94 protein-coding genes, 7 tRNA genes and 2 riboswitches (2 of these 103 cut by a window edge) are annotated in these 115,343 nt (G+C 46.1%); of the genes, 62 read left to right on the top strand and 39 right to left on the bottom strand.

Going from position 1 to position 115,343, the window contains the following annotated elements:
• Window positions 1–659, bottom strand: partial view of an RluA family pseudouridine synthase gene (locus tag R3O62_RS16500; RefSeq protein ID WP_005778080.1) — the 5' portion only. The gene continues 259 nt to the left of window position 1, outside the view; 659 of the gene's 918 nt are visible here — the first part of the coding sequence; its start codon is at window positions 657–659; its stop codon lies off the left edge, out of view.
• Between the two features lie 10 nt (window positions 660–669).
• Window positions 670–2,088: a 23S rRNA (uracil(1939)-C(5))-methyltransferase RlmD gene (rlmD, locus tag R3O62_RS16495; protein WP_005806432.1), complete on the bottom strand. Its 1,419-nt coding sequence runs from the start codon at window positions 2,086–2,088 to the stop codon at window positions 670–672.
• Between the two features lie 266 nt (window positions 2,089–2,354).
• Between rlmD and ppdK the strand changes: the two genes are divergently transcribed.
• From ppdK to R3O62_RS16480, 3 genes are all read left to right on the top strand, one after another.
• Window positions 2,355–5,075 (top strand): pyruvate, phosphate dikinase, encoded by a 2,721-nt coding sequence (gene ppdK, locus R3O62_RS16490; RefSeq protein WP_005778073.1) that lies wholly within the window; start codon window positions 2,355–2,357, stop codon window positions 5,073–5,075.
• A 200-nt stretch (window positions 5,076–5,275) separates the two neighbouring features.
• The gene (locus tag R3O62_RS16485) at window positions 5,276–5,845 is read left to right on the top strand and encodes a porin family protein (protein WP_022012391.1); all 570 of its coding nucleotides are present in this window, start codon (window positions 5,276–5,278) and stop codon (window positions 5,843–5,845) included.
• A 199-nt stretch (window positions 5,846–6,044) separates the two neighbouring features.
• Window positions 6,045–6,560: an outer membrane beta-barrel protein gene (locus tag R3O62_RS16480; protein WP_317472765.1), complete on the top strand. Its 516-nt coding sequence runs from the start codon at window positions 6,045–6,047 to the stop codon at window positions 6,558–6,560.
• 80 nt (window positions 6,561–6,640) lie between these two features.
• Here R3O62_RS16480 and R3O62_RS16475 read toward each other — a convergent pair whose 3' ends face one another.
• The 9 genes from R3O62_RS16475 to R3O62_RS16435 all read right to left on the bottom strand — a co-directional run bounded on the left by R3O62_RS16475 (window position 6,641) and on the right by R3O62_RS16435 (window position 14,114).
• A complete protein-coding gene (locus R3O62_RS16475) occupies window positions 6,641–7,249 on the bottom strand; it encodes a thiamine phosphate synthase (protein WP_005778065.1) in 609 nt (202 codons plus the stop codon).
• A gap of 61 nt (window positions 7,250–7,310) precedes the next feature.
• Window positions 7,311–8,012, bottom strand: a complete 702-nt coding sequence (locus R3O62_RS16470) for a HesA/MoeB/ThiF family protein (RefSeq protein WP_005806426.1) — start codon at window positions 8,010–8,012, stop codon at window positions 7,311–7,313.
• A gap of 15 nt (window positions 8,013–8,027) precedes the next feature.
• Entirely contained in the window at window positions 8,028–9,152 is a 1,125-nt protein-coding gene (gene thiH, locus R3O62_RS16465; RefSeq protein ID WP_317472764.1) for a 2-iminoacetate synthase ThiH, read from the bottom strand.
• Between the two features lies 1 nt (window position 9,153).
• Complete coding sequence (locus R3O62_RS16460; protein WP_250746314.1) at window positions 9,154–9,699, bottom strand: hypothetical protein; 546 nt, start codon at window positions 9,697–9,699, stop codon at window positions 9,154–9,156.
• A gap of 11 nt (window positions 9,700–9,710) precedes the next feature.
• Window positions 9,711–11,405: a phosphomethylpyrimidine synthase ThiC gene (gene thiC, locus R3O62_RS16455; protein ID WP_005806421.1), complete on the bottom strand. Its 1,695-nt coding sequence runs from the start codon at window positions 11,403–11,405 to the stop codon at window positions 9,711–9,713.
• 30 nt (window positions 11,406–11,435) lie between these two features.
• Window positions 11,436–12,212, bottom strand: coding sequence for a thiazole synthase (locus tag R3O62_RS16450; protein WP_005806419.1), 777 nt, complete (start codon window positions 12,210–12,212; stop codon window positions 11,436–11,438).
• A gap of 128 nt (window positions 12,213–12,340) precedes the next feature.
• The gene (locus tag R3O62_RS16445) at window positions 12,341–12,955 is read right to left on the bottom strand and encodes a thiamine phosphate synthase (RefSeq protein WP_022012389.1); all 615 of its coding nucleotides are present in this window, start codon (window positions 12,953–12,955) and stop codon (window positions 12,341–12,343) included.
• A 3-nt stretch (window positions 12,956–12,958) separates the two neighbouring features.
• Window positions 12,959–13,156 (bottom strand): sulfur carrier protein ThiS, encoded by a 198-nt coding sequence (gene thiS / locus R3O62_RS16440; protein WP_032530986.1) that lies wholly within the window; start codon window positions 13,154–13,156, stop codon window positions 12,959–12,961.
• Between the two features lie 65 nt (window positions 13,157–13,221).
• Window positions 13,222–13,314, bottom strand: a riboswitch (TPP riboswitch).
• 182 nt (window positions 13,315–13,496) lie between these two features.
• A complete protein-coding gene (locus R3O62_RS16435) occupies window positions 13,497–14,114 on the bottom strand; it encodes a superoxide dismutase (RefSeq protein ID WP_005778049.1) in 618 nt (205 codons plus the stop codon).
• Window positions 14,115–14,235: 121 nt separating this feature from the next.
• Between R3O62_RS16435 and R3O62_RS16430 the strand changes: the two genes are divergently transcribed.
• From R3O62_RS16430 to R3O62_RS16395, 8 genes are all read left to right on the top strand, one after another.
• Complete coding sequence (locus R3O62_RS16430) at window positions 14,236–16,596, top strand: ATP-dependent helicase (protein ID WP_032536723.1); 2,361 nt, start codon at window positions 14,236–14,238, stop codon at window positions 16,594–16,596.
• A 118-nt stretch (window positions 16,597–16,714) separates the two neighbouring features.
• Window positions 16,715–17,854: a carboxynorspermidine decarboxylase gene (gene nspC / locus R3O62_RS16425; RefSeq protein ID WP_032537980.1), complete on the top strand. Its 1,140-nt coding sequence runs from the start codon at window positions 16,715–16,717 to the stop codon at window positions 17,852–17,854.
• 130 nt (window positions 17,855–17,984) lie between these two features.
• Window positions 17,985–18,057, top strand: a tRNA-Gly gene (locus R3O62_RS16420).
• A 25-nt stretch (window positions 18,058–18,082) separates the two neighbouring features.
• Window positions 18,083–18,164, top strand: a tRNA-Leu gene (locus R3O62_RS16415).
• Between the two features lie 37 nt (window positions 18,165–18,201).
• Window positions 18,202–18,285: transfer RNA gene (locus R3O62_RS16410), tRNA-Leu, on the top strand.
• Between the two features lie 22 nt (window positions 18,286–18,307).
• Window positions 18,308–18,380: transfer RNA gene (locus tag R3O62_RS16405), tRNA-Gly, on the top strand.
• 61 nt (window positions 18,381–18,441) lie between these two features.
• Window positions 18,442–18,523 (top strand) — tRNA-Leu (locus R3O62_RS16400).
• A 7-nt stretch (window positions 18,524–18,530) separates the two neighbouring features.
• Window positions 18,531–18,603: transfer RNA gene (locus tag R3O62_RS16395), tRNA-Gly, on the top strand.
• A gap of 208 nt (window positions 18,604–18,811) precedes the next feature.
• Here R3O62_RS16395 and R3O62_RS16390 read toward each other — a convergent pair.
• From R3O62_RS16390 to R3O62_RS16370, 5 genes are all read right to left on the bottom strand, one after another.
• Entirely contained in the window at window positions 18,812–19,255 is a 444-nt protein-coding gene (locus R3O62_RS16390; RefSeq protein ID WP_032539239.1) for an N-acetylmuramoyl-L-alanine amidase, read from the bottom strand.
• Between the two features lie 218 nt (window positions 19,256–19,473).
• Window positions 19,474–19,953, bottom strand: coding sequence for an HU family DNA-binding protein (locus tag R3O62_RS16385; RefSeq protein WP_005806406.1), 480 nt, complete (start codon window positions 19,951–19,953; stop codon window positions 19,474–19,476).
• 129 nt (window positions 19,954–20,082) lie between these two features.
• A complete protein-coding gene (gene dnaB / locus R3O62_RS16380; RefSeq protein ID WP_032537109.1) occupies window positions 20,083–21,447 on the bottom strand; it encodes a replicative DNA helicase in 1,365 nt (454 codons plus the stop codon).
• Between the two features lie 130 nt (window positions 21,448–21,577).
• On the bottom strand, window positions 21,578–22,198 hold the full coding sequence (locus R3O62_RS16375; protein ID WP_317467402.1) for a hypothetical protein: 621 nt from the start codon (window positions 22,196–22,198) through the stop codon (window positions 21,578–21,580).
• Between the two features lie 364 nt (window positions 22,199–22,562).
• On the bottom strand, window positions 22,563–22,874 hold the full coding sequence (locus R3O62_RS16370; RefSeq protein ID WP_186992652.1) for a DUF4248 domain-containing protein: 312 nt from the start codon (window positions 22,872–22,874) through the stop codon (window positions 22,563–22,565).
• A 343-nt stretch (window positions 22,875–23,217) separates the two neighbouring features.
• Between R3O62_RS16370 and R3O62_RS16365 the strand changes: the two genes are divergently transcribed.
• The 4 genes from R3O62_RS16365 (at window position 23,218) to R3O62_RS16350 (ending at window position 28,751) form a co-directional block, all read left to right on the top strand.
• A complete protein-coding gene (locus R3O62_RS16365) occupies window positions 23,218–24,426 on the top strand; it encodes a hexokinase family protein (protein ID WP_005778023.1) in 1,209 nt (402 codons plus the stop codon).
• Between the two features lie 208 nt (window positions 24,427–24,634).
• Complete coding sequence (locus R3O62_RS16360) at window positions 24,635–26,188, top strand: ATP-binding protein (protein WP_195316709.1); 1,554 nt, start codon at window positions 24,635–24,637, stop codon at window positions 26,186–26,188.
• Between the two features lie 161 nt (window positions 26,189–26,349).
• Window positions 26,350–27,927, top strand: coding sequence for an ATP-binding protein (locus R3O62_RS16355; protein ID WP_032539244.1), 1,578 nt, complete (start codon window positions 26,350–26,352; stop codon window positions 27,925–27,927).
• Window positions 27,928–28,184: 257 nt separating this feature from the next.
• Window positions 28,185–28,751, top strand: coding sequence for a hypothetical protein (locus tag R3O62_RS16350; protein WP_032539245.1), 567 nt, complete (start codon window positions 28,185–28,187; stop codon window positions 28,749–28,751).
• A gap of 112 nt (window positions 28,752–28,863) precedes the next feature.
• Here R3O62_RS16350 and R3O62_RS16345 read toward each other — a convergent pair whose 3' ends face one another.
• Entirely contained in the window at window positions 28,864–29,238 is a 375-nt protein-coding gene (locus R3O62_RS16345; protein ID WP_005806391.1) for a hypothetical protein, read from the bottom strand.
• Window positions 29,239–29,444: 206 nt separating this feature from the next.
• Here R3O62_RS16345 and R3O62_RS16340 point away from each other — a divergent pair, with 206 nt between their 5' ends.
• The 12 genes from R3O62_RS16340 to R3O62_RS16285 all read left to right on the top strand — a co-directional run bounded on the left by R3O62_RS16340 (window position 29,445) and on the right by R3O62_RS16285 (window position 44,057).
• Complete coding sequence (locus tag R3O62_RS16340; RefSeq protein ID WP_317472763.1) at window positions 29,445–30,392, top strand: Tsr25 family tyrosine-type DNA invertase; 948 nt, start codon at window positions 29,445–29,447, stop codon at window positions 30,390–30,392.
• A gap of 390 nt (window positions 30,393–30,782) precedes the next feature.
• On the top strand, window positions 30,783–31,157 hold the full coding sequence (locus tag R3O62_RS16335; RefSeq protein WP_005806387.1) for a hypothetical protein: 375 nt from the start codon (window positions 30,783–30,785) through the stop codon (window positions 31,155–31,157).
• 35 nt (window positions 31,158–31,192) lie between these two features.
• Window positions 31,193–31,750, top strand: a complete 558-nt coding sequence (locus R3O62_RS16330) for a DUF3575 domain-containing protein (RefSeq protein WP_032537105.1) — start codon at window positions 31,193–31,195, stop codon at window positions 31,748–31,750.
• Between the two features lie 8 nt (window positions 31,751–31,758).
• Window positions 31,759–33,159 carry a hypothetical protein gene (locus tag R3O62_RS16325; RefSeq protein WP_317472762.1) on the top strand — a complete coding sequence of 467 codons (1,401 nt, stop codon included), beginning with the start codon at window positions 31,759–31,761 and terminating at the stop codon, window positions 33,157–33,159.
• A gap of 24 nt (window positions 33,160–33,183) precedes the next feature.
• Window positions 33,184–34,830, top strand: coding sequence for an Mfa1 family fimbria major subunit (locus R3O62_RS16320; RefSeq protein WP_317472761.1), 1,647 nt, complete (start codon window positions 33,184–33,186; stop codon window positions 34,828–34,830).
• Between the two features lie 175 nt (window positions 34,831–35,005).
• The gene (locus tag R3O62_RS16315) at window positions 35,006–36,058 is read left to right on the top strand and encodes a FimB/Mfa2 family fimbrial subunit (protein ID WP_317472760.1); all 1,053 of its coding nucleotides are present in this window, start codon (window positions 35,006–35,008) and stop codon (window positions 36,056–36,058) included.
• Window positions 36,045–37,598: an Mfa1 family fimbria major subunit gene (locus R3O62_RS16310; RefSeq protein ID WP_317472781.1), complete on the top strand. Its 1,554-nt coding sequence runs from the start codon at window positions 36,045–36,047 to the stop codon at window positions 37,596–37,598. The genes R3O62_RS16315 and R3O62_RS16310 overlap by 14 nt, the downstream gene beginning before the upstream one ends.
• Before the next feature lie 138 nt (window positions 37,599–37,736).
• Complete coding sequence (locus R3O62_RS16305; RefSeq protein WP_317472759.1) at window positions 37,737–38,756, top strand: hypothetical protein; 1,020 nt, start codon at window positions 37,737–37,739, stop codon at window positions 38,754–38,756.
• 126 nt (window positions 38,757–38,882) lie between these two features.
• Window positions 38,883–40,994, top strand: a complete 2,112-nt coding sequence (locus tag R3O62_RS16300; RefSeq protein WP_317472758.1) for a fimbrillin family protein — start codon at window positions 38,883–38,885, stop codon at window positions 40,992–40,994.
• 10 nt (window positions 40,995–41,004) lie between these two features.
• Entirely contained in the window at window positions 41,005–42,054 is a 1,050-nt protein-coding gene (locus R3O62_RS16295) for a BF2992 family fimbrillin-A clan protein (RefSeq protein ID WP_032531028.1), read from the top strand.
• A gap of 117 nt (window positions 42,055–42,171) precedes the next feature.
• Complete coding sequence (locus R3O62_RS16290) at window positions 42,172–43,071, top strand: DUF4906 domain-containing protein (RefSeq protein ID WP_317472780.1); 900 nt, start codon at window positions 42,172–42,174, stop codon at window positions 43,069–43,071.
• 281 nt (window positions 43,072–43,352) lie between these two features.
• Window positions 43,353–44,057, top strand: a complete 705-nt coding sequence (locus R3O62_RS16285) for a DUF421 domain-containing protein (protein ID WP_330221641.1) — start codon at window positions 43,353–43,355, stop codon at window positions 44,055–44,057.
• Window positions 44,058–44,063: 6 nt separating this feature from the next.
• Here the strand turns inward: R3O62_RS16285 and cbiD are convergent, their stop codons facing one another.
• From cbiD to R3O62_RS16245, 8 genes are all read right to left on the bottom strand, one after another.
• Window positions 44,064–45,965 (bottom strand): cobalt-precorrin-5B (C(1))-methyltransferase CbiD, encoded by a 1,902-nt coding sequence (gene cbiD, locus R3O62_RS16280; protein WP_317472757.1) that lies wholly within the window; start codon window positions 45,963–45,965, stop codon window positions 44,064–44,066.
• Between the two features lies 1 nt (window position 45,966).
• Entirely contained in the window at window positions 45,967–47,766 is a 1,800-nt protein-coding gene (gene cobM / locus R3O62_RS16275) for a precorrin-4 C(11)-methyltransferase (protein ID WP_250746326.1), read from the bottom strand.
• On the bottom strand, window positions 47,763–49,001 hold the full coding sequence (gene cbiE / locus R3O62_RS16270; protein WP_317472756.1) for a precorrin-6y C5,15-methyltransferase (decarboxylating) subunit CbiE: 1,239 nt from the start codon (window positions 48,999–49,001) through the stop codon (window positions 47,763–47,765). The genes cobM and cbiE overlap by 4 nt, the downstream gene beginning before the upstream one ends.
• Before the next feature lie 32 nt (window positions 49,002–49,033).
• Window positions 49,034–50,443 carry a precorrin-3B C(17)-methyltransferase gene (gene cobJ / locus R3O62_RS16265; protein WP_186992640.1) on the bottom strand — a complete coding sequence of 470 codons (1,410 nt, stop codon included), beginning with the start codon at window positions 50,441–50,443 and terminating at the stop codon, window positions 49,034–49,036.
• A gap of 234 nt (window positions 50,444–50,677) precedes the next feature.
• Window positions 50,678–52,150: a PepSY-associated TM helix domain-containing protein gene (locus tag R3O62_RS16260; protein WP_317472755.1), complete on the bottom strand. Its 1,473-nt coding sequence runs from the start codon at window positions 52,148–52,150 to the stop codon at window positions 50,678–50,680.
• Entirely contained in the window at window positions 52,150–54,504 is a 2,355-nt protein-coding gene (locus tag R3O62_RS16255) for a TonB-dependent receptor (protein ID WP_044300198.1), read from the bottom strand. Before R3O62_RS16255 ends, R3O62_RS16260 begins: the two co-directional genes overlap by 1 nt.
• The gene (locus R3O62_RS16250) at window positions 54,501–55,418 is read right to left on the bottom strand and encodes a sirohydrochlorin cobaltochelatase (RefSeq protein ID WP_317472754.1); all 918 of its coding nucleotides are present in this window, start codon (window positions 55,416–55,418) and stop codon (window positions 54,501–54,503) included. Before R3O62_RS16250 ends, R3O62_RS16255 begins: the two co-directional genes overlap by 4 nt.
• A gap of 3 nt (window positions 55,419–55,421) precedes the next feature.
• Window positions 55,422–57,503, bottom strand: coding sequence for a TonB-dependent receptor plug domain-containing protein (locus tag R3O62_RS16245; protein WP_044300200.1), 2,082 nt, complete (start codon window positions 57,501–57,503; stop codon window positions 55,422–55,424).
• A gap of 54 nt (window positions 57,504–57,557) precedes the next feature.
• A riboswitch (cobalamin riboswitch) is annotated at window positions 57,558–57,796 on the bottom strand.
• A gap of 810 nt (window positions 57,797–58,606) precedes the next feature.
• Here R3O62_RS16245 and R3O62_RS16240 point away from each other — a divergent pair.
• From R3O62_RS16240 to R3O62_RS16215, 6 genes are all read left to right on the top strand, one after another.
• Entirely contained in the window at window positions 58,607–59,374 is a 768-nt protein-coding gene (locus R3O62_RS16240) for a threonine/serine exporter family protein (RefSeq protein WP_044300201.1), read from the top strand.
• Window positions 59,371–59,856, top strand: coding sequence for a threonine/serine exporter family protein (locus R3O62_RS16235; RefSeq protein WP_005777972.1), 486 nt, complete (start codon window positions 59,371–59,373; stop codon window positions 59,854–59,856). The genes R3O62_RS16240 and R3O62_RS16235 overlap by 4 nt, the downstream gene beginning before the upstream one ends.
• A gap of 33 nt (window positions 59,857–59,889) precedes the next feature.
• Window positions 59,890–60,624, top strand: a complete 735-nt coding sequence (locus R3O62_RS16230) for a DUF6064 family protein (protein WP_317472753.1) — start codon at window positions 59,890–59,892, stop codon at window positions 60,622–60,624.
• A gap of 71 nt (window positions 60,625–60,695) precedes the next feature.
• Window positions 60,696–62,030 (top strand): cobyrinate a,c-diamide synthase, encoded by a 1,335-nt coding sequence (locus R3O62_RS16225; protein ID WP_188520354.1) that lies wholly within the window; start codon window positions 60,696–60,698, stop codon window positions 62,028–62,030.
• On the top strand, window positions 62,030–62,602 hold the full coding sequence (locus tag R3O62_RS16220; protein WP_186992636.1) for a cob(I)yrinic acid a,c-diamide adenosyltransferase: 573 nt from the start codon (window positions 62,030–62,032) through the stop codon (window positions 62,600–62,602). Before R3O62_RS16225 ends, R3O62_RS16220 begins: the two co-directional genes overlap by 1 nt.
• 36 nt (window positions 62,603–62,638) lie before the next feature.
• A complete protein-coding gene (locus R3O62_RS16215; RefSeq protein WP_188520394.1) occupies window positions 62,639–64,543 on the top strand; it encodes a PAS domain-containing sensor histidine kinase in 1,905 nt (634 codons plus the stop codon).
• Here the strand turns inward: R3O62_RS16215 and R3O62_RS16210 are convergent.
• The 7 genes from R3O62_RS16210 to R3O62_RS16180 all read right to left on the bottom strand — a co-directional run bounded on the left by R3O62_RS16210 (window position 64,506) and on the right by R3O62_RS16180 (window position 71,706).
• Window positions 64,506–65,696: an ABC transporter permease gene (locus R3O62_RS16210; protein WP_005777963.1), complete on the bottom strand. Its 1,191-nt coding sequence runs from the start codon at window positions 65,694–65,696 to the stop codon at window positions 64,506–64,508. The genes R3O62_RS16215 and R3O62_RS16210 overlap by 38 nt on opposite strands.
• Complete coding sequence (locus tag R3O62_RS16205; RefSeq protein WP_005806333.1) at window positions 65,680–66,852, bottom strand: ABC transporter permease; 1,173 nt, start codon at window positions 66,850–66,852, stop codon at window positions 65,680–65,682. The genes R3O62_RS16210 and R3O62_RS16205 overlap by 17 nt, the downstream gene beginning before the upstream one ends.
• 146 nt (window positions 66,853–66,998) lie before the next feature.
• The gene (locus R3O62_RS16200) at window positions 66,999–67,997 is read right to left on the bottom strand and encodes an HlyD family secretion protein (RefSeq protein WP_005806331.1); all 999 of its coding nucleotides are present in this window, start codon (window positions 67,995–67,997) and stop codon (window positions 66,999–67,001) included.
• A gap of 15 nt (window positions 67,998–68,012) precedes the next feature.
• Window positions 68,013–69,461: a TolC family protein gene (locus tag R3O62_RS16195; RefSeq protein ID WP_005806329.1), complete on the bottom strand. Its 1,449-nt coding sequence runs from the start codon at window positions 69,459–69,461 to the stop codon at window positions 68,013–68,015.
• Between the two features lie 83 nt (window positions 69,462–69,544).
• Entirely contained in the window at window positions 69,545–69,868 is a 324-nt protein-coding gene (locus tag R3O62_RS16190; protein WP_005777957.1) for a type II toxin-antitoxin system RelE/ParE family toxin, read from the bottom strand.
• Complete coding sequence (locus R3O62_RS16185) at window positions 69,865–70,212, bottom strand: hypothetical protein (RefSeq protein WP_005777955.1); 348 nt, start codon at window positions 70,210–70,212, stop codon at window positions 69,865–69,867. The genes R3O62_RS16190 and R3O62_RS16185 overlap by 4 nt, the downstream gene beginning before the upstream one ends.
• A 702-nt stretch (window positions 70,213–70,914) precedes the next feature.
• Window positions 70,915–71,706: a hypothetical protein gene (locus R3O62_RS16180; RefSeq protein ID WP_005806323.1), complete on the bottom strand. Its 792-nt coding sequence runs from the start codon at window positions 71,704–71,706 to the stop codon at window positions 70,915–70,917.
• 618 nt (window positions 71,707–72,324) lie between these two features.
• On the opposite strand from R3O62_RS16180, the gene R3O62_RS16175 reads away from it, so the two are divergent.
• From R3O62_RS16175 to cbiB, 3 genes are read left to right on the top strand one after another with little or no spacing between them, the layout of a single operon-like run.
• On the top strand, window positions 72,325–73,812 hold the full coding sequence (locus R3O62_RS16175) for a cobyric acid synthase (protein ID WP_005777941.1): 1,488 nt from the start codon (window positions 72,325–72,327) through the stop codon (window positions 73,810–73,812).
• Entirely contained in the window at window positions 73,805–74,818 is a 1,014-nt protein-coding gene (gene cobD / locus R3O62_RS16170) for a threonine-phosphate decarboxylase CobD (protein ID WP_317472752.1), read from the top strand. Before R3O62_RS16175 ends, cobD begins: the two co-directional genes overlap by 8 nt.
• Window positions 74,819–74,852: 34 nt before the next feature.
• On the top strand, window positions 74,853–75,809 hold the full coding sequence (cbiB, locus tag R3O62_RS16165; protein ID WP_206265632.1) for an adenosylcobinamide-phosphate synthase CbiB: 957 nt from the start codon (window positions 74,853–74,855) through the stop codon (window positions 75,807–75,809).
• On the opposite strand, the gene cobC is transcribed toward cbiB, so the two are convergent.
• From cobC to cobU, 4 genes are all read right to left on the bottom strand, one after another.
• On the bottom strand, window positions 75,742–76,332 hold the full coding sequence (cobC, locus tag R3O62_RS16160) for an alpha-ribazole phosphatase (protein ID WP_101603178.1): 591 nt from the start codon (window positions 76,330–76,332) through the stop codon (window positions 75,742–75,744). The two genes, cbiB and cobC, sit on opposite strands and share 68 nt — an antisense overlap.
• 138 nt (window positions 76,333–76,470) lie before the next feature.
• Window positions 76,471–77,214 (bottom strand): adenosylcobinamide-GDP ribazoletransferase, encoded by a 744-nt coding sequence (locus R3O62_RS16155; protein ID WP_317472751.1) that lies wholly within the window; start codon window positions 77,212–77,214, stop codon window positions 76,471–76,473.
• An 11-nt stretch (window positions 77,215–77,225) separates the two neighbouring features.
• A complete protein-coding gene (cobT, locus tag R3O62_RS16150) occupies window positions 77,226–78,263 on the bottom strand; it encodes a nicotinate-nucleotide--dimethylbenzimidazole phosphoribosyltransferase (protein ID WP_005806309.1) in 1,038 nt (345 codons plus the stop codon).
• Between the two features lie 11 nt (window positions 78,264–78,274).
• Window positions 78,275–78,886: a bifunctional adenosylcobinamide kinase/adenosylcobinamide-phosphate guanylyltransferase gene (gene cobU, locus R3O62_RS16145; RefSeq protein WP_080546236.1), complete on the bottom strand. Its 612-nt coding sequence runs from the start codon at window positions 78,884–78,886 to the stop codon at window positions 78,275–78,277.
• Between the two features lie 66 nt (window positions 78,887–78,952).
• Between cobU and R3O62_RS16140 the strand changes: the two genes are divergently transcribed.
• The 6 genes from R3O62_RS16140 to R3O62_RS16115 all read left to right on the top strand — a co-directional run bounded on the left by R3O62_RS16140 (window position 78,953) and on the right by R3O62_RS16115 (window position 86,269).
• Window positions 78,953–79,025: transfer RNA gene (locus R3O62_RS16140), tRNA-Gly, on the top strand.
• Window positions 79,026–79,178: 153 nt separating this feature from the next.
• On the top strand, window positions 79,179–82,412 hold the full coding sequence (locus tag R3O62_RS16135) for a S41 family peptidase (RefSeq protein WP_317472750.1): 3,234 nt from the start codon (window positions 79,179–79,181) through the stop codon (window positions 82,410–82,412).
• Window positions 82,413–82,543: 131 nt separating this feature from the next.
• Window positions 82,544–83,278, top strand: a complete 735-nt coding sequence (locus R3O62_RS16130; RefSeq protein ID WP_269109798.1) for a TIGR02757 family protein — start codon at window positions 82,544–82,546, stop codon at window positions 83,276–83,278.
• A gap of 84 nt (window positions 83,279–83,362) precedes the next feature.
• A complete protein-coding gene (locus R3O62_RS16125; RefSeq protein ID WP_234185045.1) occupies window positions 83,363–84,127 on the top strand; it encodes a CDGSH iron-sulfur domain-containing protein in 765 nt (254 codons plus the stop codon).
• Window positions 84,128–84,306: 179 nt separating this feature from the next.
• Window positions 84,307–85,800: a proline--tRNA ligase gene (gene proS, locus R3O62_RS16120; protein WP_022011377.1), complete on the top strand. Its 1,494-nt coding sequence runs from the start codon at window positions 84,307–84,309 to the stop codon at window positions 85,798–85,800.
• Between the two features lie 88 nt (window positions 85,801–85,888).
• Window positions 85,889–86,269 (top strand): YccF domain-containing protein, encoded by a 381-nt coding sequence (locus R3O62_RS16115; RefSeq protein WP_005820355.1) that lies wholly within the window; start codon window positions 85,889–85,891, stop codon window positions 86,267–86,269.
• 109 nt (window positions 86,270–86,378) lie between these two features.
• Here the strand turns inward: R3O62_RS16115 and R3O62_RS16110 are convergent, their stop codons facing one another.
• Window positions 86,379–90,815, bottom strand: a complete 4,437-nt coding sequence (locus tag R3O62_RS16110) for a translocation/assembly module TamB domain-containing protein (protein WP_269109796.1) — start codon at window positions 90,813–90,815, stop codon at window positions 86,379–86,381.
• Between the two features lie 200 nt (window positions 90,816–91,015).
• Between R3O62_RS16110 and tsaD the strand changes: the two genes are divergently transcribed.
• From tsaD to R3O62_RS16015, 19 genes are all read left to right on the top strand, one after another.
• Window positions 91,016–92,035, top strand: coding sequence for a tRNA (adenosine(37)-N6)-threonylcarbamoyltransferase complex transferase subunit TsaD (gene tsaD / locus R3O62_RS16105; RefSeq protein WP_005777909.1), 1,020 nt, complete (start codon window positions 91,016–91,018; stop codon window positions 92,033–92,035).
• A 68-nt stretch (window positions 92,036–92,103) separates the two neighbouring features.
• Window positions 92,104–93,336 (top strand): CinA family nicotinamide mononucleotide deamidase-related protein, encoded by a 1,233-nt coding sequence (locus R3O62_RS16100; RefSeq protein ID WP_005777905.1) that lies wholly within the window; start codon window positions 92,104–92,106, stop codon window positions 93,334–93,336.
• A gap of 121 nt (window positions 93,337–93,457) precedes the next feature.
• Window positions 93,458–93,718, top strand: coding sequence for a 50S ribosomal protein L28 (gene rpmB, locus R3O62_RS16095; RefSeq protein WP_002560154.1), 261 nt, complete (start codon window positions 93,458–93,460; stop codon window positions 93,716–93,718).
• Between the two features lie 22 nt (window positions 93,719–93,740).
• Complete coding sequence (gene rpmG / locus R3O62_RS16090; RefSeq protein WP_002560155.1) at window positions 93,741–93,929, top strand: 50S ribosomal protein L33; 189 nt, start codon at window positions 93,741–93,743, stop codon at window positions 93,927–93,929.
• A 19-nt stretch (window positions 93,930–93,948) separates the two neighbouring features.
• The gene (locus R3O62_RS16085) at window positions 93,949–94,107 is read left to right on the top strand and encodes a DUF4295 domain-containing protein (protein ID WP_005777897.1); all 159 of its coding nucleotides are present in this window, start codon (window positions 93,949–93,951) and stop codon (window positions 94,105–94,107) included.
• A gap of 150 nt (window positions 94,108–94,257) precedes the next feature.
• A complete protein-coding gene (gene ftsY, locus R3O62_RS16080) occupies window positions 94,258–95,217 on the top strand; it encodes a signal recognition particle-docking protein FtsY (protein WP_022011375.1) in 960 nt (319 codons plus the stop codon).
• Entirely contained in the window at window positions 95,214–96,512 is a 1,299-nt protein-coding gene (gene rimO / locus R3O62_RS16075) for a 30S ribosomal protein S12 methylthiotransferase RimO (protein WP_005777893.1), read from the top strand. The genes ftsY and rimO overlap by 4 nt, the downstream gene beginning before the upstream one ends.
• Before the next feature lie 75 nt (window positions 96,513–96,587).
• Window positions 96,588–96,878 carry an HU family DNA-binding protein gene (locus R3O62_RS16070; RefSeq protein ID WP_005777892.1) on the top strand — a complete coding sequence of 97 codons (291 nt, stop codon included), beginning with the start codon at window positions 96,588–96,590 and terminating at the stop codon, window positions 96,876–96,878.
• Window positions 96,871–98,274, top strand: coding sequence for an HU family DNA-binding protein (locus R3O62_RS16065; RefSeq protein ID WP_032539270.1), 1,404 nt, complete (start codon window positions 96,871–96,873; stop codon window positions 98,272–98,274). Before R3O62_RS16070 ends, R3O62_RS16065 begins: the two co-directional genes overlap by 8 nt.
• A 241-nt stretch (window positions 98,275–98,515) precedes the next feature.
• Entirely contained in the window at window positions 98,516–99,511 is a 996-nt protein-coding gene (locus R3O62_RS16060) for an AAA family ATPase (RefSeq protein WP_005777888.1), read from the top strand.
• Between the two features lie 56 nt (window positions 99,512–99,567).
• Window positions 99,568–100,437, top strand: coding sequence for a DUF58 domain-containing protein (locus tag R3O62_RS16055; RefSeq protein ID WP_005806284.1), 870 nt, complete (start codon window positions 99,568–99,570; stop codon window positions 100,435–100,437).
• An 8-nt stretch (window positions 100,438–100,445) separates the two neighbouring features.
• Window positions 100,446–101,519 carry a membrane exported protein gene (locus R3O62_RS16050; protein ID WP_032539271.1) on the top strand — a complete coding sequence of 358 codons (1,074 nt, stop codon included), beginning with the start codon at window positions 100,446–100,448 and terminating at the stop codon, window positions 101,517–101,519.
• A 51-nt stretch (window positions 101,520–101,570) separates the two neighbouring features.
• The gene (locus R3O62_RS16045; protein WP_032531023.1) at window positions 101,571–102,554 is read left to right on the top strand and encodes a vWA domain-containing protein; all 984 of its coding nucleotides are present in this window, start codon (window positions 101,571–101,573) and stop codon (window positions 102,552–102,554) included.
• 13 nt (window positions 102,555–102,567) lie between these two features.
• Window positions 102,568–103,593, top strand: coding sequence for a VWA domain-containing protein (locus tag R3O62_RS16040; RefSeq protein ID WP_005777880.1), 1,026 nt, complete (start codon window positions 102,568–102,570; stop codon window positions 103,591–103,593).
• An 8-nt stretch (window positions 103,594–103,601) separates the two neighbouring features.
• Window positions 103,602–104,312, top strand: a complete 711-nt coding sequence (locus R3O62_RS16035) for a tetratricopeptide repeat protein (RefSeq protein WP_175413947.1) — start codon at window positions 103,602–103,604, stop codon at window positions 104,310–104,312.
• Between the two features lie 35 nt (window positions 104,313–104,347).
• Complete coding sequence (locus tag R3O62_RS16030; protein WP_032539373.1) at window positions 104,348–106,171, top strand: BatD family protein; 1,824 nt, start codon at window positions 104,348–104,350, stop codon at window positions 106,169–106,171.
• An 18-nt stretch (window positions 106,172–106,189) separates the two neighbouring features.
• On the top strand, window positions 106,190–107,026 hold the full coding sequence (locus tag R3O62_RS16025) for a tetratricopeptide repeat protein (protein WP_032539273.1): 837 nt from the start codon (window positions 106,190–106,192) through the stop codon (window positions 107,024–107,026).
• Window positions 107,027–107,236: 210 nt separating this feature from the next.
• The gene (locus tag R3O62_RS16020; protein ID WP_005777873.1) at window positions 107,237–107,521 is read left to right on the top strand and encodes a hypothetical protein; all 285 of its coding nucleotides are present in this window, start codon (window positions 107,237–107,239) and stop codon (window positions 107,519–107,521) included.
• Between the two features lie 80 nt (window positions 107,522–107,601).
• Window positions 107,602–108,723: a universal stress protein gene (locus R3O62_RS16015; protein ID WP_022011368.1), complete on the top strand. Its 1,122-nt coding sequence runs from the start codon at window positions 107,602–107,604 to the stop codon at window positions 108,721–108,723.
• Between the two features lie 223 nt (window positions 108,724–108,946).
• Here the strand turns inward: R3O62_RS16015 and R3O62_RS16010 are convergent, their stop codons facing one another.
• A complete protein-coding gene (locus R3O62_RS16010) occupies window positions 108,947–110,161 on the bottom strand; it encodes a tetratricopeptide repeat protein (protein ID WP_005777869.1) in 1,215 nt (404 codons plus the stop codon).
• Between the two features lie 32 nt (window positions 110,162–110,193).
• On the bottom strand, window positions 110,194–112,731 hold the full coding sequence (gene gyrA, locus R3O62_RS16005) for a DNA gyrase subunit A (protein WP_005806271.1): 2,538 nt from the start codon (window positions 112,729–112,731) through the stop codon (window positions 110,194–110,196).
• 345 nt (window positions 112,732–113,076) lie between these two features.
• Here gyrA and R3O62_RS16000 point away from each other — a divergent pair, with 345 nt between their 5' ends.
• Window positions 113,077–115,343: the 5' portion of an ATP-dependent Clp protease ATP-binding subunit gene (locus R3O62_RS16000; protein WP_032539274.1), read on the top strand. Its footprint extends 268 nt past the window's final position; only the first 2,267 of its 2,535 coding nucleotides appear in the window; the start codon lies at window positions 113,077–113,079; its stop codon lies off the right edge, out of view.

The following is a 115,343-nucleotide window of genomic DNA, read 5'->3' as shown; positions in this document are numbered from 1 at the left end:
ATAGTGCGATAGTGGGTGATTGATTTGGAACCACCGTCATCGTAGCTGCTTGAACTGACATATAAGGTACGGTCTGTCAACCAGGATACGACGGTGTCGCTGTCTTTTTCCATCTCGCCGGTAACTACTGCTACATAACGACGGTCCGTCACGATGTCATGCCAGTGGTCACGCAGTGTACGTTGTGTCTTTTCATCTTTGGCAAACATCATCAATCCTGAGGTGTCACGATCCAGACGATGAACTACAAAAATACGGTTTCCACGCCCCGAACGCCCCACATATTCACTTAAGATATGCTGTGCTGTGCGTTCCTTCTGCCGGTCGGTGCCAACAGAGAGTAAGCCTTCTTTTTTCTCTACTACGATGATATAAGCGTCTTCATAGACGATTTTCAGCAGCGGATGACGGAATTCCTTTTTATTCTTATCTTTGCTGATAAGCACTTTCATGCCCGGTTGCAGAGGGAAGTTGAACTGTGTCGTAATCACATTGTCAACCAGTACGATTCGTTTGCTGAGCAGTGACTTTAGCTTGGTACGGCTGGCATCAGGCATTTTCGCTGCGAGGAAGTCCATTAGTTCCATAGGCTCTTTCACCAGATAACCTGTATATTGCGCACGTGCCTTTTCGGCCGGAGTTCGTTTCATTCTTTTCATATTCGTTTCCTTATTTAAGTTCGAGCAGCACTACGTTTTCCACGTGATGGGTATGTGGGAACATATCTACCGGTTGCACTGCTTTCACACGGTATTTAACGTCGAGCAACTGAAGATCACGGGCTTGCGTTGCCGGATTACAACTAACATATACAATTCGTTTTGGTTCGGCAAACAAGATTACGTCTACCACATCCTGATGCATTCCTGCCCGGGGAGGATCGGTGATAATTACGTCCGGACGTCCATACTGATTGATGAAGTCCTGAGTCAGGATATCCTTCATGTCTCCGGCAAAGAACAACGTATTCTCTATTCCATTAATTTCCGCATTTACTTTCGCATCTTCAATGGCTTCGGGCACGTATTCGATGCCAATCACTTGCCGTGCCTGTCGCGATACAAAGTTAGCAATGGTTCCTGTTCCGGTATACAGGTCATACACCAGTTCGCCACCTGTTAATCCGGCAAAGTCGCGCGCTACCTTATAGAGGTTGTATGCTTGCCCCGAATTGGTCTGATAGAACGATTTCGGTCCCACTTTGAAACGCAGGCCCTCCATCTCTTCAAAGATATGGTCGTTGCCACGGAATACGTGTACATCGAGATCATTGATGGTGTCGTTGCATTTATTATTAATAATGTATAGGAGAGAGGTTATTTCCGGAAATTGGTCGGCCACATACTGCAATAACTGCTTGAAGAGGTCCATTTCATGCTCTTCGGTAATTTTACAAATCAGAATTACCATCAGTTCGCCGGTACTTGAAGTACGCACAATCATGTTGCGGAGCATTCCTTCCTGTGAACGAAGGTTGATGAAAGAGTAATTGTGCTCGTAAGCATAATCACGGATTGTGTTTCGGATGCGATTGGAAATATCGTCTTGTAACCAACACTTTTCGATAGCCAGCACTTTGTCGAATGCTCCCGGGATATGGAATCCCACTGCATTCATCTGGTCGTACTTTACATCCTGTTTCACTTCTTCTGCTGTCAGCCAGCGTTTGTTTGAGAAGGTAAATTCCAGTTTGTTCCGATAAAATTCGGTTTTGGCAGATCCCAGGATAGGAGAGATCTCCGGTAATTCGATCTTGCCGATGCGACGGAGGTTATCTTCCACCTGTTTCTGTTTGTATTTGATTTGTTCGGCGTAAGGCAATACCTGCCATTTGCATCCGCCGCATACGCCATAGTGTTGGCAAAAAGGAACGGCACGTATCGGCGAGAGTTCGTGAAACTTCACCGCTTCGGCCTCGGCATATTTATTCTTTTTTCTTTTGACTTGCAGATCCACCACATCGCCCGGCACTACGTAAGGCACAAAAACTACCAGGTCATTTACTTTTGCGATGGCTTTTCCTTCGGCAGCCACATCCGTTATTGTCACCTTCTCCAGCAGGGGAAGTTCTTTTTTCTTTCTAGCCACAATACTCCTTGAATTATATTAAAATGATTTCTTTATGTATAAAGCGTGAATATATAAAATCACCATTCTACGCCATATTAATAAAATCTTTCGCAAAAGTAGGTATTTTTTTTCGTATTTCTCTATATGAAGTGAAATAATGCAGATTGCAATGTCGAAATTGCATTTTGATAGAAAGTTTTTCATATAAAAGTTTTCTGGTTTGCGAAATATCCTTAGATTTGCGAACAGAAAAGAATCACAACTAATAACTTTAAAATCGTATTATGGACAAAAAAAGAGTTTATACCTTTGGTAATGGACTGGCAGAAGGAAAAGCCGGTATGCGAAACTTACTTGGGGGTAAAGGTGCGAACCTTGCCGAAATGAATCTGATCGGTGTCCCCGTACCTCCGGGCTTCACAATTACAACTGACGTTTGTACCGAATATTACGAGATGGGACAGGAAAAGGTCGTATCTCTCCTGAAAGAAGAAGTAGAAAAAGCCATTGCAAATATAGAGAACCTGATGCGTTCAAAATTTGGTGACGTAGAGAATCCGTTGCTGGTTTCTGTGCGTTCGGGTGCGCGTGCATCCATGCCGGGCATGATGGATACGATCCTGAACCTGGGATTGAACGATGAAGTGGTTGAAGGCTTGACCCGTAAAACAGGAAATGCCCGTTTTGCATGGGATTCTTACCGTCGTTTCGTACAGATGTATGGTGATGTAGTATTGGGTATGAAGCCTGTTAACAAAGAAGACCAGGATCCGTTTGAAGCCATCATCGAAGAGGTGAAACATGCCAAAGGCGTGAAACTGGATAACGAGCTTGAGGTAGAAGACCTGAAAGAACTCGTGAAGAAATTTAAAGCTGCCGTAAAAGCACAGACCGGCAAGGATTTCCCGACTTGTGCATACGAACAGCTTTGGGGAGCAATTTGCGCCGTATTTAATTCATGGATGAATGAACGTGCCATCCTGTACCGTAAGATGGAGGGAATTCCTGACGAATGGGGTACTGCCGTAAGTGTTCAGGCAATGGTATTCGGTAATATGGGCGATGGTTCTGCTACAGGTGTTTGCTTCTCACGCGATGCTGCCACAGGTGAGGACCTTTTCAATGGTGAATACCTGATCAATGCACAGGGCGAGGACGTTGTTGCCGGAATCCGTACTCCGCAACAGATCACGAAGATCGGTTCTCAGCGTTGGGCTCAGTTGGCCGGTGTGAGCGAAGAAGAGCGTGCTTCGAAATACCCTTCTATGGAAGAAGCAATGCCGGAAATATATAAACAACTGGACGAATTGCAGACTAAGCTCGAAAATCACTATAAAGATATGCAGGACATGGAGTTCACCGTTCAGGAAGGCAAACTTTGGTTCCTTCAGACACGTAACGGTAAACGTACCGGTGCTGCCATGGTAAAAATCGCAATGGATCTGTTCCGTCAGGGAATGATTGATGAAAAGACTGCCCTGATGCGTGTAGAACCCAATAAGCTGGATGAATTACTCCACCCGGTATTCGATAAGTCTGCTTTGAAACAGGCTAAAGTGTTGACTCGCGGTTTGCCGGCTTCTCCGGGTGCTGCTACCGGTCAGATTGTATTCTTTGCTGACGACGCTGCCGAATGGCATGCTGCCGGAAAACGCGTCGTAATGGTTCGTATTGAAACATCACCGGAAGATTTGGCCGGTATGGCAGTTGCTGAAGGCATTTTGACCGCACGCGGAGGTATGACTTCACATGCAGCCGTGGTTGCCCGCGGTATGGGTAAATGTTGTGTTTCGGGAGCCGGTGCACTGAACATCGACTATAAAGCCCGTACAGTAGAAGTGGACGGCGTGTTGCTGAAAGAGGGTGATTTCATCTCTTTGAACGGTAGTACGGGTGAAGTTTACCAAGGTAAAGTAGAAACGAAGGCTGCTGAGTTATCGGGTGATTTTTCCGATTTGATGAAGTTGGCCGATAAATATACCCGCCTGCAAGTACGTACTAATGCCGACACTCCGCATGATGCTGAGGTTGCCCGTAACTTCGGTGCGGTAGGTATAGGCCTTTGCCGTACGGAACACATGTTCTTTGAAGGTGAAAAAATTAAGGCTATGCGTGAAATGATCCTGGCAGAAAATGCTGAAGGGCGCCGCAAAGCACTGGCTAAGATACTTCCGTATCAGCAAGCCGACTTCAAAGGTATCTTTAAGGCTATGTCCGGTTGTCCGGTGACCGTACGCCTGCTCGATCCTCCTTTGCATGAATTCGTTCCTCACGATCTGAAAGGACAGCAAGAAATGGCCGATACGATGGGGGTAAGCCTGCAATATATCCAGCAGCGTGTAGAATCACTTTGCGAACACAACCCGATGTTGGGTCACCGTGGCTGTCGTTTGGGAAATACGTATCCCGAAATCACACAGATGCAGACTCGTGCCATTTTGGGTGCCGCTCTTGAACTGAAGAAAGAAGGAATAGAAACACATCCCGAAATCATGGTGCCGCTGACAGGTATTCTTTACGAGTTCCAGCAGCAGGAAAGTGTGATCCGTGCCGAAGCAGAAAAGCTTTTCGAAGAGGTGGGAGACCGCATCGACTTCAAGGTCGGAACCATGATCGAAATTCCTCGTGCAGCTCTGACTGCCGACCGTATCGCTTCGTCTGCCGAGTTCTTCTCGTTCGGAACCAACGACTTGACTCAGATGACTTTCGGTTACTCTCGTGACGATATCGCTTCTTTCCTTCCGGTTTATCTGGAGAAGAAGATCCTGAAGGTAGATCCGTTCCAGGTACTCGACCAGAATGGTGTAGGCCAGTTGGTACGTATGGCAACCGAAAAAGGGCGTGCTATCCGTCCGGATTTGAAATGCGGTATCTGCGGTGAACATGGCGGTGAGCCTTCATCTGTGAAGTTCTGCCATAAAGTAGGTTTGAATTACGTTAGTTGTTCTCCGTTCCGTGTGCCTATTGCACGTCTGGCAGCGGCACAAGCAGCTATCGAAGACTAAATAGATTTAGATAACTGGTTAGGCGAGGTTACCCGTGAAAGGGTAGCCTCGTTTTTTTATGGAAACAGAATAAGAGAAAGCAGAAGCAGGGGGAGTGGATAAAATGTAGAGTGAATATTTGTATAATTCAAATAAAAATATTTCCTTTATCTTATGAAACCTTACTTATTATATTTTTAACAAACTAAAATTACAGAATTATGAAAAGAAATCTTGTGTTTGTATTGTTTGCCCTTGTTTCGGTTGTGGGCTTTTCTCAAGTGAGCTGGAATGCCAAAGTGGGAATGAATATCAGTAATTATACCGGTGATTTTGACATGAATGCCAAAGTAGGATTCAAGATAGGCGGTGGTATGGAGTATGGATTTAATGAAATCTGGTCCTTGCAACCCTCTTTGTTCGTATCTTCCAAAGGTGTCAAGAAGGATGAACTGAGTGTGAATGCTGTCTATCTGGAACTGCCGGTTATGGCTGCGGCGCGTTTCAAAGTGGCCGATAATACCAATATTGTGTTGAGTGCCGGTCCTTATTTTGCTTGCGGCATCGGGGGTAATTCTAAAGTCGATTTAGGTAAAGGACGTTTGGAAGTTGATACCTTTGGCGACGACGGTCTGCTGAAACGTGGCGATGTAGGTTTGGGTATCGGTGTTGCCGCGGAGTTTGGCAAGATCATCGCAGGGCTTGACGGCCAGTTCGGATTTGTCGATGTAATGGACGACGTAAATGGTAAAAATCTGAATGTTTCGATCAGTGTAGGTTATAAGTTCTGAGAAACCGATAAATATTAAAATAGAGAAGCCGCTGTAAATCAACTACAAGCGGCTTTTCTTTTATATTCACTCAGCGAATAGTGGCGGAAATAGTTGTTTAATTAATGAATATGCTATACTTTTGCGCCCCGAAACAAAAGTGAAATAATTCTTTTGTTTGTTTTCAAAATAGGTACATTTAATTAAAACTACTAAGAAGATGAAAAAGATTGTATTGTTTTTATTTGTTGCTATTGCAACTTTATCTGTCAAAGCTCAGGACATTTACATGGGAGGTACCGTAGGTTTGTGGCGTAATGATGACGCTAATACTACTTCTTTCAGGCTCGCTCCGGAAATCGGATACAACCTGAGTGAACAATGGGCACTGGGCGTTGAACTCCAGTTTAACCATGATTATATAAGTCATAAAACGATTAATTCTTTTGCTATTGCTCCTTATGCACGCTTTTCTTATTACGAGAACAAGATTGTACGTCTGTTTATCGATGGTGGGTTTGGCTTTGCTACCACTAAGGTGAAAGATGGCGGAGATGCAATAAACGGTTTTGAGATCGGTCTGAAACCGGGTATTGCCATAAAACTGAACCAACATTTCAGTTTGGTTGCCAAATGTGGTTTCTTGGGTTATAAGGACGACTATATGAATAACAGCGGATTCGGCTTTAGCGCAAGTAGCGAAGACTTAACATTCGGATTCCATTACGAATTTTAATCAAATAGGTTTCAACGAAATAGGGTGGCTTCCCTTCATAAGGAAGTCACCCTATTTTATTTAGTCCGTTGTTCTTTGGCTCAGTCCGCCATCTTTTTCAGTTTCTTGAAGTGTTCTATCACTGCCAGATAATCTCTGTCGGAACAGGCATCGAATTTACCCCACAAGTCTCCTAAAACCACTGCACCTCCGAATCCGAAATCCTTTACTTCCAGTATATTCTCCGGCGTGATGCCTCCCAAAGCCATTACTTTGCCATCGATGATTTTGTCTTTACCTGCCTGACGCAATTCTTCAGCCGTGTAAGGCGAGTTATATCCTTCTTTTGAGATACTGTCGTAAATCGGGCTCATAAACACATAGTCGTAAAAGTGTTTTTTGTTTTTCACTTCCTCCACCGAGTGGCAGGAACAACTGATATGCCCGGAGTAGTCATGCGGCTCTTTCGGGTTGCGGGCATTCAGGTGAATTCCCATCAGGTTGAATTCTTCTTTCAGGTAGAAGTGTTCATGGGTGACAATGCGTTTATGATATTTTTCCGGAATCAGTGTGAGCAAGCGTTCCGAATACATAGCCGGCGTTTCCGGTTTCCTGAGATGCAGAATATCCAATCCCTCTTCAAAGAGAGCAGTGATAATCTTATCTTCTTCTACAAAGAAAGTAGGCGTCGTTACTACGATAAGTTTCATTTCTGTTGTTAAACTGTTAAGTTTAGCAAAGTTAGTAATTAACTTACTCAGAAACCAACCTTTATAGTGAAAATATGTTAGATTGCAATGTCCGTAAGTCAATTGTCCATAGTTTGCCTGCCAGAACCTCTCCGAATCCGCAGATAATCTTCAGGACTTCGGTTGCTTCCACACTGCCCGTCACTGCCGGTGTTACTCCGACTACCCCTTTGGGAGGAGGAGGCATACGCAACATCTCTTCTTCATCCGGATAGAGGTCACGGTATGTTTTCCGTTGTGCCCCGCTCCCGTAGTTAAAGACAGAAACCTGTCCCTCGAAACCACAGATGGCACCGTATACATAGGGTTTTCCCAACTCTACACAGACGTCATTTATCAGATATCGGGTGATAAAGTTATCGCATCCGTCCACTACGATGTCGTACTGCCTTATCAATTCACGGGCATTGTCTTTGCTGAGCCGTCCCGGACAGGCATTTACCTCTATTTCCCGGTTCAGGGCACTGAGCCGCAGCGAAGCGCAAATCGCTTTCAGGTCTCCTACCTCTTCTTCCGTATAGAGCACCTGCCTTTGCAGATTGCTGAGGCTTACTTCATCGTTATCCACCAGTCCGATGGTACCTACTCCTGCACCCGCCAGATAGAGGGCGATGGGAGAACCCAGTCCTCCTACGCCCACAATCAATACTTTGGCAGCTTTGAGTTTTGCTTGTCCTGCTTCTCCTATTTCCGGAAGCATGATTTGCCTGTTGTATCTTTCCATGATTCGTCTTTATCGTTAGCATTGAGTCAGGGTCAGTGCCGTGTCCCAGTCTTTGTAAACGGGTATCCGCCCCAGTGAACGCAGTGCGGCATCCACTTCCACGGCTTTCCGTTCGTCGCTGACATGAAACTGCTCCAGTGCCTGCGGATAGGTAAAGTAGCCTCCCGGTTCCGTTTTACTTTCGGCGCTCATGGTAGTCACCCCGAGCGTAGCCATGTGGTTACGGAACTCTGCGCTTTCGCGGGTAGAGTAGGAGATATCCACATCGTGGTCGAAGATGCGCATGGCAAAAGTCACCTGTGCCAGTTCCCGGTCGTTCATCACAACATTAGGTTGGAAACCTCCGTTCTCCGAGGGGCGCATCCGGGGGAAGTTGACGCTATATTTCGTTTTCCAGTAGTGCTTTTGCAGATAGCGCAGATGGTAGGCCATCATTGTGACATCCGTGCGCCATTCTTCCAGACCGATCAGTACCCCCATGCCTATTTTGTGTACACCTGCTTGTCCCATACGGTCAAAACCATTGACACGCCACTCAAATTTCGATTTCATGCCACGGGGATGATACACATTATAATTGGTTTTGTTGTAAGTCTCCTGAAAGCAGATGACTCCATTCAGTCCGGCATACGTAAGCCGTTCATATTCTTTTGCTTTAAGTGGCATTACCTCAATTTGCAGATTAGAGAAATAAGGCTTTGCCAGCAGGAGGGCCCGTTCAATGTAATCTACTCCTGCTTTGGCAGGATTTTCGCCTGTTACTAACAGCAGATTTTCGAACGGAGCCAGTTTCTTGATCGCTTTGTACTCGTTTACCATTTCCTCTTCCGTAAGGATGGTCCGTTTCATCGGATTATTGTGGTTAAAGCCACAGTATACACACGAGTTTGTACAAGAATTTGTAATATAGAGTGGAACGAACATCGAAATTGTCTTTCCGAAGCGTTCCAGCGTATATTTCCGGCTGAGACGCGCCATAGTCTCCAGATAGGGGGCGGCAGCCGGCGAAATCAATGCCATAAAATCGTTTACATCGCAATGTTCCTTTGACAATGCGCGGCGCACATCGGCGTCGGTTTTGGAATAGATGATTTTAGTCGTCTCTTCCCAGGAAATCTTTTCTAATTCATCTGAAAACATTTTATTTTTTCTTTTTATTCTTCTGATTTATTTTCTTCAATGTGTTCCGCACAGTCGTTTTTACAGCGGTCGAATACAGTTCCGTATCTGTGCTTTCCAGTATGGTCCGCAGTTCGTTGAGCAGTTCGGGTTCGTGCTTGCACAGGTGGTAGGCCATTCGGACGGCTAAGGATTGCACGCCTATGCTTTCGCGGCGAGACAGCATGCAATCCAGACAGAAGTTAAGCAATTCAACCGATGGGATTTCTTCGGCGGGAGCATGGTAGAGTATGGAGAGAAGCAGGCGCTTGGAACCATCGTGTTTGCAGGTCACCAGCCTTCCGGTCAGTTCTTCCCGGAGCGGGGCGAACCAATCGGGGTATTGCCTGCAAAGTTTATCGCATACCCACAGTGCCCGCCAGGAGACCAATAGCTTCTCGTCTGTCGTCAGATGATAGAGGGCCTCAAAGCTCTCCGGCTGCCGGCGGATCTCCTCAATGATCCGGTCTATGGATAGTTCGGAGATGGGTACGTCCAATGCTTTCCGGTATTCGTCTGTTCTTTCCATGACAGTTGGTCTTACTCTTGTTTTTTAGTTTTCTTCAAATCCCGGCTCAGTCGCATTGCGCAGAAGTTCGGTCCGCACATGGTGCAATATTCTCCGTCCGTGTGTCGTCCGGCATGGAAATAAGAGAATGCGCGTTCCGGGTCGAGCGATAAGTCGAACTGGTCTTTCCAGCGGAATTCATAGCGTGCTTTGCTCAACGCATTGTCCCGTACCTGGGCTCCCGGATGCCCCTTGGCCAGGTCGGCTGCATGGGCGGCAATCTTATAGGTGATCACTCCGACGCGTACATCTTCTTTATCGGGCAATGCCAGGTGCTCCTTGGGCGTCACGTAGCAGAGCATAGCTGTTCCGAGCCAGCCTATTTGTGCCGCACCGATTGCAGAGGTGATGTGGTCGTATCCCGGTGCAATATCCGTCACTAACGGGCCGAGTGTATAGAACGGGGCATTGTGGCACTTCTCGATCTGGCGTTCCATGTTCTCGCGGATTTTGTGCATCGGCACGTGTCCGGGCCCTTCGATGAAGGCTTGTACGTTCTTTTCCCAGGCGCGCACCACCAGTTCGCCCATGGTATCAAGTTCGGCAAACTGTGCCTCGTCATTGGCATCGTGGGTGGAACCCGGTCGCAAACCGTCTCCCAATGATACCGCTACGTCATATTGTGCCAGAATATCACAGATGTCGTCAAAGTGTTCGTAAAGGAAACTCTCGCGGTCGTGCACCAGGCACCATTTACTCATGATGCTCCCGCCGCGGGATACGATTCCGCAAAGCCTCTTTTCCGCCAGGTGCACATTGTGCCGGCGGATTCCCGCATGAATGGTGAAGTAGTCCACTCCCTGCTCGCACTGTTCTATCAGTGTGTCGCGATACAGTTCCCAGGATAGGTCCTCTACTTTGCCGTTTACCTTTTCCAGTGCCTGATAGATGGGTACCGTACCCACCGGAACCGGGCAGTTGCGTATGATCCATTCCCGTGTTTCGTGTATGTTTTCTCCCGTTGAAAGATCCATCAGCGTGTCACCTCCCCATTTGCAGCTCCACATCGCTTTCTCCACCTCTTCGTCGATGCTCGACGTGGTTGCGGAGTTACCGATGTTGGTATTGATCTTTACCAGAAAGTTACGGCCGATAATCATCGGTTCGGCTTCGGGATGATTGATGTTGGCAGGCAGAACCGCCCGTCCTTCGGCTATCTCTTGGCATACAAATTCAGGAGTAATGTGAGTATCGATACCCAGTTCCTCACAGTTCATGTTTTCGCGGATAGCCACATATTCCATTTCCGGAGTGATGATACCTTGTTTGGCATATGCCATTTGGGTGATATGTTTCCCGGATTTGGCCCGGTAGGGCAGTGCGATGTGCTCAAAGCGGAGAGGGTCGAGGCTTTTGTCGTCCCGCCGCATCCGTCCGTATTCCGAACTGATCTCCGGAAGTTGCTCTACATCCCCCCTTTTCAGTATCCATTCTTCCCGCAGCCGGGGGAGACCTTTTTTCAGGTCAATCTCTATGTCCGGGTCACTGAAAGGTCCGCTTGTATCATAGATATATACGTGTGGGTTGGGAGTTATGATTTTCTTCTCTCCTTCGAAAGTGGTGCTGGGCACTTGCTCTACTCTCCGCATACCTACGCGGATTTCGGGGAAAAGTTTTCCGGACAGGTACACTTTCTCGGAGCGGGGGAATTTTATTCTTTGTTCCATAAATTCGTTATTAGAGGTGGGACTGTTTTTTTATTCGTTTAAAAATGCCGTCAGCGGTGAACTTGCTTCTGCCACCAATCCGGTAGTCTGCATGCCGAGTCCTGCTTCATAGGCCATTCGTCCTGCTTCGACTGCCTGCTTGAAGGCCTTTGCCATTTCTACCGGGTTGCCGGCTACGGCAATGGCAGTATTTACCAGACACGCCGATGCTCCCATCTCCATCGCTTCTGCCGCATGGCTCGGCGCACCGATTCCGGCATCCACTATTACCGGGATACCCGCCTGTTCGATAATGATGTGGATGAATTCTTTGGTCTGCAAACCTTTGTTGGTTCCGATCGGTGCTCCCAACGGCATCACTGTGGCCGCTCCCGCCTCTTCCAGTTGTTTGCAGAGCACCGGGTCGGCCTGGCAATAAGGCAGTACCACAAATCCGAGTTTCACGAGTCGTTCGGTTGCTTTCAGAGTCTCTACCGAGTCGGGCAGCAGATAGCGCGGATCCGGGTGTATCTCCAGCTTCAGCCAGTTGGTCCCGAAGGCTTCGCGTGCCATTTGTCCGGCAAACACCGCTTCTTCCGCATTGCGCACTCCCGAGGTATTGGGCAGCAGTTGGATGTGTGGATGCACGATATGTTTCAGCATGTCGTCTTCCGAATTCTCCATGTCGATACGTTTCATGGCCACTGTTACCATTTCGGTGCCCGAGGCCAGTATCGATTGTTCCATCAATTCGTTTGAGTTGAACTTTCCTGTTCCCAGGAAGAGGCGGGAGTTGAATTCACGTCCCGCAATAATTAGCTTTTCCATTTCTGATTTTGTTTTGAGCTCACCACAGATTACACGGATTTTCACAGATTCTTTAATTTAACTCTCAGTAAAATAAATTATTAATCTGTGAAAATCTGTGTAATCTGTGGTGAGTTCGATTCATTTCCTTATATGTTTAGAATCCTTCTTGTTTCTTCTACCGGGTCCGGCGCTTGCAGGATGGCTCCTGAGAGGGCGATGCCGTTTACGCCTGTTTTCATGATGGCAGGGATATCTTCCGTTACGATGCCTCCGATGGCGACTACCGGAATCCGGATGCCGCATTCATCCATTTGCGATAAAATAGAGGTATATCCTTCGAGCCCCAGTACGGGGCTGAGGTTCTTCTTGGTTGTAGTAAACCGGAACGGGCCGATGCCCAGATAGTCGGCACCGGCGCTGAAGTGCATTTTCACGTCTTCAAAAGTATTGGCTGTACCTCCGATGATGAATGCTTCGCCCAGGATTTTTCTGGCTTCGCTGACAGGCATGTCTTTTTTGCCCAGATGCACTCCGTCCACTTCCAGTTTTTGGGCGAGTTCCACATGATCGTCAAGAATCAGGATGGCTCCGTGTGTCTTGCAAAGAGGTTTCAGCTGCCGGGCTACTGTTTCCACCTCTTCCGGAGATGCCTCTTTCATGCGCAGTTGTATCCATTTGCATCCTCCTTCGAGGGCCATACATGCCGATTCGAAATAAGAGTATTTCCCGGTCTGGTGAGTGATAAATTGCAGGCTCAGCATGATTTATCCTCCACAGGCTGCTTTAATCACAATCAGGTTGTCATTCTCGTGCAGGCTGAATTCGTCCCATTGCGGACGTGGGATCATTTGGTTGTTCACAGCGATGGCAATGCCGTTTTCGGGAAGTTGCAATTGCGTGGCAAGCCCGGTGATGGTGCTTGCGGTAGTTTCCACTTCTTTGTTGTTCACTTGTACTTTCATATTCGTATATGTATTTATAGATAAATGAAAGTAAATACAAAGAGAGTGCATGCGGAGAGAAACGATAAGAAGAAATACACAATCCCTTCGGCAGTACTAACTGCATCAGGTTCTTAGGGTATGATCTCAGCCACCGGGTGGCACCCCTTTGTCTTTACGGGAGCAAAGTAAGTGAAAAAGGAGATAAGAAAAAAGTAAATCAGGGATTATTTCACCACGGAGTAGGCAGAGAGTGGTGCAGAGGAAACAAAAGACGCAGAGGACACCAGAGTCAAATTCGTTCTTTTCCCGAATTTGAAACTCTGTGTCCTCTGCGTCCTCTGTGGTGAATACTTCTGAATTACAGTCGTTTTTCCACTACATCCCAGTCGATGATCTCCCACAGTTTATTTACGTGGTCGGCCCGCCGGTTCTGATAGTCGAGATAATAAGCGTGTTCCCACACATCGAATCCCAGTAGCGGTTTTAGTCCGGCACGCACCGGGTTGCTTCCATTGGCTTCTTTGGTGATATGCAGTTTCCCGTTTTTGTCCACAGACAGCCAGGCCCATCCCGAACCGAACAATCCTACGGCAGCCGCATTAAATTCTTTCTTGAAGTTCTCAAAGCTTCCAAAGTCGCGTTTGATGGCTTCTCCCAACTTACCTTCCGGTTCGTTTTTCGCCGGTTTCGGTGCGAATTGCAGGAAGTAGAGTGTGTGGTTCAGCACCTGTCCGGCATTGTTGAAGATGGCTCCGTCGGGAGCCGAAGCTACGATGGCTTCTACTGTTTTTCCTTCAAATTCGGTGCCCGGAACGAGGCTATTGAGATTGTTTACATATGTTTGAAGATGTTTACCATAATGGTAATCAATGGTCTGCTGACTGATTACAGGTTCCAGCGCATTGTTTGCGTACGGAAGTTTAGGCATTTCGTAAGTCATGGTTGTAAATATTAAAGACATTAATAATGTATTCATAAATTCAAATCTTTTATTTCATTTCTATAAATATATAACGGGATATAGGGCCTAAATGTTCGGAGTTGTCCAAACTTTCCTCTATCTTTGCCAGTGAATAGAGATTTAACAGATAAATTTTATGCCCGACTATATCGAAGAACTTAATGAAAGCCAGCGTGCAGCGGTGCTCTACGGTGATGGTCCTTCACTGGTCATTGCCGGTGCCGGTTCTGGAAAGACACGCGTACTTACTTATAAGATAGCCTATCTGCTCGAGAACGGTTACAATCCCTGGAACATCCTGGCACTGACTTTTACCAACAAAGCCGCCCGTGAGATGAAAGAGCGCATTGCCCGGCAGGTGGGCGAACAGCGTGCACGGTATCTCTGGATGGGTACATTCCATTCGGTGTTCTCCCGTATTCTTCGTGCCGAGGCATCCCACATCGGGTTTACGTCACAGTTCACCATCTACGACTCGGCGGACAGCAAGAGCCTGCTCCGTTCCATCATCAAGGAGATGGGGCTTGACGAAAAGACCTATAAACCCGGCAGTGTACAGGCTCGCATTTCCAATGCCAAGAACCATTTGGTGTCTCCTTCGGGCTATGCTGCCAACAAGGAGGCTTACGAGGCAGATGCTGCGGCCAAGATGCCTGCCATACGCGACATTTACAGCCGTTACTGGGAGCGTTGCCGGCAAGCCGGAGCAATGGATTTCGATGATTTGCTGGTCTATACCTATATTCTTTTCCGCGATTTTCCCGAAGTGCTGGCGCGCTATCGTGAGCAGTTCCGTTATGTGCTTGTCGACGAGTATCAGGACACCAACTATGCGCAGCACAGCATTGTGTTGCAGCTCACTAAGGAGAATCAGCGTGTTTGTGTGGTGGGTGACGATGCGCAGAGCATCTACTCTTTCCGGGGAGCCGACATCGACAATATTTTGTATTTCACCAAGATATATCCCGACACAAAAGTCTTCAAGCTTGAGCAGAATTACCGTTCTACCCAGACCATCGTCCGTGCAGCCAACAGCCTGATCGAAAAGAACGAGCGGCAGATCCCCAAAGAGGTTTTCTCCGAGAAAGAACGGGGGGAAGCCATCGGTGTATTCCAAGCCTACAGCGATGTGGAAGAGGGCGATATCGTGACCAATAAAATCGCCCAGCTGCGTCGCGAACACGATTATGGCTATTCTGATTTTGCGATCCTTTACCGCACCAATGCCCAGAGCCGTGTCTTCGAGGAGGCCTTGCGTAAGCGGAGCATGCCTTATAAGATTTACGGCGGTCTCTCTTTCTATCAGCGTAAGGAAATAAAAGACATCATAGCTTATTTCCGTCTGGTGGTCAATCCCAACGACGAAGAGGCGTTCAAGCGGATTATCAATTATCCGGCACGCGGCATCGGTGATACTACGGTGGGGAAGATTATCAAAGCCGCCACCGACAACAATGTCAGCCTGTGGACTGTGCTGTGCGAACCCATCACTTACGGACTTACTATTAATAAAAATACACACACCAAGTTGCAAGGCTTTCGTGAACTGATCGAACAGTTCATGACCGAGGTGGCGGAGAAGAATGCCTATGAAATAGGTACGGCAATCATCCGCCGGTCCGGCATTATCAATGACGTCTGTCAGGACAATTCGCCCGAAAACCTGAGCCGCAAAGAGAACATCGAGGAACTGGTGAACGGTATGAATGATTTCTGTGCCATGCGTCAGGAAGAGGGGAACACAAATGTTTCACTGATCGACTTTCTCTCTGAAGTATCCCTGCTCACCGATCAGGATTCCGATAAGGAGGGAGATGGTGAGAAGGTGACTTTGATGACGGTGCATTCTGCCAAAGGGCTGGAGTTCCGCAATGTATTTGTGGTAGGGTTGGAAGAGAATCTCTTCCCCAGTGGCATGGCGGGCGATTCACCGCGCGCGATGGAAGAAGAACGCCGCCTGTTCTACGTCGCCATCACCCGTGCCGAGGAACACTGTTTCCTCTCGTTTGCCAAAACCCGTTTCCGTTACGGAAAGATGGAGTTCGGCAGTCCCAGTCGGTTCCTGAGGGATATCGACACCCGCTTCCTGCAACTTCCGCAGGAGGCAGCTTTAGGTCGTAGCGTTGACGAAGGAGCCGGCCGTTTCCGCCGCGAAATGGAGGAGGGATACTCCCGCCGTCCGTCTGCCGAGCGTTTTTCTGCTCGTCCGTCTGCCGACCGTCCGCAGCGTGAACGTCCGAAGGAGCAGATCATTGCTCCGACCGTCCCCCGTAACTTGAAGAGGGTGAGTGGTACCACGGTATCCCCATCGGCAGCTCCCGGAGCCGGCATTACAGGTGTACAACCCGGGCAGACCATTGAACACGAGCGTTTCGGCATAGGCCAGGTGATTCGTGTCGAAGGTTCGGGCGACAATGCCAAAGCAACGATCCATTTCCGTAATGCGGGCGATAAACAGTTGCTGCTGCGTTTTGCGAGATTTAAAGTAATAGAATAATTATTCACCACAGAGTAACACAGAGTTCACAGAGGAAGAATTTAAGATCTTTCTATAAACCTGGAAAATAAAAACTCCGTGCCCTCTGTGTCCTCTGTGGTGAACCTTGTAGTTGACTATGATAGATTTTACCCAATTTCCCTCTCCGTGCTATATCATGGAGGAAGAATTGCTGAGAAAGAACCTCAGTCTGATAAAGAGTGTGGCCGACCGGGCCGGAGTTGAAATCATCCTTGCTTTCAAGTCTTTTGCCATGTGGCGTTCATTCCCTATTTTCAGGGAATACATCGGACATTCCACGGCAAGCTCCGTCTACGAGGCGCGCCTGGCACTCGAAGAGTTCGGCAGTAAGGCACACACTTATTCTCCGGCTTATACCGAAGCCGACTTTCCGGAAATCATGCGTTGCAGCAGTCATATCACGTTCAATTCCATGGCGCAGTTCCACCGGTTCTACCCGATGACCGTGGCCGGAGGCAGTGACATTTCTTGCGGCATTCGCATCAATCCCGAATATTCCGAAGTGGAGACCGAACTCTATAATCCGTGCGCTCCCGGCACCCGTTTCGGCATCACTGCCGATCTGCTGCCCGAACAGTTGCCGCAGGGGATCGAGGGTTTTCATTGCCATTGCCATTGTGAATCATCTTCGTTCGAACTCGAGCGTACTTTGCAACATCTTGAAGAGAAGTTCTCCCCGTGGTTCTCTCAGATAAAGTGGCTCAACCTGGGAGGCGGACATCTGATGACCCGTAAAGATTATGATACCGGGCACCTGATAGGCTTGTTGCAGGGCTTAAAGAAACGTTATCCGCATTTGCGCATCATCCTTGAGCCCGGTTCGGCTTTCACCTGGCAAACCGGGGTACTGACTTCCGAGGTGGTAGATATTGTCGAGAGCCGTGGTATCCGTACCGCCATTCTTAACGTCAGCTTTACCTGTCACATGCCCGACTGTCTGGAAATGCCTTATCAACCGGCCGTTCGCGGGGCGGTGATGGGAGAGGAGGGACCGTTTGTCTATCGGCTCGGAGGTAATTCCTGCCTGAGCGGAGACTATATGGGTTCCTGGAGTTTCGATCATGAATTGCAGATCGGCGAACGTATCGTTTTTGAAGATATGATACATTATACGATGGTAAAAACAAATATGTTTAACGGGATTCACCATCCTGCCATTGCTTTGTGGACGGCGAGTGGAAATGCTGAAATCTTCAAGCAATTTTCCTATGAAGATTATCGCAATAGAATGAGTTGATAATCAAAACATTTGTCGTTTGGCAAAAACAAAATGCACATTTTCCTGAGAAAAAAGTATCCCGAATGCTTGCAGATATCAAGAAAATGCCTACCTTTGCAACCGCAATCGAGAAACAACGGTTGCAAATGCGGAAATAGCTCAGTTGGTAGAGCATAACCTTGCCAAGGTTAGGGTCGCGAGTTCGAGTCTCGTTTTCCGCTCTCTTTGAAATGTTGGAAACCTTTTGCCCAGGTGGCGGAATTGGTAGACGCGCACGTTTCAGGTGCGTGTGTCGAGAGGCATGCAGGTTCGAGTCCTGTTCTGGGCACAAAAGGTGAGAATAGTTCAAAGCTTTAATCGAGATTGGAGAGGTGGCGGAATTGGTAGACGCGCTACTTTGAGGGGGTAGTGACATTACTGTCGTGGGAGTTCGAGTCTCCTTCTCTTCACATTCTTTATTAAAGTTGTTTTGCGGAAATAGCTCAGTTGGTAGAGCATAACCTTGCCAAGGTTAGGGTCGCGAGTTCGAGTCTCGTTTTCCGCTCAACAAGAACGTCGGTTATCTGTTCCTCTCCATTTAAACAGCAGATTCCTGATTAGTCAATGCCCAGGTGGCGGAATTGGTAGACGCGCACGTTTCAGGTGCGTGTGTCGAGAGGCATGCAGGTTCGAGTCCTGTTCTGGGCACTACATTGCGGAAATAGCTCAGTTGGTAGAGCATAACCTTGCCAAGGTTAGGGTCGCGAGTTCGAGTCTCGTTTTCCGCTCAAAGAAAAAGGAAGCTGAATCATTTGATTCAGCTTCCTTTTTTTGTTTACCGTTTACCGGGGTCAGTGCCATGCTGATTCCACAAGCTTTACCACAGAGTCACACAGAGTTTTAATGTTTTTCACCACAGATTACACGGATTATCACAGATTGAGAAATAGATAAATCTGTGTTAATCTGTGTAATCTGTGGTGAGCTGTGGTGAATTTAAAAGCTTTCCTCTTTCACCTCAAAGCACGGGCATGCCTTGATCCACTCTTCGGGTTCTATCTCCCCGTTTCCGTTCAGGTCCGGACTCAGATCCCTGTGTCCGCATACCCTGCTTCCGGGATACTCCTTCAGCAATACTCTCACCAGTACCCGCATTGAATGTTTTTGCCATTCTGTCCGGGTGTCTTTGGGTCGTCCGTTGCAGTCCAGCCCTCCTTCGTAGCAGATGCCTATGGAGTGTGCGTTGAATCCCTTGGCATGTGCCCCGGCCCGTTCCACCGGTCGGGTAGTGATGATCTTCCCGTCCTTGCGTATGTAGAAGTGATAGCCCGCTCCTTCGAATCCCCGTCTTCGGTGACACTCCTCCAGGTCATGCTCCGTGAAGCAGCGGTCTTCTCTGGTTGCGGAGCAGTGAATAACAATCAGATTGATTTCTCTCATAGTTCCGGTTCTATTTTTCGGTGTTCCCCCCGCGGAGAAACATCAGGAATGCCAGTAGGCATTCCAGTATTTTTTGTATTTTCTTCATTGTTTTTGCTGTATTAAGTTTCGTTGTTTCACCACAGATTTCACAGATTATCACAGATAAAGATTTATTTTCTCTGTAATCGAATTTAAAATTTAAATCTGTGTAAATCTGAGTAATCTGTGGTGCGGATTTATGCCGTCGGGTCGTCCACAATGCCCCCGTCTCCGCTTCCTCCGCCTTCCGGAGCGCCTGCCGAAGCCATGGCAAACGTCACGTTGTTCGGGCTTCGGGTCATGCTCCGGCTGGCGTTCACCAGCTTCATTGCCTTATCGGGTATGAACCGCACGTTCACCCGCTTGATATTCTTCACCGTGCACTCCTTCTCGGTTTCGCCCGGCAGGCAGGTCAGCGTCATGTGGAAGGTTCCCAGTCCTTCTATTTTCACTTTGTTTCCTTGCGTCAGCACCTTTCGCAGCTGTTCCACCAGCGCCTCTATGGTGTGTTTCACATCGCCCGTTGTCAGGGCGCAATTGGTCTGGATATCTTCCGCCAGTGCGTCGATATCCATAATTTTGGCTGTTCCCGCTTTCTGGCGGATGTAATACAACACGGGAGAGTTCTCCTGATTGACATACTTCTTGCGCTGATAGCGCTCCACTGATACTTCCATACAATAAAAAGTTAAGGTTTAGGTTAATAAATTTCTTGTCTCAATCACTACGTAAAGATACGAAATCAAACAGGCAAAGTCAAGTAAAATGATGAAAATAACGATGTGTAGGTTAAGAAAACGGAGCCTCTATCTGGCATTCTTTTTTATCCATTCCATGGGCGGAACGTAGTCGCCTATTTTGGTCATGCTCTTGTTGTGTCCGAAGTATACGTTTCCCGTTTCCCCGTTGCGGTGTTTGGCGATGATGGCTACTCCCAGTCCCTCCGTCGGATATCCGCTTTGTTTGTCTGTTGCCAGATGTGCCAGTGCCGGACGATAGAGGAGGAGCACCAGGTCCGAGTCCTGTTCGATGGCTCCACTCTCACGCAGGTCGGCTAATTCCAGACGTCCGTACGCCCTGTTTTCGGAGCCACGGTTGAGTTGGCTTAGCAAGATGACCGGGATGTGCAGCTCTTTGGCCAGCAATTTTGCTTTACGGCTCGCCTGCGCCACCTCTTGTTCCCGGTTCCGGTTGGTTTGTTCGGTGCGCATGTCACACAGTTGCAGGTAGTCTATGATGATAAAGTCACACTTCCCTTTGCTTTGCAGCAACCGGGCGCTCGAGCGTACACGGTCTATGCTCATATCCGGGTTATCGTCTACGCAGATGGGGAGCCTTGCCAGTTCTCCGGCCGTTTGCCGGGCCTGTAGCCATGTTTCCTGTGATAGCTTTCCGCTTCGCCAGAGGTATGGGTCCATTTCTCCTGCCGACAGGAGCCAGCGGTCGCCCAACCGCTCGGCTTGCATCTCGAGGCTGTACACCACCGTGTGGTGTCCGGCCGCTGCCGCAGCTTTTGCCAGATGGAGTGCAAAGGCGGTTTTTCCCACTGCCGGACGGGCGGCGATGGTGATCAGATCGCTGTTTTGCCATCCTCCTGTCATCTTGTCCAGTTCGGCCAGTCCGGTGGGGATTCCGGTCACTCCGTCCTTGTTTTTCTGCATGCGTCCTTCCGCTTCGGTCAGGGTTGCCTGCATCAGCGTGTCCATATCGCGCAACTGCCTGTTGTGCCCGCATGCCCCTTCCAGCCTGTCCAGCAGGTTGTGTCCATCCACCAACGTGTCTGTCAGGTCGATGGTTTCGTCGCCGGAGAGTGTCAGCAGTTTGCTGAATCCCACGATCATTTCCCTTCGGATGTACTTTTGGTGAACGATGCGTGCGTGATATTCCAGGTGTGCCGAACTTGCCACCCGGCTGCTCAGTTGGGTGATGTAGAACGGCCCTCCGGCATCGTCCAGCTTTCCACGTTTGCGAAGCTCCTCGGTGGCGGTGAGGATGTCGATGTTCGTACCGGCGTGGAACATCGCCTGCAATGCGGCGTAAATCAGTTGATGACGGGTGACATAGAACATTTCCGGTTTCAGCAGTTCGTCAATCAGTGCCATGCCTTCTTTTTCAATCAGGCAGGCTCCGAGGATGGTTTCCTCGAGTTCGGGTGCTTGGGGTTGTAACATAATGTTTGGATGGTATATGGTTTGGGGTATAGTTCACCACAGATTACACGGATTTTCACAGATTTTTAATTTTAAATATCAACAGAATAACTTTGTAATCTGTGTTAATCCGTGTAATCCGTGGTGACTTCTAAAATTCGTATTCGTTCAGAAACGCCTTATCTTCCAGATATGTGGCTGCCTGTTTACAGAAGCGTATGTCCTTTTGGTGGGTGTAATACTCCTCGATGTTTTCCAGTGCCAGTTTCTTTTCCGTTACCGTCAGTTTTTTCCATTCTTTCCGGGCACGGGCTATGTTTATCTTATCTTTTTGGGTGATCCGGTGATAAAGATCCCAGAAGTCGGCAAAGCCTTCCGTCGCATGGCTGTCCCGGGTGGTGGCGGCTTTTTTATGTCCGGTCCAGAGGTCATAGTCTGTTACCCGGAGCAGGGTGATTCCGGCGGGATTCTCTACCGCCTCCATGATTCCGGATTTGAACAACGTTTCGAAGAAGTGGCGGGTGCGGTATCGGCTCCATCCCAGTGTCTTTTCCCACTGTTTGTAGGTATATACGGTTTCACCCCGCCGGCAAACGATCCGGTTGCCTTGTACACAAACCTCCGTATCGGAGTAGTTGACCCGCGTCAATACCTGTATCCATGCTTCCAGGTAGCCCTCGGTTTGCGATCCGGTTTTGAAGAAATCTTCGATCATGGATTTGGGAATCAGGATATATCCTTTTTTCAGAATTGTCTCGGTCGGTGCGTTCATGGAATTTCGTTTTAAAGGTTATTGAATGTGCCGTCCTTTCCCGAACGGTATGACAAAGCTACGCATAGAAGGGCAAGGATGCAAAAGATTGGTGCAGATTGGTGCAGATTGGTGCAAAAGTGTACGGTGATCCCCATTGCCGTCCTACGCACACTCTGCCGGGGTGAAACCGAGCCTTGTTTTCACCCTTTCAGACCCTCTGTTGCCGTCATTCAGAGCCTCCAAATCACCAACACGGACACCAACATGCTTTCGGGCTTGTAGTCCGTTGTCCGTCAGTTATTTACGGAGGCTGTTCCGGAAGCCGCCAACAGGCAGACCTGCACATAAATAAATAATAAGCAAAAAGATATATTAACATATATCAGTCGAATTTGCGATCGGCGAACAGTTTTTGGACCCGATCCTCCGGATGTTCGCGTAGCCATTGGTACACCGTGTCGGGCATTCCCCAATGCTGTATCACGATACAGATTTGCCGGGGTGTCAGCAGTGTATTGGAGCGTTTGTATCCTGCTTCCAGTAGTTCGGCATGCAAGTCCGGATATCGTTCTATCTGCTCACGCATCTGTCTGCCCGCCGAGCGGGGATAAATACAAGTTGTAAAATACGCCATCGCCACGTCCGACAGCAGGCAGCTTCCACTCAGCAGCCAGTCAAAATTTAACTCTTTCATTCTTGTTGTTTTTGTTTACGTGGCAAAGTAGCATATTCTCTGCTTATCGAGAAAGACTTTTTTACTATGTAACGGAACTGAATGCTTGCATGGGTTTTGTTCTGTTCTTTCACCACAGAGGGCACAGAGGACACAGAGATTAATTGGCTGCGCTCTATTTGTTTTCAGACGAAAGAACAGATGAACCAATAAAGAATTATCTGTTCTTTTGTTCTTCTGTCTAAAAAACTCTGTGTCCTCTGTGTCCTCTGTGGTGAAATCGTTTTTATCCCGGTTTTGAGCAAAAACCCTCCTCAGTTGTTATTTACAGAAATAAAGATCATCCATACATAAAACCAACACCATGGAAAAGAATATTTTCAAACTGGACAACGAACAACTCAAAGGAATTGCCTATGCATTCCGGGAGAAAGTGGAAGAAGGATTAAGTAAAAAAAATGCAGAGATACAATGCATTCCCACCTTTATTCTGCCCAAGGCGGCCGATGTCAAAGGGAAGGCCTTAGTCCTCGATCTGGGAGGTACCAACTACCGGGTGGCGATTGTCGATTTCACGCAAGAAAAGCCGGTCATCTACCCGAACAATGGCTGGAAGAAAGACATGTCCGTCATGAAGTCGCCCGGCTATACGCGCGAAGAACTGTTCAAAGAATTGGCCGATCTGATTGTGGAGATAAAACGGGAAGAGGAAATGCCTATTGGCTATTGTTTTTCTTATCCCGCCGAATCAGTGCCCGGAGGAGATGCAAAGCTGCTTCGTTGGACCAAAGGAGTGGATATCCGGAAAATGGTCGGGCAGTTTGTGGGGAAACCTTTACTCGACTATCTGAATGAAAAGAATAAAATAAAGTTTACAGGCATCAAAGTTCTGAATGACACGATCGCCAGTTTGTTTGCCGGGCTTACCGACAAGAGTTACGACGCCTATATCGGCCTGATTGTCGGGACCGGTACGAATATGGCCACTTTTATTCCCGCTGACAAGATAAAGAAACTGGATCCGGCATACAGCGTAGAGGGTTTGATTCCTGTCAATCTGGAGTCGGGCAACTTTCATCCGCCATTCTTGACAGCGGTGGATGATACGGTGGATGCAATGTCCGACAGCATGGGCAAACAGCGTTTTGAGAAAGCGGTGTCCGGCATGTATTTAGGGGATATCTTGAAAGCGGCCTTTCCGTTGGATGAATTTGAAGAAAAGTTCGATGCCCGGAAGCTGACTGCCATCATGAACTATCCGGATATCCACAAAGATATCTATGTGCAGGTGGCCCGTTGGATCTATAGCAGATCGGCCCAACTGGTTGCCGCGTCCCTTGCCGGACTGATCGCATTGCTGAAATCATACAACAAAGATATTCATCGGATTTGTCTGATAGCCGAAGGAAGCCTCTTCTGGAGTGAGAGCCGGAAAGATAAAAGTTACAACATTCTTGTGATGGAGAAATTGCAGGAACTTCTTCGCGAACTCCAACTGGAAGATGTGGAAGTTCATATCAATAACATGAGCAATGCCAACCTGATAGGAACCGGTATTGCAGCACTGACTTGATTGTATTTGGGGCTCACCACAGATTACACAGATTAACACAGATATTTTAATTTTAACTCTCAGTGAAATAAATTATTAATCTGTGAGAATCCGTGTAATCTGTGGTGAACTCAAAACCATTCTTTTAAGACACAACACGTAAAATACAAAAGAAAATGTTATCTTTGTATTTATAAGTTTGTCTGTTATTTATCCGGAATAAAAGAATATGAGCAATAAAATCTATCCTATCGGGATACAGAATTTTGAGAAAATCCGTAAAGAGGGCTTTTTCTATATTGATAAAACAGCATTGGTTTATCAAATGGTAAAGACCGGGAGTTATTATTTTCTGAGCCGTCCCCGTCGCTTTGGAAAAAGTTTGCTTGTTTCTACCCTCGAAGCCTATTTTCAGGGAAAAAAGGAGCTCTTTGAAGGGCTGGCGATGGAAAAGCTCGAGAAAGAATGGATAAAACACCCGATATTGCATCTGGATTTGAATATAGAGAAATATGACTCACTGCAAAGCCTTGAGGATATATTGGAGAAAGCCATTGTGGCATGGGAGAAACTCTATGGAGCTGAACCTTCGGAGCGCTCTTTGTCTCTGCGCTTTGCCGGTGTCATAGAGCGTGCTTGCAAGCAGGCGGGGCATCGTGTAGTCATTCTGGTCGACGAGTATGATAAGCCTATGCTGCAATCCATCGGGGATGAAGAATTGCAAAAGGAGTTTCGCAAGACGTTGCAAGCCTTTTATGGAGCCATCAAAACAATGGATGGATACATCCGGTTTGCTTTTCTGACCGGTGTCACCAAGTTTGGTAAAGTGAGTGTGTTCAGTGCTTTGAACAATCTGATTGATTTGTCGATGGACGAACGTTACGTGGCATTGTGCGGCATCACTGAAGAGGAAATACGGACCAATCTGGAGCAAGAGTTGTACGAACTTGCCGACAGGCAGAGGATGGGTTATGAAGAGGTGTGCCGTGAATTGAAGGAATGCTATGACGGGTATCATTTTGTGGAAGATTCGATCGGCATTTACAATCCTTTCAGCCTGCTGAATACGTTCTATAAAATGAAATTTGGAAATTATTGGTTTGAAACGGGTACTCCTACCTATTTGGTAGAACTGTTGCAGATGCATCACTATGATCTTCATAAAATGGCGCATGTGGAAACCGATGCGGATGTATTGAACAGCATCGACTCTTCCTCTACCAATCCTATTCCTGTGATTTATCAAAGCGGTTACCTTACCATTAAGGGGTATGACCGTGAATTTGGAATTTACCGTTTGGGATTCCCGAACCGTGAAGTGGAGGAGGGGTTCATGAAATTCCTGCTTCCCTACTATGCGAATACCGATAAGGTAGAAGCTCCGTTTGAAGTTCAGAAGTTTGTCCGTGAGATTCGCGCCGGAGACTATGACTCTTTCTTCCGCCGTTTGCAAAGTTTCTTTGCGGATACCACTTACGAGATAATTCGCGAGCAGGAACTTCATTACCAGAATGTGCTTTTCGTTGTCTTCAAGTTAATGGGGTTCTATACCAATGTGGAATATCGCACAAGTGAAGGGCGCATCGATCTCGTTTTGCAAACAGATAAATTTATTTATGTGATGGAATTCAAACTGGATGGTACCGCTGAAGAAGCTCTCCGCCAGATCAACGAGAAACATTATGCGCAACCTTTTGCGGCAGACAGCCGTAAACTTTTTAAGATTGGTGTAAACTTCAGTGCCAAAACCCGCAACATTGAAAAGTGGATTGTTGAATTTTAAGACACAATACGTAAAATACAAAAGAAAATGTTATCTTTGTATTCATGGGTATAAGGATAATAAAGAAGGGACAATTGTGGCATCCCTTACATTCTTGTAACCACGTGTGAGAATCTAAAAAATAATTGTGTACATTTGCAAAAGACTAACTTCAATGCCCCATGGATACACCGATCAATGCCCCGCTTAGAAAACTCCCGATAGGGATACAGAGTTTTGAGAAACTGCGCTCCGAAAATTTCCTTTATGTAGATAAGACCGCATTGATTTACCGACTGGCTCAAGCGGGTAATCCCTGTTTCCTGAGCCGTCCCCGCCGCTTTGGCAAGAGCCTGTTGCTTTCTTCTTTCGAGGCGTACTTTCAAGGTAAGAAGGAACTCTTCCGCGGATTGGCTATCGAGAAATTGGAAAAAGAGTGGCTGCAATATCCCGTGCTGCATCTTGATCTCAATGCGGAGAAGTATGACAGTCGTGAGAGGCTGGTCGATATACTTGAGCGGCAGTTGCGGCAGTGGGAAGAGTTATACCGGACGGGAGGGGAAGGCATTACGCACTCCGGACGTTTCATGACCGTCATCCGGCGCGCCTGCGAACAGACGGGGCGCCGCGTGGTGGTGCTTATCGACGAATATGACAAACCCTTGCTGCGTTCGTTCGACAATCAGGAGTTGCAACACGATTTCAGGGAGACGCTGACCGCTTTCTATACCGTGCTTAAAAGTGCTGACCCCTGGTTGCAGTTCGTCTTCATCACCGGAGTGACCAAATTCGCGCAAATGGGCATTTTCAGTAATCTGAACCAACTGAACGATATCAGTTTCGACCTCGACTATAACACCCTCTGCGGCATGACCCGTGCGGAGATAGAAGCTACCTTCCCTCCCGAATTGGAAGCCCTGGCAGTGAAAAGTAATGCGACCTGCCGGCAGGTGATGGACCGGCTGACTCGCCAATATGACGGATACCGGTTCACCAAAGACGAGGAATTCACCTCCATGTACAATCCCTTCAGCGTGTTGAGTGCCTTGCAGAAGCGTTCGTATGGCAATTACTGGTTTGCGAGCGGCACGCCCACCTTCCTGGTGGAGATGCTGCAGAAGACCGATTTCGACCTGAGGGAGATGGAGGGCATTGAGGTGAATGAGGCTTCGCTGAGCGACGACCGCGCGGATATAAACAATCCGATACCCATGATTTATCAGAGCGGATATCTGACGATTAAGGACTACGACGAGCGCTTCCGGATGTACACGCTGGGGTTCCCCAACGAGGAGGTGAAATATGGTTTCCTCAACTTCGTCAGTCCCTTCTACACTCCTATAGCCCAGACAGACACCTCGTTCTATATTGGCAAGTTCATCCGCGAGTTGGAGAGCGGCGATGTAGACGCTTTCCTCACGCGCCTGCGCTGCTTCTTTGCCGGTATCCCCTACGACCTGAACGACCGCACGGAGCGGCATTATCAGACGGTGTTCTACCTCGTCTTCCAGCTTATGGGGCAGTTTACGGAGACGGAGGTCCGGAGTGCCCGGGGGCGTGCCGATGCGGTGGTGAAGACACCGGACTACATCTACGTGTTTGAGTTCAAGCTGAACGACAGCGCCGAGGCTGCCTTGAGGCAGATTGATGAAAAGGGATATCTGCTGCCCTATCAGGCGGACGGGCGGAAAGTAGTGAAGGTGGGTGTAGCCTTCGAGAAGGAAGAACGGAATATTGGGGAGTGGGTGATAGGAGGATGATGCTTCTTTACCGGAAATGATTGGTTTGGACCTTTTTATGATCCTGATGCCGGGCTTTATGGAGATCTTTACGTTGTGGATGAAGTGATTCGTGAACTGCAAGATAAGCAGGGATAAACTATAGGAGGGTGGGTATATTGATGTTTTTTTCTATATGAATATTTTTTCTTTTGAAAATTCTTTGTATATTTATATCGAATACTAATGGACTAAACAATAATGATATGCTGAAATTATAAAATAAAATCGTATTATTTATGGAGGCAAAGCAAATAAAAATACAAAAACAGAATAATAGTTCATGCGTGAAAAGAACTTCGCATACTATGAATATGGTGGATAATCGTATAAATCCACAGGTTCAGTTAATAGCGTCTATGCAAAGTGTTCAACGAAAAGGTAATAATCCTATATTACAGTTTGTTAAATTATCATGTAAGGCAGAAGTTAGATCCAATAAATATAGAGCAAATGCAGAAACAACTAATGTAGATACTGCTACACATTGGGCAGAACGAAGAATTAAAAATAGTCCGTTTAGTACTAATTTTGAAAATGTAACTAATCAGTACACAAATCAGAAATTTAGAACTCCATATTCTTGTGCTGAGCCTAAAGCATTGGCTAAAGCTATAAGTCGTATGGGGCCTGCCATTAGGTTTATCAATCAAGCGACCATATATCCAGCGATAGTTAAAGGAAAAGATCCTTGGGATAGTCCTAAAATAAAAGTAGGAGATGCATTTACTCGATGCTTAAATTGTCGACAATGGGCCGGAAAGGGGAAAGATAAAGTAGATATTGATGTCCTTCCTAAAAAATAAACTCTTTTCATACGTCGTGTGTAGAAGTAACAATGCTCAAATAGGCGGGTCGTTTTTTTATATACTCCCCAACAACACATTACTCTTTTAAAGAGCAGAGGCTACTTCCCCTTCATCCACCCCTTTCTCTCTTAAAATATCCCAGTACCGTGCAAGGCGACAGCTTGTGGCGGTCGCGATAGCGTGACTCAAACTCGTAGCGGGTGCAGAGCCAGCGGCAGAAGCAGCGGTAAGTGATGCGGAGGTTCAGGCGTCGTTGCAGGTCTTCATAAAATAGGGCGATCCGGCTGAAAAAGCTGCCTACCTGTTTTCGGGTGATTTTTCGTTTCCGGGGGGCTTGTGGTGAGGCGGCTTGTTCCTCCCTAACTATCAGGTAGCGCAGCACACGGATGTCTTTTTCTATCGATTCTTCTTTTTCACGCAGTCGCTGTTGTTTCTCTTCCTTCTTTCTTAATGACTCTTTCAGGTCCTGGATGCTCTTTTTCATTTTACTTTGAGGTTTGTATGGGATGGCGGATGCCAATGTTTGTTAAAACGACGTTAGGATCGGCAAAGATATACAAAAAGAGTATAGCATATCGTCCCGGGGATTGTTCTGCAAAGTCTCTTTAGATGTTTTTTGTAAAGATATAGATTCTGTTATCCGGCTATTTACACAATTTATATCTAAAGGAGACTTGTAAATTAAAAACAATGGATAAGATGAATGAAACATTAACAGTATTTATGATTTCGGAGATCGAAAGGCTCAAAGAAGAGGGGCGTGAACCGGCCCGGCGTATCTACCATAATATGCTGCGTACGCTTAGGGAGAGTGCAGGAAAAGAGGAGATCGGATTCGAAGAGGTGAGTCCGGTGTTTCTGGACAAGTATGAACATTGGCTGCTGGGAAAACGGTTGAGCTGGAACACGGTATCAACTTACATGCGTGCCTTGCGTGCGGGCTACAACAGAGGGATGAAAGGCCGCCCGGGATATGTGACCGGGCTTTTCGATAAGGTATACACCGGTACGCGCTCCGACGTGAAACGTGCTGTCAGTCCGGGGACAGTGGGGCGGATGATCCGGATGGCAGGACATCCGGATGGAGACGCTTTAGGGAAAGCCGTCGACTGGTTTGTGCTGATGTTTATGCTCCGGGGGATTCCGTTTGTCGATCTGGCTCACTTGCGCAGGAATAATCTCGATAAAGGAGTGCTGACCTACTGCCGCCACAAGACGGGGCAGGAGGTGACCATCACCGTACCGCATGAGGCGATGGAAATTATCAACAGGAGGATGGCTGAGAACTGCCATCCGAGCTATCTGCTGCCTATCCTGGGGCAACCCCGTACCCGAAAGCGGCATACAAAGAAAAATCCCACTCCTTATCAGGAATATCAATGTGCCCTGCGTAACCTGAACCGGCAGTTGGAACGGGTTTCGGTGGAGTTGAAACTGGGAGGCAGGCTCAGTTCATATACCGCCCGCCATACGTGGGCCACGGTCGCTTTTCATCAGGAGACTCCCGTAGGAGTTATCAGCCGTGCGTTGGGACACTCCTCGGTGAAGGTGACCGAAACTTACCTGAAGCCTTTCGGGGATAGGGAAGTAGATCGGACAAACAGGAAGATAATCCGGTATGTGCTGAATGCGGTTTGAAAAACGAAAAATAGAGTGTATTATGCTTGTAATCAGAGAAGTGTATAGACCGTTACTTTGTAGGTAACGGCAATGAATTATTGCTGCAAAATTGGATATTATTTTTCACACAAACAAATAAAAAGACAAGTTTTTCATAAAAAAGGCAATTAATTTTAAAAAAGATGCATGCTTTGCATTAGTTTTCCCTATTTTCTCCTAAAAAAACTATAAGAGGGGTTGGCCACGTTTACTGTTATTTAACGCGGATGAATATTCTATTGCCATCATCAGATGTTTTTTATTATTTAAATCTCAGTGTTCTGTCAGGAACGCTATCCGAATCTATTTTATGTTAATTGCCGTTACCTACAAAGTAACGGACGATCACACAACAAAACAAAATAGCTTATGCTTACGCCGTTAACTTTGACAGCCATATCTGTCTTGCGTCATATTTCCCTTCAGGAAACAGTAAACTTCCAGGAATTAGAATGTAGTTGTAAGCCTCTTGACGAACTTCTGGGGCAATTGGAATCCGCAGGGCTGATACGTGTCAAGGCGGATCATGCCGGTGATGTCACTCCGGAAATCTATGAGCTGACCCGTCCCCTCTTCCAAATTTCCCTGCTCCATGTAATGGAAGCCACGGACCAACATCTGAATTGCAATCAACCGGATTGTGAGAAAATGTACGCACGCTATCACCATGCCGCGCATAAGTTAGGGATCATCAACCAGATGACCCGCGTCTACCTGTCGGAGATACCTCTGACCGATTTATGAACGGATTGCCGGTTTGTTTCAGATAAACTAATAGAATGAAAAAACAACTATTCATATTGCTTTTGCTTGTTTCGGGCAACGTGCTGGCACAAAGGGCAGCAGTTAAAACTAATTTGCTGCACGATGTCGCGACCGCTCCTTCGCTTGCCGCCGAGTGGGCGTTGGCCTCCCGATGGACACTCGATGTTTCGGGAAGCGCCTGTCCGTGGAGCTTTGAGAACAACCGGAAGTGGAAATTCTGGATGGCACAGGGGGAGGCGCGCTATTGGCTTTGCCAATCGTTCTACGGGCATTTTCTGGGCGTGCATGCCGGAGGGGGAGAGTACAACCTGAGCCGGGTGCGTCTGCCTTTTGTCTCCCATTCGGCCTCTTCCCGCTACGAGGGATGGGCGGTGATGGCAGGGCTTTCATACGGCTACTCGTGGGTGCTGGGCAAACGCTGGAATCTGGAGGCTACCGTAGGCGCGGGATGGGTACATGCCGAGTACAAACGCTTTAATTGCCCTGCCTGTGGCGAATATCGGGGAGCGGATAAGAAAAACTTCCTGGCACCGACCCGTGTGGGCGTCAGCTTGATTTATATGCTAAAATGAAAAGTTTTATGAAAGAGAAGATACGACCGACCCGTTTAAGAATATGCTTTCGGAAGGCTTTGGCGTCAGCCTGTTGCCTGGCGGCCTTTGCCCTGTGTTCCGGCATGCCGTCTGCCCGTGCGGCGGGGCCGTCCGGAGGAGTGGCCCTTACTGCTGCCCGAATGCAGCGTGCGGGTGGACAGGTATATGTCTCGTTTGCCATAAAGATAGCCCCCCGCGCAGTGCGTGCCCGTCACCGCTGGGTGATTACCCCTTGTCTGGGCAATGCCTCGGATAGCGTGTTGCTCAGCCCGTTTGTGGTGACGGGGCGCATCATGGCACGCAGGGCGAGGCAGCAACGTCTCTTGAAAGGCAGTGCCGGTGAGGCGGGTCATCGGCTGACCGCCCGCAATGGAGATACCTTCTTGTATACCGATACGCTGCGCTATGCTCCGTGGATGGAGAGTGGTTTGAACCTGCGGCTCGACATCGACCGGGAAGGTTGCTGCCGGGTACAGACGGTGGGGAGCGTCGTTTCCTCCGGTGCTTTTCCGGTGGCTTTGCCCTATCGTCCCTCGGTTTGTGAGGTTGCTCCGCAGGTGAGCCGGTCGGTAGCGGAACATGCGGCTGACTATCCGTTCTTGTGTGAGGCGGGCAGCCGTCCCCTGCGTGAAAGCGGCATCGGTATTCGTTTCCGTGCGGCGTCGGCAGTGGTGGATACACTATACTCGGCCAATGCCGGAAATCTGCGCCGGATAACGGAAGCCATCGGATTGCTGCGTGCGGACAGTTGCGCATCCCTGCAAGGTATCTCGATCACCGGATATGCTTCGCCCGAAGGAGCGACGGAGCTGAACCGGAAGTTGTCGGCGAAACGTGCCGAGGCTTTGCGGCATGCTCTCTCGGGCCGTATGAACCTGCCTGTATCGTTGTTTGAACTGAATGCCGGGGGAGTAGACTGGGACAGGCTGGCCGAACTGGTAAATGAAAGCGACATGACGTATAAAGAGGAGGTGCTTGCCATTCTTCGCAGCCATCCGGAGGAAGAACGGAACGACAGGCTGAAAGCTCTGGCGGGAGGGCGTCCGTACCGTTCGGTGCTGGATGTGCTCTATCCGCAGTTGCGCGATGCCTGCTACATCCGTGTGGAGTATGCCAACCGTCCTGACAGTGTGGCGGATACGGTGAACCGTGCGATAGCTGCCATTCGGGTGCGGGATTATGAAGAAGCATTCCGGCTGCTGAAAACAGTAGAGGCGGACGAACGTTCGTGGAACGCACGGGGAGTATGCCATCTGTTGTGCGGAGACGACAAAGAGGCCGGGATATGGCTGCACAGAGCGGCGAAAGCCGGAAACCGGGAGGCGGAAGAGAACCTTAAAAAGATGAATGCGGAACAACGGGCCGCGACAACCGGTATAACGCAATAAGTGTATCACATAATATAAAAAGAAATGAAAAGACTAAAGTACATGAGTATGATGGGGTTGGCTGCTTTGCTGCTGACAACCTGGTCCGCCTGTTCCGACGATACGGACATCCCGGGCGGAGAGAATCCGGAAGAAGCGAGAGCTTATACCACAGTGACCATTGCCGTGCCGAACGGCGTGGCGGAAACAAGAGCCGGTACGACGGCAGATACTGACGATAACACTACTGAAGTCGGTTCGGAGGATGAATACAAAGTGAAGACCGCCAACCTGTATTTGTTTCCGGGAGGAACGGGTAGTAGCTTTGGTAGCGCTAAGTTGAAAGAGATTATTTCCATCAACCAGTTTACACAAATGACAGCCAGCACTGCCGACGCTAAAACGATTGTATGGACCAGTAAGAAAACAGCCTTGACACCGGGAGACTATCGTATTTACATTGTGGTGAACGGTACGGTCAATGGAGTGACTGACGGCAGCAAGAATAGCTTGACCGAAGCCGATTTCCTTGCAAAGACAACGGTTGACGCTACGGGCGTGATAGCCGCTGTGCCGGAGGCCGGACTGGTGATGGCGAGCCGTTCTCCCAACAATGATAAAACGAATACTCTTCCTTATATTGCCCAGACGATCACCAAAGATCCGGAACAAACCATTGCGGCAACGGTAGAGCGTATGATGGGAAAGATTACGGTGACGGCGGGAGGAGCCAATGTGGCTTCTGCCGCTAATGTGTATACCAGCTTTTCTACCACAGTGACTGCTATCGGCAATATTACGAATATCACCCTGAAAGGCTATTATGTAGTCAACGCACGGAAAGAGGGATATTATTTCCGTCATGTGGATAAAGAAGGCTCTGCAACGAGTCCTTTGACCGTGGATAATTATGGTAACTCAACCACTTCATTGCCGTATGTGGTAGATCCGAAAACGTATAGTAAAACTTACACCGGTGCTTTAGACGGTAGCTATGCCGACTGGTATTTGCAAGGATCAGGCGCATTCGGCTTGTTGTCCTTCGGTTCTTTTTCTGGAACTTATACGGGTATGCCGAGCTATTCTTCCAGTGCAGCAGAAACCAAAGTCGCCGCTTACTGCTATGAAAACACGATGCTGAAGGATAAACAGAAGAATGGATATACAACCGGTATCGTATTTAAAGCGGAAATAGCTCCGAGTAAAATGATGCAAAAAAAGGCTGGTAGTGGTGGTGTGGAAGAGAACTCCACATTTACCAGCATGTCTGAAATCTTCTATCATTCCGGCATCTTTTACAAGGATATTGCAGCACTGAAGGAAGCCGGCGTATTGCTGGCGGACGGAACTACTTCCAGCTCTGCCAGTGGTGCCCCTGCTGACCTGAAGAAGAACGACGTCCAGTGCTTCAAAAAAGGGAGTGCCGATGGCAAGTTCGTTTGTTATTATCCGTATTGGATCAAGCACATCTCTTCGGACGATGTGGCAGAAGACGTGATGGAGTTCGGCATTGTCCGCAACAATGTCTATAAAGTAACTGTCACTGGTATTCAAGGTGTGGGCAAAGACGGTGTAACCGAAGATATCATCACCGATACCGAAACCGATGATCCGACCACCGTATTGCTGAATGTGAAGTTAAGTATCAAACCTTGGACAGTACGCGCGAATAGTGCCGTATTGGGACGTTAACCCACTGTTTTCTCTAAAAAGTAATTGCTTTGAGATGGGTTTTCACCACAGAGTACACAGAGGGCACAGAGAACATATTTTTCTCTTCAATACCCTATAAACAAGAGCTTAAAACTCTGTGTCCTCTGTGTCCTCTGTGGTGCCCCCCCTGTTCAATCATAAAATTTTTCCAACCATGTCCGATAACTTTCAGACCTCCTGTTTCTCCCATTCCGGCAGTCGGCTTCTGCCGTTCTTATGGTTTTGCCTGTTGGCGGGCTTATCCGCCTGCTCGTGGACTAAGGACGATCGCGGCGACTGTCCCAGTGGTTTTCGTATTCGTCTTCAGCCTGCATTGCATGCACAGATACAGCCCGGCAGCGGGATAGGCATCATCACCGACGAGATTGACACATTGTCCCTCTACGTGTTCGACGCACAGGGACAGTTTGTCTGCCTGCACACTGAAAACAGGCAATCGCTGACTGAAAACGGATCTATCATTACCTTGCCACTGGAATATAAAGACGGAGATGTTTACGAACTGGTGTTCTGGGCGGGAGGGGACAACCGGCATTACCGGATACCGCAGCTCACACCGGGCAGTTCGACCCGTGACGAGTTGGTCCTCTGGCTGGAACGTGACGGGGACGGACGTCAGGACGACGAACTGGGACACCTGTGGTATGGGCATGTCCGGCTGAGCCGGATACAGTCTTCGGAACTGACATCGGTCAGTGTGCCGATGCTGAAGGACAGCAACCGGTTCATCATCACCCTGCACGACACTTCGGGCGAGGGGCTGGATGCCGATGATTATGACTTTACCCTGTTGGCGGATAACGGTCACCTGAATGCCGATAACGAGATAATAACGGGCAACCGGGTGACTTATGCCGCCTACCATACGGAGTCCGCGTCCGAAACGGAACCGGCGGCCACCCGTACGGGAGAAGTCAGTCTGGCACGTGCCCGCTTGAATACATTGCGCTTACTGGCAGGGCAGGAGGCCCGTCTGGTGGTGACGGACCGCACCTCGGGACAGAAAGTAGTGGACGTCGACCTGACGCATTATCTGCTGATGACGCGTCCTTTGTTTGAAGAGAGCAGCGGTGTGGAGCTCAGCGACCAGGATTACCTTGATTACGAAGATCAGTTCAACGTGATTTTCTACCTTACCCCGATGGGAAGGCTGGAGGCGCTGAACATTAACGGATGGATTATCAGACTGAATGATGCACAACTGTAAAGGCAGCATATTTATCTTGTTTTTTCGGTTTCTGCTCTGCCTGCTGGCATGTGGATGCTCCGACGATACCGATATGCCGGGCACTCCGGTAGGGACGGACCGGGTGACGGCGTGTGTCCGTTTCTCGGTGCGGGTGGCGGGAGCAAGTACCCGGGCGGCCGTATCGGCGGGCGAAGCGGTTGAGGAGAAGATCTCTTCTGTCGCCGTTTTTCTGGTATCGGTCGACGGGAGCGGAAACGAAGATTGGAATGATGTGCAGTACGAAGTGGTTTACGGCGCGACAAGTGGTGCGACGGACGTGTATCAGGCCCGCATACCGACTGCTCCCGGACGGAAGAAGGTCTATGTGGGTGCCAATCTGTTGCCCGGCCAGGTGCATGCCATTTGCGGGCAGGCGGGAGGCCTGGGATTGTATACCGCTGCCGGAGATGGATATGACGAAGTGATCGGACAGTTTGCCCGTCAGGCGGAGGGCATTGCCATGACCGGAAAAACCGCCGATGCCGTAACGGTCAGTGCGGGTACCGATGTGAATATAGATCTTACGGCCTCGCCTGTCGCGCTCGAAAGGTTGGTGGCTAAAGTACTGCTGGTGTGCGATACCTATACGGACGACGGAGGGGCGTATGTACGGATGTCCGATCATGCGGCTCGTCCGGCGGATGATCCGGGCTGGATCCGTTTGTCGGAAGTGCGGTATGCCCTCAATACGGTGAACCGGAAGGTGTATCTGAATGCGCCTTCGGATGGGAAAGATCCTAACTATGAAGTAGACCCGTATGTGGTAAAAGATGGTGGCGGCAATTATGTGTCGGCGCCCGATGTGCCTGAACAGCAATTCGCTTACCGTACCTTGGGCAGTGTCTGGGCAGAAGGTAGCGCTCCGGAAGCGTATGACGCCCCCCGGTACAATGCTACGGCCACTGTCCCCTCGACAAGCGGCGCTTATACCGGTGGACTGTATTGTCCGGAGAACACGACTGCCACTTCTACCGCCTCTCTTGAAGGCGGGCTGGATCTGACAGGAACGCTCAGTTCAACCCAAGCGGAGATTCCCCGCCTGGTGGCTACCCATCTGCTGGTAGCGGCGAAGTTTGTCCCCAAACAGATTATTACCGGGGCCGGAACCACGCAAACCCTGACATCTCCTGCCGATGCCGGTACTTACTTGCCCGCAACGACGACACTTGCCGAGGCGGAAGCACATGCGACAGGCACTTACTTTACCAACGGGAGTGACTATTACAGCTATGCGGGCATGAAGGCCGCCATCGATGCGGGTACCCTGAAACGTACTGATTTTACCGCTTACGAAGGCGGGATCGGTTATTATTACACTTATATAGACGGCGCAACTGCTGCCGACGGCACAATCGCTTTCAGTGCGGCTTCCGGCATTTTGCGCAACCGTTATTATCTGCTGCGTATTACCCGGTTCAGCCTGCCTTCGGCCGCTTTGCCGCAACCGATGCGTGCCACGATGAAAGTGACGGACTGGGTGACGAGTTCGGGTAATACAATCACAGTCAGGCCGACGTAGAAAGGAAAATAAATATGATTCACCACAGAGCGACACGAAGTTTTAATCTCTTGTTTATAGGGTATTGAAGAGAAAAATATGTTCTCTGTGCCCTCTGTGTTGCTCTGTGGTGAAAGCTGAAAAAGAAAGCATACAACTATGAATAAAGAAGAAAAAAAGAGTGGATTCTGCCGGGCATGCCTGCTGCTTTGCCTGTGTCTGCTGTCTGCCTCGTGTGCATCCGGAGAAGGGGAGTACGAACAGGAGATGCCCATGGAGGTAGCTCTCACCCGTACGGATGGGGTGGCAGGCGGCGAAAGCACTCCGCTACTGCTGTTCTGGAAAGAGACGGATTTCAGTGCGGGGACATTGGGCTCTCCTTATAAAACCTCCACTCCGGCAGGGGGGATCGGTGATTACGCCGATGCACCCTATAATACGGAAACGGATTATCCGGCTGATAACTCCCGGGTGGTGGCGATGGGACTTTGCCCTTCGTCCATGACTATGGCAGATGGTCACAGCACCTATTCGTTACCGTCTTCGGGAGCAGGGCTGACCGATGTGCTGGTTACTCCGAATGGAGTTACGGGCAGCAGGAAGCAACCTTTCGGACGGGCGTTGGAGTTCGCGCATGCCACTGTACGCATCGTGCTCAAGGCAAGGCGTACGGACAACACGGTCGGTAAGCTGTATGTCAAGAACCTCAAGTTGACAGTACCCTCACGCTTAGTGTGCGGAGGGGTGAAATGGGATACGGGGGTGAAACACTATGTAGGGGCTCCGGCTTCCGCCGATTTGGTTATCGATCATCCCGGTCAGATATTGAGTACGGAGGATACGCAAATTGCGGTATTCTATCTGATACCCTGTGTGACGAACGACTTGCTGACCGATATTTCCTCTGTGGGTACACCGGGGCTTACGTTGACAGCGGATGTGGCCAAGGATGTAAATTTTACGACTGGAGCGCGAAAGGCAAGCTTTCCTGTTTTGGATGGCAACCTGAATTTCATGGATCAATCCGGAGTCCCGGTAACTCAGTTGCAAGCCGGAGAGTCGTATGGAACCACTCTCAATTTTGATATCGACTCTTTTACGCTGGAAGGCGAAGAGAAAGAGTGGGGGGATGGAGGAAAAATGACCATCCCCGTGGTGCTTCCTGAACCGGTTCCATGAACGTAGATGAACAGGGAATGATGAACACAGGGAATGGTGAACAGGGGAGGGGCTGTAAACTTAAATACTCTAACTCTGTGCCCTCTGTGTCCTCTGTGGTGAATCTAAATAAAAAGAGCTGAATATATGAAAACAATAATACGATTCTTTCTTTCAACCGTAGCCGTGACTGCTGCACTGGTTACCGGCTGCACTCCCGAAGAGGAACACATACCTGCGCAGGGTGGTGACAGCTTTACACTCTCCTCGAGTGAAGAGCAGGCCATCACCCGTGCGGGAGATGTGTCGGTGAATCATTTTACAGTCGGCACTAAATACCGGCTATACGGACTTATAGGGAGTTCGTGGAGCGGCAGACTCTCTACGATGAATGGGCAGGAAGGCACGGAGGTCGTGAATGCGGATGGCACACATCAGATAGAATATCTGAGTACAGATACTGACGAAGACCGTTTTGAAGGCCGAATCCTCGACTTTTATGCACTGACATACGGTAATACGACTCTGCCGGTATGCGGTTCCGAAGCAGATGGCGTACCTGTTTGCAACGTCACTTCCTCTACCGGAGGAGTATTGCCCGACTTGCGCCGTGCTGTACTGACAGGACAATCGGGTATCAACTCGGGAGTGATTACCTTACCCTTCAAGCATACTTTGTCTAAGTTGAAGTTTGAGGTGGTGAAGCAAAAGCCGGAAAGCGGTTCAACGGATACGGATGTATTGCAAGATATCCGGTTGCAGGGTATCTCTGTCGGTGATTATAGCGAAGGAGCGCTCTTGCTTTCGACCGGAGAATACAGCCATACCGGAGGGAAAAGTGACCGTGCGGTTCTGGGCAGCGGATTCTCTCAAGCTGTGACGGAAAGTGTGCAGCCTGTAACTACAGACGGGCAATCGGGCAGTGCGGCTGCCGAATGCCTGATATTCCCGACTCTAACCACGGCTGCGGAGGGACTTAAAATAAAAGTGGCTACGACGGGAACGAACAGTGGAGATCGAACGGATACGTATGAAATTCGTGTTCCGGTTATGGGAGATGACGGGAACGTTCAGAAAGATGAAAGTGGTCAAACCGTGACGGAGCCTTTCCGCTTCCTGCCTAATTACGAGTATACACTCACCATTACGATCACTAACAGTGATGTACAGATTATTACTATTATTCCCCGCCGGTACGATTGGATCGAACATGATGATGATTCGCAATATCTGGGGCAACCCCTGACTTTTAACGGCCTAATGTGGATGGACCGGAATCTCGGAGCTACCAGTGCGGATATGACAACCGCCGAGGGATGGGAAGGAGCCAGAGGATATGTGTATCAGATGGGAAGAAGTATTCCATATTATCTGCCTAAAACAGTAAACTATAGGGGAAGTGACGGAGTGACGCGTCAAAGACCTAAAAGTATGGTTGATAGAGACGGGGGTGCAAAACCTTACCCACAGATAGTGGGACATGAAAACGATGCTCCTGTCGGGCGGCCTGCGGTGGGAACCTTAGCGCTTAATCCGGGAGATGTCGGTAAGACATTTAGTTACGTTATGATCGGTGGTGATTGGGATAATACTGCCGCTACCAGTTCTACTTATTGGAAGAACACAAAGAATGACCCTTGTCCGACGGGCTGGCGCGTGCCTACTAAGGCGGATTTTGATGGAATTATGCCTACGGCAGAGAAATATGGCGACTTGACATTTGCAAAACATAGCGGAACGTCCTGGAGGGAAGTTGCTTCGAATGACCCGGAGGCAGGTGCCCGAACAGTTTATGTATGCCAACGGGCAAGTGGTGCACCGTATGGAGTCATTTATGCAATTAAGTATCAGGGAACTTCACAAGCTTATCGCCTGATGTGGACGGTGGGGATGGTTGGAGACAATCAGTCTGTAACGGATTATGGAACACGCTATCGCGCCTATGTTACAATCTCGAGGTTTCCATGTGATAAAGATGCCGACCTGAATATAAATACCTGTAATACGGATTATGATTGGGTGCATCCCAGTGATTTTATCAATCTGCCTGTTTCCGGTTATATTTATCCCAATCAAGCGGCACTGTATAATGCCGGTGCTGAGGTAGTATATGCGACATCGACCCCTAACGGTGCTTATATGTATGCTGCTTCGTTTAAATATACGGGCAATGATAGTCGTCGCTACTTTGCGGTATATGACACGCCAAGGGCTGCCGGCGTTTCCGTCCGTTGTGTGCGGGATGTCACTTCACAATAAAATGGTAAGTATGAAAAGAATGATTGTCTTCAAAAGTTGGTTGTATGTAATCATGGTTCTGCTCTGTACGGCATGTGTCCCTGCCTCTCCCGAAGAGGAGAATACGGAGGAACTGGTACAGGTGAATCCCATTGCCGGCGGATATTACGCTTCTATGCTTCCTTCGGTCCGTACCCGTGCAACGGCACAGGATAGTGAAACATTGCAGGATAAACCGATTTATCTGCTGGAAGACGGGAGTACGATACGACTGGTGGTATATGATAATACCAAGAACTTAATGGAAGAGTATTCCAAAGCCTATCTGGTACGTAACGCCGGTACGTCAGGCAGCAGTTTGCTTTATCCCTGCGAGGTAGACGACGACGGGACGGTAATATCTTCAAGCAGCACTCCTCTTTATATGAAGGCGGGTACTTATTACTTCAGAATCCTGTCACCTGCCAAGGCCTTAAACTCAAAGGGTTTTGTCAATATCGGTAATGGAGAATATCTGCTTGCGACCGACGACCGGTATACGCAAACAGCCATGACAGCGGTGACCATTACGAAAATTGATGAAGGGGGTACATTGAACAATGTTCAGACCCTGTATCTGCCCCCCATCATCAACCAGACGGCACGGATGCAGTTTACTGTCAAAGCGGGTGAGGGCGTACACTCCTTGGAGATGCTTGCCGAAGGAATTGAAATCAGTGGCATACAGCAACCACTGGACAATACAACCAGTTTTGACTGGGTGAATGGAGAGGTGCTGCCCGTGAAAGTGGGCGACCAGAGTGCATCGGTACGTATCACACAAGCCACCCAAAATGCCGATAACAGCCTGATGGCACATACCGGCATATTGCCCACAGATGCACGTTCGCACTCTATCAGCGTGTTGCTGAATCTGAAAGTGAATGGTAACCCCACTCAGTATCAGATGTTACTGACCGGTTTGTATCTGACAGCAGGGCATTCGTATAACTATACCGCTACGGTGAAGATCAGTAACGGGGTGACTGTACTGACCTGGCAAAACCGTTCGTGGACGGAAAATGTGGAAATGGATACATAAGAGCTCACCACAGATTACACAGATTAACGCAGAACTTTTAATCGTAGATATCAACGAGATAAATTATAAATCTGTGTTAATCTGTGTAATCTGTGGTGAAATGAACAAATTAGAGTAATACTTAATAATAGTCCCATGAAAAGATTCGGATATATCGTTTTTAGTGTTTGTCTGCTTACGTTGGGTGCCTGCATATCCCATGAACCGATGGATCAGGAAGAGGACGTGGTAAAAGTGTCGGTTGGGCTCACTGCCGCTTCTTTTACCAATGATGCGGTTACCCGTGCGGAGCAGCCGATGGCACCCGATTATGAAAACCTGATTGGTAATTTGTGGATTCTGCAGTTTGACCGTGAAGGTATCCTGATCGGCAGTGAACGGATAGTGCTGACCACACCGGTGCTCAATACAACGCTTGAAGGAGTCGCACTGAGGACCGGGCGCAGCACCCTTTGCATAGTAGGCAATCTGACAGATGCGGAGACTCCCGCGTGGCCTGATAACCTGAATGGTTTCAAAAGTCTGGTGGTAGATATGGGCTGGATGAAAGAACGGAGTGCGGACCGGAATGTATGTCTTTTCGGCTATTATGAAGGAGAGATTACTGCCGGAACCACCGCTGTGAATGTGGTATTGGGACGTCTGGTATGCAGGCTCAACATAGCTGTTTCGGCCAAGGCGGCAGGAGTATTCAGCAACGTGAAAATTCAATTGAAGCGGGCGCAGACCAAAGGTTATCTATTCCCTTCGGATACGTATCTGGCACCGGAAAGCGGTGATTATACGGAAGAGGTGATCACCACCGGAACATTGGGAACAGCTTCTTCTTATCGTTATTACTATATGGCGGAGAATGTAACCACAGGAACAAACCGGGATGAACGCACGCAACTCCAAATAAAAGCAACGAAAGGGGGGACTGAGTATACAAAAATCATTGATCTGGGCAGGAGTGATATCAATGACTATTCTCTCCGCCGAAACAATAACTATACATTCAATATCATTTTAGAATAATCATATATCTTAATCGTGTGGAAGCTATCTGCGACAGACGCTTCCCCTTGCTTGTTTTGTTTGTTGCAGGTCCATGCTTTCCCGGTGGGGAAAGGTGGACTTGCTCGGTTTATATCGGTTATCATTCATATTAAAAAATTAATGGGGTAGTCAGAAGAAATAGCAATTCGATAAGAGAAAATAGTTGTTTGTCGTCAGTAAAGCTTCTATTTTTGAGGTGTAAGCTTATAAGGAAGAATCCGAAAATCCTGATAGTAAATAGAGTAGGAGACTATAATTATATTTTATATGGGACTGACACAGTTAAGAACAAATCCGCAAACAGTATTATAGTCAAAATAGTGGTAGGCATGCTGGGCGTGCTCTTCTTTCTTCGTATCTCCGGTAAAACACAGATGGCGCAACTGACTCCTCTTGATTCAGTCAATGCTTTTGTGCTGGGTGCGCTCGTCGGAGGTGTTATCTATAGTCCCGATGTATCGGCATGGCAACTCGTTTTCTCTTTGGGGGTGTGGACCTGTTTCAACATGGGTATTCGCTATCTGCTTCGTTTCAAAACGTTGCGTCGCCTTATAAAGGGAGATACGGTGATGATTGTCCGCAATGGTCAGATCAATCTGAAAGAATTTAAACGAAACGGGCTGGAAATGGAACAGTTCCGTACCCTTTTGCGTGAGAATGGCATCTTCTCGATGATGGATGTGGATGATGTGCGCTTTGAAACAAACGGGCAACTTACGGTATCGACCCGCAATTCCAAATCGGAATCGTATCTTTTCGTAAACAGTGGCTCAGTGCTGGATTCTTCATTGGAGAGTGCCGGTAAAACGGAAGAGTGGCTGAAGGATAATCTTGCCCGGCAGGGGTATCCGGACGTCAGTGAATTGTTTTGTGTGGAGTGGACGCCCGGACGTGGTTTCTATGTTGCAAAGAAAAACTCGGATAATGGTATCATAGGCAAAGAAGAGAATGATGTGTGTAATTAAAATCAGTTAACGAATCACTTTCCCTTCTTCCGTTATCAGCAGAATAGTCAGTTCTCCGTCGGGCAACAGTGGGTCGCAATGGCGATGGCATTGTTCGATCAGTAATGAACAAAACGCCTGAAGTTCCGCTTCGGGCAGGAGTTCCCAAAGTTCCCGTGCCAACGTGATGCCTTCGATGGCTGTTACAGTGGCAGTGTTGCACCCGGACTGACGGGCTATCTCTTTCAGGAATTCCTTATTCATCGTTACTTTTTTGCTATGCGTGTCGAGATGTCCTTCTGCCAGCTTTACGGCTTTACCGATCATAACCCCCAACGTGAGTTGCCGGATGCCGAGTTCGGCAGCGATCCGAATGGTTTCACCAATGAAGTTACCATAATGGACGAAAGCCTGTGAGGGTAATTCAGGGTAGAGACTGCGGATGTATTTCTCGCTCTTGGCACCCGAATTGATGACGATGCGGGGAGAACCTGTAGCCCGGGCTACCGACATTTCTTTACGGATGGAATTGACAAATGCTTCGGAAGAAAATGGCTTCACAATACCGCTGGTGCCGATAATGGAAATGCCACCTACAACACCGAGGCGGGGATTGAAGGTGCGAGTGGCAACCTCTTCGCCTCCGGGGACAGAGATGGTGACATGTATGGGGGCAGTGGGCACGGGGGTGTGTCTGTCAAGGATGTGCAGCAGATTTTCTGTAATCATTTGCCGGGGAGTGGTGTTGATGGCCGGTCCGCCTACTTCCAGTCCCAATCCGGGTAGGGTGACGGTACCTACACCTTGTCCGCCGTGGATTTGTATAACCTGTTGCCGCTCACCTCCGGTGTGCAGCTTTTTTTCAGAAATATCGATGGATACGGTAGCTACAATGGGTAGCCCGTTCGTGACATCGGGATCATCGCCTCCGTCTTTGATCACAGTGCAGGAGACTTCCATGCGCCGGTCAGTGAACGAGCCGGTAACGGAATGGACAGGGACGGCAATCTTTTCTCCGTTGGGGAGCAAAACGGAAACGTCTTCTATTATATTTCCGGGTATGGGCGACAGGAGTTTCCGCAGAGCTGCGTTGGCGGCTGCGGTTGCGCATGTCCCGGTGGTAAGTCCGCTGCGCAGGGGCAGGAAGTCGGGCAGAAAGTGCTCGATGGCACGGCGCATTCCATTCACTCCATTCACTGTCTGGTCATACGGGGGCAGAGAAGGGCGAAGAAGGATATAAAGACGGATTCCCTGTTCGGTAATGATGTTCACTTTCTCGGAGAATCCTCCGGACACGCCGCTTTCTTTCAGAAGAACGACTTCCGGAGAGAGTTGCCGGAGGAGTTCGGGCAGGTTCTCTTTGCCGGGAGTATAATAGACCAGGCGGTCTTCGGGAAAGCCTGCCTTCCGGACTATCTCGCGGGAGCTTTCGCGGTCGAGAATGCGGAAGTAACACTCACTTTCCTTTTTCTTCCAGAAGGGTTTTAGTTTGGGGATGGACTGGACCCCGGTCAGGGCAAGTACCCGATGTATACCTTCTTCGTTGAGTAACTCTGACAGTTCTTCGTACTTTTCCCTCAATTTGAGCGGATATTCATCGTACATCTCTTCATTAAACAGCTTGAACAGGTCATCATACATGCGTTCGTACCGAACGCAAGGGATGCCGAGCGCCTGTGAAACGGCGGTGACCGTTGCGTGCAGTTGTTCTGCAAAGGGATGGGCGGCATCCACCAGCAGGCGGATACCGTTCTCTCGGCAAAAGGCTTTCATGGTGGTCTGGGTCAGCGCACCTGTGAGCCGTATTCCGTGTTGCAGGCTGATTTCCTGTTCGTCTCCTTTGGTTGAATAGTAATAAGGTTTTCCGGCTTCTTCGGCAATGCCGACGACCTTCCTTCCTTCGGTTGTTCCTCCTAATATCAGTATCATTTTATTTACGGAATAGATGTTTGAATTGGTGTGAGTACAGGCGTGATAATCCTTCACGGTTGTCGATAGCGTCGCCTACGACAATCATGGTGGTCAGTGTCAGGTTGTTCTCCTTTACGATTTGTGCCAGATCCTTCAGCTCGCCACGATAGATGCGTTCGTCTTTCCACGTCAGATGATAACAAGCGGCAACGGGGGTAGTGGGAGGATAATGTTCAAGTAATTCCTGTTGAACCTGATCGATCACACCCGCACTGAGGAAGATGCACATGGTGCTTTGCGAACGTGCCAGCAGGTTGAGTTTCTCTTTCTCGGGCATGGGCGTGCGTCCTTCGCCTCGGGTGAGGATGATGGTTTGTACTTTCTCGGGGATGGTGAACTGTGATTGTAAGGCCGCGGCCGCGGCCTGGAATGACGAGATGCCCGGAGTGATGTGATAACGCATGCCGTATCGGTCGAAGAAGTTCATCTGTTCTTGGATAGCACCATAGATGCAGGGATCGCCCGTATGCAGGCGGACTACCAGCTGTCCGCGGTCGTAAAACTCTTTCATCAGGGCAAACTGTTCTTCAAGAGTCATGGACGCCGAACTGCGTATGGTGGCTCCGGCTTTGGCACATTCGGTCAGTTCGCGCGGGACGAGGCTACCGGCATAGAGAATCAGGTCGGCTTCTTCAAGGAAACGGCGTCCGCGTACCGAAATCAGTTCGGGATCGCCGGGACCGGCTCCCACAATTTCGATGTGCCCTTGGCGTACGGCTGCGCTGTCCAGGGCGATGGCAACGGTAAAGTTCTCACATTTCTGCTTCGGCAGAATCAGCGGGCCGCCTCCGGCTGTCAGCAAGGCTGAGGCTTCGGACACGCTGGGCGTACCCATGTATTTATCGACTACCTCGCTTGGGGTAGGTACATCTACCCGGCTGAGTTGGCTGGCTGTGTACAAGTGCAGTTCATAAGCATCGGCAAGCAGTTTCAGTACTTCTTCATGCTTTTTCTCTTCAATGGAGGAGATGGTCCGAATGGCGGCAGGTATGATGTTTGCCTCCAGTAAGGTGTTCATCAGGCGGGTGATGACGGCATTCTTCGGGCCGGCGTTGCGTGCCAGTCCCATACCCATGTGCAGCACTTTGGGTACATAGTAGAGTGCTTGCATGCCGGAAGTTTCATACAAATAAGGAGTGACGAGCAGCAACAGGCGGTATCTGCCGGTATCTATGTCCTTGAAGTTATAGAACACATCTACGTGTGACGGCAAGGTGTGTTCCAGTTGGGCAGTGCCTTCGTCACGAATATCGAGTAACAGGGCAGTCGGTGCACAGTCGACGAAAAGGGAGATCAGGTGGTTCATGTCGCAGTTTTCGCTGGGGATTGCCTGCCAGTCGTATTTCTTTCCGAGGGTGTCGAGTGCCCAGAGTCCGGTGCGGTCGCTACGGGTGGTGATGACAGGTTCGGCACCCAGAATGCCTGCCACATATTGGGTGAGTCCGTTGGCACCGCCGACGTGTCCGGAGAGTACGGAAATGACGTAGCGTCCCGTACTGTCTACGCATAGCACGGCGGGATCTGTCTTCTTATCTTCAATGCAGGGAGCGATGGCACGCACACAAATGCCCATCGCCCCGATAAAGATAAGTGCGTCGGAGTCGCGGAACAGTTGTGGAACTGCCTCCTGAAGGGCCGGGATATGCCGGCAGTCGGCATTTGCGATGGTAGAGAAAATTTCAGACTCAGGTAGCTCCTGCTTGAGGGTTTTCGCCATGGATATACTGGCTTCTGATATTACGATAATAGCTGTTTTCATTGTTGTTCGGCTTTGAGTATTTCAATGGGGTTGTATTCATTGACGGCAATTCTTGTTCCGCTGAGGAGCCGGAGTCCGGCTTCTCTTATCCCTTCGAAAAAGAGCGACTTGCTTTCTTCGGATACGGAGTTGAAGACAATGCATCCTCCCGGAAGGAGGTAATGGGAGATGCGTGCAATCATCTCCTTCAGATGTCCGCCATGCCCGCCGATAAAGACGGCATCGGGGCGGGAAATGGTGTCGAGATCGGCTTCAAGGAAATCACCAATGAGGATGGTGATGCCCGGAGTGCCGAAACGCCGGCTGTTGACCTCCATCAGTCTTTGTCCTTCGGGACGGATCTCAAAGGAGGTAACGTGCAGGTGCGGGAATTGCAGTTTGGCTTCGATGGATACGGAGCCGGTACAGAAACCGACATCCCAGAAAGAGACGCGGCGATTCAGTTCCAGCGCACTGAGTGTAAGCAGACGGATGGGAGCTTTGGTGATCATCCTGGTGCGCCCGTCCAGCAGTTCGAACTCTTCATCGGGGATTCCGAGTGGAGGGAGACTTATACGCGCTCCGGGGTTAGTGGGAGTATAGGTGTCGGGGTACTGATGGACAATCAGGCAGTTGGGATATTCAAAGGTCAGTTCTGCCGCCTCTTGAAGTTCCAGCCGGCGGATACGTTCCCGTTCCGGGTTGCCCAGATGTTCGCCGACGTACATCGTATAATGAGTGTAGCCATAGTCCAACATACGTCGGGCTATAGCGGCAGGGGTGTGTTCCCTGTCGGTGAGAATGCCCATTTTCGGTGTGCGTTCTATCAGTGCCCGGTCAAATTCATGCCAGGGACGCCCTGTGAGGGATACGGTGCGCATGTCGTCATAAGGCATGACTAACCGGTGAGCCAGTGTTTGCAGGGAGTTGAAGGTAGGATAAAGTTGTATCCCCGCCTCGGGCAAACGCCGGCGGATGGTATTGGCGAATCCGAAAAAGAGCGGGTCGCCCGAAGCGAAGACAACAATGTGGTCGTAGGCCTCGTAACGGGCAAATACCGCGTCGAGAGGGACAGTAATATCGATCCATTCCGCCCCTTCGGGAAGGAAGGCGGAGATGATGTCATGGTGACGCAAGCCCCCAGAAAAGACCTTGCCCTCGCGTATCAGTGCCTGTATCGAGGGTGGGAGATAAGGAGCAGGGCTGTCGTCCAGACCGATGACAATGAATTGGGTGGGATGATGGTGATCTGTCATGTCTTTAAGTTTCTAATGGGTTTTCTCTCCTTTTAAACGTCTCTTCCCGGTCTTAATTGTTCGGCATCCGGATAACAGAGGATGGCGTTGACCAGTGTGGCTGCCAGGTTACTGCCTCCTTTACGGCCTTCTACAATCAGTTTGGGGATGTGAACGAAGGGTTTGGTCATGTGCTTGGACTCCTGTACGTGGACAAAACCTACGGGAGCGGCAACGATGCCGGACGGCTGTGCTCTCTCTTTGCGGATCAGGTCGCACAGTTCCATGAGTGCCGTGGGAGCATTGCCAAATACGAATAGAGCGTCCGGGTGTTCTTCTACGGCCAGGCGGATACCGGCTTGTGTGCGGGTGATGCCTTTAGAGGCAGCCATTTCTGCTACCCTTTCATCATTCAGGTAACATTTTACCTCGACACCCAGACGTTGCAAGGCACCTTTGCGAATGCCGGATGCAGCCATGGTCACATCTGTGACAATCGTTTTCAATTTTCCCTCACCGATGGCATGATAAAGTGAAGCCACTGCACCGGGGTCGGTGTAGAGTAATTTTTCCATATCAAAGTCCGCCGTTGTGTGGATGGCATGGAGCAAAGCCCATTTATGGTCGAGCGGGATGTTTTTGTTTTTCAATTCTCCATCGATGGTACGGAAACTGCGTATCATAATATCCTGTCCTATGCCGGTTGCGTCTTCTTTTGTCTCACGATAATACCCGCGGGGAGTAATCATCGTTTCACCGAAAGAGTAGGTTTGCGAATTACCAATGATGATGACCGTGAACATGTCTACTTCTTCCGGGTCGAATGCGGAAAGAGTCGTTACGTGTATTTCCTGTTCATCTCTGCCCGCCTGGCGGACATATCCCACCGGAGTCTCCGGCGAGCGCCCTTCCTGCAGAAACAATTCTCGGAGGCGGTATAGCTGCCAGTAGCGTCCTTCGCTTTTGGGGTTGTAAACGGCAGTTACAAAATCGGCTTGTGCGGCGGCGATGATACGGCGTTCAATGCGTTCCCACGGAGTCATCAGGTCGGAGAGGGAGATGACGCAGAAATCGTGTCCTACCGGAGCACCCAGCAGGGAGGCAGCTTTTTGGAAAGCACTGATTCCGGGCAAGGCGATGATTTCCACATCGCTCTGTCGTTCGCGTTTCATTTCATATATCAAGGGAGTCATGCCATAGATACCTGCATCGCCCGAACTGATGACGCAGACTGTTTTGCCTTGTTCGGCGTATTCGAAAGCTTGTTCGGCACGAACCCGTTCGCGCTTCATTCCGGTGTCGATACATTCGGCATCCGGACGGACAAAGTCACGGATAAAACGAAAATAATACTTGTATCCTACCACTACATCTGCTTCACTCACGGCAGCGAGCACCGCAGGGGTAATATCTTGTTCACTTCCCGGCCCGATGCCGGCTACGATTATCTTGGGTTGTTTCATAATTGTAATGGTTTTGAGTATTATTCACCACAGAGGACACAGAGGGCACAGAGTTTTAATCTCTTGTTTATATGGATGTTTAAGAGAAAGATATTCTCTGCGTCCTCTGTGTCGTCTGTGGTGAACCTGATTCATTTCCTATTCCTGATTTAGAGAAACTATGTAGCAAAGATACGGATTAATCCGTTTTTAGCCTTTTATTCGGGAACATAAAGATGGGTGGACCCTTTCATTTTATCTTTTTATTTTCTTTCTGCATTTACGTTCGATGTACCTCACTCCGAGCACTACACCACTCAGCGAACAGACAGTACCGCCCAGCAATAGTACCCAAAGAACGGTTTTACGGAGTGTAGGCGAAGAGTTCAGCCCCTGTATGCGTAAGCGGTGCAGGGCAGTGTACATCCAGTATTTCCAACGGGCCGTATCGTTCACATATCGTACGGTGCCCGTTTCCGGATGGATGTAGTAACAACTCTTGTCTGCGTCGCCGACAGTGATTTTCCAGACGGGCAACAGACTGCGGTCACGGTACATCCGGGTCATATCCCTGTAGTAGGTTTCAAATTCGTTGATCAGTGCTGCATGTAGCCGGGCACTGTCACCATGTATGGCTCTCACGGCATCCGTTATCTGCTTTTCGTCCAGTTTCAGCGGGCGCGACAGGGAGTCCGATGCATCGATATATAGATCTCCTTCACTTCGTTTTACTATATAGTAAGGTTGCGAGCGGAAATTACTCCATTCTATCTGGCGTACGTCGGGATATTCGGTTAATATCCGGCGGTAATCCAGCACATACTGCTCTAACCTCGGTGCTCCTTTCTTTATTTCGCGTGTGGGGTTTTTATCCAATACCGGTTTGCTGATCCAGGACGGAACTTCTGCCAGCGACATCATTCCGCTGAAACAGAATGTCAGCACGAAGAGACCGAAAACGATTCCCGTCACATAATGCCAGTGATACCATTTTTTGCGATAGGGAGAGAAACTTTTTCCCTGTTTGCGTGAGCGGCGCCAGATGTCGATACCTACCCACAGTCCTGCAATCGTCATCAGGCAGCCAATGCCCGACAGCCAGATCACCGTGACGCTCCATAAAGCGGCATCTTGCCGGAGCCAGGTGAAGTAAACCCAATGTGGAATAGCCCCCAGCCATGCCCAGAAACGTTCGTTACGGGTGGTGAACTGCAATACTTCTTCACTTTGTGAGCCGATGTATAACTGGTGTCTCTCCGCATCGGCAAAATGGAACTTATAAATGGGAAACTCCTTCTTCAGGTTACCGAACGGAATCCATTGGTCGAGCCGGTTCAGCGTATCTATCCGCTCCACCGGCGCACTGCACCATAGGGACGCTGTCCGGCGAATACGGGATCCGTCTACAGATGGTAGTACCTGAGCAGAGTCAGCGGGCAGATTATGGTCACCTTTGTCCGTGCGGATGTGGAAGACGGTCTGTCCGAGGTATCGGTCTATCCGGATTCCTTTCACTTTTTCACCTTCGGGCAGTCGGGAAGTGATTTCGCCGACAGAAGGCAGTGAAGGAGACAGGGGTTCCAGTTTCTCTAATTTTTCAGCTTGAGATGCACGTGGAAATCCGTGGTACATCATGACAAAAGCTGATAGGAACCAAACTAAAAACAGGATACTGAGCAGTGTGCCCAGTACCCTGTGAATGGTATACATCAATTTCGTGATCATCATTATAAAGTATAAGACGCAGAAAGCATGAAATTACGTGGCATGCTTGGTATCAATTGATTGCCAAGTGCCTGGTTGCAGTATTCCTTGTTGAACAGATTGTTGACGTTGACTCCCAGACGTACATTGCTCTTTAATGTGTAAGAGAGACCGAGGTCGGTCAGCCAGTAAGCATCGAACGAACTTGTATTGTCTGAGTTGCGGTACACTTTGTCCTGGAAACTGGTAGAGAGATTCACTCCCAAACCTTTCAGCATACCTTTTGAAACCGTATAGGCACCGAAAGCGTAGAAGGTATTTTTAGGGATATAAGCATACTGCTTGCCTTCGCTTGCGTTTGTCTGCATATAAGGGTTGTTGGCCAGGTCACGCACTTTGGCGTCGGTGTATCCGTATCCGGCACTCATAGACAGGTTGTAAATAGGACTCCAGGTAATATCAATATCGAATCCTTTGGAATCCATTCTACCCACTTGCCCTACAACTTTTTTGTCCAGTTCTACACCATTGGCAATGTCTCCTTTGTTTGCAAGAGTCTGGCGGATATTATCTTTATTAATATAGAACAAGCTTACGTTAGCCTGCAACGTACGTGTGATCTCGTATCGTGCTCCCACTTCTACCTGGAAACCTTTCTCCGGCTTGAATACCTCTTTACCATTTATCGGAATAAACTCTTTACCATCTTTATCAATGTAAATGGTATTAGCGTCATAAAATGCGCGGATAGGTTTGAAGTAAGTACCGTATGAACCATAAATGGACACTTTGTCAATAGGCAGATACACCAATCCGGCACGGAACGTAAAGGCACCGTTGGTGATTTTGTTATATGCATCGTCATCCGGTTTGTCATAATGGCGTCCTCCGTCGCTGGTGTTCAGGTTGGCGGTCTTGTACATGAACAAGTCATAACGTCCTGCCAGCATCATTTTCAGTTTATCACTGAACTCCACCAGGTCTTGCAGGTAAAATCCGTGGGTGAATGTTTTCTGTGCGGTGACAAATCTGAAAGGCGCTTCCATCCAGCCAATGCTGTGTGGATTATATACCGAACCGTGTCCTGTGGTTCCGGGGCCGGTAGCTCCGGTACTTCCGCCACCATAAGCCATGTAAGAGTCACGCATCAGGGATACAAAAGAGTAACCGCCCAGATAGTTGTGCACAACGTCTCCGGTATAGAACTTACCGCTTGCTTCCAGTTGGTTGTTCACAGTTTTAGCGATATGTGAGAAGCGTAGCGGATAACTGTAATAGATGGAATCCAGACAGATATACTTTTTGGTGTCGTTACCTTGCTTGTCTTTGGTCATGTAATAATGATCATAGATAGGGCTGTCACTTGTCAGATAGTCCAATGACTCAGTACCGAAGTAATCAATATCGTCATACGTATAAGAGAGTTTGTCCATCAGCTTGAACGCTTCGCTGAAGGTGTGTTTATACAGGACGGATACGTTGAAACCACGGTTGTACATAAAGTCCGATTCACTGTTGTAGCGGGCTTTTTTGTTCAGTCCGGGCAGGGCATCTCCTTTGCTCAGGTATTTGCTGCCGTCTGTGGCTGAGAGTATATCATAAGACATTGTGGGAGGTAAACCGATCTCGGTCGGATAGAAATCGTGGTTGGTGCCGATACGGATGTCCAGTTCGTCGCTTTCAGTCAGATGTCCGCCAAGGGCCAGGTATCCGGAAAGACGTTTGGTAGCATTACTTCTCCATCCTTCCTGATCTTGCCAGTTGACGCTTGCACGATAGTTTAGGGGACCTACCAGTTTGCCGCCTAACGCCATTGTAGCCTGTTTGTTATAATAACTGCCATAAGCGAGACGTGCGTATACGCTTTGTTTGCTTACGGGAGCTTTACGGACAATGTTGAGAACGCCACCTACGGCGGACTGTCCGTAAAGTACCGAAGCCGGACCTTTCAGCAATTCGATACTTTCAACGGAAGACAGGTCCATAAACGGATAGGAATTGTCGATGGATGAACGTTCGTCACGCACTCCGTCCACCATAATCACGGAATTATCGAACCCGCGGATGGAGAACTGCGTAAAGGCTCCGTAGGAGGTGCGGAAGCGTACACCTGGGAGGAAACGGGCAGCTTCCTGTATGTCCCGGATGTTTCGTTTCTCAAGCATTCCGGAAGTGATTGAATTGGTTGAAATAGGAATGAACTTGGCGGGAACATCCAGTTTCAGGGCATCGGTCTTTCGTCTGTAGTTGGTTGCCACTACTACTTCGTTGATTGAGAATATAGAATCATTGAAGTTGGTATATTTTTTGTTTTGCAGCTGTGCCTGCGAGGGGAGCAATAGTGCACTGCCTATTGCCATTAATATCACTCTTTTCATTCGTCTTTTTCTTTTGCATATTTGGCTTTTTTCTTCATAATGTCCACCATTTTGTGCTTCAGCATAAACCGGGCATGGTCGATAAACAGTTGTTGGATAGCGGGTATTTCACCCAATCCCTGCATACGTACATCTACTTTCAAGCCTTCCTTTTCAAGAGCTTCTTTCCAGTCGACGGCAATGTCGTTGTTGGCATGGTCACCTGCTACAAACATAAAGGGAACCAATGTCACTTGCTTGGTTTTGTTATCCTTCAGTTGCTGAAGCATGGTGTCGAATGTAGGGTAACCTTCGATGGTACCTACATGAAAGTTTTTCAATCCTTTGGCTTTCAGCATATAGTCGATCATGGCATAAGTAGCTGTACTTGGGGTATAAGTGCCATGTCCGACAAGGACCACACTGCCTTTTTCCGGCTTGCTGTTGCCCAGGATATCCACCACAGCCTCAGCGTCTTCTACCGAATAAAGAAGCGGGTTACCTACCCCGATCTCTTTAAAGAATGGCGCTACTGAGGCTACGTCACGTCTCAACGACTCCATCTCAACACCTTCTATAATGTTAGTACTCTGCACAATGACATGTGTATAGCCATCTCCGAGAAGTTTCAACAGTGCTTCCAGTGGACTGGGTTTCTCAATGCCGCGAGCTTTGAGGCGGCGCATGACAATACGTGAAGTATAAGCCTCGCGCATTTCCAGTTGTGGGAATGCTTCTTTGGCTTTGGCATTGATGGCATCGATTGTTTTGGTACGGGTGTCATCGTATGTAGTACCGAAGTGTACCATAAGAAGGGCGGCTTTATCGCCCGGTTGCATGGTGGCCAGCATATCGGAGGCCACGAAGTTTCCCCCTTCGTGCGCGGAGCAGAAGAGGGAAACTAACAAGAGTAAAGAGAGAATAGATGTTTTCATTGGTTATTTCTTGAATCGGAGAGTTAAACTTACATATGCCATACGTCCCGGAGAAAGAAGTGCGTAGTTAACGCCATTGGGACGGGTATCACGTTTGTTGAAAATGTTGTCGAGCCCCATGCCGAAGTCCAGTCCCAGGTGTTCGAATCCTGTCAGTGAATGTTTCACGTTCAGGTTCCACACCCCATAACCCGGAGCGTCACCATAGCTGTGTCCCGGATGGAAGCGTTTGCTCTGGAAACGTCCGTTGATGTTGATGTTCAGCAGATAGTCATCCCAGGAATGGCTGTAATTCCCCGCTACGGTTCCTGTATGGCGTACCGAGCGTTCGATGTTACCCCACACACCGTCCACACTTTTACCACGTGCATAAGCGAAAGCATAGTTTCCATTCAGGCTGAAGCCTGCACCGAGGTTGCTTGCTGCATTTATTTCAAAGCCACGGATAACACCCTTGTCGAGATTGCCGTAGAGTTTGTAATTGGAGAGTTTTTTGGCTTCGGCATCTGTCAGGTTGAAGTCTTTCTGAGCTTTTGCACGAAGTTCTTCACCATTGGGTAAGTCTTTGAGGGGACTGGTGGTTGCGTTAATCATACCATTAATGTAATTCAGATAGCCCGTAACAGATACATTCAGACGGTTCGTGTTATATTCCAGATTGATGGAGTAGTAGTTACTGTGTTCTGCTTTCAGGTCTTTGTTACCTTGGGTAATGGTATTTCCTCCTGATTTTACGAGATAATAATATAATTCATCCAAACCAGGAGCACGGTAACCGGTAGAGTATGTACCACGGATATTGAAAGCCCCCACGGAATACATCAGAGCTACTTTTGGAGTGAAACGTCCCCCGGCAAGTTCGTGATAATCGTAACGCACACCGGCAATACCTTTGAGGCAGTTCCATAATTTAATTTCGTGTTGTGCATAAGCAGAGGCCGTATAGATTGCTTTATCAACATTAGCACTGGGACGGTCCAGGCTTTCCGAACGGTAGTCTACTCCGAATACCGTCATGTTGTCTTTCGCAAAGTTGAAGATACCTTTCAGTTCGGCATCATAGAAGTGCTGCCGTTTTGTTTTTGTATAATCACCAATTGCAATATTTTTTTTAGTGTCATCAACCAGGTACTTGTAGTTCTGCATATAATTGTCGTTTATCAGGTCGAGTTGGATAGAAGACCGTTTATTGATTTTATAGCGTCCGCCTACACCGAAGTTATACGATTCGTAATGCAGGTCATATTTTGAACCTCCATCGATACTTTTATCGTATACAGGGCGATCTGTTAATTTCCAGTAGTAACCTCCATTAGCATAGAAAGAGAACTTCTCAGTCGGTTGGAAAGTGAACTTTTGATTTACTAAATTGGAGTGGAAGCCATTGGATGTAGGCGATACGGTGGGAATAGTTGATACTGCTCCTGTTTTACTATCTGTTACGTATGCTAAGTCACTGTTTCTCCACCCTGCGCTTTGTTCATGTTTATAGGAGGTATACGAACCGAACTTTTCAGTAGCGATGTCCGCATTTACCATTTGTGTCAGTTGGCGGTGATCTTCATATCGGGTGGTAGAAGTTACCTGCATCAGTTCTTTCGGTTCATTGGTGATGATGTTGATTACACCTGCAATGGCATCAGAACCATAAAGTGATGAACCTGCGCCGTCAAGCACCTCGATGCGTTTCACGCGGCTCATGTCGATGCGTGAGAGGTCGATATTGTTCGCTGTGTCCCCTATCAGTTTTCGGCCATTAATCAAGATGAGTACATATTTGTTGGAGAGGCCGTTCATCATCAGGTAAGAACCCATTGAATTGGTAGAGAATGAAAGGGAAGGAACGAGCATGGTCATTGCCTGCTGAAAGTCTGTGATACCGGCTTTCTTTATTTCGTTGGCAGTTACTACTTCCACCGGAGCCGGTGTGTTTTTCAGTCTTTGGTGTGTACCGGTACCTGTCACAACTACAGGGTTCAGGTCCACAGTCATCTCTTTGTCTTTGCCTGTTGCGTGTTGCTGTGCAAACGCACCCACCGCTGCACATCCTCCCAAGAGAATGGTCAGTAAGCATCTTTTGTCCATTGATGTTTTTGAATAATGTGTTAATAAACGGCCTTCCTGACCCCGGGACGGCACTGTTATCTATGTCTGCTCGGCAGGTTTCCTGACTATCCCTTTTTTAGAAAGCAACCTTCCCGCCTTGCCTTCCGGCATCGACAGTGGTATGTGTAGAAATGCTTTCCTTTCCTCCTTTGAACAGAATGCGGAGTATATGGGCATCACAGTAGCGGGCACTGTTCCGGATTCTCACCGGATTCCCTTTTATGCATCGAACGGAATGCTTCGACTGCATCACCTAAGCGGGAGCAAAGATATACATTTATTAGTTTATATAGAAATAAATTAAAGAATATACTTATTTATAGGTATATCGGAGAAGTGAAGCCTTTTATATTGGGAAAGGCGGATGTCTTTTAGTCAAAAGGACGTGGTTTACTGCTTATTTGTAGCAGAAAGAAGGGATTTACTCTGTTTTTAAAACAAGGGAAGAATTCTATATGTGTGAAATAGAAAAGTAGTCCGCATAAATATGGCATTAGTATACGATATCCGGACTGTTTTGTGATTAAATATACTTTGGATGATCAGAGATGATCGATTTCTTGCCTTTAGGAAGTTAATATTGTCTTTATATGAAGTTAACATCGTATTCGGAGGAAGTTAACATTGCGTTCAGAGGAAGTTAACATTGTATCCGGGTGAGGTCAACACTCTAAAAAGAGGCACTAAAAGCTCTGTTTCTTATGCTGGTTGACTCCGTCTCGATGCTCGGCCGGATTAATCGTTTGGATTGTAATATCAGTTATTTATATGCTTTATGCTACAAAATGCAGTGGATATATTTTAATTTGCTTGGAAGATATGTTCACGAATGTTCTTTTGTTTTTGGAGAATTGTAAATACGGCGCTTTTTCCGGAGAGGCCTGGGACAGACTCCGAAAAATGCGCTACAAGCCACATAGAAAATACAAGATGACAGAATGTCAAAATGTCAATGATGGAAGATGCTGAATGGAAGCAGGAAAGCGGTGCGAAACAAGATTTGGATAAAATGAAAGGTTGCATCATGTCTCTCTTTCCTATCTTTTTTGTACTTTTGCGCCCGATTTAAAAAAGTGAGCATTATGACTACAAATGAATCTTTGATTTCCATATCCAAGTTCATTGCCGGATATTCGGCCCATCTGATGGGAGCAGGTGTGCACACCTCACGTGTCATCCGTAACTCGAAGCGTATCGGAGAAGCCTATGGGGTGGATGTGAAGTTGAGTGTTTTTCATAAAAACATTATCCTGACCATTATTGATAACGAAACGCGTGAGGCTTGTAACGAAGTAATTGATATTCCTGCCCATCCGATCAGTTTTGAACACAACTCTGAATTGAGTGCTTTGAGTTGGGAGGTTTATGACAAACATCTGCCTTTACACGAGATGGCGGACAAGTTCAATAAAATTATATCGGCACCGAAAATAGATCCGTTGTTTGTGCTTCTGCTGGTTGGATTCGCCAATGCTTCATTCTGTAAGTTGTTTGGTGGTGATATCATTTCTATGAGCATTGTCTTTTCGGCTACTATCACGGGACTTTTCCTGAAGCAACAGATGCAGAAGAAGAAAATAAATCATTATATCATTTTTATTGTTTCCGCTTTTGTTGCGTCCTTATGTGCGTCGACGGCACTTATTTTTGACACTACCTCTGAGATAGCCCTTGCAACCAGCGTGCTTTATCTGGTACCGGGCGTGCCGCTGATCAACGGTGTGATCGATATTGTAGAAGGATATATCCTCACGGGATTTGCCCGGTTGACGGAGGCTGCCCTGCTGATTGTCAGCATTGCGATAGGTCTTTCGTTTACATTGTTAATGGTTAAAAACAGTTTGATATGATAGCTTTAGATATTCTTTCCGATGGATTTTTTGCCGCAATTGCGGGTATTGGTTTTGGGGCTATATCCGATCCGCCGTTGCGGGCTTTCAAGATGATTGCGTTACTTGCGGCTGCCGGACATGCCTGCCGTTATTGCCTGATGACTTTTCTGGGGGTGGATATTGCTACGGCTTCTTTGTTCGGAGCATTGATTATCGGTTTCGGCAGCTTGTGGCTCGGGCAGAAAGTATATTGCCCGATGACCGTACTCTATATACCGGCATTGCTTCCGATGATTCCGGGTAAGTTTGCTTATAACATGGTGTTTTCACTGATTATGAGTCTGCAAACAATGAACGAGCCGGAGCGGCTGGGTAAATACATGGAGACATTCTTTGCCAACGGACTGGTGACCTGTACCGTTATCTTTATGTTGGCGGTGGGAGCCACTTTCCCCATGTTCCTGTTTCCTCACAAAGCATTTTCCCTGACGCGGCATTAATAAATTAATCTGTTTAATAAGAATCTATATTTTATGGAGATATTCTGGAAAACTATTGCGTATTATAATTCTGCTACCTGGATCTATCAGTTGCTGATCATTGTTGCCGGCTTGCTGCTGACAGTGATGCTAATAAAGAATCCCCGTCCATGGGTAAAGATGGGCATGAAACTGTATATGGCTTTTCTGTATTTGTGGATTGCCATCGCATACTATGCCATCTGTTGTGACGAGCGCAGCTATAACGGGGCATTGGCTATGTTTTGGATTGTTATGGCTACGATATGGGTGTGGGATGCCATCACCGGATATACCACTTTTGAGCGTACGCATAAATACGATATGCTTTCGTACGTGCTGTTGGCTTTGCCATTCGTATATCCTTTGGTGTCTGTCGCAAGGGGACTTGCTTTTCCCGGCATTACATCGCCGGTGATGCCTTGCTCGGTAACCGTTTTTACCATCGGTCTGCTTCTGTTATTCTCGCGCAAAGTGAATATGTTTCTGGTATTGTTCCTGTGTCATTGGTCTCTTATCGGTTTGTCGAAAACTTACTTCTTTAATATTCCGGAAGATTTTCTGCTGGCCAGTGCAACGATTCCCGCATTATACCTCTTTTTCCGGGAGTATTTCCTCAACAATCTGCATGCCGATACCAAGCCTAAAGCAAAATATATTAATTGGTTACTTATTCTTGTCTGCGTATCTATCGGGATTTTACTGACCACGACCATGTTTCTGGAACTGGTGCCGACCCAGCAGCCATAGCGCATTTTTACAGACAAAGATATACCCTTAGAGAGAAATATCCGTATCTTTGCAGGATAAAAACTGACAATATGGAGTGTAGGATGATTTCTCAGTTTCTGATAGCAGCCCCTTCTTCGGGCAGCGGAAAGACAACGGTCAGTCGCGGATTAATGGCACTATTGATAAAGAAAGGGTTGAAAGTACAACCTTTCAAGTGCGGGCCCGACTATATCGATACCAAATATCATACGGCAGTTTGCGGGCGTCCTTCCATTAACCTGGATACCTTTATGGCTTCGGCAGAGCATGTGGGGGAACTTTATGCCCGCTATGCCACAGGGGCCGATGCCTGTATTGTGGAGGGGATGATGGGCATGTATGACGGATATGACCGTGACCGGGGTTCTTCGGCCGAAATAGCCCGCTTGCTGAATTTACCCGTCGTATTGGTAGTCGATGCCAAGTCGGCGGCCTACTCGATGGCGCCTCTGCTTTCGGGCTTCCTTCATTTCCGTCCTGAGATAAGAATAGCGGGAGTTATCTTTAACCGTGTAGGGTCTCCCCGTCATTACGAAATGCTACAGGAAGTATGTAGCGAACTGGGTATTTCCTGTTTAGGATATTTGCCTAAGCGGGAGAATCTGGTGCAGGAATCCCGTTACTTGGGGCTGGACTTCAGCCGTTCGGGAGGGACGGATGCACTTGAGGAGTTGACCGCCTTAATGGAAACACACATCGACTATACCCGCCTGCTTGAAGAGACAACGCTTCCTGCCCCCATACCTTCTACTCCGGATACTTTCCGACAAGGAGATTTAAAAATATCCGTGGCATGCAGTGCAGAGTCTTTTTCTTTCATCTATCAGGAACATCTGGATATACTTCGCCGTTTGGGAACCGTTACCTTTTTCAATCCTGAACACAATCGTCCGTTGCCGAAAGGAACCGATCTGCTCTATCTTCCCGGAGGCTATCCGGAGAAATGTCATACCCGGCTGAGTCGGGCTTGGCGAAGAATGCAGTCTGTCCGTAACTATGCAGAGGCGGGCGGGCGCGTGCTTGCCGAATGCGGAGGGATGATTTACCTTTCTAAAGGTATTCTCTTCGACCGGCCGGAACATCCGGGGATTGCGACCGGACCGCAAACAGGGGTATTTCCTTTCTATATTTCAAGCCGTAAAGCCGACAGGCGTTTGACGTTGGGGTATCGGTCTTTTGATTATAACGGACAGCATCTTCGCGGCCACGAGTTCCACTATACGCAATTCGAACCGAAGACGGAAGAACTGCCGGAGTCTGTCACTCAGGTATACAATGCCAAGGGAATACCTGTCGGTACACCTGTGTTCCGATACAAAAACGTGATAGCCAGTTACACGCATCTATACTGGGGAGAGATTGATTTACTTAAATTATTTGAATAATGAAACGAATCTATACACGGACCGGCGACCGGGGAACAACCGGTATTCATGGTGGAGAACGGGTAGAAAAAGACGATATCCGGATTGAAGCAAACGGAACCATCGATGAATTGAATGCGGTGATCGGCATCATCCGTTCATTGCTTCCGCAAACACATGACTGGCAAAGGTTGCTGCATACCCTCCAGCGGGAGTTGATGGTGGTTATGAGTCATGTAGCGACTCCGTCGGCCATTCGCGACAAGAACCCGAACAGTCTATCACCTCATCTGGCAACCTTCTGTGAGCAGGAAATGGATGCGATGACGGCCGAGCTGAAAGAGAATGGTTACTTCCTGCTGCCCGGAGGCACACCGGTTTCTGCCCAATTGCAGTTTGCCCGCACAGTTGTCCGAAGAGCAGAACGCCGTCTTTGGACTTTGAACCGGCAAGATGCCGTCCCGGAAGAAATCCTGAGCTTTATCAACCGCTTGTCCGACCTGTTTTTTGTTATGGCACGCTATGACATGCAACAACAGGACTGGCCGGAAGAGCGCTGGCAGTCGTTCGCATATAAGACAAAGAAAAAATAAGGGGCCTATCCCAAATTCTGTCAAAACAAAGCAAACATAATGATTAGCAAAACTCCTTTGGACAATGTAGCCAAACTGAATAAGATTTGTGCCGATGCACAAATCGGATGGTGGGAAGTGAACTTTAACACAGGACAATGCCTTATTGCGGAAACCCTGCTTAAGGCGCTGGAAGTCAGCAGTGAATTGTTGAGCATAGACGAATTAATGTCCACCGTACGCCGGGACTATCGTAAACGCATCACGGACGAATTCATGTCCATTCCCCAAAAAGGAGTATTCGAACAGACCTTTCCCGTATCTTCCAACCACGGTAACATCTTCTGGATGCACTGCGCACTGAGCATGGAAGAGGAAAATGAAGAAGGACAGCTGATTGCTACCGGGTATAGCCAACGGATAGAAAACCCGGAGACAGAAGGTTATCAGTGCGTATGGAGCCAACGTAGCGATAAGTTGTTTCGCGATATATTCAACAACATTCCGGTCGGTCTCGAGCTATATAATAAGGAGGGCGTGTTGCTGGACTGCAATAACCGGAATCTCGAGATATTCGGAGTAACAGACAAGAACCGGATCATCGGCCTGAGCCTGTTTGAGAGCCCCAATGTGACTCAGGATATGCTTGAAAGCCTTCAAGCCGGCTGTCCCGGCAGTTTTCATTTGCATTATAACTTCGACGAAGAACGCAGACTCTTCCGGTCGGAACGGAAGGGGATGGCCGATCTTGATGTGCGGAGCCTGATGCTCTATGATGCGGAAGGGAATCTGTCGAACTATCTGCTGATGAATATAGATAATACCGAACGCAATAATGCACTGAGCAAAGTGCATGACTTTGAGAACTTCTTCTCTATTATTTCCGACTATTCCAAGGTGGGATATGCGAAAATCAACCTGCTGGATCACACCGGATACGCCATCCGCCAGTGGTACAGGAATCTGGGTGAAAGCCATGACACGCCGCTGACGGATATTATCGGTGTGTTTTCGTACATGCACCCCGATGACCGGAAGTTGGTACTCGATTTCTATGAAAAGGCCAAAGCGGGTACGGAATGTTTCTTTGACGGTGATCTGCGTATCCGTCGGGCAAAGGATTCGGACGAATGGAACTGGATACATAAATCTTCCATGGTGACTGCCTACCAGTCGCCCGATCCGAGACTGGAATTAGTAGAGGTGAACTATGACATAACGGTCCAGAAAGAAACAGAGGCAGAGCTCAGGGCGGCCCGCGATAAAGCGGAAGAGTCCAACCGGTTGAAGTCCGCTTTTCTGGCAAATATCAGCCATGAAATACGTACGCCGCTTAATGCCATTGTCGGTTTTTCCGACCTTCTGATGACAGTGGACGATCCGGCGGAGCAGGAAGAGTTCCGCCAGACCATACAGAAAAACAACGTATTGCTCCTGCAACTGTTCTCCGATATCATCGACCTTTCTAAGATCGATGCAGGTTCGTTTGAGTATGTGCCGAAGCCTGTTTATCTTTATCAGTTCTGTGCCATGATGCTACAGAAGATGAAGGATAGAGTACCCGAAGGAGTAGAGTTACGGATCGATGAAGACTCACCGCTCGATGCCTGGTTCAACGCCGACAGCGGATACTTGAACCAGGTGATTACCAATTTCGTGAGCAATGCGATTAAGTTTACGCACCGGGGCACTATCACCATCGGTTACCAGATCGATGCCGCCCGGCAGCTTGAAATGTTTGTAGAAGATACCGGCATCGGTATCTCTGCTGAGAATCAGACGGCAGTTTTCGACCGCTTTATGAAAGTAGACAGTTTCGTACAGGGTACGGGCCTCGGCCTTCCTTTGTGCAAGAGCATTATCGAAAAGATGGGCGGACGTATCGGCGTCACTTCCGAATTGGGGAAGGGCTCGCGCTTCTGGTTTACGCTTCCAGTTTCTTCTTGTATACCCACACGCTAAGTCCGAAATAAACAACGACCTGTATCCATAAGGTAATGTATTCCGGTTGTATGTCTGCCATATCGGCCCCCATCGAGTTCAGCTTGACGAAGGCGAGAGTGGCGGGTGCGGCCGGGATGATGTAGTGCATCATACGCCAATACCAGGGCATCAGCTCCAACGGATAGGAGACTCCCGATAGGAAAATCAGTCCCACCGAGAAGAAAGCGATCATCAGCAGTGGGGCTTCCGAATCGGTGAAGAAACGCGAGGCGGCCAACCCGAAGAAAGAGGTTGCCATCAGGTAAGGCACCATCATGGCGGTGATGTACAGTCCGTTCCCAATGTTGGGGATACTGAAGAAGTGGGGTAACAGCCCGAGCAGGAACATGGAAAAGATCGCATAAAGCCCGCAATATACAAATGTTTTTCCCGCCACAAGGCGCGTTGCCGCTCCCCAAAGCCCGTTTTTACCGGTCGTCCTGAATCCCGGAAGTAACGGCTCTGTGGCACGGTGCTGATATTCGTCGCCCGTCAGCATACCGATGACCATCAGCAATGTCTGAAAGATAATGACCATCATGACAGCCGGAATCAGATAGGAGCCATACCCTTCGGTGTGGTTATAGAGTGCTGTGCCTGCTATGTTGACAGGTTTAGCCATCATCACGGCAAGCAGTCCCTGTGGAGGAAGGAATACGGCACCATCCATGCGGTGGGCATCATTGAGGGCAAGGTATACACGTGAAGTGGCTTCCTGCAACGCCTCGAAATAGAGAAAGGCATCTGTGGTGGCGTATAGCGAGAACACTGCTTCCCGTCCTTGAAAGACGCGGGTTTCGAAATCATGCGGAATATACAGAATGCCTTGCACTTTGCCTTCTTTCATCCATTCGCGGGCTTCCCGGTAGTCCATTGCCTGTGCATAGACGGCTACTTGCGGCGTGGCGTCCAGCCAACGGATGTATTGGCGGCTAAGGCTGCTGTGCGAGTTGTCGACAACTGCTACGGGAGCGTCGGTCACGATGTTGGGAGCATACATGTAATTATAGAGCAGCCCATAAACAAAGATACCTCCCATCAGCACCAACAGTACGGCATAACTGGTGCTGATGGCACGGAATTCACGTGTGATGATGAAGGAAATCTGCGATAGTTTACCGGATATTTTCATATTTACGACTGATTATGGCTCGTCTGAGGTGAGGGAGCATCGCCAATGCCAATAGCGGGAAGATACAAAGTATCACTGCCGAAGGCCATAGGTGGATGAATCCGCCACCATAGTAGAGCATGGTTTGTGTAATCTCGGTGTAATGGCGCACGGGGAACAGATAAGAGGCGTCTCGCACCAACGGATACATGTTGAGTACCGGGAAGGTGACGCCGGACAAGGTAGCCCCCAGCGATCCGACCATGGATACGATACTGATGATGATTGCCACGGCAGGAAACAGGGAGAAGATGAACAGAGCCAGTGCCTGGGTGGCGATAATGAAAAGTACCGTCATTCCATTGAGTAGCAACCAGCTCCCTTGAAAAGGTATGTGCAGGATGCCGAACATGACAAAGTTGCCCAGTATGCCGATCAGGCTGAAAATAAGTGTATAAGGCAGCAACTTGCCGATAACGGCTATCGTGATGTCACCCCCGGCCGCCTGTAACCATTCGCCGGCCGTACGGAACTTGATCTCGCTCCCCACCGCATATACCGTGATAAGCAGTACCAGCACCTGGAAGAGTACGAAAAAGAAGGGCTGGCTCAAGTAGACCGAGTAGTCCAGCGATGGATTGTAAATCGGGTGATTGTTGGCTTGTACGGGGAGCAGGAAGGTTTCTATCTGCTGTTCGTTTACGCCCAGTGCCACGGCCTTCATCACGATAGGTGAGAGGGCTACGGGAGCAAGCGAGCTTTCGAAGGCGGCCATCAGCTCGCCTCCCACCGAGAGCAGTGCATAGTGATAATAATAATTCAGCGTAGCGTCCTGTCCCGATATCATATCTTGCTCAAAGCGTGGAGGAATGGAAAGGTAACCATATATTTCTTTCTGCTGTACCGCTTTGCGTGCTTCGGCTTCGTCGACGAAGTGACGAACCACCCGGAAGGTGGGTACGGCAGACATCCGCCGGGTAATATCCCTCGAGGTGGCCGTATTGTCCTGGTCGACAATGCCGATGGGGATGTTCTCCATCTGTCCGTTGCCGAATATGGTAGCCATGAAGAAAAGCGTGAATAGCGGAAGCACCAGGCAGACGCCGAAGTAAAGGCGCCGTGAGGTCATCCGTCGCCACTCACGTTGTACGACACGGGTGATAGGGGATTGTTGCATAATGATTGGTTTTTGAGTTTGATTCACCACAGAGGACGCAGAGGGCACAGAGTTTAAATTTTCTGTTTATAGAATATTAAAGAGAAAAATATATTTTCTCTGTGCCCTCTGTGTCCTCTGTGGTGAATCGTATTCATTTCTATTCTCTATTTGATCTCCACCAATACCGACATTCCCGGACGCAACCCTTCCACTTTCCGGGTAGGGCGGGCGTGGATCTCGAAAGTCCGTAAGTCGTAGCTTCCTGTTTGTTTGGTCGACTTCCAGGTGGCAAAACTCCCCAGCGGACTGATATAGTAGATTTTAAACTCGATTCCCTTTTCGGCGAGGGCCGGCACGTCTCCAATGAATGTACCTCCCATGCGGAAGTTTGGCATCAGGTCCTCCCTTACATTGAGAACGACATGCACGTCGTCCATCACTACCAGATTCATGATCGGAGTGCCCGGTGCCACAAGTTCGCCCCGTTTGGGGAAGATCGTTGCTATCTGCCCGTCTTCCGGCGCAATCAGGCGGGCATCCACCAGCAGTGATGAAACTTCATCCACCGTGCTGTTGGCCGCATTTACCATGGAGCGGGCCGAAGCTTTATCTTCACTCTGCGCCCCGTCCACTGCCATCTGGTATTGTTCGTAGGCCGCACGCTCGGCCGCCTGAGCCGCTTTATACATGGCTTCTACCTCGTCCTTGCGTTGAGAGGTGACCACGCTGTCCTTGTATAAGGTGAGGATGCGGTTATACGTTGTCCGTGCCAGTGCCAGGTCACTCTGGGTTTTGTTCCACAGTTGCTGCGCCGTAGCTATGATTTGCCGGCGGGTTCCGGCATCTATCTTCTTGTTTTGCTCTACAGCCACTTGCTTTAATGCGTCCACCTGGCGGTATTTCGCCTCTACGGTGGGACTGTTGATGACCACCAGCGTATCACCCTGTTTCACCCACTCGCCTTCGTCCACCAGGAAGGTGTCGATGCGTCCCGGCAGTTTGCCGCTGATACGGATTTCGGTTGCTTCGGCCTGACCTTGCAGGATCAGGGGCTGGCGGCGCATGGCAATCATTCCGATGGCAGTGAACAAGGCTACTGCCACAAGTACGGCGATGAAGGCGATGCTTAAGGTTCTGCCTTTTTTAGATTCTGACTTCTCCATCTCTTTATTATTGTTTTATTGATTATTTTGCAGGTTCGAGTATTGTTCCGGTATGCCGCACAGTGCCAGCAGATTCATCAGGGTTACGTCATACTCGTAGTAGGCTGCCAGTCTGGCCACCTTTGTTTTCGATAGCAGAGTTTCTGCGTCTACTACTTCTGTTGAAGTTGCCATTCCCTCGGCGAAGGCTTTTTTCCGCATCCGCACCAATTCTTCACTCAACTCGATGGTAGTGTTCAGTGCCCGCACGTTATCGAGTGCCTTTTGCAGACCGGTGTACAGTTTGTCCACTCCGACGGAAAGATCGTCACGTGCTTTCTCCTGCCCCAATGCGAGAGTCTGTTGGGTCAGGCGCGATTGCCGGATCCGCTTCTCCCGTTCCAGTCCGTCGAAAAGGTTCCAGGTGAAACCTATGCCGACCATGGTGCGAGGCAGCAGATTGCTTTGTATGCCATGAGAGTAAAGCGTCTGCTTACCGAAGAGGGCGATATTGGGCAGATAGCCGCTCTGGTCTATCCGTACCTGTTGCTTGGCCATGTGTTCCTGAAGGTTCAGTTGGTTGAGGAGGTAGTTGCTGATGCCTACCACCTGCAAAAACTCCATCTTGGGAGGTAGGGTATCGTTGATAAACAGGGGAGAGGAAGGTGTGATGTCTCCGCTTGTTTCCAGATTGAGCAGGGTTTTCAGCGTACGTTGCACCACGGCCTCTTCCTTGCGGGCGGCTTCCAGCTCGCGCAGTGCCTCGTCCATGTTGACTTGGGCAAAGAGGCGTGCCGCCTTGTCTATCATGCCGGTGGCCTCCAGCTTTAACGCATTCTCGTAATGGAGCTTCAGTGCCTGGTACGATTCCCGGCGGACACTGACGACTTCCTGCGCCAGGCGCAGGCCGTAATAGCTTTCGGCAAGCAGCGTGCGCTGCGTGGCGTCTACCTGTGCCCGGTTTTCACGGGCGAGGTCTATCATTGTGTTACCTATCTTGGTGGCATGAATACGTTTGCCTCCGGCAAAGAGCACCCATTCGGCGGTGAGGTCTACAGTGGTCAGGTTACGCGGCGCCAACGGGAAAATAAGTGTGTTCGTACCAATCTGGTCAAGTATGGACGATATGATCTTATCATCCGGCAGGATGGTATGTACAAAGTCTTTGGCCGGATCGGTGAACTGGGAAAGAGGTTGTTTCACTTCGATCTTTTCGGAAAGGTGCACAAATGCGCCCGTCGATTGCAGGCTGGGCATCCAGAAGGCATTGAGCTTTCCCCGTTCGGCACGGGCTATGTCGATACCTTTGTCGGCTATCTTGAGGCTTTGGTTGCCCTTGTGCAGCAGTTGCAACGCTTCATCAAAGCTGAGTTGCTGCTGCGAAGTTTCCCGCGTGGGAGGGAGGCTTTGCGCCAGAACGGTGTTGCTGTATAAGAGTATTCCTGCCGCTATCATCAGCGCGACAGGTATTTTCTTTTTTTCCATACGTCTGTTACGGTTTAGGTTTATGAGTCCTTGTAACAGACGAGGGGGGAGGTTTGTTCAGAAAATGTAAGGGAATGCCGTCTTTATAATTCGACTTCTTTGTCCAACTTTGAAGGATGTTGGTGAGTATGGAACAAAGTTACGATGTATATGCTTTCTTCCTTTTCATCTACATAATATATAATTTTATAAGGATTTACGAGTAAGTATCGGCAGCTAATCTTTTTCTCTTTGGCAAGTATCAGTTCTACAGGTCCTCGGAATGGGTTATTGATTAGTTGCAATGTTTTTTGTTCAATGGTTCTTGCCAGGCGATCGGTTGCTTTGTTACCAAACTCTTGTTGGCTGTATTCTAAAATTTCAATAACCCTTCTTTGTGCTTGAATTGTCCATGCTATCTTCATCATAATAGATAGTGTTTAAAAGTAGTGTGCATTTCTTGGCTGCTGATGATTTGTCCTTGTTGTATTTCATCTATTGCTTGTTCTATTTCTTCTTTAATTTCATCTTCTGTGAGTTGGCAGGGAGCTGCTTTCTTAACAGCAGTTTTCTCTCTCAAACCGAGCACATCGTGAAGTTTCTGCTTCACTTTGTCGATGATCTCTTTGCTGTCTATATTGGCAATAGTCCGGATCAATTCTGCTTTCTCTGCTTCTAATTCAAGATAAGCCATACTATTGTAAGCTACTACCGGTTCGGATACTTTGGTTGTTTCCTCTTCTTGTTGCTTGTATTTTTTAGACTCCTTCATAATGCGTCTTGTTTTTTTAGTATGAATACAAAGATAATAAATTAATTGATAGCGAATAAGGTTCCGTTCAGAATTAATTTCATTTGCCTAATTGATGTCTATAAAACGTTTTCGGAATCAAAAAGACGGCTAATGGCCTTTTCCGCTAACTATCCCTTTTCATCTTCTTGCCCATATAGGAGAGAATGTCCCGGAACTTTCCGCTTCTTCGCCCGGAAAGCCGGGCTTGGGAGGAGGAAGAGCCGGCGTTTTCACTTTGAAGAGCCGGCATTTCGACTAAAAGAAGTAAGCATTTGCTCCGAAAGACGGTTGCGTTTTTCAAAAATGAATAAGAGTTTTGCCCAATATCTCTATATGTTTTCTTCCATTACATATATTGTTCTTGTTTGGGAGTGAAAACAGTGGTCCTATTTCTCTGGTTGCTTTCGTAGAGTGATAGGTTGATGATTGATAAAAATATGATATTTTATTGGTTTTTGTTTCTGTTGTTAAACGATAATGCAAAATAGGTATCCTTTTGTTCTCGTAATTGATGTATTGGTTTCTAACGGTATTCTCTTGATGCGAAAATACGGCGATTTTTGCCCATCCTTGGTACTTTGTACGGGAAAAAGCGAATCTGAAGCGTTTGGATTATCATTTTGATAAAAGGGTACTTTGTGTCTGTCTCAATTCCCTTCGGGATACTCGGTTCTATCTTTTTTATATTACCAGCGCAGCGATCTCTGGTGACAGCTCGATGTTTCCGTCTTTGCGGACAATGATGAAGTTGGCATCCCTTAGTGCGTTCATCACACTCTTATACGTAACCAGTCCCATGCCCTTGAAGCGTCTCAGGCTTTGCCATCCGTTCTGGGTGGTGTATTGCAGAAGGTCGCGTACTGTCCTGAATCCCATCTCTCCATATAAAACATTGTAGGCATGCGCGCCGACAAGGTTTGATAGGGGAGTATTTACGGGTGTGACCGTATTGCATTTATCGAACATCAGTTCCATCGTCCGACTGCGAAATGTGGCGATTCGCCCCTTATGTTCGCCCAGAGTCCGGAGGATGGAACTATAGTTGGTCGCCACTCGTGCATACGTCATTTTGTTACGTTTCGCCACCCGTGCGATGGGTTCGCCACTGGAGACGGAAAGGAATATTTCCCGTTCGTGATCGTCCGTAATCAACTGACCGAGTTCCTGAATGAGGATATGGAAAAGTGGTTGGTGTAGTTTCTGGGTTTTCAATAGAAATAGTTCGTCGTCACATTGTGAGAGGAGTACTTCACGTTCCAGTTCCTTTTCTTTGATGATCTTTTCCAGATAATTCTCACCTAAATCTTTGGTCTGGTGAACATCAAGATATTGGGTCAGGCTTTCGTCATCAATCATTAGGACGTTCTCTATCCTCGATGAAGCGATATATCCCAAGTTTGCCCATGTGCGGAGGTCGGATTCGGCAATACCGCGTTTCTCCGACAGTTGTTTGAGGGTTATCCAGTTAGCCATGCTTGCCCCTCCTTGTTACTTCTTTGATTGGTCTGTTCATACCTTTCTGATTATTATGAACGTCCACATCCTTATGTATACCTTATATATATAAGAAGTCGGGCGCTGAGTTCATATTTATCCAGACGAAAGGTAGTACCAATACCCCTGTATATAATAAATATGTTCACACGCCCGACCCTACGTCGTACGCATGAAACAGATTTATTGATATACAGTTTTTGCATTAAATTAATTTGGTACTTTCTTCGTCTGCAAAATTGTTTCAATATGCCGCATTTCTCTTCGGCTTTCAAGTGACAAAGATAAAGAATCTTGTGGGAATAGCAAAGAATGTGACAAGAAAGTTGAGACTGTTATGACTTCCGCATGGAAGCACTCTGCATGGATTGGGGATGTGTCATTATTCACCCCAGAGTAACACAGAGTTCCATAGAGCAAACTTAATCTGTTGATAACTAATGATACTTATCTGTATAAATCTGTTGTGAATACGAGTTTCGACACACCCCCTCTCTGTGTTACTCTGTGTTCTCTGTGGTGAGTTTTTGATACCCCCACTTGTCCCCCCCGAATATTTTCACTAAGTTTGTCGCCCATTAACGTGACAAACACGATATGAATAAGAACTTACACCCTTTAATGTTGGCCGGAACCGGTAGTGATGTGGGTAAAAGCATCATTGCCGCCGCTTTTTGCCGCATATTCCTGCAAGACGGTTATCATCCTGCACCATTCAAGGCACAGAACATGGCATTAAATTCATATGCCACTCCCGAGGGACTTGAAATAGGAAGGGCACAAGCTGTGCAGGCCGAGGCCGCAGGCGTGCCTTGCCATACGGATATGAACCCGTTGCTACTGAAACCATCGTCCGATCATACTTCACAGGTGGTGCTCAACGGGCGCCCCATCGGTAACCGGAATGCTTACGAATATTTCCGCCGTGAAGGGCGGGAGGAATTGCGAAAAGAGGTTCATGCCGCATTCGACCGTTTGGCTGCCCGTTACAATCCGGTAGTGATGGAAGGGGCGGGGAGTATCTCCGAGATTAACCTCCGGGACAGTGATCTGGTGAACCTGCCTATGGCTATGCATGCCGGAGCAGATGTGATTCTCGTGGCGGATATAGACCGTGGAGGAGTGTTTGCCAGTGTTTACGGTTCGGTGATGCTGCTTCGGCCGGAAGAGCGGAAGCATATCAAGGGGATACTGATCAATAAATTCAGGGGAGACATCCGGCTTTTCGAATCGGGGGTAAAGATGCTGGAAGATCTCTGTGGTGTTCCGGTGGTTGGGGTGGTGCCCTACTATAAAGATATCTATATTGAAGAAGAAGATTCGGTGATGCTGCAAACCAAGAATATCCGTGCCGGACAGGGGAAGGTAAACATAGCCGTAGTGCTGCTCCGGCATTTAAGTAACTTTACCGACTTCAATGTATTGGAGCGCGATCCGCGTGTACACCTGTTCTACACCAACAATACGGACGAACTGATGAAAGCTGATATCATCCTGTTGCCCGGTTCGAAAAGCACTTTGTCCGATCTGTATGAGTTGCGCCGTAACGGAGTGGCGCAGGCCATCGTCCGTGCCCACCGCGAGGGTGCCACGGTGATGGGCATTTGTGGAGGTTACCAGTTGATGGGGCAGGAGGTTTGCGATCCCGATCATGTGGAAGGTGAGATAGAACGCTTGCCGGGATTGGGATTATTGCCCGTCAGCACCCGTATGCAGGGAGAAAAGATTACGCGGCAGGTACGTTTCCACTTTCTTGAAGGCAGCGAGACCTGTGAAGGATACGAGATACACATGGGCACAACGACGCCCCTTGCCGATGCTCCCGCTTCGCCACTCAACCATCTGGCAGACGGAAGGGAGGACGGATATTTTGCCGACCGTACCTGTATGGGGACATACGTACATGGCATTCTCGACAATCCTTCGGTCATCGACTATCTGCTGGAACCTTTCGCCGATAAGCTGAAGGAGACCACTTTCGACTATAAAGCGTTTAAAGAAGAACAATACGATAAACTGGCAGCCCACGTCCGCAAGCATGTCGACCTGCCGCTTATCTATCAAATATTGACAGACAATGATTGAAGGACACGGAGACGATTCTTATAAATACCTCCGCCCGATACGGAGTAATTTCAGTTCGAACGTATATAATAAGGTAAACCTTGACGGGCTGCGGACGCATTTGTGCGGGCGTATCTCCGCCATTTCCGCTTATCCCGAACCGGAACCTTATACATTAGAGGCCCGTCTGGCCGACCGTCACGCTTTGCCTGCCGCTTCGGTTTGCGTGACGAATGGTGCCACAGAAGCCATTTATCTGATAGCGCAAACCTTCCGGGGGACGAATACGGCCATCCTGATGCCTACGTTCAGCGAATATGCCGATGCCTGCCGCATGCACGGGCATAGGGTCACATCCCTGTATACGCTGGAGGCAGTGCCGGAGGACGTGCGTATGGTATGGCTCTGCAACCCGAATAATCCGACAGGAGAGGTGCATGGTAAAGAGCGCCTGACCGAACTGATCAGGAAACATCCGCAGGTTTGCTTCGTGATCGATCAGTCGTATGAATACTTTACGTTGGAGGAACTCTTCACCGCACGTGAAGCTGCCGGATTTCCCAATGTGATCCTCTTGCATTCCATGACCAAGCGATATGCCATACCGGGGCTCCGTCTGGGATACGTAACTGCGCAGCCGGGGCTGATGGCTCGTCTGCGTACGAACCGCATGCCTTGGTCGGTCAATCAGCTTGCCATCGAGGCAGGTCTCTACCTGCTTTCCGAGGGCATTCCGGAAGCTCTCTCCATGAAGGACTATCTGGCAGAGTGTGCCCGTCTGAAAAGTTCGCTTGAAGCGATAGGCGGACTGGAAGTATGGCCTACCGATACGCACTTTATGCTGGTTTGTTTGCGATTCGGTAAAGCTGCCGCCTTGAAAGAGTATCTGGCCCGTGAAGAAGGAATTCTGATTCGTGATGCTTCCAACTTCGAAGGGCTGGACGAACGTTTCTTTCGAGTTGCCACCCAGACACCGGAAGAGAATGATGAACTGGTGAGGGCCATTGCGAAGTGGATGGCGGAATAATGACAGATTAAGGATGTATCAGAGTATGGACGAGATGTTTTTTGGGTTTGTTTGCCTTGTATATTTCTGCCGGCTGTCCCCCTTGCCTTTGGCTTGGCTGCTGGATCGCTGGTTGGGAGACCCTGCCTGGTTGCCGCATCCTGTGGTGGGATTCGGCAAACTGATAGCCTGGGGAGAAAAGTCGATGAATGTGGGGAGTGCCCGCGTTTGGAAAGGTGGGCTGGTATCGGCAGTGCTGATTGCGGGAGTCTATCTTTTCACTTGCTTCTTTCTCAGGGTGACCGAAGAGTATTCCATCGTATTGACGGCTCTGATAAAGACCTTGCTGATATTCTGCTGCCTGGCCGGAACGACGTTGATACGTGAGGTCCGGATGGTTTTCGAGGCGGTGGACCGTTCGTTGGACGAAGGACGCCGACAGGTGGGGCGTATCGTGGGGCGGGATACTTCTGCTTTATCTGCGCAGGAAGTGCGCACGGCAGCTTTGGAAACCTTGGCGGAAAATCTGAGTGACGGAGTGATTGCGCCTCTTTTCTGGTATGCCGTGCTGGGAGTACCCGGCATGATGGCGTATAAGATGGTGAACACGCTCGACTCGATGATTGGTTACCGAAACGAGCGCTATCGTCAGTTCGGCTGTATAGCGGCCCGGATAGATGATGTCGCCAATTACATTCCTGCCCGCCTGACGGCTCTGTTGATGATAATCGTCAGCGGACGGCTTTCTTTATTCAGGTTTGTGGGTAAATACGGCAGTCGCCATGCCAGTCCCAACTCCGGTTATCCGGAGGCGGCATTGGCAGGTATCCTGAATTGCCGGTTCGGCGGTCCGCATTATTACTTCGGGGAGGAGGTATGGAAACCGTTCATCGGTGATAACGAACGGGTATTGACAACAGCGGATATGAGGAAAGCGGTATCCGTCAATCAGAAGGCAGAGGCGTTGATGGTCGCGTTGGTGTGGCTGACTGTTCTGCTGTCTTTGGGTTAAGTTGCAGCCGGACTATTCCGCCGTAAGGTGTCAGTGCGCCGAAAGCATCTTCCATCTTTAATGTTCCTGCATAGATCTGTGCACAAATCAGTACTCCGCCATGTGCGAAGACAGCCACGCGCCCGTACTTTTGCCTGCTCACTTCATCCAGAAATTCGGAGACCCGTTGAAGTTGCATTATAAACGATTCTCCGCCTGTGGCTGCTACATGGAAATAGTCGTCATACCACTCTTGCAGTCGCGGATCATCTATTTTGTCGAACTCCTTCATTTCCCATTCACCGAAGTCCAGTTCTTTCAGACGGGCATCACGAATGGCATCCGGATAGCCACAGTGCTCTGCCAGACGGGTGCAGCGGCTCAAAGGACTTGTGAATACGGCATCAAACACATCATCCTGCAACTGTTGAGCCGTGATTGTGGCTTCTTCTTTAAAACTATCCCGTAAGGGAACATCGGTCTGGCCATAACAGACGCCTTTGGGAACATCGACAGAGGTATGTCGGATCAATATGATTTCCATGATCTTATTGGTTTAAGTATGAGTTTGACTCACCACAGAGTAACACAGAGTTCCACTGAGATGATTTATCTCTTAAACATCTTATAGACAAGAATTTAAAAACAGGTGATACTCTGTGTTACTCTGTGGTGAATCAAACTATATGAATATAAGAATAACTACCCCCAGGTAGAAGGACAGTTCGCTTAAAAGGAACAGTGCACCGCAGCAATCGCCTGTATACCCTTGTAACTTTCGTTTCATCAGCCTGTATAGTAGATACAACACTGCCAGCGGGAATATAATGGCAATCCAATACCTGTACGGAAGCAGGAGCGTCAAAGGAAGTATTCCGCATAAAAGTCCGAAAGCAAATTCTCCTTGCGACATTCTATTATAAACCACCTTCGCCTTGCTCTCTTCTTCTTTCCGTGCGTAAGGCAGGAAGTTAATGATCTGTGATGAAGTCAACTTGCTCACAGTGTCGCCTGCAATCAGTACAGAGCAGGCGAAGGAGAGAGGAAGACTTGTCAGGAGATTCCATAGCAGGAAAAAGTATGCGATCAATCCGATGACCCCATAACTGCCGATGTGCGAATCCTTCATAATAGAGAGGATACGTTCCCGGCTGGTTCCTCCGCCGAATCCGTCAAAGAAATCCGCCAGCCCGTCTTCGTGCAATGCGCCTGTGATCAACAATCGGCTGGTAAGTGCCAGCAATACGGCAACGGTGAAGGGGAGGACCTGTGCGGCCGACCAGAGTACCCCCGCCATGACGCCGCCCGTAAGCCATCCTGAAAGGGGCCAGTAAGGCACCACGTGCTTAAAACATTCTGCCGGAACTTCCCGGATGCGCCAGAAGGGGAGACGGGTGAAAAAGATAAATGCTGCTAATATATTCATGTGGGGCTTCTTTAAAAGTATTTGGTGATGGACGCATGCGCAAAGTTGTCCATTTCGTTGATCATCCGCACCGCAGAGTCTACGATAGGATAGGAGCAGATGGCTCCGGTCCCTTCTCCAAGGCGCAAACCCAGATTCAATAACGGCTTGGCTCCCATGGCATCAAGCAGAAGCTTGTGTCCAGTCTCGTCTCCCTGATGGCCGAAGATGGCGTAGTGCATTACTTCAGGGTAAAGCCGGGATGCCGCGAGGATGCAGTTTGTCATGATGAATCCGTCCACCAGGATAATCATTTTCAGTTCGGCTGCCTGAAGCATGGCACCTACCGCCATTACCATTTCCAGGCCGCCGAAGTAACGAATCAGGTCGCGTACGCTTCCGTCTCCCTGATAATTGTCCAGTGCCCGCTGCAATACGCTGTATTTATGACGGATTCCGGCATTGTCGAGTCCGCTTCCGGCGCCGACGCATTGTTCGAGGGGAATACGGGTGAAGCAGGTCATCCACATAGAGGAGGATGAAGTGTTGCCGATTCCCATTTCACCCAAGGAGAGCACATTGCATCCTTCGGCGTGGCACCGGCGGACTATCTCTGCCCCGCGGTCTATACACAAGTCCATCTCTTCTTCCGTCATGGCCGCTTCATGCAGGTAGTTGCGTGAACTTTTGCGTACTTTCATATTGATAATTCCCTTGTCGTAAGGCAGATCGTAATCCACTCCGGCATCCACGATCTTTAATTCGAATCCGTGTTGGCGGCAGAGGAAGTTGACACCTGCCCCTCCATGAAGGAAGTTGCTGATTTGCTGCCAGGTGATCTCTTTGGGAGAGAGGCTGACACCTTCGTCGACAATGCCATGATCGGCTGCAAATATAATGTTCTGCGGACATTTCAGCGTGGGAGTCAGTGTCTGCTGGATAAGCCCGATTTGCAAAGCCAGTTCTTCAAGTGTTCCCAGAGAACCTTTGGGCTTGGTCAGATTGTTTATTTTGTCGGTCAATGCTTCCCGGATTGTTTCGTCCGGTCTGGTGATTTGAAATGTTTTCATTTTATATAGGATTAGTCTATCGTTTGTTTTTCATCTTTTACTTTTACGGGAATGCCCGATACCATTAATAAGACCTGATTGGCCCGGGTGGCAATATACTGGTTCATCCACCCCTGCATATCGGTGAACTTTCGTTGTATAAGGTTTTCCGAGGTGCCTCCCATGCCGATCTCGTTGGTGACGAAGATAAAGGTGGCTTCCTGTTCTGTCAGCCGGTCAAACTCGGCTTTTATGGCGGCGAGTGCCTTGTCTGTATCCGCTTCAAGGTCGAAGAAGTAATTGGTACACCAGAGTGTTACGCAATCGATCAGCACTACACGCCCTTGCAAAGAATGGCGGCTCAGTTCCTTTTCTTCTTCTATGTTGGTCCATTCCGGTCCCCGGTTGGCCTGATGACGTAACACCCGTTGACGGAACTCTTCGTCCCAGATGCGTGAGGTGGCCAGGTAGACCGGATTGGGGGAGAGAGATAATGCTAACCGTTCGGCATAGCTGCTTTTGCCCGAACGTGCCCCTCCGGTGATAAGTATGATCTGTTTCATGAATCTATCTGTGTATTTTCGGTTAGCAAATGTACGGTAATATTTTATATTTCCGTTCCCGGATGCAAAATATTGTGCCATTGCCATGGGTATTTCAGAAACAATATTTATCTTTGCACTGCTTTACAAAACGGAAGCAATTACATTGCGGTAGTAGCTCAGTTGGCAGAGCGGCGGCTTCCCAAGCCGCAGGTCACGAGTTCGACCCTCGCCTACCGCTCAATTCATGTTTTCAAGTCAAAAGTAAATATCGCAGGTTCCCTTGATCTTTTTGTGAGAAAAGAATGATGGAATCTGCGGTTTTTTTGTGTATTTCCTCTTTCACTCTTTGTTCTTTTCTTACCTTTGTGAATCAATTTTAATAGATAATCACATGAATAAGAAACTAATCTTATCTATCTTCGTTCTGGCGGGGGCTCCTGTACTGTTATCGGCTGCGGGAGAAGCACGATTACTGCGTTTTCCTGCTACGAACGGAAAGGAGATCGTATTTTCGTATGCGGGCGATTTGTATAAAGTGCCTGCTGCGGGAGGTGAGGCACAGCGTCTGACTTCCCATGTGGGATACGAAATGTTTCCCCGGTTTTCTCCGGACGGCAAAACGATTGCATTCACCGGACAGTATGATGGAAATACAGAAGTGTATACCATGCCTGCGACAGGGGGTGAACCGTTACGAGTTACCTATACGGCTACCAATAGCCGCGATGACCTGGGTGACCGTATGGGACCCAATAACATTGTCATGACCTGGACACCGGACGGACAGCGCATCGTATACCGTAACCGTATCAGTGATGGATTTTCCGGCAAACTGTTTACAGTGGACAAGGAAGGCGGATTGTCAGAAGCAATTCCTCTTCCGGAGGGCGGATTTTGCAGTTACTCACCGGATGGAAAACAATTGGCATACAACCGGGTGATGCGTGAATTCCGTACCTGGAAGTATTATAAAGGCGGTATGGCGGATGATATCTGGGTGTATAATCCGAACAGCAAAACAGTGGAAAACATTACCAATAATGTAGCTCAAGACATTTTTCCGATGTGGATTGGCGATGAAATCTTTTTCCTTTCCGATCGTGACCGCATCATGAATATCTTTGTATACAATACGAAGACTAAACAGACTGCCAAGGTAACTGATTTCACTGAGTATGATGTGAAGTTCCCAAGTGCCAGTGGAAATACCATTGTCTTTGAGAACGGTGGATATATTTATAAGATGGATGCCGCTACCCGGAAGGCTGAAAAGGTAAACATTACACTGGCTTCGGATAACATCTATGCCCGTACCGATTTGAAAGACGGAACGAATTATGTGACTGCGGCCAGTCTGTCGCCGGATGGAGCACGAATGGTAGTGACAAGCCGGGGTGAAGTATTCAATCTGCCGGTAGAGAAAGGGGTTACAAAAAATATAACTCGTTCGCCGGGAGCTCACGACCGTGACGCACAGTGGTCACCGGACGGAACACAGATTGCTTATATCTCTGATGCTACAGGCGAAACCGAACTTTATCTGCAGAATGCGGCAGGTGGCGAACCGATGCAGTTAACCCATAAGAACGATACATATATCCGTGGCTTTAAATGGAGTCCGGATTCTAAGAAGATAGTGTATATGGATCGTAAGAACCGAGTTAATCTGCTGGATGTGGCTTCCGGGAAAGTTTCATTATTATTGCAAGATCCGATGGGAGTGCCGGGTGGAGTTACTTTCTCTCCGGACAGTGAGTGGTTGACTTATACACGGATGGGTAAAAATGAAATCAATGTCGTATATGTCTACAATATTGCGGAAAAGAAAGAATATCCGGTGACCGACAAATGGTATAACTCTTCTTCTCCGGTGTTCAGTGCCGACGGAAAGTATCTGATATTCTCTTCTGCCCGTGATTTTAATCCGACTTACGGATCATTGGAATGGAACCATGTATATAATAATATGTATGGTGTGTACATCGCTTTGCTGTCTAAAGATACATCGTCTCCTTTCATGCAGAAAGATGCGGAAGTGGCTGCATCTAATGCAGCACCCAAAAGCGGGGATAAGAAACCGGCAGATAAGAAGGAGGTGGCTGATGCTTCGTTGGTGAAGTTCGATCCGGATGGCATTACCGATCGCATTGTTCGATTGCCCTTGTCTCCGTCTTATTATGGTAACTTCTATTCGGATGGCAACAAGGTGTACTACTGGGGACGCGGTGGTACGAAAATGTATGACTTGGCAAGTCAGAAAGAGGAATCGATTGCCGATGGAGCTTCGATGGATGTTACTTACGATGGTAAGAAGGCACTTTTCTTTAAAGGCCGTCAGATTTATGTGACCAATCTTCCTTCGGGTAAGACAGAACTGACCACTCCGGTCAATTTAAGCAATATGAAGATTACTGTGGATTATCCGAAAGAGTGGGCACAAATCTTTGATGAAGCTTGGCGTGCCTATCGTGACGGATTCTATCAGGAGAGCATGCACGGTGTAGATTGGAAAGCAATTAAAGAAAAATATGCGGTCTTGCTGCCTTACGTTAAAACTCGTTTAGACCTGAATTACATTATCGGTGAGATGATAGGTGAATTGAACTGTGGGCATGCTTATGTCAATCCGGGAGAAACGGAACAGCCCAAACGGATCAATACCGGTTTGCTTGGTGCGGAGATTACCCGCGACAAGAATGGCTTTTTCCGTCTGGAGAAGATATTCCCCGGAGCATCTTGGAGCAAAGAACTGCGCTCTCCGCTTACGGAACCGGGGGTTGATGTGAAAGCAGGAGAGTACATCGTAGCTATTGACGGTGTGCCGACCAATACAGTTAAAGATATGTATTCTTTACTGGTGGGTAAAGCAGAGATACCTACTGAAATTTCGTTGAATGCCAAACCTCAGCTTTCCGGAGCACGTAAGGTTGTGATCAGTCCGCTTGCCAATGAATATCCTTTGATACATTACAATTGGGTACAGGATAATATAAAGAAAGTGGACCAGGCTTCCAACGGACGTATCGGATATATTTATATTCCGGATATGGGACCGGAAGGCTTGAACGAGTTTGCCCGCTATTTCTATCCGCAACTTGATAAAGAAGGGTTGATTATTGATGATCGTGCCAATGGTGGAGGTAATGTTTCACCAATGATCCTGGAACGTCTTTCCCGTGAACCTTATCGCTTGACTATGGGTAGAGGTACCAGCCATGTGGGAACAGTGCCTGATGCTGTACAGGTGGGACCGAAGGTTTGTTTGATTAATAAATACTCCGCTTCTGATGGCGACCTGTTCCCATGGGGCTTCCGCGCACTTGGATTGGGCAAGTTGATAGGTACGCGTACCTGGGGAGGTATTGTTGGCATTAGTGGTTCATTGCCATATATGGATGGAACAGACATACGTGTTCCGTTCTTTACCAGTTATGACCCGAAGACGGGACAATGGATTATCGAAAACCATGGTGTGGACCCGGATATCCTGATCGATAATGATCCGGTGAAAGAGTGGAATGGAGAGGATCAGCAGCTGAACAGAGCCATCGAAGAGGTTATGAAACAGCTTCAGGACCGTAAACCATTGGCTCCGGTACCTGCTCCGAGAGATTTTAGCAAATAAAAAACTTACTGAGATTGCAGTAAGAGGTTTTCACCACAGATTCCACGTACTTTTACAGACTCATTATCAGTGTCATGTATAGAATCGCGTAATCTGTGGTGTTTCTTTTTGATACATACCTTCTAACGTTTATGAAACAAGAACTAAAGAATAAACTTGCATTTTTGGCAGAGAAATACGAGGTAGCCGAATTTATTATGGACGACCCTATACAGTTTCCACATCGTTATACCGGCAAGGCCGATATTGAGATCTCTGCCCTGGTAGCCTCTTGGATTGCTACCGGAAACCGGAAGGCTATTATCAAAAGCGGCGACCGGATTGACCGTGAACTGTTCTCGAATGCTCCTTACCGGTATATACTTAGTGAGGAGTGGAAGAAATATCGAGGAGTAAAAACCAGCTTTTATCGTTATTATTCCTGGAATGATTTCTATTTACTTTGTCAGGCTTTGTATGCGGCCTATCAGGAACATGAAGACCTGGAGTCGCATTTGTGCCATTCGCTTTCTTCGGGTACTCCGTTGGAAAGACTGCAATCCGTGTTCGGACATATCAATGGGATGCCTGCTTTGGCAAGTGCTTCCGAAGCGAAAAAGATGTGTATGTTCCTGCGCTGGATGATTCGTCGGGATTCTCCTGTGGATCTGGGTATCTGGCGGAGTTTTGATCCTTCGGATCTGATTATTCCTCTCGACACGCATGTGCATCGCATTTCAGTCGATCTTGGACTGACCGATGCACGTAAATGTCTGAAGACTGCGCGTTGTATTACCGATGCATTGCGGGAGATATGGCCGGATGATCCGGTGAAGGGAGACTTTGCACTTTTCGGGTTTGGTATCAACGAATCCGTAAGAAGTTAGACGGTGTTATAAGAAACTTTTTAGCTTGACTATCTGTTCTTTAAGCGATAAAGGATATGTTAAACCTCCTTATGGCGTAAAATTATGACTAAGAAAGAAGAAATTTTAGTAGAAGAGGGCAGTTGGCAAGCACCCGAGAAGTATTATATCAAAATAACTCCTGACGGCCCTTATCTTGTTTATGGTAATCCTCCCATTGACCAGGAAATTATTCTTCCCAATGAAGAAGGTTCTTCGTGGGTGTATCAACGCGGGCTGAGTTTCGACAGTTCGGCCACTCCGGTAGCTCTGTGCCGTTGCGGGCATTCCCGCCATAAACCCTTCTGTGACGGTTCTCATAAGCGTGCCACCGATTGGGACTCTAATGAAACCAATAACAAACGTCCGTTACTTGAAGAAGCCGAGGAATTGGAAGGCCCCGCCATGGTGCTTGCCGATAACGAAAAGTATTGTGCTTTTGCCCGTTTCTGCGATGCACGCGGCCGAATCTGGAATCTGGTACAACTCGCTGAAACGGAAGAAGAGCGTGAACTTGTCCGTCGCGAGGCCGGCCATTGTCCTGCCGGGCGGCTCGTCGTTTGGGACAAAGAGACGCAAAAAGTCTTCGAACCGCCTTTTGAGCCCTCTATCGGTATTATTGAGGATCCTGGAATCAGAGTGAGCGGACCTATTTGGGTAAAAGGCGGTATCCGCATAGAGAGTGCGGATGGCAAAAGCTATACAGTCAGGAACAGGGTGACTTTGTGCCGTTGCGGACAGTCGTCCAATAAACCGTTTTGCGACGGTACACATGCTTCCATGGGATTCAGCGACGGACTTCCGTTGGAAGAAAAAGGCAAGAAGTGGTGATTCTGCTTTCTGAAAAATCATAAATAAGCCGGTTGTCAATCGATAAACCGGCTTGTTTATGAACTGGTCTGCCGGGTTCCCTCTTAAAATTATAGATAAAGAATGATCACAGTTCACCCATTTTTAGTATTTTTGCATCCTGTTTTGAAGATAGAAAACTTTAAAAGAAGAAAAATATAATGGCAAAAGAACTGAAAGACCTGACCAAACGCAGCGAAAACTATTCGCAGTGGTATAATGATTTGGTAGTGAAAGCCGATTTGGCAGAGCAATCGGCTGTACGCGGATGTATGGTGATTAAGCCTTACGGATACGCTATTTGGGAGAAAATGCAACGTCAGCTGGACGATATGTTTAAGGAAACCGGACATGTGAATGCTTATTTCCCGTTGCTGATTCCAAAATCATTCTTGAGTCGTGAAGCTGAGCATGTGGAAGGCTTTGCCAAAGAGTGTGCCGTAGTTACTCACTACCGCCTGAAGAATGCCGAAGATGGTTCGGGTGTGGTGGTTGACCCTGCTGCAAAGTTGGAAGAAGAACTGATTATCCGTCCGACTTCCGAAACAATCATCTGGAATACTTATAAAAACTGGATTCAGTCTTATCGTGACCTGCCTATCTTATGCAACCAGTGGGCAAACGTTTTCCGTTGGGAGATGCGTACACGACTGTTTCTCCGTACAGCAGAATTCCTGTGGCAGGAAGGCCATACGGCACATGCAACACGTGAGGAGGCAGAAGAAGAAGCAATCCGCATGCTGAATGTATATGCTGACTTTGCAGAGAAATACATGGCGGTTCCGGTGGTGAAAGGGGTGAAGTCGGCCAATGAACGTTTTGCCGGTGCGCTCGACACCTATACCATTGAAGCGATGATGCAGGACGGCAAGGCGTTACAGAGTGGTACGTCTCACTTCCTGGGACAGAACTTCGCGAAAGCGTTTGATGTGCAGTTTGTTAATAAAGAAAATAAGCTTGAGTACGTATGGGCTACTTCATGGGGTGTTTCTACCCGTCTGATGGGTGCATTGATCATGACCCACTCGGATGACAACGGTCTGGTATTACCTCCGCATCTGGCTCCGATTCAGGTAGTGATCGTTCCTATATATAAGAATGACGAGCAGCTGAAACAGATTGATACCAAGGTAGAAGGTATTGTAGCGAAGCTGAAGGCATTGGGCATTTCGGTCAAATATGATAATGCCGATAACAAACGACCGGGCTTCAAATTTGCCGATTATGAACTGAAGGGTGTACCGGTTCGTCTGGTAATGGGCGGACGCGACCTGGAAAACAATACGATGGAGGTGATGCGTCGCGATACATTGGAGAAAGAGACCGTCACTTGCGATGGTATCGAGACATATGTTCAAAATCTGTTGGAAGAGATTCAGGCCAACATCTACAAGAAAGCGCGTACTTATCGCGATTCACGTATCACTAAGGTAGACAGCTACGATGAATTCAAGGAAAAAATCGAAGAGGGCGGTTTCATTCTGGCTCATTGGGACGGAACTACGGAAACAGAAGAGAAGATCAAGGAAGAGACAAAAGCTACTATTCGTTGTATCCCGTTCGATTCGTTTGTTGAAGGTGACAAAGAGCCCGGTAAGTGTATGGTAACCGGCAAACCTTCTGCTTGCCGTGTGATATTTGCTCGTTCTTATTAATAATTAATATAAGGTATAAGGAAAAAAGGTTGGAGGTACCGAAATGAACTTCCGACCTTTTTCTTTACTACCGTTATTCTAATAGCCTATGAATCCATTCTTGAATCTTATCTGGCTGCTGTGTGGCGGCATTTTTACTGCGATAGAGTATCTTATTGCAAGTCTCTTGATGATGGTTACCATTATTGGTATTCCATTTGGCTTTCAGACGCTGAAACTGGCCGGGCTTGCTTTATGGCCGTTCGGCAAAGAGGTGAGGAGCACCCCCGATTCGGGAGGTTGCCTCAGTATCATAATGAATATAGTCTGGCTGTTTCTCGGTGGAATTTGGATCAGCCTCTCTCACCTGGGATGGGGAATTCTGCTTTGTATCACAATCATTGGTATACCATTCGGGAGACAACACTTCAAACTTGCCGGACTGGCTCTGACTCCCTTCGGAAAGGTTATTGTCGATAAGGGCTTTTAATCGTTCTATCTTCTTCACATCCCTTTATCGGTATTCATACACTTTCCGTTTTTGTATTCTTTCTTTGTAAGAGAGACATACGAAAATAAAGACTGAAGAAAAGAGAGCGTCACATCGGATGCTCTCTTTTCATTTCCGATTTAGCTTTGGTGATGTCCTTTACCGTGTCATTCGGGATGCTGTCTCGTGCGGCAGCCTGTTTCTTTCTTAGGTTTCTCAACTTCCATTTATTCCAGAAGAGAAGTTCACTCCATTTATTAAAATCTTTTTTGTACATGATACCGATTCCTTGGGTAGTCAGGTTGGTTCGTGTATAATAACGGTCGTTCGTTTCATTATACGCCTTCAGACGTATGTCTCCTGAGCGGTTGAGCAGCCATTCCGCTTCAAAGTCTCCGATGAAATTGGTATTAGCTAACGGATTATCCCGGTAGCCGAAATTACCATTAATAATCAGACGGTTGTTCAATAACTGTCCGGACAGGATACCTTCTATTTCCATGTCCGTCCAGCCTTTGTCACCGGTACTGAGATTCGTTCCGATATTCCAGTTGTTGTTATCGAATACCTGCGATAACAGATTGTTTAACTGTCCGGACAGGGTAGAGAATAGGGCTGACGATGTCATATTGGAGTTTTGGGTGCCTCCGGTACTCTCCTGTGGATAGAACTTGCCGATACCCAGCAGATAGAGTATCTGTATGTTCATCTGCTCTTCCGTACTGATGTAATTGCGTACCAGCGTCTGTATCTCGTCCCGTTCGTTGGGGAGTTCGATACCTAATTTAATATTGGGGCGCCAGAGAATTCCGGTCAGGTTCATGATGCAATTCACCTTTACATTGGGTTGCTGGGTGATCGGGTCTGCGGCATCGGGGATCAGGTCATTCAGCGAAGCAGAGTTCACCGTATAACTGGCTTGTATATCGAGCGTCGCATCCAACGGGGGACCGTTGAAAGTGATACTGCTTCCGTCTTTTATGATAAAGTCCTTGCGGATGACTTCCTGCAAGCTGAACTTATAAATACCCTGGCTGATGCGGTAGTTTCCGAACATTTTCACATCTCCTTTATTAAAGAACTCTGTCCGTATGTTGCCGGAGCCTTTACCGCTGATGTAGTCTCCGGCAATGGGGTCCATGATAATTTTCATAGTAGCGTCCGGAGTAGCATCTATCAACAGATTCAGGCGGATATCCGTTTTTGTCTCTTCCTCCTCCATCTCCTGCTGCAGCCGCTCATATTCTGATATTACATTGATGGAATCTTGAACGAATCTGCGCGGAGTTTTGTCGATAAACTTAATGAACTGGTTGCTGGCTGCTGAAGCAGTGGCATTGGTTATGTAGACAAAATTGGTATTGCGGTTGGTCGTGACGGCTGCATTGACTTGCAGTTCCTGCGGATTGCCAACCAGCATCGCATTGCCGGTTCCATACACTTTTCCGTAGAAGTTGATATCAGAGCTTTCTTTCGTGTCCATCAGTAACATGTTGTTCACGTTGAATTCGAAGTGATAGCTCAAATCCCTAAAATGCCTGAAATTCAGTTTGCCGTTCATCGTGCCTTGGTGCCCTTCCATATCTGCGATATGTATATTGTCGAAAGTGATACCGGTGGTGGACAGACGGATAGTGTCTTTTACGGCAAATGATGTGTTTAATATTCCTATCTTCAACGACGCATCTGTCATCAGATCCCCTTCGATGTTGAGTTCCTTGAATTTTCCATAGAAATGAGCTTTGCCGCTGGTACGTCCATGCAGGTCTTCGACAATGGAACGCATGAAATATTGGAGGAACTGAATGTTTGTATGCTCCGTTTCTATATTCAAATCCAGTTTACTTTCCGGCTTTAACGGATAGACGTGCCCGATGACGTGCGTTTTCGATAGCCCTTCTTCTTCCATGTGAGCATCCAGGAAGATGGCACGTTTGTCGTTCTCCCATGCTCCGTAAATATCCATTGCTCCCAAAGAAGCATCATTGAAAGTGAAGTTTTTAAAATGTAAGCGGGTATTCATGACCGGCTCCTTCAAAATGCCACTGGCATATGCCGTTCCGGTGGCATCTCCTTTAAAGTCCACATCGTCAAAATCTACCACATCGAATACGTAACCCACATTGATGTCCTTCAGGTCTACCTTCAGTGTATCTTCGGCATGTTCCGAGATGCGTCCGTCGATGCAGATGTGACGGTCTTTATGCGAGAAATAGAAATCGTTTACATCTACTTTGCCCGAATCTACTACTACTTGTGACGGATGAATCTGCCACAAAGTGTCGTTCAGGATAATGTCTGTCTGCTTAATGTCTACGACTGTTTTCAGTGCCGACTTTTCTTCGGCCTTGCGGAAGAAGCTGGCAGCAGCGGATAATCGTCCGCTATAAGTGTTGATGGTATTATTGCCCCAATTGATGTTGGCACTTATGGTATCATTTTGGGCTTGCGCATCCAGTGAGATGCTTACGGCACTCTCTTTTTTCAGGTTATTGAACCGTATCTTGGCCTTGAACTGGTCAGTAGGATTTTCACAGAGCACCAGTCCGGACTCGATAAACGTGTTTTGATATTGTAGCCGGGGGAAATAGCCCTCTACTCGCAGCCGCTGTGCCTGGTCATTGAAGTAACCCTTTACAGTCGAGTGCGTATATATCTTCAATGGGATGTCGAATACGGTAGACAGCAGTTCTGTATTGAATATGTGGACATCGAAACTGAAGTTGTTATTCGTTTCAATCGGCTTCTTATCCGGCTGGATCAATGAAGGAATATATCGCCGCATAATATTCATTACGCTTGCCGGAAGTGTGTGATACAGATAATTACCTTCAATACTTGCTTTCAGGAAACTGGAGGTCAGTTTCAATTGGTTTTGTTTGTCTTGTCGAGTGGCTATGATGTTGATATTATCCAGAAAGTAATTCTTTTCGGGTGCGGTGAATTGTAGACTGTCTATGTTGATTTCACCTATCATTTCATCGATGGAACCGCCACGGAAGTTAGCTTTCAGCTTCAGAGAGAATTCTGCGTCCGGATAATCCTTGCTCAGGTTCAAGTCGTGCGGGCGTACTTTATCTATTACAGCATTGAAGTTGAAAGTCGGGATTTTCTCGACTACATTGATGTTACCATTTAAATGTATCGAACCGTTTTCATCATCCAGTGCCACCTTTCCGTCGAAGCCGCCACGTTCGAACTCTCCGTCGAGTGTGATATTCTCATATTTATAATTACTGTATTCGAGGGCAGCTATCAGGCCTTTTAGCGTGATGGCGGGGTACTGGTTACGGTAGTGGCTGCCTTGAACATTCAGATTAAAGGTAATTTTGCCCAGTTGCTTGTTATCCAGCAACTGTCCCAGCTCGAAGTCGGTGGTCTTTACACCTCCCGAATAAGAAAACAAGGCTTTGGCTTTATCGGAACTGAGCTTTAAGTCAGTTTGGACAGAACCAATGTTGGTACGAAACAGACCGTACATGACCAAATCTGTGAAATACCCCGATATTTCACCGTGAAAGGAAGCATTTCCTAAACGCTGCAGAATAGGAGGAACCCCATTGTAATGCGGACTCAGGTTGCGTACCAGGAATCCGATTCCATCGTTATTGGCAGATAGATTGGCAAGATGCCCGTATACATAGGCATCTTGCGGGCGTGATAGATCCTGTAAAGAGACATCTCCCTTCAGTCGGAATTTATCGCCTGCATTAATTTCCAGCGTTTTGCAGTTCAACTGGTTGAGTGTACCTTCTACATCGATGCCCAGATCCAGCTTTTCTTTAAAGTTGGATAGTGCCGGAACAAAAGCTGAAATATCATTCAGGGTCACGTAGGATGGCAGAGTACGGAAAGAGAAACGGACTTCATCGGCAAAATGATTGAGTGCTCCCAAACTGTCATATTCCATCCGAATGGTATCCATTTTCATTTCGGTACCCGGCATTTCTATAGCAAAATTCTCTATTTTCATGCCTCTGTCATTAGCTATGACTTTCAGGCTCAACTTTCTCAGCTCAAAGCCCGATTGTTCATCCACGCTTAGCCGTTTGATGGCCGCATTGATCGAATCGCCTTGAAGTGCTTTGAGAGAGATGTTGGCAATGATATTATGCAATTTGACATGCTGGGGGTTGAACTTTCCGGGAGTTTCTTTTTCCGACAGTACATCGTAAGCCAACTTACCACGGCGTATCAATATAGAGTTGATACGCAAGTCGAGGCTCTTGTCTGTTTTTACTGTGTCTTTAGAGGCAAATGCGTCAAGGACAAATTTGAAATTAGGGTCCGTATTCGGAGTAGGTTTGTTCAGGTTGATGTTAAAGCCGAACAATTGTACACTGCTGATTGCGATTTTTCCGTTGAATAGGGGGATAATATCAAACTTGGCGGAAAGACGAGTAATTTTAAGCATCTCTTTGCCCGATTGATCGTCGAGCAGCACATCGTCTATGATGATACGATTCAATAGTCCGATATCTATCTTACCGATAGTCAGTTCAGTACCTAATGTCCGGGATAGTTCTTTTGCGACAAACGTGGTCATATTTCGCTGAATAAAAGGAATATTCAGCAAAATGATAGTTCCGATATATATACCTAATATAATACCGATAACCCAGCGTACAGTCTTCTTCAGCGTTCTGATAAGCGGTTGTTTTTATTTTGCGAACAAAAATATAAAATAGTTCGTTATGAATCCTACTTTTATCATTACTTTTGCATCGTTTAAATATCAAAAAGCGTATGAGTACAATTATATTAGGAATTGAGTCTTCCTGTGACGATACGTCGGCTGCGGTAATAAAAGATGGTTTTCTGTTGTCGAATGTAGTGTCCAGTCAGGCGGTGCATGAAGCTTACGGTGGTGTAGTACCCGAATTAGCATCACGTGCGCATCAGCAAAATATAGTACCTGTGGTGCATGAAGCATTGAAACGTGCAGGGGTGACAAAAGAGGAATTGAGTGCGGTAGCTTTTACGAGAGGTCCCGGACTGATGGGATCGTTGCTGGTAGGAGTATCTTTTGCGAAAGGGTTTGCCCGCTCATTAAACATTCCCATGATCGATGTTAATCATCTGACAGGACATGTATTAGCACATTTCATTAAAGAAAAGGGTGAAGAGAATGAACAACCCACTTTCCCATTCCTTTGCTTGTTGGTGTCCGGAGGTAATTCTCAAATCGTACTGGTGAAGGCATACAATGATATGGAGATTTTGGGACAGACAATTGATGATGCTGCCGGAGAAGCTATTGACAAATGTTCAAAAGTGATGGGGCTTGGTTACCCGGGCGGTCCTATTATTGACCGTTTGGCACGTCAGGGCAATCCGAAGGCTTATACATTCAGCAAACCCCACATCCCGGGGTTGGACTATAGTTTTAGTGGATTGAAGACATCGTTTCTTTACTCGTTGCGTGATTGGATGAAAGAAGATCCCGATTTCATCGAACATCATAAGACTGATTTAGCCGCTTCTCTTGAAGCGACTGTTGTAGATATATTGATGGATAAACTCCGTAAAGCAGCCAAACAGTATAAAATTAACGAGGTAGCTGTAGCAGGTGGTGTGTCCGCCAATAACGGTTTGCGTAATGCTTTCCGTGAGCATGCGGAGAAGTATGGCTGGAAGATTTTTATTCCAAAGTTTAGCTATACCACGGACAATGCTGCAATGATCGCTATTACGGGATATTTTAAATATCAGGATAAAGACTTCTGTCCTATGGAATTGCCGGCTTATTCACGTGTGACTTTATAAAAGAAAAGAGGGTAGATCTTTCTTCTTCTTTATATCTATAATATTGAGAAAGCTAAATAAAAAAAGTCATGTTTGCAGAGATAATAACCATCGGTGATGAGTTACTGATAGGCCAGGTGACTGACACTAATTCGGCATGGATGGGACGCGAATTAAATAAAGTCGGTATCGAAGTTATTCGTGTAGTGTCTGTACGTGATCGTGCAGAAGAGATAACCGAAGCAGTGGATGCCTCGATGAAAAGGGCGGATATTGTATTGATGACAGGTGGTTTGGGTCCTACTAAGGATGATATCACCAAACAAACCCTTTGTGAATATTTTGGTACCAGACTGATTTTCAGTGAGGCTGTGTTTGAAAATGTGAAGCGGGTATTAGCTGGAAAAATACCGATGAATGCGTTGAATAAGAGTCAGGCGATGGTGCCAGAGAATTGTACGGTCATTAATAATCGGGTGGGAAGTGCCTCTGTCAGTTGGTTTGAAAAGGATGGTAAAGTGCTTGTTTCCATGCCCGGTGTTCCTCAGGAGATGACTACGGTAATGAGTGAAGAAGTGATTCCTCGTTTGTGCGCAAAGTTTCATACAGATGCCATTGTACATCGTACTTTTACTGTGCAAAATTATCCGGAATCAGTGCTGGCTGAAAAACTGGAGGCTTGGGAGGTGGCGCTGCCGTCTTGTATTAAACTTGCTTACTTGCCTAAACCCGGTTTGATTCGTTTGAGATTGACAGGACGTGGACAAGATCGTCAGGAAGTAGAGACATGCTTAAATGTTGAGAGCGCCAAATTGGAAGCCATTTTAGGCGAAGATATTTTGGATGAAGAAGATACACCGATTGAGATTCTGATTGGGGAACTTCTGAAAAAGAAGAAATTGACCCTTTCCACCGCAGAAAGCTGCACCGGTGGAAGTATTGCAGCCCGTGTTACTTCGGTTGCTGGAAGTTCGGAATATTTTAAAGGAAGTGTAGTGGCGTACTCTAATGAAGTAAAGATGAAATTGCTGGGGGTATCGATGGAAACGCTTGAAAAGAAAGGTGCTGTAAGCGAGGAAACCGTAATTGAGATGGTAAAAGGTGCGATGGAAGCGCTGAAAACTGATTGTGCAGTCGCCACTTCGGGTATCGCAGGTCCTGGCGGAGGTACTAAGCAGAAGCCTGTTGGTACAGTCTGGATTGCTGCTGCCTATAAAAATGAAATTTGCACTATGAAGCAGGAAACTGACCGCGGAAGAGAAATGAATGTGGAGAGAGCAGGTAATAATGCTCTTCTGTTACTTCGAAAATTGGTGAAATGAAGAAAAATTACTGCTGAATAATGAATTTATTTAAGAAATGCTTGTTTTATATCTATAAAAGTGCTTACTTTGCGCTCTGTTTGAAAGAAGTATAGATTAAAACTATAAAAATAAGATAGAAATGTCGAAGATTTGTCAAATTACCGGAAAGAAAGCCATGATTGGCAACAATGTTTCACACTCAAAGAGAAGAACTAAGAGAACCTTTGATTTGAACTTGTTTAACAAAAAGTTCTACTATGTAGAACAGGACTGCTGGATCAGCCTGAGCCTCTGCGCTGCTGGTTTGCGTATTATTAATAAAAAAGGTTTGGACGCTGCTCTGAATGATGCAGTTGCCAAAGGGTATTGTGATTGGAAAACCATTAAAGTTATTGGCTAAAACGTAAGAGGAGAAACTGATTATGGCAAAGAAAGCAAAAGGTAATAGAGTTCAGGTGATTCTGGAATGCACAGAACACAAAGATAGCGGTATGCCGGGAACATCTCGTTATATCACAACTAAGAACAGAAAGAATACTACAGAAAGACTTGAGTTGAAAAAATACAACCCGATTCTGAAGAGAGTAACAGTACACAAAGAAATTAAATAAAAAAGAAAGAGTATAACCCATGGCAAAGAAAACAGTAGCAAGTTTGCACGAAGGATCTAAAGAAGGTCGTGCTTATACTAAGGTTATCAAAATGGTTAAATCTCCGAAGACTGGAGCTTACATTTTTGATGAACAAATGGTTCCTAACGAAAAAGTACAAGACTTTTTTAAGAAATAAGCCGGTTGCATTAGATTGCAACCTGAAAAATCCTCTCACTGATATTCATTGAGGGGATTTTTTTTGCCAATTTTATTCGCTTCAATTTTTACTTTACGCCAGTTTTATTATATCTTTGTAGCATAATGTATTATACAAATAATTGTAATCATGGGATTTTTTAGTTTTTTCTCAAAGGAAAAGAAGGAAACTTTAGATAAAGGATTATCTAAAACCAAAGAAAGTGTATTCAGCAAGATTGCCCGTGCGGTAGCCGGCAAGTCGAAGGTGGATGATGAAGTGCTGGATAATCTGGAAGAGGTGCTTATCACATCGGATGTGGGAGTAGAGACTACTCTTAATATCATTAAACGTATTGAAAAACGTGCAGCAGAAGATAAATATGTAAATACACAAGAGCTAAACTCAATTCTGCGTGAAGAAATTGCAGCATTGTTGACTGAGAATAATTCGGATGATGTTGCTGATTTCGATGTTCCGGTAGAGAAAAAGCCTTATGTCATTATGGTAGTGGGTGTGAATGGAGTTGGTAAAACAACTACCATTGGTAAACTTGCTTATCAATTCAAGAAAGCTGGTAAATCTGTTTACTTGGGTGCGGCCGATACATTTCGTGCAGCAGCTGTAGAACAGCTTGTAATTTGGGGAGATAGAGTAGGGGTACCGGTAATAAAACAAAAAATGGGTGCTGATCCCGCTTCGGTTGCATTTGATACATTAAGCTCGGCCGTTGCTAATGATGCGGATGTTGTGATTATAGATACAGCAGGACGCCTACACAATAAGGTCGGTTTGATGAATGAACTGACGAAGATTAAGAATGTAATGAAGAAGGTGGTACCTGATGCTCCGAATGAGGTGTTGCTGGTGCTTGATGGTTCAACCGGGCAGAATGCCTTTGAGCAGGCTAAACAATTCACGTTGGCTACAGAGGTGACTGCCATGGCTATAACAAAACTGGACGGAACGGCAAAGGGAGGCGTTGTTATCGGAATTTCAGATCAGTTTAAGATTCCGGTGAAATATATTGGATTGGGTGAAGGTATGGAAGACCTGCAGGTTTTCCGCAAGAAAGAATTTGTAGACTCCTTATTTGGAGAGAATGCATGAAAAGAAAAACTATAGATATTATAACATTAGGGTGCTCTAAGAATTTGGTGGATTCGGAACAGTTGATGCGTCAGTTGGAAGAAGCCGGATATGATGTTACCCATGACTCGGAAAAACCGACAGGAGAAATAGCAGTTATCAATACCTGCGGTTTCATCGGTGATGCGAAAGAAGAATCAATTAATATGATTCTGGAATTTGCCCAGGAAAAAGAAGAAGGAAATCTGGAAAAACTTTTTGTTATGGGCTGTCTTTCGGAACGCTATTTAAAAGAATTGGCGATTGAAATTCCTCAGGTTGATAAGTTTTATGGTAAATTCAACTGGAAAGAGTTGTTGCAGGACTTGGGAAAAGCCTACCATGACGAACTTCATATTGAACGTACGCTAACTACCCCTAAACATTATGCTTATCTGAAAATATCAGAGGGGTGTGACCGTAAATGTTCTTATTGCGCTATACCAATCATTACAGGACGTCATGTGTCTCGTCCCATGGAAGAGATCTTGGACGAAGTGAGATACTTGGTTTCCAATGGTGTGAAAGAGTTTCAGGTGATTGCCCAGGAGTTGACTTACTATGGAGTCGATTTATACAAGAAACAAATGCTCCCGGAATTGATTGAGCGTGTTTCTGAGATTCCGGGTGTGGAATGGATACGTTTACACTATGCATACCCGGCACATTTTCCTGAAGACTTGTTTAGAGTGATGCGTGAACGGGATAATGTATGCAAATACATGGATATAGCATTGCAACATATTAGTGATAACATGTTGCAACGTATGCGGCGTCATGTGACCAAAGAAGACACCTATCGGTTAATTGAACAGTTTCGTAAAGAAGTTCCCGGTATTCATTTACGTACAACGTTGATGGTGGGGCATCCGGGTGAAACAGAAGAGGATTTTGAGGAATTGAAAGAGTTTGTTCGTAAAGTCCGTTTCGATAGAATGGGAGCTTTTGCTTATTCAGAGGAAGAGGGCACGTATGCGGCAGCTAATTATGAAGATTCTATTCCTCAAGAAGTGAAACAGGCCCGCTTGGATGAACTGATGGATATTCAACAGGGGATTTCTGCTGAACTTAGTGCATCTAAGGTGGGGTGGCAAATGAAAGTTATCATTGATCGTATAGAGGGTGATTATTATGTTGGGCGCACTGAATTTGATTCTCCGGAAGTAGATCCTGAGGTATTAATAAAGTGCGAGGGAGATAGTCTGAGGGTTGGTAACTTTTATCAAATAGAGGTGATTGATTCCGATGAATTCGATCTTTTTGCGAAAGTTATCTAAAGATATTTCCCTAAGAATTTGTTTTTTTCATTCGGATTGACTAATATAGCAACATACTTTTAAAATTGTAGTATTTTGAATAACAAAGAATTTACTTCAGAACTTTCGCGCAGGTTAGGATATAATACAAAAGATACTTCTGACTTGATAACTACTCTGCTGTCTGACATCATTCAGGAGCTGCAGGAAGGTAATGCTATAGGAATACAGGGATTTGGTGCTTTTGAAGTAAAAAAGAAGGCTGAGCGTATTGTCATCAATCCTGTCACCAGACTACGCTTGTTGGTTCCACCCAAACTGGTGTTGGCATTCAAGCCAAGTCCAATCTTAAAGGATAAGTTTAAAGAAGCATTTCCGTATGAATGAAAGGTTGACTATACAGAATCTTGTTGATTTACTGGTTAGCAGGCATGGGGTCCCTCAAAAAGATGCCGATGTTTTTGTTCGGGAGTTTTTTCTGTTGATAGAACAGGCTCTGGAGAATGATCAGTACGTGAAAATCAAGGGGCTGGGAACATTTAAACTGATAGGGGTTAATAGCCGTGAAAGTGTAAATATCAATACAGGCGAACGAATTAAGATAGAAGGACATACAAAGATTTCTTTTACTCCTGATCCTTCTTTGCGGGATATTATTAATAGGCCTTTTTCTCATTTTGAGACGGTTGTACTGAATGAGAATACTGTATTGGAAGATACGCCGATAGAGGAATTGGAGGGAGATCCGGTGGATGTGCCTGAAGTAGAAGGAACACAGTTTATGGAGGATGTCTCAATTGAAACAGAGCCTATAGAGGCAGCAAAGCAGATAGAAACAGCAGAATCGGAGGGTATGCTGGAGCAAAACGCAGAGAATGCTGAGACTACTACAGGGGATATTGAGGAGGATACGAAAAAAACGGAAAATATAGAAATTGGAAGTCGAATGGTTGATGTGCCTGAAGAAGTTGAAAAGGAAACCTGCAAGGATACGGGCACAAAGACTATCATAGAAATAGAAGGATTATCTGTTGATGAAGTATCGGAAGACATTAAACCAGATAAGACTGACGAAGGATTCGAGGAAGAACAAGAGCAGGCGGAAAAAGAAATAGAAGAAGGCGAGGCTCCTAAACTGACTGCAGAAGAAATAATTGCTCGGGAGATTCAGAAAACAGAAGTTCCGATTGTTCCTATGGGAAAGGAGAGGTACCCCCAAAAAGAAATTAAATTCAAAAAAGAGAAGTCTCCTGTCCCTTATTTGGTAACTATCATAGCGGTTGTTATGCTGCTTTGTGGTGCGGCTCTGGTTTTTGTTTATTATCCGGATTTGTTTTCTAAAAAAGAAATGCAATCAACCGTAATTGAAGCGGTGGAGAAAAAAGAGCCTATAAAGGAAGTCCCGTTAGATACTGTTATGAAAACAGATACTATAGCCGAAGTGGTGGCAAAAATGCAGGATAAACAACAGGTAGTGAATCCTAAACCTGTATCGGTGAAAACGGATAAAGTATCGGAGAGTAAATCGGTTGCTCAGGAAAAGGTTACTAAGAAGGTGGTGTCAATACCTGTTAAGCCGGATTCTGTAAATTACATAATTACCGGTACTAAGACTACCTATACGATGAAAGAGGGGGAGACTTTAACCAAGGTCTCTTTACGCTTCTATGGTACAAAAGATTTGTGGCCTTATATTGTTAAGCATAATCAGGGAGTGATTAAGAATCCGAATAGTGTGCCATATGGTACTGTACTTAAAATACCGGAACTTGTTAAAAAGTAACGGCTTTGTATGGCACCCGGGTGTATAAACTTGTATACATCCGGGTGCCGTGTTTATGTTATACAAATACAAAAGCGTATGAAAGTACCTTAATCTAAAGACTTCGCATTGTTTTTTAATAAAAATTAGTTGGAATGGTTAAAGATATAGTGTACTTTTGGAATCGAAATTAAAAAGCCTTACAACATAGGTTTCATTTACATTATAAGTAAGAAATTAAACAATAAAATAATTAGTATTTATGGCTGAATCAATTGACATCCGCGAATTGAACGAGCGGATTGAAAGACAGAGTGCTTTCGTTACCAATCTTACAACAGGCATGGACCAGATCATTGTGGGTCAGAAACATTTGGTAGAGTCACTGTTAATCGGGCTACTTTCTGACGGGCATGTATTGCTTGAGGGTGTACCAGGATTGGCAAAAACTTTGGCAATCAAGACATTGGCTTCGTTGATCGATGCAAAATACAGCCGCATACAGTTTACGCCTGATTTGTTGCCTGCCGATGTTGTAGGTACTATGGTTTACAGTCAGAAAGATGAAACCTTTCAAGTGAAAAAAGGTCCGATTTTTGCTAATTTTGTATTGGCCGATGAAATAAACCGTGCGCCTGCCAAAGTACAGAGTGCCCTGCTTGAAGCCATGCAGGAACGTCAGGTGACCATTGGTAAAGAGACATTCTTGTTGCCTGAGCCATTCCTTGTGTTAGCTACACAGAACCCGATTGAGCAGGAAGGTACATATCCGCTTCCGGAAGCTCAGGTAGACCGTTTTATGCTTAAGGTGATTATTGATTATCCGAAGCAGGAAGAGGAGAAATTAATTATTCGCCAAAACATTAATGGAGAGAAATTCAATGTGAAACCTATTTTGAAGGCAGAAGAAATAATTGAAGCCCGTAAAGTAGTACGCCAGGTTTATTTGGATGAAAAGATTGAACGTTATATTGTAGACATCGTATTTGCTACACGTTATCCCGAAAAATATGATTTGAAAGAGCTGAAAGATATGATTGGATTCGGTGGTTCACCTCGTGCTTCCATTAACCTGGCTTTGGCTGCACGTACTTATGCATTTATTAAACGTCGTGGCTATGTGATTCCGGAAGATGTACGTGCTGTTGCACATGATGTCCTCCGGCATCGTATCGGATTGACATATGAAGCGGAAGCCAGCAATGTAACTTCTGATGAAATTGTAAGTAAAATATTGAATAAGATAGAAGTGCCTTAATTTTAATTGAGAATGAATAATCCTCAATTACCAACTTTCAATTCTCAATTAAATAGATGGAAACAAGTGAAATTCTAAAAAAAGTTCGTCGGATTGAAATAAAGACGCGTGGATTGTCGAACAATATTTTTGCAGGACAGTACCATTCGGCCTTCAAAGGTAGAGGTATGGCTTTTTCTGAGGTGCGTGAATATCAGTTTGGTGATGATATACGTGACATTGACTGGAATGTGACAGCGCGTTTTAACAAACCTTTTGTGAAGGTGTTTGAGGAAGAGCGCGAACTGACGGTGATGTTGATGGTGGATGTTTCCGGTAGTTTGGAATTTGGCACCGTAAAACAGCTGAAGAAGGATATGGTAACAGAAATTGCAGCTACTCTCGCATTTTCTGCTATTCAGAATAACGATAAGATCGGAGTTATTTTCTTTTCAGACAGAATAGAAAAATTTATTCCTCCCAAGAAAGGGCGTAAACACATTCTGTACATTATTCGTGAACTGATTGATTTTAAGCCCGAAAGTCGTCGTACAAATATTCGCCTTGCTCTGGAATATCTGACGAATGTCATGAAAAGACGTTGTACAGCTTTCATTTTATCCGATTTTATAGATCAGGAAAGCTTTAAGAATGCAATGACCATAGCCAATAGGAAACATGATGTTGTCGCTATTCAAGTATATGACAGGAGAGTAGCTGAGTTACCGGCAGTAGGTTTGATGCGGATTAAAGATGCGGAAACCGGACATGAACAGTGGATAGACACATCTTCGGCCGGAGTGCGTAAGGCGCATCATGAATGGTGGGTAAATAAACAAACTGAGTTAGACGAAACGTTTACAAAAAGTAATGTTGATTCTGTTTCGGTACGTACTGATCAGGATTACGTGAAAGCGTTACTGAATTTATTTGCTAAACGAAATTAACAGGAAAGATGAATAAAAATATATTTCTGATAGTATTGTTATTTCTGGTTTCTGGCAGAATTGCTGCACAGTCTGTGACTGTCGATGCTAAAATAGACTCTTTGCAAATTCTAATAGGAGAACAGGCAAAAGTGCAGTTACAAGTAGCGATGGATGTGAAGCAGAAAGCTGTTTTTCCGGTATTTACAGATACGCTGGTACGTGGGGTGGAAATTGTGGAAACTGCTAAACCTGATACACAGTATTTAAATGATCGCCAGAGAATGTTAATTACCCAGGAGTATACGGTAACTTCTTTTGATTCAGCTTTATATTATATTCCTCCTATGGGTGTGAAGATCGATAATAAAGAGTATAAATCGAAAGCATTGGCATTGAAAGTGTACTCAATGCCTGTGGATACTTTGCATCCTGATCAGTTTTTTGGTCAGAAGACCGTTATGAAGGCTCCTTTTGCATGGGAAGATTGGTATGGCTTGATTGGTTGCTCTTTTTTGGCATTACCACTGTTAGGATTGCTCATTTATTTGATTGTTCGCATCCGTGATAATAAGCCTATTATTCGTAAAATAAAGGTTGAGCCTAAGTTGCCTCCACATCAACTGGCAATGAAAGAGATAGAGCGTATTAAGACAGAGAAGATATGGCAAAAGGGACAACCAAAGGAATATTATACGGAATTGACAGATGCTCTTCGCACATATATTAAGAATCGATTTGGTTTTAATGCATTGGAAATGACTTCATCTGAAATTATAGATAAATTGCTTGAATTTAATGATAAAGAAGCTATATCAGATTTAAAATATTTATTCCAGACAGCCGATTTGGTTAAATTCGCTAAGCATGATCCGCAAATGAACGAAAATGATACGAATTTAATTAATGCAATTGATTTTATTAATGAAACCAAACAACCGGAAGAAGAGAACCTGAAGCCACAGCCTACTGAAATCACCATTATAGAGAAAAGGTCTTTGCGTACAAAGATATTACTGATATGTGGTATTGTATTTTTGTCGGCTGCTCTTATTGGAACCTTTGTATATATAGGGTTACAACTCTATAACTTGTTTGCGTAATAGGTTTTGACTTTTATCATATAAAATAAGAAATAGTAAATTGTAAATAGAATGGTTTTTGCCAATATTGAATATTTGTTTTTGCTGCTGTTACTTATACCATATATTGTGTGGTATATAATGAAGCGGAAGAAGACGGAGCCGACTCTTCAGATTTCTGATGCACGTGTATATGCACATGCACCGAAAAGTTATAGGAACTATTTGCTGCATGTACCTTTTGGTTTGCGCATCATTGCTCTAATATTGATCATCTTGGTTTTGGCACGCCCTCAAACAACCAATAGCTGGCAAAACAGCGAAATCGAAGGTATTGATATTATGTTAGCTATCGATGTATCTACCAGTATGTTGGCAGAGGACTTGAAGCCTAATAGATTGGAGGCTGCTAAAGATGTAGCTGCGGAATTTATTAATGGCCGTCCGAATGATAATATAGGTATTACGCTTTTTGCCGGTGAAAGTTTTACTCAGTGTCCTTTAACGGTAGATCATGCTGTATTACTGAATCTATTTCAAGGTATTAAGTGCGATATTATTGAGGATGGGACAGCAGTGGGAATGGGAATTGCTAATGCAGTAACTAGGCTGAAAGATAGTAAAGCAAAATCAAAAGTGATTATTTTGCTGACAGATGGTACAAATAATAAAGGGGATATTTCTCCATTGACAGCTGCTGAAATAGCAAAAAGTTTTGGTATACGTGTTTATACTATTGGTGTGGGAACAAATGGTATGGCTCCTTATCCGGTACCGGTTGGGGGAACAGTACAGTATATTAATACGCCGGTTGAAATTGATGAAAAAACCCTTACTCAAATAGCAGGTATTACGGATGGAAACTATTTTCGTGCTACCAGCAATTCGAAACTGAAAGAGGTTTATGAAGAGATTGATAAATTGGAGAAAACGAAATTGAACGTGAAAGAGTATAGTAAGCGTCAGGAAGAATATCGTTGGTTTGCGCTGGCTGCTTTCTTATGTGTACTGCTTGAACTACTGTTACGTAACTCAATATTGAAGAAGATACCATAAAATAGATAGAAAGATGTTTCGATTTGAAGAACCTGCATATTTATATTTGTTGTTGTTGCTACCATTGTTGGTAGCCTTCTATCTTTTTTCTAACTATAGAAGGAGGAAAGCTATTCGTAAATTCGGGGATCCGGTATTGATGGCACAACTGATGCCTGATGTATCTAAATATCGTCCGGATGTAAAGTTTTGGTTGGTATTTACCGCCATAGGTCTGTTTGCGGTATTGTTAGCCCGTCCACAATTCGGCTCTAAACTTGAAACTGTAAAGCGTAAAGGAGTAGAGGTTATGATTGCATTGGACATTTCTAACTCTATGCTTGCACAAGATGTTCAGCCAAGTCGTTTGGAAAAAGCTAAGAGGCTTATATCTAAATTAGTAGATGGTATGGAGAATGACAAAGTGGGCATGATTGTATTTGCGGGAGATGCTTTTACTCAGTTGCCCATAACGAGTGATTATATTTCCGCTAAGATGTTTCTGGAATCTATTAATCCTTCGTTAATATCTAAACAAGGTACAGCTATTGGTGCAGCGATCAGTCTGGCAGCTCGCAGCTTTACTCCACAAGAAGGAGTAGGACGTGCTATTGTAGTGATTACCGATGGTGAGAACCATGAAGGCGGGGCTGTTGAAGCTGCTAAAGAAGCTGCCAAAAAAGGTATTCAAGTGAACGTTTTGGGAGTTGGTTTGCCCGATGGTGCTCCTATTCCAATTGAAGGTAGTAACGATTTTCGCCGTGATCGTGAAGGCAATGTAATTGTGACCCGTTTGAATGAGGCTATGTGTCAGGAAATTGCAAAGGTAGGGAATGGGATTTATGTTCGTGTAGATAACTCAAATTCTGCGCAAAAGGCTATTAATCAAGAAATTAATAAGATGGCTAAATCAGATGTTGAGTCTAAAGTGTATACAGAATATAATGAACAATTCCAAGTAATTGCTTGGATGATATTGCTTTTATTATTGGTAGAGATGTTGATTTTAGATCGTAAAAATCCATTGTTTAAAAACATTCGGTTGTTTTCTAATAAGTAATAATGTGTATGTCAAGAAGTAAATATATATTATTCGCTCTGTTGCTATCCCTCTCTCTGGGTACATTTGCACAAAAGGCTGAGCGTGATTATATCCGTAAAGGCAATCGTCTTTTTAAGGACAGTGTTTTTGTGGATGCTGAGGTTAATTACCGAAAAGCATTAGAGGTGAATCCCAAATCAACTGTTTCTATGTATAATTTGGGTAATACGTTGTCGCAACAGCAAAAGTTTAAAGATGCGATGGAGCAATATGTAGCTGCAACTCAAATAGAAAAAGATAAGGCCAAGTTGGGACAGATTTATCATAATATGGGAGTATTATTCCAGTCTGGTAAAGATTATCAGAAAGCGGTTGAAGCATATAAGATGTCTTTGAGAAATAATCCGAAAGATGATGAAACCCGTTATAACTTGGCATTGGCTCAAAAGTTGTTGAAAGATCAACAGCAAAATCAACAGAACCAAGACCAAAATCAGGATCAGAATAAAGATGATCAGCAAAAGCAACAAGATAATAAAGATCAGAATAAGCAAAATGATCAAAATAAGGATAAACAGCAGCAGCAACCTCCTAAGTCTGAGAAGAACGACAATGAAATGTCTAAGGAAAATGCAGAGCAGTTGCTTAATTCTGTAATGCAAGATGAAAAAGGTGTTCAAGATAAAGTGAAGAAGCAACAGACTCTTCAGGGAAGACGTTTAGAGAAGGATTGGTAATAATAAAATAATTGATGATAAAAACTTCAGAGGAAATGAGAAAATTGATTTTCTTATTGATTACACTGGTAGCGGTGACTACACAGGCGTGGGCTGATGGGAAGGTAGTATTTACTGCATCTGCACCTGATGCTGTAGTAGTGGGTGACCAGTTTAGGTTATCGTATACAGTAAATACGATAAAGGTAAGGGATTTTCGTGTGCCTTCTATAAAAGGATTTGATGTATTAATGGGACCTAATCGTTCGCAACGTATGCAATCGATTAATGGGGTTACCAATAATAGTATTACTTTTACTTATATTCTGATGGCCACGGCTGAAGGAGAATATTCTATTCCGGGTGCTACGATTACGGCAGATGGAAATCAGATGGTTTCTAATTCGGTAAAAATAAAGGTTCTTCCTCCCGATAAGACTGGAGGAAGTACTGGCAGTAGTAGCGCTTCGTCATCAAGTAGCCCAACTGGGATATCCTCTTCCGTTTCCAATCAGGATTTGCTTATTACTGCTACAGCCAATAAGACTAATGTATATGAACAGGAGGCTTTCCTTTTAACTTTTAAAATTTATACTCGTGAGTCCCAACTTCGATTTGAGAATGTGAAACTACCTGATTTTAAAGGATTCCATTCTCAAGAAATAGAAATGCCGGCTAATGCTAAATGGTCACAGGAACATTATAAGGGAAGGAATTATTTTACGACTGTATATCGTCAATTTGTATTATTTCCTCAACAATCCGGAAAGCTGACGATTGAACCTGCACGTTTTGATGCTACTATCGCGAAAGCTGTACAATCTGATGATCCATTTGATGCTTTTTTTAATGGTGGTAGCAATTATGTAAATGTGAGTAAGGTAATCATGACACCCAAGATCACAATTAATGTAACTCCGTTGCCTGCTGGTAAACCCGCTAACTTTTCTGGAGGAGTAGGGGAGTTTAGCGTCACTTCTTCTATTAATTCTAAAGAAGTGAAGACGAATGATGCTATAACGGTAAAGCTGGTAATTTCAGGAACTGGTAATTTAAAATTAATAGCTAACCCGGAAATAAAATTTCCGGAGGATTTTGATGTATATGAACCGAAGATGGACAGTAAAGTTCGTCTGACTCAAGAAGGACTTTCAGGGAGTAAGGTTATTGAATATCTTGCCATTCCGAGACATGCTGGAGTTTATAAGATTCCGGGAGTTTCTTTCAGTTATTTTGATATAAAGTCAAAGTCTTATAAAACACTGAGTACTGAAGACTATGAAGTCAAAGTGGAAAAAGGGGCAGGAAATGCAGATCAGGTTATTGCAAACTTTACTAATAAAGAGGAACTGAAAATATTAGGTGAAGACATCCGCTATATAAAATTGAATGATGTTAAACTTCAGCCGAAAGATAGTCTTTTATTCGGTTCTTTACTTTATTGGCTATTCTACATTATTCCTGCTGTTGTATTTATTATATTCTTCATAGTTTACCGTAAGCAAGCTGCAGAAAATGCAAATGTAGCTAAGATGCGTACAAAGAAAGCTAATAAAGTAGCTGCAAGACGAATGAAGTTGGCTGGAAAATTACTTGCAGAGAATAAGAAAGAAGCATTTTATGATGAAGTACTTAAAGCTTTATGGGGGTATATTAGTGATAAACTCAATATTCCGGTTTCTCGTTTGTCAAAAGATAATGTGGAAGATAAACTTAGAAATCATGGAGTCAGTGACGAGTTGATAAAAGATTTCTTGGCTGCTCTGAATGAGTGTGAGTTTGCACGTTTTGCACCGGGAGATGAAAGCCAAGCCATGGATAAGGTTTATTCATCATCGTTGGAAGTGGTTAGTAAGATGGAGAATTCAATAAAACGCTAAATTAGAGAAGATAAAGTCATGAAAAAAATATTGTTTTTTACTTTGGGCTTGTTAGTGGCAGTGATTTCTTTCGGGCAGGATTCATTAGTAACAGATTCTACTCAGAGGATGGAAGGAGATTCTGTCATTATTCGTAATACGGAGTTTTCCAGTTCTAAATTAGAGGATGCTACAAAATCTGAAGGCGACAGTGCTTATATAAGAAATGATTTTGCATCTGCAATTCAAATTTATGAATCACTGTTACGTAAAGGAGAAGCAGCTGATGTATACTATAATCTTGGAAATAGCTATTATAAAGTCAATGAGATAGCAAAGGCTATTTTAAATTATGAAAGAGCATTATTACTTCAACCTGGTAACGGAGATATTCGTGCTAATTTAGAGATAGCTCGTAGTAAGACTGTTGATAAGGTGGAAACTGTGCCTGAGGTGTTCTTTGTGACGTGGACCAAAGCATTGATTAATAGTATGAGCGTAGATGCATGGGCTGTATGCGGTGTTGTGAGCTTCCTGTTGCTAATCGTATCTCTCTATTTCTTTATATTCTCAAAACAAGTGGTATTGAAGAAAGTGGGGTTTATTACAGGTATAGTCTTTCTAATAGTTGTTGTAATGACCAATGTTTTTGCTTTTAAGCAAAAAAAAGAATTATTGAATCGGGACAGTGCAATCATAATGAATCCTAGTGTTACGGTTAGGAGTACACCCAGTGAGAATGGTACTAGTTTGTTTATTCTTCATGAAGGGCATAAAGTTGATATTAAAGATAGCTCTATGAAAGACTGGAAAGAAATTCGTCTTGAAGATGGAAAGGTAGGATGGGTACCGGTTAGTTCGATTGAAATTATTTGAGAATAGAATCTATAAATATTTTATCAAAGTCCCTCTTTAATAGTATTGGATCTATTGAAGAGGGACTTTATTGTATTATAAGAAGTTACTATTGATTTAGATTGTTTTAGCAAAAAAAAGAGGCACTTTTTTTTGTTTTATCTTTTTTTTTTCTTAAGTTTATAGCGTGATAATATAGTCACGTAGTATTAACCATTAAATTTATGAGACATGAGAACAATAACATTTAATGAACTTCGTAAAATTAAAGATTCATTGCCTAGCGGTAGCATGCATAGAATAGCCGACGAACTAAATTTAAACGTCGACACGGTGAGAAATTTTTTTGGTGGTCATAACTTTAAGGAGGGGAAAAGTGTCGGAATACATCTTGAGCCTGGTCCGGATGGTGGATTGGTTATGATTGATGATACCACTGTGCTTGATCGGGCATTAAGGATATTGGATGAATTGAATATGAGAAAAGAAGAAGCTACCGAAGCTATGCAGGCTTAAATAAAAGATAAAGTCAGAATCCCAATTGGCAAAAACAATTGGGATTTCTTATTTGTTGAATTCAATAAAACAAACGAATTATGGAAGACAAATTAGTAACTTTAGCTATTCTGACTTATACAAAAGCTCAGATATTGAAGAATGTTCTTGAAAATGAGGGTATAGAGACGTATATTCACAATGTTAACCAAATACAGCCGGTTGTGTCATCTGGTGTGCGTTTGCGTATTAAAGAAAGCGACTTGCCTCGTGCTTTAAAAATCACAGAAAGTTCAGCTTGGCTTGCTGAAAGTATAGTGGGAGAGAAGGCGCCTAAAGTAGAACACCGTACTAAAAAGGTACTTATTCCAGTCGATTTCTCTAATTATTCGATGAAGGCTTGTGAATTTGGCTTTAATTTCGCGAAATCTTATGATGCGGAGGTAATATTATTACATGTTTACTTTACACCAATTTATGCTTCATCACTGCCATATGGTGATGTATTTAATTATCAGATTAGCGATGAAGAGACCGTAAAGAATGTGTTGCATAAAGTTCATGATGATTTGAATGCTTTATCAGAGAAAATAAAACAAAAGGTAGCGTCAGGCGAATTCCCTGATGTGAAATATACCTGTGTGTTACGAGAAGGCATTCCTGAGGAAGAAATATTACGGTATAATAAAGAACATCGTCCTAGAATCATTATAATGGGTACACGTGGTAAAAATCAAAAAGATATTGATCTTATTGGTAGTGTAACCGCTGAAGTGATAGAACGTAGTCATACTACAGTATTGGCTATCCCTGAGAATACTCCATTTAATAGTTTTAATGAAGTGAAACGGATAGCTTTTATGACAAACTTTGATCAGCGTGATTTGATTGCTTTTGATTCATTTATCAATGGACTTGATCCATTTCATTTTTCTGTTTCTCTTATTCACTTATCAGATGTAAAAGATACATGGAATGAGATAAAACTGGCAGGCATTAAAGACTATTTCCAGAAGCAATACCCGGATCTTGAAATTCATTATGATGTGGTAATGAGTAATGATTTTCTGAATAGTTTAGAAAATTACATTAAAACAAATCAGATTGATATTATTACATTAACTTCTTATAAGCGGAATATATTTTCTCGTTTATTTAATCCAGGCATAGCTCGTAAGATGATATTTCATTCTGATACACCGCTCTTAGTTATTAATGGATGATCAAGCTCTCAAAATGCACGATTTAAAATAATGGAATAATCTACATTATGTTTAATAGAAAAAGGCAACTTACTATACTTAAGTAAGTTGCCTTTTTGATAATGATAAATACACTATTTCTTATATTTTTCTGGAAAAATAAAGAGGTATCACTTTAGCTTGTGATACCTCTTTTTAAAGACAAGTTTTGTAATTTATATCTCTGATTAATCCATCAGTGAGATTAATTCATCAGTTTCTCTATAGCTTCAAATTCCGGTCCCATATTTAAGTTATAATAAACTCTATAAAGACCTTGCAGCCACAAATCTTTCTGATCAGGTTTTAGTTCTCTTGCTTTTTCGTAATACGGTTTAGCTTCCTCGTAGAACTTTTTGATGTTGGCTTGTGCTGTAGCATAATTCGGATCATTAATATCTGTTGGTGCTTTATCAGCATAGTCTTGTGCCTGTAGCAGATAGACTAATCCCAAGTTTGAGCATGCTTCTGCATATGTAGGGTCTACATCAAGAGTCTTCTTATAGAATTCAATTGCTTTCTCATAATCTTTCATATTATGATACAAATACGCTTTTACATACAAATATAATTTGTTGTTAGGATCTTTAGCCAACATGTCATTAGCAAATTGCATTGCTTTGTCATTCTGGTTAGAGCTACTATAATAATCAACCAGATTAGCAAAGAAATATTGATTTTCTGGGAATTTAACAATACCTTCCTGCAACTTCTCTACCCATTTGGCAGTATCGCCTTTAGCTTTATAAGCGTCTGTTAACAACTGCATTGCGAATTGGCCATTTTCTTTATCTTTCAAGGCATATTGAGCATATTTCATGACAGCATCCTTATCGCCTACTCTATCGGCAGCCAAAGTTGCATAATATGCTACTTGCGGTAAGATAGTGTCTTTTTCCAGTAGATTTTCTTTTTCTAACATAGGCAGTGTAGCTGCATCTACGTAAGCAGCAAAGAATTTTAATGCTTCTTCGTTTTGGTTTAGGTTAAAATACTGAATACCACCATTAATTAAATTGGGGCGTTCTGCCAGAATCGTTTTTGAGTTGGCACTTCTATATTTGTTTTTAATCTTACCCTTTTCATTGGGAATCTGTGCCAATTCGTCACATTTAACAAAATAATTATACATGTTCAGTACACTGTTGTATACCTTCAATGTATCATAGGGTTTTCTCAGATAAGCATTTTCCATCTCCTTTTCATTGATTCTTTTTTGGATATAACCAGCTACATCCCAAGTAGCTGCATTATCCTTTGTTTCAGGATTGGTTAGTGCTTCATTAATCAGCTGTTCAGCTTTTGCGAAGTCTGGTTTTACTTCACCGGCAATACTTTTCGCTTCTTTCACATTCTTTTCTTGAGCGAAAGCAAAACTTACAGCCATCAGTAAGACCATTGAAAATAATACTCTTTTCATGATTGTTGTTTGATTAATTATTAATATTATGTCTATTCTTCTGTTTCATTTACCAACGTGTCAGTTTCTGGATTACTTGGAATATTTCCCTCTCCCTCTTCTGCAGGAATTTCATCTTCCAAACTCTCTGACGTTACTTTACATACCGAGCCAATCTGGTCATTACGTTTCTCAAGATTTATCAGACGAACTCCTTGAGTTGCACGTCCCATAATACGAACATCAGCTACTTTCAGACGAATCGTGATACCTGACTTATTGATAATCATCAAGTCATTGTCATCTGTTACAGACTTAATTGTAACCAATTTGCCTGTTTTTTCGGTGATATTCATTGTTTTTACACCTTTACCACCGCGATTCGTTTTGCGATAGTCTTCAATATCGGAACGTTTACCATATCCTTGTTCTGAAACAACCATTACAGATTCTGTTTCAAGATCCTTGATGCAAATCATACCTATCACTTCGTCCTGTCCGTCATCATCCAATGTGATTCCTCGAACTCCAGTTGCTGTACGTCCCATAACGCGTACTGCTGCTTCATGGAAGCGTATTGCACGTCCATTACGATTAGCGATAATGATTTCATTGTTTCCGTTTGTCATACGTACTTCAATTACACGGTCGTCTTCACGAATAGTTATGGCATTTACACCATTCTGACGTGGACGCGAATATTGTTCTAATGATGTTTTCTTTATAACACCATTCTTGGTACAGAACAGTACGTAATGACTATTAATATATTTCTGATCATTCAAGCTCTTTACACGCAGGTATGCATTAACAGCATCGTCTGAATCTATGTTCAGTAAATTCTGTATTGCACGTCCTTTTGAGTTTTTGGTACCTTCGGGAATTTCGTATACTTTCAACCAATAGCACTTACCTTTTTGAGTGAAGAACATCATAGTGTTGTGCATTGTTGCCGGATAAATATGCTCAATAAAGTCTTCGTCACGGGTTTCAGTGCCTTTGGAGCCTACTCCGCCACGGTTCTGGGCACGGAACTCAGTTAATGGTGTACGTTTGATATATCCCATATGCGAAATGGTGATGATCATTTGGTCGTCTGCATAGAAGTCTTCCGGATTAAATTCTTCTGAAGAATATACGATTTCGGAACGTCGTTCGTCACCGTATTTAGCTCTTACTTCCAATAGTTCATCTTTAATCACCTTACGGCATACTTCATCATCAGCCAAGATACTTTCCAAATAAGCTATTTGCTTCATAACCTCGTCGTATTCAGCATGAAGCTGATCCTGCATCAAGCCGGTTAATTGGCGCAGACGCATTTCAACAATAGCACGTGCTTGAATTTCGCTCAGTTTGAAACGTTCCATCAGCCCGGAGATTGCGTCGTTAGGTGTTTTTGCTGCACGAATAATACGGATTACTTCATCAATATTATCCGAAGCAATAATTAACCCCTCTAATATGTGTGCACGTTCTTTAGCTTTACGTAGATCAAACTGGGTACGGCGAATGACCACATCGTGTCTATGCTCTACAAAATATACGATTAAGTCACGTAAATTCAGCATCTTAGGACGTCCGTTGACTAATGCTACGTTGTTTACACCAAACGAAGTCTGCAATGCTGTCATTTTATAAAGTTTGTTCAGCACTACACTTGCGTTAGCATCACGCTTGATATCGATAACAATACGCATACCTTCACGGTCGGACTCGTCATTAGCATTGGAGATGCCTTCTATCCTCTTTTCATTAACAAGGTCAGCGATTGCTTTGATCAATTCTGCCTTATTAACGTTGTACGGAATCTCTGTAACAACGATCTTGTCATGTGTTTGTCCAGACTCTATTTCGGCTTTTGCACGCATGACAACACGCCCACGTCCTGTAAGGTAGGCTTCACGTACACCACTTATACCATATATATATCCTCCTGTCGGAAAATCGGGTGCCTTTACGTATTCCATCAATTCCTCTACAGTAACATCTTTATTGTCAAGATAAGCTTCACAGGCATCGATGACTTCAGACAGATTATGAGGTGGCATGTTCGTGGCCATACCTACAGCGATACCCGAAGCCCCGTTGACCAGTAAGTTAGGAATGCGTGTTGGCATCACTTTGGGTTCCATCAGTGTGTTGTCAAAATTAGGCTCAAAGTCTACAGTTTCTTTGTAGAGGTCCTGCATCATTTCTTCACCTAATTTATTCAAGCGTGCTTCAGTATAACGCATGGCAGCAGGACTGTCACCGTCTACAGAACCGAAGTTTCCTTGTCCGTCTACCAACGGATAACGCATTGCCCATTCTTGAGCCATACGTACCATAGCAAAATATACGGAAGAATCTCCATGCGGGTGATATTTACCAAGTACTTCACCTACGATTCTAGCTGATTTTTTATAAGGTTTATCTGACGTATTTCCCAGTTCCATCATTCCGTAAAGAATTCTACGGTGAACGGGCTTAAATCCATCTCTAACATCAGGAAGGGCACGTGAAACGATGACCGACATGGAGTAGTCAATGTACGATGACTTCATTTCCTCCTCAATGTTAATCTTTATAATTCTGTCTTGTTCAAGCATTTAAAAAGATTATTAATTATACATTTGTGGCTTATGAAAAACCACGCTAAAGTACTACTTTTCCTTGATATACGAAAGTTTTAACGAAGAAAGTTTTTAGGCTTTTTAAAAGGGTCCGAAGTTAGTTCTTATAATATGATGATGCTTGTATACTGGCTGTATCAATTTCTTTTCTTTAGTAGTTTTTGTGTGTTTTATTGCTCTATTATATTATAATGTATAGAAATGAAAGAAATAATGGCACGACATTTGTTATATAACAAATAAAGCAAATGATGCATAAGCAAACGATATGAAATGCGTATATTTGCAAGTAAATAATCTCTTAGAAGAAGGAAGAAAAGTATGAATAATCAATTCTCACAAAAAGTTTCCGATATTATCGTATATAGCAAGGAAGAGGCCAACCGCCTGAGAAGTAGCTATATAGGCCCTGAGCACTTATTGCTCGGCATGCTTCGCGATGGTGAGGGAAAAGCAATCGAGATATTGTCTAAGCTCAAAACAAACCTGACCGACATAAAGAAGCAGATTGAGGCCATACTGAAAGAACATGCAGATGACATGCTGCTGCCTGATGCTGACGTTCCATTGTCAAATGGGGCTGCAAAGATATTAAAATTATGTATTTTAGAAGCACGTGTGATGAAAAGTCAAGTTGCAGATACAGAACATGTTTTGCTGGCTATTCTTAAAGATAAGGATAATTTGGCAGCTACAGTTCTTGAAGCCAACCATGTAGACTATCAGCAGGTGTTTGAACAATTGTCATTACAACCTGATATCAGTGCAGGTATGGGATTCACAGAGGATGATGACGATGAAGATGAGATGAATCAGTCTCGGTCCGCTCATGGAGCGGGTGAACATCAGCAACAAGCACAGACAGCTTCCAGAAAGCCGACAAATGATACTCCTGTGCTTGACAACTTCGGTACGGATATGACTAAAGCGGCCGAAGAAGGTCGATTAGATCCTGTTGTAGGACGTGAACGTGAAATAGAACGTTTAGCACAGATACTTAGTCGTCGTAAAAAGAATAATCCTATCCTGATTGGTGAGCCGGGTGTTGGTAAATCGGCTATTGTGGAAGGATTGGCGCTTCGTATTATTCAGAAAAAAGTGTCCCGCATTCTGTTTGATAAACGTGTGGTAGCGCTTGACATGACTGCTGTTGTGGCCGGAACTAAATACCGTGGGCAGTTTGAAGAGCGAATACGTTCTATTTTGAATGAATTGCAGAAGAATCCGAATGTGATTTTGTTTATAGATGAAATCCATACTATTGTCGGAGCCGGATCAGCTGCCGGATCGATGGATGCTGCCAATATGTTGAAACCAGCTTTGGCACGTGGTGAGATACAATGCATCGGAGCTACTACTCTTGATGAGTACCGGAAAAATATAGAAAAGGATGGTGCTTTAGAGCGCCGTTTTCAAAAAGTGATGGTAGAACCTACTACGGCTGAGGAGACTTTGCAGATTCTTCGTAATATTAAAGATAAATACGAAGATCACCACAATGTAAATTATACAGATGCTGCACTGGAAGCTTGTGTCAAGTTGACAGATCGTTATATAACTGATCGTAACTTCCCTGATAAGGCTATTGATGCATTGGATGAAGCCGGTTCACGTGTACATCTTACAAATGTCAGTGTTCCGAAAGAGATTGAAGATCAGGAGAAACTGATTGAGGAGGCTAAGAACAAGAAAAATGATGCAGTGAAATCGCAGAACTTTGAGTTGGCTGCCAGTTTCCGGGATAAAGAGAAAGAACTTACCACTCAATTGGATGTGATGAAAAAAGAGTGGGAAGAGCGTTTGAAAGATAATCGCGAAACGGTTGATGCAGAAGAAATTGCTAATGTTGTATCTATGATGTCGGGCATACCTGTACAGAGGATGGCGCAGGCTGAAGGTATAAAATTGGCCGGTATGAAAGAAGACTTACAGTCGAAAGTGATTGCTCAAGATGCTGCTATCGAGAAGTTGGTAAGAGCTATTTTGCGTAGCCGCGTCGGACTGAAAGACCCCAATAAACCAATTGGTACTTTTATGTTTCTGGGACCGACAGGTGTCGGTAAAACCCACTTAGCTAAAGAATTGGCTAAATATATGTTTGGCTCTTCGGATGCGTTGATTCGCATTGATATGAGTGAATATATGGAGAAATTCACAGTTTCGCGTTTAGTTGGTGCTCCTCCGGGATATGTAGGATACGAGGAAGGCGGTCAGCTGACAGAGAAAGTACGTCGTAAGCCCTATTCCATTGTTTTGCTTGATGAGATAGAAAAGGCACATCCTGATGTGTTTAATCTCCTGCTTCAGGTAATGGATGAAGGACGTTTGACTGACAGTTATGGCAGAATGGTTGATTTTAAGAATACGGTAATCATCATGACATCAAACGTTGGTACTCGTCAACTAAAGGAGTTTGGCCGTGGAGTCGGATTTGCTACACAAAGTCGCTTAGACGATAAAGAATTCTCGCGAAGTGTAATTCAGAAGGCTTTGAATAAATCATTCGCGCCTGAGTTTTTAAATCGAGTGGATGAAATTATCACCTTCGATCAATTATCATTGGAAGCTATTACGAAGATTATCGATAT

Source organism: Bacteroides hominis, assembly GCF_033042785.2.
Lineage (GTDB): Bacteria > Bacteroidota > Bacteroidia > Bacteroidales > Bacteroidaceae > Bacteroides > Bacteroides hominis.
The sequence above is the reverse complement of the archived record's forward strand: the minus strand, read 5'-3'. Positions and strand labels throughout refer to the sequence as shown.

Excerpts from the sequence above, each read along its gene's own strand:
- ppdK (WP_005778073.1), top strand. The coding sequence starts at position 2,355 with ATGGACAAAAAAAGAGTTTATACCTTTGGTAATGGACTGGCAGAAGGA.
- R3O62_RS16485 (WP_022012391.1), top strand. The coding sequence starts at position 5,276 with ATGAAAAGAAATCTTGTGTTTGTATTGTTTGCCCTTGTTTCGGTTGTG.
- R3O62_RS16480 (WP_317472765.1), top strand. The coding sequence starts at position 6,045 with ATGAAAAAGATTGTATTGTTTTTATTTGTTGCTATTGCAACTTTATCT.
- R3O62_RS16475 (WP_005778065.1), bottom strand. The coding sequence starts at position 7,249 with ATGAAACTTATCGTAGTAACGACGCCTACTTTCTTTGTAGAAGAAGAT.
- R3O62_RS16470 (WP_005806426.1), bottom strand. The coding sequence starts at position 8,012 with ATGGAAAGATACAACAGGCAAATCATGCTTCCGGAAATAGGAGAAGCA.
- thiH (WP_317472764.1), bottom strand. The coding sequence starts at position 9,152 with ATGTTTTCAGATGAATTAGAAAAGATTTCCTGGGAAGAGACGACTAAA.
- R3O62_RS16460 (WP_250746314.1), bottom strand. The coding sequence starts at position 9,699 with ATGGAAAGAACAGACGAATACCGGAAAGCATTGGACGTACCCATCTCC.
- thiC (WP_005806421.1), bottom strand. The coding sequence starts at position 11,405 with ATGGAACAAAGAATAAAATTCCCCCGCTCCGAGAAAGTGTACCTGTCC.
- R3O62_RS16450 (WP_005806419.1), bottom strand. The coding sequence starts at position 12,212 with ATGGAAAAGCTAATTATTGCGGGACGTGAATTCAACTCCCGCCTCTTC.
- R3O62_RS16445 (WP_022012389.1), bottom strand. The coding sequence starts at position 12,955 with ATGCTGAGCCTGCAATTTATCACTCACCAGACCGGGAAATACTCTTAT.
- thiS (WP_032530986.1), bottom strand. The coding sequence starts at position 13,156 with ATGAAAGTACAAGTGAACAACAAAGAAGTGGAAACTACCGCAAGCACC.
- R3O62_RS16435 (WP_005778049.1), bottom strand. The coding sequence starts at position 14,114 with ATGAATACATTATTAATGTCTTTAATATTTACAACCATGACTTACGAA.
- R3O62_RS16430 (WP_032536723.1), top strand. The coding sequence starts at position 14,236 with ATGCCCGACTATATCGAAGAACTTAATGAAAGCCAGCGTGCAGCGGTG.
- nspC (WP_032537980.1), top strand. The coding sequence starts at position 16,715 with ATGATAGATTTTACCCAATTTCCCTCTCCGTGCTATATCATGGAGGAA.
- R3O62_RS16390 (WP_032539239.1), bottom strand. The coding sequence starts at position 19,255 with ATGAGAGAAATCAATCTGATTGTTATTCACTGCTCCGCAACCAGAGAA.
- R3O62_RS16385 (WP_005806406.1), bottom strand. The coding sequence starts at position 19,953 with ATGGAAGTATCAGTGGAGCGCTATCAGCGCAAGAAGTATGTCAATCAG.
- dnaB (WP_032537109.1), bottom strand. The coding sequence starts at position 21,447 with ATGTTACAACCCCAAGCACCCGAACTCGAGGAAACCATCCTCGGAGCC.
- R3O62_RS16375 (WP_317467402.1), bottom strand. The coding sequence starts at position 22,198 with ATGAACGCACCGACCGAGACAATTCTGAAAAAAGGATATATCCTGATT.
- R3O62_RS16370 (WP_186992652.1), bottom strand. The coding sequence starts at position 22,874 with ATGAAAGAGTTAAATTTTGACTGGCTGCTGAGTGGAAGCTGCCTGCTG.
- R3O62_RS16365 (WP_005778023.1), top strand. The coding sequence starts at position 23,218 with ATGGAAAAGAATATTTTCAAACTGGACAACGAACAACTCAAAGGAATT.
- R3O62_RS16360 (WP_195316709.1), top strand. The coding sequence starts at position 24,635 with ATGAGCAATAAAATCTATCCTATCGGGATACAGAATTTTGAGAAAATC.
- R3O62_RS16355 (WP_032539244.1), top strand. The coding sequence starts at position 26,350 with ATGGATACACCGATCAATGCCCCGCTTAGAAAACTCCCGATAGGGATA.
- R3O62_RS16350 (WP_032539245.1), top strand. The coding sequence starts at position 28,185 with ATGGAGGCAAAGCAAATAAAAATACAAAAACAGAATAATAGTTCATGC.
- R3O62_RS16345 (WP_005806391.1), bottom strand. The coding sequence starts at position 29,238 with ATGAAAAAGAGCATCCAGGACCTGAAAGAGTCATTAAGAAAGAAGGAA.
- R3O62_RS16340 (WP_317472763.1), top strand. The coding sequence starts at position 29,445 with ATGGATAAGATGAATGAAACATTAACAGTATTTATGATTTCGGAGATC.
- R3O62_RS16335 (WP_005806387.1), top strand. The coding sequence starts at position 30,783 with ATGCTTACGCCGTTAACTTTGACAGCCATATCTGTCTTGCGTCATATT.
- R3O62_RS16330 (WP_032537105.1), top strand. The coding sequence starts at position 31,193 with ATGAAAAAACAACTATTCATATTGCTTTTGCTTGTTTCGGGCAACGTG.
- R3O62_RS16325 (WP_317472762.1), top strand. The coding sequence starts at position 31,759 with ATGAAAGAGAAGATACGACCGACCCGTTTAAGAATATGCTTTCGGAAG.
- R3O62_RS16320 (WP_317472761.1), top strand. The coding sequence starts at position 33,184 with ATGAAAAGACTAAAGTACATGAGTATGATGGGGTTGGCTGCTTTGCTG.
- R3O62_RS16315 (WP_317472760.1), top strand. The coding sequence starts at position 35,006 with ATGTCCGATAACTTTCAGACCTCCTGTTTCTCCCATTCCGGCAGTCGG.
- R3O62_RS16310 (WP_317472781.1), top strand. The coding sequence starts at position 36,045 with ATGCACAACTGTAAAGGCAGCATATTTATCTTGTTTTTTCGGTTTCTG.
- R3O62_RS16305 (WP_317472759.1), top strand. The coding sequence starts at position 37,737 with ATGAATAAAGAAGAAAAAAAGAGTGGATTCTGCCGGGCATGCCTGCTG.
- R3O62_RS16300 (WP_317472758.1), top strand. The coding sequence starts at position 38,883 with ATGAAAACAATAATACGATTCTTTCTTTCAACCGTAGCCGTGACTGCT.
- R3O62_RS16295 (WP_032531028.1), top strand. The coding sequence starts at position 41,005 with ATGAAAAGAATGATTGTCTTCAAAAGTTGGTTGTATGTAATCATGGTT.
- cbiD (WP_317472757.1), bottom strand. The coding sequence starts at position 45,965 with ATGATACTGATATTAGGAGGAACAACCGAAGGAAGGAAGGTCGTCGGC.
- cobM (WP_250746326.1), bottom strand. The coding sequence starts at position 47,766 with ATGAAAACAGCTATTATCGTAATATCAGAAGCCAGTATATCCATGGCG.
- cbiE (WP_317472756.1), bottom strand. The coding sequence starts at position 49,001 with ATGACAGATCACCATCATCCCACCCAATTCATTGTCATCGGTCTGGAC.
- cobJ (WP_186992640.1), bottom strand. The coding sequence starts at position 50,443 with ATGAAACAACCCAAGATAATCGTAGCCGGCATCGGGCCGGGAAGTGAA.
- R3O62_RS16260 (WP_317472755.1), bottom strand. The coding sequence starts at position 52,150 with ATGATGATCACGAAATTGATGTATACCATTCACAGGGTACTGGGCACA.
- R3O62_RS16255 (WP_044300198.1), bottom strand. The coding sequence starts at position 54,504 with ATGAAAAGAGTGATATTAATGGCAATAGGCAGTGCACTATTGCTCCCC.
- R3O62_RS16250 (WP_317472754.1), bottom strand. The coding sequence starts at position 55,418 with ATGAAAACATCTATTCTCTCTTTACTCTTGTTAGTTTCCCTCTTCTGC.
- R3O62_RS16245 (WP_044300200.1), bottom strand. The coding sequence starts at position 57,503 with ATGGACAAAAGATGCTTACTGACCATTCTCTTGGGAGGATGTGCAGCG.
- R3O62_RS16240 (WP_044300201.1), top strand. The coding sequence starts at position 58,607 with ATGACTACAAATGAATCTTTGATTTCCATATCCAAGTTCATTGCCGGA.
- R3O62_RS16235 (WP_005777972.1), top strand. The coding sequence starts at position 59,371 with ATGATAGCTTTAGATATTCTTTCCGATGGATTTTTTGCCGCAATTGCG.
- R3O62_RS16230 (WP_317472753.1), top strand. The coding sequence starts at position 59,890 with ATGGAGATATTCTGGAAAACTATTGCGTATTATAATTCTGCTACCTGG.
- R3O62_RS16225 (WP_188520354.1), top strand. The coding sequence starts at position 60,696 with ATGGAGTGTAGGATGATTTCTCAGTTTCTGATAGCAGCCCCTTCTTCG.
- R3O62_RS16220 (WP_186992636.1), top strand. The coding sequence starts at position 62,030 with ATGAAACGAATCTATACACGGACCGGCGACCGGGGAACAACCGGTATT.
- R3O62_RS16210 (WP_005777963.1), bottom strand. The coding sequence starts at position 65,696 with ATGAAAATATCCGGTAAACTATCGCAGATTTCCTTCATCATCACACGT.
- R3O62_RS16205 (WP_005806333.1), bottom strand. The coding sequence starts at position 66,852 with ATGCAACAATCCCCTATCACCCGTGTCGTACAACGTGAGTGGCGACGG.
- R3O62_RS16200 (WP_005806331.1), bottom strand. The coding sequence starts at position 67,997 with ATGGAGAAGTCAGAATCTAAAAAAGGCAGAACCTTAAGCATCGCCTTC.
- R3O62_RS16195 (WP_005806329.1), bottom strand. The coding sequence starts at position 69,461 with ATGGAAAAAAAGAAAATACCTGTCGCGCTGATGATAGCGGCAGGAATA.
- R3O62_RS16190 (WP_005777957.1), bottom strand. The coding sequence starts at position 69,868 with ATGATGAAGATAGCATGGACAATTCAAGCACAAAGAAGGGTTATTGAA.
- R3O62_RS16185 (WP_005777955.1), bottom strand. The coding sequence starts at position 70,212 with ATGAAGGAGTCTAAAAAATACAAGCAACAAGAAGAGGAAACAACCAAA.
- R3O62_RS16180 (WP_005806323.1), bottom strand. The coding sequence starts at position 71,706 with ATGGCTAACTGGATAACCCTCAAACAACTGTCGGAGAAACGCGGTATT.
- R3O62_RS16175 (WP_005777941.1), top strand. The coding sequence starts at position 72,325 with ATGAATAAGAACTTACACCCTTTAATGTTGGCCGGAACCGGTAGTGAT.
- cobD (WP_317472752.1), top strand. The coding sequence starts at position 73,805 with ATGATTGAAGGACACGGAGACGATTCTTATAAATACCTCCGCCCGATA.
- cbiB (WP_206265632.1), top strand. The coding sequence starts at position 74,853 with ATGTTTTTTGGGTTTGTTTGCCTTGTATATTTCTGCCGGCTGTCCCCC.
- cobC (WP_101603178.1), bottom strand. The coding sequence starts at position 76,332 with ATGGAAATCATATTGATCCGACATACCTCTGTCGATGTTCCCAAAGGC.
- R3O62_RS16155 (WP_317472751.1), bottom strand. The coding sequence starts at position 77,214 with ATGAATATATTAGCAGCATTTATCTTTTTCACCCGTCTCCCCTTCTGG.
- cobT (WP_005806309.1), bottom strand. The coding sequence starts at position 78,263 with ATGAAAACATTTCAAATCACCAGACCGGACGAAACAATCCGGGAAGCA.
- cobU (WP_080546236.1), bottom strand. The coding sequence starts at position 78,886 with ATGGCACAATATTTTGCATCCGGGAACGGAAATATAAAATATTACCGT.
- R3O62_RS16135 (WP_317472750.1), top strand. The coding sequence starts at position 79,179 with ATGAATAAGAAACTAATCTTATCTATCTTCGTTCTGGCGGGGGCTCCT.
- R3O62_RS16130 (WP_269109798.1), top strand. The coding sequence starts at position 82,544 with ATGAAACAAGAACTAAAGAATAAACTTGCATTTTTGGCAGAGAAATAC.
- R3O62_RS16125 (WP_234185045.1), top strand. The coding sequence starts at position 83,363 with ATGACTAAGAAAGAAGAAATTTTAGTAGAAGAGGGCAGTTGGCAAGCA.
- proS (WP_022011377.1), top strand. The coding sequence starts at position 84,307 with ATGGCAAAAGAACTGAAAGACCTGACCAAACGCAGCGAAAACTATTCG.
- R3O62_RS16115 (WP_005820355.1), top strand. The coding sequence starts at position 85,889 with ATGAATCCATTCTTGAATCTTATCTGGCTGCTGTGTGGCGGCATTTTT.
- R3O62_RS16110 (WP_269109796.1), bottom strand. The coding sequence starts at position 90,815 with ATGACCACGTTTGTCGCAAAAGAACTATCCCGGACATTAGGTACTGAA.
- tsaD (WP_005777909.1), top strand. The coding sequence starts at position 91,016 with ATGAGTACAATTATATTAGGAATTGAGTCTTCCTGTGACGATACGTCG.
- R3O62_RS16100 (WP_005777905.1), top strand. The coding sequence starts at position 92,104 with ATGTTTGCAGAGATAATAACCATCGGTGATGAGTTACTGATAGGCCAG.
- rpmB (WP_002560154.1), top strand. The coding sequence starts at position 93,458 with ATGTCGAAGATTTGTCAAATTACCGGAAAGAAAGCCATGATTGGCAAC.
- rpmG (WP_002560155.1), top strand. The coding sequence starts at position 93,741 with ATGGCAAAGAAAGCAAAAGGTAATAGAGTTCAGGTGATTCTGGAATGC.
- R3O62_RS16085 (WP_005777897.1), top strand. The coding sequence starts at position 93,949 with ATGGCAAAGAAAACAGTAGCAAGTTTGCACGAAGGATCTAAAGAAGGT.
- ftsY (WP_022011375.1), top strand. The coding sequence starts at position 94,258 with ATGGGATTTTTTAGTTTTTTCTCAAAGGAAAAGAAGGAAACTTTAGAT.
- rimO (WP_005777893.1), top strand. The coding sequence starts at position 95,214 with ATGAAAAGAAAAACTATAGATATTATAACATTAGGGTGCTCTAAGAAT.
- R3O62_RS16065 (WP_032539270.1), top strand. The coding sequence starts at position 96,871 with ATGAATGAAAGGTTGACTATACAGAATCTTGTTGATTTACTGGTTAGC.
- R3O62_RS16060 (WP_005777888.1), top strand. The coding sequence starts at position 98,516 with ATGGCTGAATCAATTGACATCCGCGAATTGAACGAGCGGATTGAAAGA.
- R3O62_RS16055 (WP_005806284.1), top strand. The coding sequence starts at position 99,568 with ATGGAAACAAGTGAAATTCTAAAAAAAGTTCGTCGGATTGAAATAAAG.
- R3O62_RS16050 (WP_032539271.1), top strand. The coding sequence starts at position 100,446 with ATGAATAAAAATATATTTCTGATAGTATTGTTATTTCTGGTTTCTGGC.
- R3O62_RS16045 (WP_032531023.1), top strand. The coding sequence starts at position 101,571 with ATGGTTTTTGCCAATATTGAATATTTGTTTTTGCTGCTGTTACTTATA.
- R3O62_RS16040 (WP_005777880.1), top strand. The coding sequence starts at position 102,568 with ATGTTTCGATTTGAAGAACCTGCATATTTATATTTGTTGTTGTTGCTA.
- R3O62_RS16035 (WP_175413947.1), top strand. The coding sequence starts at position 103,602 with ATGTCAAGAAGTAAATATATATTATTCGCTCTGTTGCTATCCCTCTCT.
- R3O62_RS16030 (WP_032539373.1), top strand. The coding sequence starts at position 104,348 with ATGAGAAAATTGATTTTCTTATTGATTACACTGGTAGCGGTGACTACA.
- R3O62_RS16025 (WP_032539273.1), top strand. The coding sequence starts at position 106,190 with ATGAAAAAAATATTGTTTTTTACTTTGGGCTTGTTAGTGGCAGTGATT.
- R3O62_RS16020 (WP_005777873.1), top strand. The coding sequence starts at position 107,237 with ATGAGAACAATAACATTTAATGAACTTCGTAAAATTAAAGATTCATTG.
- R3O62_RS16015 (WP_022011368.1), top strand. The coding sequence starts at position 107,602 with ATGGAAGACAAATTAGTAACTTTAGCTATTCTGACTTATACAAAAGCT.
- R3O62_RS16010 (WP_005777869.1), bottom strand. The coding sequence starts at position 110,161 with ATGAAAAGAGTATTATTTTCAATGGTCTTACTGATGGCTGTAAGTTTT.
- gyrA (WP_005806271.1), bottom strand. The coding sequence starts at position 112,731 with ATGCTTGAACAAGACAGAATTATAAAGATTAACATTGAGGAGGAAATG.